Source organism: Candidatus Symbiopectobacterium sp. NZEC135 (genome assembly GCF_025962695.1).
The window spans coordinates 1-111340 of the sequence record NZ_JAGFPF010000011.1 but is presented as its reverse complement, the minus strand read 5'-3'; the positions used below and the strand labels follow the sequence as shown (position 1 = coordinate 111340).

The 111340-nt window shown below is 52.0% G+C and carries 122 protein-coding genes and 1 pseudogene; 49 read left to right on the top strand and 74 right to left on the bottom strand.

Annotated features, from left to right (window positions below; all coding sequences use genetic code 11):
* The 5 genes and pseudogenes from J5224_RS08955 to J5224_RS08935 all read left to right on the top strand — a co-directional run.
* Positions 1-219 (top strand): annotated as a pseudogene (locus J5224_RS08955) (hypothetical protein); the annotation flags it as partial.
* Positions 216-1562 carry a hypothetical protein gene (locus tag J5224_RS08950; protein ID WP_264625033.1) on the top strand — a complete coding sequence of 449 codons (1347 nt, stop codon included), beginning with the start codon at positions 216-218 and terminating at the stop codon, positions 1560-1562. The pseudogene J5224_RS08955 and the gene J5224_RS08950, both read left to right, overlap by 4 nt.
* A 67-nt stretch (positions 1563-1629) precedes the next feature.
* Complete coding sequence (locus tag J5224_RS08945) at positions 1630-1863, top strand: hypothetical protein (RefSeq protein ID WP_264625032.1); 234 nt, start codon at positions 1630-1632, stop codon at positions 1861-1863.
* Positions 1864-1920: 57 nt separating this feature from the next.
* Entirely contained in the window at positions 1921-2157 is a 237-nt protein-coding gene (locus J5224_RS08940) for an excisionase (RefSeq protein ID WP_264625031.1), read from the top strand.
* Positions 2147-3289 (top strand): site-specific integrase, encoded by a 1143-nt coding sequence (locus tag J5224_RS08935; protein ID WP_264625030.1) that lies wholly within the window; start codon positions 2147-2149, stop codon positions 3287-3289. The genes J5224_RS08940 and J5224_RS08935 overlap by 11 nt, the downstream gene beginning before the upstream one ends.
* Before the next feature lie 113 nt (positions 3290-3402).
* On the opposite strand, the gene icd is transcribed toward J5224_RS08935, so the two are convergent.
* Entirely contained in the window at positions 3403-4656 is a 1254-nt protein-coding gene (gene icd / locus J5224_RS08930; RefSeq protein ID WP_264625029.1) for an NADP-dependent isocitrate dehydrogenase, read from the bottom strand.
* 131 nt (positions 4657-4787) lie between these two features.
* On the opposite strand from icd, the gene rluE reads away from it, so the two are divergent.
* From rluE to J5224_RS08885, 9 genes are all read left to right on the top strand, one after another.
* Entirely contained in the window at positions 4788-5414 is a 627-nt protein-coding gene (rluE, locus tag J5224_RS08925; protein ID WP_264625041.1) for a 23S rRNA pseudouridine(2457) synthase RluE, read from the top strand.
* Positions 5407-5874 (top strand): NUDIX hydrolase, encoded by a 468-nt coding sequence (locus tag J5224_RS08920; RefSeq protein ID WP_264625028.1) that lies wholly within the window; start codon positions 5407-5409, stop codon positions 5872-5874. The genes rluE and J5224_RS08920 overlap by 8 nt, the downstream gene beginning before the upstream one ends.
* Positions 5875-5980: 106 nt before the next feature.
* Positions 5981-7087 carry a tRNA 2-thiouridine(34) synthase MnmA gene (gene mnmA / locus J5224_RS08915; RefSeq protein WP_264625027.1) on the top strand — a complete coding sequence of 369 codons (1107 nt, stop codon included), beginning with the start codon at positions 5981-5983 and terminating at the stop codon, positions 7085-7087.
* Positions 7088-7090: 3 nt separating this feature from the next.
* Positions 7091-7717, top strand: coding sequence for a high frequency lysogenization protein HflD (gene hflD, locus J5224_RS08910; RefSeq protein ID WP_264625026.1), 627 nt, complete (start codon positions 7091-7093; stop codon positions 7715-7717).
* A 149-nt stretch (positions 7718-7866) separates the two neighbouring features.
* A complete protein-coding gene (gene purB / locus J5224_RS08905; RefSeq protein WP_264625025.1) occupies positions 7867-9237 on the top strand; it encodes an adenylosuccinate lyase in 1371 nt (456 codons plus the stop codon).
* 215 nt (positions 9238-9452) lie between these two features.
* Positions 9453-10133, top strand: a complete 681-nt coding sequence (gene phoP / locus J5224_RS08900) for a two-component system response regulator PhoP (RefSeq protein WP_264625040.1) — start codon at positions 9453-9455, stop codon at positions 10131-10133.
* A 2-nt stretch (positions 10134-10135) separates the two neighbouring features.
* On the top strand, positions 10136-11587 hold the full coding sequence (gene phoQ / locus J5224_RS08895) for a two-component system sensor histidine kinase PhoQ (RefSeq protein WP_264625024.1): 1452 nt from the start codon (positions 10136-10138) through the stop codon (positions 11585-11587).
* Between the two features lie 96 nt (positions 11588-11683).
* Positions 11684-12805 carry a cupin domain-containing protein gene (locus tag J5224_RS08890; protein ID WP_264625023.1) on the top strand — a complete coding sequence of 374 codons (1122 nt, stop codon included), beginning with the start codon at positions 11684-11686 and terminating at the stop codon, positions 12803-12805.
* Between the two features lie 217 nt (positions 12806-13022).
* Entirely contained in the window at positions 13023-14417 is a 1395-nt protein-coding gene (locus tag J5224_RS08885) for a pentapeptide repeat-containing protein (RefSeq protein ID WP_264625022.1), read from the top strand.
* 74 nt (positions 14418-14491) lie between these two features.
* Here J5224_RS08885 and pepT read toward each other — a convergent pair whose 3' ends face one another.
* The gene (gene pepT / locus J5224_RS08880; protein WP_264625021.1) at positions 14492-15724 is read right to left on the bottom strand and encodes a peptidase T; all 1233 of its coding nucleotides are present in this window, start codon (positions 15722-15724) and stop codon (positions 14492-14494) included.
* 433 nt (positions 15725-16157) lie between these two features.
* Here pepT and potA point away from each other — a divergent pair, with 433 nt between their 5' ends.
* Genes potA through potD form a run of 4 tightly spaced genes read left to right on the top strand, consistent with a single transcriptional unit; the run spans position 16158 to position 19975 of the window.
* Complete coding sequence (potA, locus tag J5224_RS08875; RefSeq protein ID WP_264625020.1) at positions 16158-17279, top strand: spermidine/putrescine ABC transporter ATP-binding protein PotA; 1122 nt, start codon at positions 16158-16160, stop codon at positions 17277-17279.
* Positions 17263-18123 (top strand): spermidine/putrescine ABC transporter permease PotB, encoded by an 861-nt coding sequence (gene potB / locus J5224_RS08870; protein ID WP_264625019.1) that lies wholly within the window; start codon positions 17263-17265, stop codon positions 18121-18123. The genes potA and potB overlap by 17 nt, the downstream gene beginning before the upstream one ends.
* The gene (potC, locus tag J5224_RS08865) at positions 18120-18920 is read left to right on the top strand and encodes a spermidine/putrescine ABC transporter permease PotC (RefSeq protein ID WP_264625018.1); all 801 of its coding nucleotides are present in this window, start codon (positions 18120-18122) and stop codon (positions 18918-18920) included. The genes potB and potC overlap by 4 nt, the downstream gene beginning before the upstream one ends.
* Positions 18921-18931: 11 nt before the next feature.
* Positions 18932-19975, top strand: a complete 1044-nt coding sequence (gene potD, locus J5224_RS08860) for a spermidine/putrescine ABC transporter substrate-binding protein PotD (RefSeq protein ID WP_264625017.1) — start codon at positions 18932-18934, stop codon at positions 19973-19975.
* A gap of 49 nt (positions 19976-20024) precedes the next feature.
* On the opposite strand, the gene J5224_RS08855 is transcribed toward potD, so the two are convergent.
* The 7 genes from J5224_RS08855 to J5224_RS08825 all read right to left on the bottom strand — a co-directional run bounded on the left by J5224_RS08855 (position 20025) and on the right by J5224_RS08825 (position 26842).
* The gene (locus J5224_RS08855; RefSeq protein WP_264625016.1) at positions 20025-20246 is read right to left on the bottom strand and encodes a FeoC-like transcriptional regulator; all 222 of its coding nucleotides are present in this window, start codon (positions 20244-20246) and stop codon (positions 20025-20027) included.
* 30 nt (positions 20247-20276) lie between these two features.
* Positions 20277-22598, bottom strand: coding sequence for a Fe(2+) transporter permease subunit FeoB (gene feoB, locus J5224_RS08850; RefSeq protein ID WP_264625015.1), 2322 nt, complete (start codon positions 22596-22598; stop codon positions 20277-20279).
* Between the two features lie 81 nt (positions 22599-22679).
* A complete protein-coding gene (locus J5224_RS08845) occupies positions 22680-22907 on the bottom strand; it encodes a FeoA family protein (RefSeq protein WP_264625014.1) in 228 nt (75 codons plus the stop codon).
* 60 nt (positions 22908-22967) lie between these two features.
* The gene (locus tag J5224_RS08840) at positions 22968-23216 is read right to left on the bottom strand and encodes a FeoA family protein (protein WP_264625013.1); all 249 of its coding nucleotides are present in this window, start codon (positions 23214-23216) and stop codon (positions 22968-22970) included.
* A 261-nt stretch (positions 23217-23477) separates the two neighbouring features.
* Positions 23478-25529, bottom strand: coding sequence for a carboxy terminal-processing peptidase (gene prc / locus J5224_RS08835; protein ID WP_264625012.1), 2052 nt, complete (start codon positions 25527-25529; stop codon positions 23478-23480).
* Between the two features lie 20 nt (positions 25530-25549).
* The gene (gene proQ / locus J5224_RS08830) at positions 25550-26251 is read right to left on the bottom strand and encodes an RNA chaperone ProQ (RefSeq protein ID WP_264625011.1); all 702 of its coding nucleotides are present in this window, start codon (positions 26249-26251) and stop codon (positions 25550-25552) included.
* An 84-nt stretch (positions 26252-26335) separates the two neighbouring features.
* A complete protein-coding gene (locus tag J5224_RS08825; RefSeq protein ID WP_264625010.1) occupies positions 26336-26842 on the bottom strand; it encodes a GAF domain-containing protein in 507 nt (168 codons plus the stop codon).
* Positions 26843-27350: 508 nt separating this feature from the next.
* Here J5224_RS08825 and yebS point away from each other — a divergent pair.
* From yebS to J5224_RS08805, 4 genes are all read left to right on the top strand, one after another.
* The gene (gene yebS, locus J5224_RS08820; protein ID WP_264625039.1) at positions 27351-28664 is read left to right on the top strand and encodes a membrane integrity lipid transport subunit YebS; all 1314 of its coding nucleotides are present in this window, start codon (positions 27351-27353) and stop codon (positions 28662-28664) included.
* The gene (locus J5224_RS08815; protein WP_264625009.1) at positions 28612-31239 is read left to right on the top strand and encodes a PqiB family protein; all 2628 of its coding nucleotides are present in this window, start codon (positions 28612-28614) and stop codon (positions 31237-31239) included. The genes yebS and J5224_RS08815 overlap by 53 nt, the downstream gene beginning before the upstream one ends.
* A 108-nt stretch (positions 31240-31347) precedes the next feature.
* Complete coding sequence (rsmF, locus tag J5224_RS08810; protein ID WP_264625008.1) at positions 31348-32826, top strand: 16S rRNA (cytosine(1407)-C(5))-methyltransferase RsmF; 1479 nt, start codon at positions 31348-31350, stop codon at positions 32824-32826.
* A gap of 74 nt (positions 32827-32900) precedes the next feature.
* Positions 32901-33092, top strand: coding sequence for a YebW family protein (locus J5224_RS08805; protein ID WP_264625007.1), 192 nt, complete (start codon positions 32901-32903; stop codon positions 33090-33092).
* Between the two features lie 39 nt (positions 33093-33131).
* Here the strand turns inward: J5224_RS08805 and J5224_RS08800 are convergent, their stop codons facing one another.
* A complete protein-coding gene (locus J5224_RS08800; RefSeq protein WP_264625006.1) occupies positions 33132-34196 on the bottom strand; it encodes a malate/lactate/ureidoglycolate dehydrogenase in 1065 nt (354 codons plus the stop codon).
* A gap of 396 nt (positions 34197-34592) precedes the next feature.
* Here J5224_RS08800 and J5224_RS08795 point away from each other — a divergent pair, with 396 nt between their 5' ends.
* Together J5224_RS08795 and J5224_RS08790 are read left to right on the top strand one after the other, a co-directional pair.
* Complete coding sequence (locus J5224_RS08795; RefSeq protein ID WP_264625005.1) at positions 34593-34928, top strand: hypothetical protein; 336 nt, start codon at positions 34593-34595, stop codon at positions 34926-34928.
* A 168-nt stretch (positions 34929-35096) separates the two neighbouring features.
* Positions 35097-35270, top strand: a complete 174-nt coding sequence (locus J5224_RS08790; RefSeq protein WP_264625004.1) for a hypothetical protein — start codon at positions 35097-35099, stop codon at positions 35268-35270.
* 47 nt (positions 35271-35317) lie between these two features.
* Here J5224_RS08790 and J5224_RS08785 read toward each other — a convergent pair whose 3' ends face one another.
* Positions 35318-36007, bottom strand: coding sequence for a DJ-1/PfpI family protein (locus J5224_RS08785; protein ID WP_264625003.1), 690 nt, complete (start codon positions 36005-36007; stop codon positions 35318-35320).
* 217 nt (positions 36008-36224) lie between these two features.
* On the opposite strand from J5224_RS08785, the gene J5224_RS08780 reads away from it, so the two are divergent.
* Entirely contained in the window at positions 36225-36569 is a 345-nt protein-coding gene (locus J5224_RS08780) for a YebY family protein (RefSeq protein WP_264625002.1), read from the top strand.
* 329 nt (positions 36570-36898) lie between these two features.
* Here the strand turns inward: J5224_RS08780 and J5224_RS08775 are convergent, their stop codons facing one another.
* From J5224_RS08775 to J5224_RS08685, 19 genes are all read right to left on the bottom strand, one after another.
* Positions 36899-37939 carry a tyrosine-type recombinase/integrase gene (locus J5224_RS08775; RefSeq protein WP_264625001.1) on the bottom strand — a complete coding sequence of 347 codons (1041 nt, stop codon included), beginning with the start codon at positions 37937-37939 and terminating at the stop codon, positions 36899-36901.
* A gap of 139 nt (positions 37940-38078) precedes the next feature.
* A complete protein-coding gene (locus J5224_RS08770) occupies positions 38079-38297 on the bottom strand; it encodes a DNA-binding transcriptional regulator (RefSeq protein ID WP_264625000.1) in 219 nt (72 codons plus the stop codon).
* Positions 38298-38383: 86 nt separating this feature from the next.
* On the bottom strand, positions 38384-39526 hold the full coding sequence (locus J5224_RS08765; protein WP_264624999.1) for a phage late control D family protein: 1143 nt from the start codon (positions 39524-39526) through the stop codon (positions 38384-38386).
* Positions 39523-40008 (bottom strand): phage tail protein, encoded by a 486-nt coding sequence (locus tag J5224_RS08760; RefSeq protein ID WP_264624998.1) that lies wholly within the window; start codon positions 40006-40008, stop codon positions 39523-39525. Before J5224_RS08760 ends, J5224_RS08765 begins: the two co-directional genes overlap by 4 nt.
* Before the next feature lie 2 nt (positions 40009-40010).
* Entirely contained in the window at positions 40011-42887 is a 2877-nt protein-coding gene (locus J5224_RS08755) for a phage tail tape measure protein (RefSeq protein ID WP_264624997.1), read from the bottom strand.
* Entirely contained in the window at positions 42880-43002 is a 123-nt protein-coding gene (locus J5224_RS08750) for a GpE family phage tail protein (protein ID WP_039512472.1), read from the bottom strand. Before J5224_RS08750 ends, J5224_RS08755 begins: the two co-directional genes overlap by 8 nt.
* Before the next feature lie 14 nt (positions 43003-43016).
* Positions 43017-43313 carry a phage tail assembly protein gene (locus J5224_RS08745; protein WP_264624996.1) on the bottom strand — a complete coding sequence of 99 codons (297 nt, stop codon included), beginning with the start codon at positions 43311-43313 and terminating at the stop codon, positions 43017-43019.
* A 59-nt stretch (positions 43314-43372) separates the two neighbouring features.
* Positions 43373-43894, bottom strand: a complete 522-nt coding sequence (locus J5224_RS08740; protein ID WP_264624995.1) for a phage major tail tube protein — start codon at positions 43892-43894, stop codon at positions 43373-43375.
* Positions 43895-43908: 14 nt separating this feature from the next.
* The gene (locus J5224_RS08735) at positions 43909-45078 is read right to left on the bottom strand and encodes a phage tail sheath protein (RefSeq protein ID WP_264624994.1); all 1170 of its coding nucleotides are present in this window, start codon (positions 45076-45078) and stop codon (positions 43909-43911) included.
* Between the two features lie 269 nt (positions 45079-45347).
* Positions 45348-45560: a tail fiber assembly protein gene (locus J5224_RS08730; protein WP_264624993.1), complete on the bottom strand. Its 213-nt coding sequence runs from the start codon at positions 45558-45560 to the stop codon at positions 45348-45350.
* The gene (locus tag J5224_RS08725) at positions 45547-45765 is read right to left on the bottom strand and encodes a hypothetical protein (RefSeq protein ID WP_264624992.1); all 219 of its coding nucleotides are present in this window, start codon (positions 45763-45765) and stop codon (positions 45547-45549) included. Before J5224_RS08725 ends, J5224_RS08730 begins: the two co-directional genes overlap by 14 nt.
* On the bottom strand, positions 45762-46982 hold the full coding sequence (locus J5224_RS08720; protein ID WP_264624991.1) for a hypothetical protein: 1221 nt from the start codon (positions 46980-46982) through the stop codon (positions 45762-45764). The genes J5224_RS08725 and J5224_RS08720 overlap by 4 nt, the downstream gene beginning before the upstream one ends.
* A gap of 4 nt (positions 46983-46986) precedes the next feature.
* Positions 46987-47292 carry a hypothetical protein gene (locus J5224_RS08715; protein WP_264624990.1) on the bottom strand — a complete coding sequence of 102 codons (306 nt, stop codon included), beginning with the start codon at positions 47290-47292 and terminating at the stop codon, positions 46987-46989.
* An 8-nt stretch (positions 47293-47300) separates the two neighbouring features.
* Entirely contained in the window at positions 47301-47555 is a 255-nt protein-coding gene (locus J5224_RS08710; protein ID WP_264624989.1) for a hypothetical protein, read from the bottom strand.
* Between the two features lie 13 nt (positions 47556-47568).
* Positions 47569-48531: a phage tail protein gene (locus tag J5224_RS08705; RefSeq protein WP_264624988.1), complete on the bottom strand. Its 963-nt coding sequence runs from the start codon at positions 48529-48531 to the stop codon at positions 47569-47571.
* On the bottom strand, positions 48528-49139 hold the full coding sequence (locus J5224_RS08700) for a phage tail protein I (RefSeq protein ID WP_264624987.1): 612 nt from the start codon (positions 49137-49139) through the stop codon (positions 48528-48530). The genes J5224_RS08705 and J5224_RS08700 overlap by 4 nt, the downstream gene beginning before the upstream one ends.
* On the bottom strand, positions 49132-50040 hold the full coding sequence (locus J5224_RS08695; protein ID WP_264624986.1) for a baseplate assembly protein: 909 nt from the start codon (positions 50038-50040) through the stop codon (positions 49132-49134). Before J5224_RS08695 ends, J5224_RS08700 begins: the two co-directional genes overlap by 8 nt.
* 4 nt (positions 50041-50044) lie before the next feature.
* Positions 50045-50389, bottom strand: a complete 345-nt coding sequence (locus tag J5224_RS08690; RefSeq protein WP_264624985.1) for a GPW/gp25 family protein — start codon at positions 50387-50389, stop codon at positions 50045-50047.
* The gene (locus tag J5224_RS08685) at positions 50386-51021 is read right to left on the bottom strand and encodes a phage baseplate assembly protein V (RefSeq protein ID WP_264624984.1); all 636 of its coding nucleotides are present in this window, start codon (positions 51019-51021) and stop codon (positions 50386-50388) included. The genes J5224_RS08690 and J5224_RS08685 overlap by 4 nt, the downstream gene beginning before the upstream one ends.
* Before the next feature lie 158 nt (positions 51022-51179).
* On the opposite strand from J5224_RS08685, the gene J5224_RS08680 reads away from it, so the two are divergent.
* Entirely contained in the window at positions 51180-51455 is a 276-nt protein-coding gene (locus J5224_RS08680; RefSeq protein ID WP_264625038.1) for a BrnT family toxin, read from the top strand.
* Entirely contained in the window at positions 51418-51735 is a 318-nt protein-coding gene (locus J5224_RS08675; protein ID WP_264624983.1) for a BrnA antitoxin family protein, read from the top strand. Before J5224_RS08680 ends, J5224_RS08675 begins: the two co-directional genes overlap by 38 nt.
* 38 nt (positions 51736-51773) lie before the next feature.
* Here the strand turns inward: J5224_RS08675 and J5224_RS08670 are convergent, their stop codons facing one another.
* From J5224_RS08670 to J5224_RS08620, 11 genes are all read right to left on the bottom strand, one after another.
* Positions 51774-52403: a phage virion morphogenesis protein gene (locus J5224_RS08670; RefSeq protein WP_264624982.1), complete on the bottom strand. Its 630-nt coding sequence runs from the start codon at positions 52401-52403 to the stop codon at positions 51774-51776.
* Entirely contained in the window at positions 52396-52854 is a 459-nt protein-coding gene (locus J5224_RS08665; RefSeq protein ID WP_264624981.1) for a phage tail protein, read from the bottom strand. The genes J5224_RS08670 and J5224_RS08665 overlap by 8 nt, the downstream gene beginning before the upstream one ends.
* Positions 52817-53059: an Rz1-like lysis system protein LysC gene (lysC, locus tag J5224_RS08660; RefSeq protein WP_264625037.1), complete on the bottom strand. Its 243-nt coding sequence runs from the start codon at positions 53057-53059 to the stop codon at positions 52817-52819. The genes J5224_RS08665 and lysC overlap by 38 nt, the downstream gene beginning before the upstream one ends.
* Positions 52944-53390 carry an Rz-like lysis system protein LysB gene (lysB, locus tag J5224_RS08655; protein WP_264624980.1) on the bottom strand — a complete coding sequence of 149 codons (447 nt, stop codon included), beginning with the start codon at positions 53388-53390 and terminating at the stop codon, positions 52944-52946. The genes lysC and lysB overlap by 116 nt, the downstream gene beginning before the upstream one ends.
* Complete coding sequence (locus J5224_RS08650; RefSeq protein WP_264624979.1) at positions 53387-53875, bottom strand: glycoside hydrolase family 104 protein; 489 nt, start codon at positions 53873-53875, stop codon at positions 53387-53389. Before J5224_RS08650 ends, lysB begins: the two co-directional genes overlap by 4 nt.
* Complete coding sequence (locus tag J5224_RS08645) at positions 53862-54155, bottom strand: phage holin family protein (protein ID WP_264624978.1); 294 nt, start codon at positions 54153-54155, stop codon at positions 53862-53864. The genes J5224_RS08650 and J5224_RS08645 overlap by 14 nt, the downstream gene beginning before the upstream one ends.
* A 3-nt stretch (positions 54156-54158) precedes the next feature.
* The gene (locus tag J5224_RS08640; protein ID WP_264624977.1) at positions 54159-54362 is read right to left on the bottom strand and encodes a tail protein X; all 204 of its coding nucleotides are present in this window, start codon (positions 54360-54362) and stop codon (positions 54159-54161) included.
* Positions 54362-54865 (bottom strand): head completion/stabilization protein, encoded by a 504-nt coding sequence (locus tag J5224_RS08635; RefSeq protein ID WP_264624976.1) that lies wholly within the window; start codon positions 54863-54865, stop codon positions 54362-54364. The genes J5224_RS08640 and J5224_RS08635 overlap by 1 nt, the downstream gene beginning before the upstream one ends.
* Before the next feature lie 91 nt (positions 54866-54956).
* Entirely contained in the window at positions 54957-55619 is a 663-nt protein-coding gene (locus J5224_RS08630) for a terminase endonuclease subunit (RefSeq protein ID WP_264624975.1), read from the bottom strand.
* Between the two features lie 3 nt (positions 55620-55622).
* Positions 55623-56747 (bottom strand): phage major capsid protein, P2 family, encoded by a 1125-nt coding sequence (locus J5224_RS08625; protein ID WP_264624974.1) that lies wholly within the window; start codon positions 56745-56747, stop codon positions 55623-55625.
* A 48-nt stretch (positions 56748-56795) separates the two neighbouring features.
* Positions 56796-57650: a GPO family capsid scaffolding protein gene (locus J5224_RS08620; RefSeq protein ID WP_264624973.1), complete on the bottom strand. Its 855-nt coding sequence runs from the start codon at positions 57648-57650 to the stop codon at positions 56796-56798.
* 139 nt (positions 57651-57789) lie between these two features.
* Between J5224_RS08620 and J5224_RS08615 the strand changes: the two genes are divergently transcribed.
* From J5224_RS08615 to J5224_RS08605, 3 genes are read left to right on the top strand one after another with little or no spacing between them, the layout of a single operon-like run.
* The gene (locus tag J5224_RS08615; protein WP_264624972.1) at positions 57790-59559 is read left to right on the top strand and encodes a terminase ATPase subunit family protein; all 1770 of its coding nucleotides are present in this window, start codon (positions 57790-57792) and stop codon (positions 59557-59559) included.
* Positions 59556-60305 (top strand): terminase large subunit domain-containing protein, encoded by a 750-nt coding sequence (locus tag J5224_RS08610; protein ID WP_264624971.1) that lies wholly within the window; start codon positions 59556-59558, stop codon positions 60303-60305. The genes J5224_RS08615 and J5224_RS08610 overlap by 4 nt, the downstream gene beginning before the upstream one ends.
* A complete protein-coding gene (locus J5224_RS08605; protein WP_264624970.1) occupies positions 60302-61321 on the top strand; it encodes a phage portal protein in 1020 nt (339 codons plus the stop codon). The genes J5224_RS08610 and J5224_RS08605 overlap by 4 nt, the downstream gene beginning before the upstream one ends.
* A gap of 698 nt (positions 61322-62019) precedes the next feature.
* Here J5224_RS08605 and J5224_RS08600 read toward each other — a convergent pair.
* The 9 genes from J5224_RS08600 to J5224_RS08560 form a co-directional block, all read right to left on the bottom strand.
* The gene (locus J5224_RS08600; protein WP_264624969.1) at positions 62020-62358 is read right to left on the bottom strand and encodes a hypothetical protein; all 339 of its coding nucleotides are present in this window, start codon (positions 62356-62358) and stop codon (positions 62020-62022) included.
* Between the two features lie 111 nt (positions 62359-62469).
* A complete protein-coding gene (locus J5224_RS08595; protein WP_413544656.1) occupies positions 62470-64854 on the bottom strand; it encodes a replication endonuclease in 2385 nt (794 codons plus the stop codon).
* Between the two features lie 166 nt (positions 64855-65020).
* On the bottom strand, positions 65021-65245 hold the full coding sequence (locus J5224_RS08590) for a TraR/DksA family transcriptional regulator (RefSeq protein WP_264624968.1): 225 nt from the start codon (positions 65243-65245) through the stop codon (positions 65021-65023).
* A 3-nt stretch (positions 65246-65248) separates the two neighbouring features.
* Entirely contained in the window at positions 65249-65551 is a 303-nt protein-coding gene (locus J5224_RS08585) for a DUF5405 family protein (protein WP_264625035.1), read from the bottom strand.
* Entirely contained in the window at positions 65551-65793 is a 243-nt protein-coding gene (locus J5224_RS08580; RefSeq protein ID WP_264624967.1) for a DUF2732 domain-containing protein, read from the bottom strand. The genes J5224_RS08585 and J5224_RS08580 overlap by 1 nt, the downstream gene beginning before the upstream one ends.
* 67 nt (positions 65794-65860) lie before the next feature.
* Positions 65861-66361, bottom strand: a complete 501-nt coding sequence (locus J5224_RS08575) for a replication protein B (protein ID WP_264624966.1) — start codon at positions 66359-66361, stop codon at positions 65861-65863.
* Positions 66358-66534 (bottom strand): hypothetical protein, encoded by a 177-nt coding sequence (locus J5224_RS08570; protein ID WP_264624965.1) that lies wholly within the window; start codon positions 66532-66534, stop codon positions 66358-66360. Before J5224_RS08570 ends, J5224_RS08575 begins: the two co-directional genes overlap by 4 nt.
* A gap of 5 nt (positions 66535-66539) precedes the next feature.
* A complete protein-coding gene (locus J5224_RS08565) occupies positions 66540-67049 on the bottom strand; it encodes a phage regulatory CII family protein (RefSeq protein WP_264624964.1) in 510 nt (169 codons plus the stop codon).
* Between the two features lie 33 nt (positions 67050-67082).
* Positions 67083-67487, bottom strand: coding sequence for a hypothetical protein (locus J5224_RS08560; RefSeq protein WP_264624963.1), 405 nt, complete (start codon positions 67485-67487; stop codon positions 67083-67085).
* Between the two features lie 115 nt (positions 67488-67602).
* Between J5224_RS08560 and J5224_RS08555 the strand changes: the two genes are divergently transcribed.
* From J5224_RS08555 to J5224_RS08540, 4 genes are all read left to right on the top strand, one after another.
* Positions 67603-68460: a phage repressor protein CI gene (locus J5224_RS08555; protein ID WP_264624962.1), complete on the top strand. Its 858-nt coding sequence runs from the start codon at positions 67603-67605 to the stop codon at positions 68458-68460.
* Between the two features lie 102 nt (positions 68461-68562).
* A complete protein-coding gene (locus J5224_RS08550) occupies positions 68563-70068 on the top strand; it encodes an ATP-dependent nuclease (RefSeq protein WP_264624961.1) in 1506 nt (501 codons plus the stop codon).
* Between the two features lie 418 nt (positions 70069-70486).
* Positions 70487-71431 carry a CAP-Gly protein gene (locus J5224_RS08545; protein ID WP_264624960.1) on the top strand — a complete coding sequence of 315 codons (945 nt, stop codon included), beginning with the start codon at positions 70487-70489 and terminating at the stop codon, positions 71429-71431.
* A gap of 22 nt (positions 71432-71453) precedes the next feature.
* The gene (locus J5224_RS08540; protein ID WP_264624959.1) at positions 71454-71633 is read left to right on the top strand and encodes a DUF2158 domain-containing protein; all 180 of its coding nucleotides are present in this window, start codon (positions 71454-71456) and stop codon (positions 71631-71633) included.
* Between the two features lie 45 nt (positions 71634-71678).
* On the opposite strand, the gene ftnA is transcribed toward J5224_RS08540, so the two are convergent.
* On the bottom strand, positions 71679-72185 hold the full coding sequence (gene ftnA, locus J5224_RS08535) for a non-heme ferritin (protein WP_264624958.1): 507 nt from the start codon (positions 72183-72185) through the stop codon (positions 71679-71681).
* 365 nt (positions 72186-72550) lie between these two features.
* On the opposite strand from ftnA, the gene J5224_RS08530 reads away from it, so the two are divergent.
* Entirely contained in the window at positions 72551-72781 is a 231-nt protein-coding gene (locus tag J5224_RS08530) for a DNA polymerase III subunit theta (RefSeq protein WP_264624957.1), read from the top strand.
* A gap of 284 nt (positions 72782-73065) precedes the next feature.
* Here J5224_RS08530 and J5224_RS08525 read toward each other — a convergent pair whose 3' ends face one another.
* Positions 73066-75099, bottom strand: a complete 2034-nt coding sequence (locus J5224_RS08525; RefSeq protein WP_264624956.1) for a S9 family peptidase — start codon at positions 75097-75099, stop codon at positions 73066-73068.
* Positions 75100-75269: 170 nt separating this feature from the next.
* Between J5224_RS08525 and purT the strand changes: the two genes are divergently transcribed.
* Positions 75270-76448 carry a formate-dependent phosphoribosylglycinamide formyltransferase gene (gene purT / locus J5224_RS08520; protein WP_264624955.1) on the top strand — a complete coding sequence of 393 codons (1179 nt, stop codon included), beginning with the start codon at positions 75270-75272 and terminating at the stop codon, positions 76446-76448.
* A gap of 59 nt (positions 76449-76507) precedes the next feature.
* On the opposite strand, the gene J5224_RS08515 is transcribed toward purT, so the two are convergent.
* Together J5224_RS08515 and zwf are read right to left on the bottom strand one after the other, a co-directional pair.
* On the bottom strand, positions 76508-77149 hold the full coding sequence (locus J5224_RS08515; RefSeq protein WP_264624954.1) for a bifunctional 4-hydroxy-2-oxoglutarate aldolase/2-dehydro-3-deoxy-phosphogluconate aldolase: 642 nt from the start codon (positions 77147-77149) through the stop codon (positions 76508-76510).
* A 178-nt stretch (positions 77150-77327) separates the two neighbouring features.
* The gene (zwf, locus tag J5224_RS08510) at positions 77328-78803 is read right to left on the bottom strand and encodes a glucose-6-phosphate dehydrogenase (RefSeq protein WP_264624953.1); all 1476 of its coding nucleotides are present in this window, start codon (positions 78801-78803) and stop codon (positions 77328-77330) included.
* Between the two features lie 368 nt (positions 78804-79171).
* Between zwf and J5224_RS08505 the strand changes: the two genes are divergently transcribed.
* The gene (locus tag J5224_RS08505; RefSeq protein WP_264624952.1) at positions 79172-80050 is read left to right on the top strand and encodes a MurR/RpiR family transcriptional regulator; all 879 of its coding nucleotides are present in this window, start codon (positions 79172-79174) and stop codon (positions 80048-80050) included.
* A 286-nt stretch (positions 80051-80336) separates the two neighbouring features.
* Entirely contained in the window at positions 80337-81779 is a 1443-nt protein-coding gene (gene pyk, locus J5224_RS08500; RefSeq protein WP_264624951.1) for a pyruvate kinase, read from the top strand.
* A gap of 66 nt (positions 81780-81845) precedes the next feature.
* Here pyk and J5224_RS08495 read toward each other — a convergent pair whose 3' ends face one another.
* The 4 genes from J5224_RS08495 to znuA form a co-directional block, all read right to left on the bottom strand.
* Positions 81846-82073 (bottom strand): hypothetical protein, encoded by a 228-nt coding sequence (locus J5224_RS08495; protein WP_413544655.1) that lies wholly within the window; start codon positions 82071-82073, stop codon positions 81846-81848.
* A 65-nt stretch (positions 82074-82138) separates the two neighbouring features.
* Entirely contained in the window at positions 82139-83110 is a 972-nt protein-coding gene (lpxM, locus tag J5224_RS08490) for a lauroyl-Kdo(2)-lipid IV(A) myristoyltransferase (protein WP_264624950.1), read from the bottom strand.
* A gap of 140 nt (positions 83111-83250) precedes the next feature.
* A complete protein-coding gene (gene mepM / locus J5224_RS08485; protein WP_264624949.1) occupies positions 83251-84612 on the bottom strand; it encodes a murein DD-endopeptidase MepM in 1362 nt (453 codons plus the stop codon).
* 12 nt (positions 84613-84624) lie between these two features.
* Positions 84625-85677 (bottom strand): zinc ABC transporter substrate-binding protein ZnuA, encoded by a 1053-nt coding sequence (gene znuA / locus J5224_RS08480; protein ID WP_264624948.1) that lies wholly within the window; start codon positions 85675-85677, stop codon positions 84625-84627.
* 73 nt (positions 85678-85750) lie between these two features.
* Here znuA and znuC point away from each other — a divergent pair, with 73 nt between their 5' ends.
* Together znuC and znuB are read left to right on the top strand one after the other, a co-directional pair.
* Positions 85751-86509, top strand: a complete 759-nt coding sequence (gene znuC / locus J5224_RS08475) for a zinc ABC transporter ATP-binding protein ZnuC (RefSeq protein ID WP_264624947.1) — start codon at positions 85751-85753, stop codon at positions 86507-86509.
* Positions 86506-87291: a zinc ABC transporter permease subunit ZnuB gene (gene znuB / locus J5224_RS08470; protein ID WP_264624946.1), complete on the top strand. Its 786-nt coding sequence runs from the start codon at positions 86506-86508 to the stop codon at positions 87289-87291. The genes znuC and znuB overlap by 4 nt, the downstream gene beginning before the upstream one ends.
* Before the next feature lie 7 nt (positions 87292-87298).
* Here znuB and ruvB read toward each other — a convergent pair whose 3' ends face one another.
* The 6 genes from ruvB to aspS form a co-directional block, all read right to left on the bottom strand.
* On the bottom strand, positions 87299-88300 hold the full coding sequence (ruvB, locus tag J5224_RS08465) for a Holliday junction branch migration DNA helicase RuvB (protein WP_264624945.1): 1002 nt from the start codon (positions 88298-88300) through the stop codon (positions 87299-87301).
* A 10-nt stretch (positions 88301-88310) separates the two neighbouring features.
* Positions 88311-88931 carry a Holliday junction branch migration protein RuvA gene (gene ruvA / locus J5224_RS08460; RefSeq protein WP_264624944.1) on the bottom strand — a complete coding sequence of 207 codons (621 nt, stop codon included), beginning with the start codon at positions 88929-88931 and terminating at the stop codon, positions 88311-88313.
* A gap of 82 nt (positions 88932-89013) precedes the next feature.
* The gene (gene ruvC / locus J5224_RS08455; protein ID WP_264624943.1) at positions 89014-89535 is read right to left on the bottom strand and encodes a crossover junction endodeoxyribonuclease RuvC; all 522 of its coding nucleotides are present in this window, start codon (positions 89533-89535) and stop codon (positions 89014-89016) included.
* 49 nt (positions 89536-89584) lie between these two features.
* Complete coding sequence (locus J5224_RS08450) at positions 89585-90328, bottom strand: YebC/PmpR family DNA-binding transcriptional regulator (RefSeq protein WP_264624942.1); 744 nt, start codon at positions 90326-90328, stop codon at positions 89585-89587.
* A gap of 23 nt (positions 90329-90351) precedes the next feature.
* Positions 90352-90795, bottom strand: a complete 444-nt coding sequence (nudB, locus tag J5224_RS08445; protein WP_264624941.1) for a dihydroneopterin triphosphate diphosphatase — start codon at positions 90793-90795, stop codon at positions 90352-90354.
* A 6-nt stretch (positions 90796-90801) separates the two neighbouring features.
* Positions 90802-92586, bottom strand: coding sequence for an aspartate--tRNA ligase (gene aspS / locus J5224_RS08440; RefSeq protein WP_264624940.1), 1785 nt, complete (start codon positions 92584-92586; stop codon positions 90802-90804).
* Positions 92587-92977: 391 nt separating this feature from the next.
* Between aspS and J5224_RS08435 the strand changes: the two genes are divergently transcribed.
* The 6 genes from J5224_RS08435 to J5224_RS08410 all read left to right on the top strand — a co-directional run bounded on the left by J5224_RS08435 (position 92978) and on the right by J5224_RS08410 (position 98503).
* A complete protein-coding gene (locus J5224_RS08435; protein ID WP_264624939.1) occupies positions 92978-93790 on the top strand; it encodes a DUF72 domain-containing protein in 813 nt (270 codons plus the stop codon).
* 192 nt (positions 93791-93982) lie between these two features.
* Positions 93983-94378 carry an MAPEG family protein gene (locus J5224_RS08430; RefSeq protein ID WP_264624938.1) on the top strand — a complete coding sequence of 132 codons (396 nt, stop codon included), beginning with the start codon at positions 93983-93985 and terminating at the stop codon, positions 94376-94378.
* A gap of 124 nt (positions 94379-94502) precedes the next feature.
* Positions 94503-95246, top strand: a complete 744-nt coding sequence (gene cmoA / locus J5224_RS08425) for a carboxy-S-adenosyl-L-methionine synthase CmoA (RefSeq protein WP_264624937.1) — start codon at positions 94503-94505, stop codon at positions 95244-95246.
* On the top strand, positions 95243-96214 hold the full coding sequence (cmoB, locus tag J5224_RS08420; protein WP_264624936.1) for a tRNA 5-methoxyuridine(34)/uridine 5-oxyacetic acid(34) synthase CmoB: 972 nt from the start codon (positions 95243-95245) through the stop codon (positions 96212-96214). The genes cmoA and cmoB overlap by 4 nt, the downstream gene beginning before the upstream one ends.
* A 224-nt stretch (positions 96215-96438) precedes the next feature.
* The gene (locus J5224_RS08415; RefSeq protein WP_264624935.1) at positions 96439-96759 is read left to right on the top strand and encodes a hypothetical protein; all 321 of its coding nucleotides are present in this window, start codon (positions 96439-96441) and stop codon (positions 96757-96759) included.
* Between the two features lie 502 nt (positions 96760-97261).
* On the top strand, positions 97262-98503 hold the full coding sequence (locus J5224_RS08410) for a DUF1835 domain-containing protein (RefSeq protein WP_264624934.1): 1242 nt from the start codon (positions 97262-97264) through the stop codon (positions 98501-98503).
* Positions 98504-98568: 65 nt separating this feature from the next.
* On the opposite strand, the gene J5224_RS08405 is transcribed toward J5224_RS08410, so the two are convergent.
* The 3 genes from J5224_RS08405 to J5224_RS08395 all read right to left on the bottom strand — a co-directional run bounded on the left by J5224_RS08405 (position 98569) and on the right by J5224_RS08395 (position 100886).
* Positions 98569-98979 carry an Exc2 family lipoprotein gene (locus tag J5224_RS08405; protein WP_264624933.1) on the bottom strand — a complete coding sequence of 137 codons (411 nt, stop codon included), beginning with the start codon at positions 98977-98979 and terminating at the stop codon, positions 98569-98571.
* 402 nt (positions 98980-99381) lie between these two features.
* Positions 99382-100146 (bottom strand): copper homeostasis protein CutC, encoded by a 765-nt coding sequence (gene cutC, locus J5224_RS08400; protein WP_264624932.1) that lies wholly within the window; start codon positions 100144-100146, stop codon positions 99382-99384.
* Between the two features lie 197 nt (positions 100147-100343).
* Complete coding sequence (locus J5224_RS08395) at positions 100344-100886, bottom strand: VOC family protein (RefSeq protein WP_264625034.1); 543 nt, start codon at positions 100884-100886, stop codon at positions 100344-100346.
* 754 nt (positions 100887-101640) lie between these two features.
* Between J5224_RS08395 and argS the strand changes: the two genes are divergently transcribed.
* A complete protein-coding gene (gene argS, locus J5224_RS08390; RefSeq protein ID WP_264624931.1) occupies positions 101641-103371 on the top strand; it encodes an arginine--tRNA ligase in 1731 nt (576 codons plus the stop codon).
* A gap of 60 nt (positions 103372-103431) precedes the next feature.
* Here the strand turns inward: argS and murJ are convergent, their stop codons facing one another.
* The 4 genes from murJ to rimJ form a co-directional block, all read right to left on the bottom strand.
* Positions 103432-104967 (bottom strand): murein biosynthesis integral membrane protein MurJ, encoded by a 1536-nt coding sequence (gene murJ, locus J5224_RS08385; RefSeq protein WP_264624930.1) that lies wholly within the window; start codon positions 104965-104967, stop codon positions 103432-103434.
* Positions 104968-105091: 124 nt separating this feature from the next.
* Complete coding sequence (locus tag J5224_RS08380; protein WP_264624929.1) at positions 105092-106027, bottom strand: Gfo/Idh/MocA family protein; 936 nt, start codon at positions 106025-106027, stop codon at positions 105092-105094.
* 40 nt (positions 106028-106067) lie between these two features.
* Positions 106068-106718, bottom strand: coding sequence for a DUF480 domain-containing protein (locus J5224_RS08375; protein ID WP_264624928.1), 651 nt, complete (start codon positions 106716-106718; stop codon positions 106068-106070).
* 11 nt (positions 106719-106729) lie between these two features.
* On the bottom strand, positions 106730-107314 hold the full coding sequence (gene rimJ / locus J5224_RS08370) for a ribosomal protein S5-alanine N-acetyltransferase (protein ID WP_264624927.1): 585 nt from the start codon (positions 107312-107314) through the stop codon (positions 106730-106732).
* 352 nt (positions 107315-107666) lie between these two features.
* On the opposite strand from rimJ, the gene mdtH reads away from it, so the two are divergent.
* Complete coding sequence (gene mdtH / locus J5224_RS08365; protein WP_264624926.1) at positions 107667-108872, top strand: multidrug efflux MFS transporter MdtH; 1206 nt, start codon at positions 107667-107669, stop codon at positions 108870-108872.
* 174 nt (positions 108873-109046) lie between these two features.
* Positions 109047-109613 (top strand): lipoprotein, encoded by a 567-nt coding sequence (locus J5224_RS08360; protein ID WP_264624925.1) that lies wholly within the window; start codon positions 109047-109049, stop codon positions 109611-109613.
* 40 nt (positions 109614-109653) lie between these two features.
* On the opposite strand, the gene J5224_RS08355 is transcribed toward J5224_RS08360, so the two are convergent.
* The 3 genes from J5224_RS08355 to J5224_RS08345 form a co-directional block, all read right to left on the bottom strand.
* Positions 109654-110235 carry a molecular chaperone gene (locus J5224_RS08355; RefSeq protein WP_264624924.1) on the bottom strand — a complete coding sequence of 194 codons (582 nt, stop codon included), beginning with the start codon at positions 110233-110235 and terminating at the stop codon, positions 109654-109656.
* A 48-nt stretch (positions 110236-110283) separates the two neighbouring features.
* Positions 110284-111021 (bottom strand): phosphatase, encoded by a 738-nt coding sequence (locus tag J5224_RS08350; RefSeq protein WP_264624923.1) that lies wholly within the window; start codon positions 111019-111021, stop codon positions 110284-110286.
* 129 nt (positions 111022-111150) lie between these two features.
* Positions 111151-111340 (bottom strand): hypothetical protein (locus tag J5224_RS08345; protein WP_264624922.1); only part of this gene is annotated, 190 nt, incomplete at its 5' end.

Genomic DNA, 111340 nt, shown 5'->3' with positions numbered 1-111340 from the left:
CAGCAGCGGGAAAAGGTAAAGGAACTGGTCCAGGCCACCAGCGGTGTATCCGGGCATGAACGCGTTCGCCGCCAGCGCGAAGTGTTGGGTGACGCAAAACCTAAGCTCAAAAGCCGGAAAGAAATCACCAAGGCTCTTGATGCTGCAACCGGTGATTATGCTGCCGCTCTGCGCTGGGTATTGGGTGATGAGAACCACCAGCAAGGAGGTGCAGCATGACTGATTTAAGCAAAGAAAGGCTGGAAAAAATAGCGTCGTGGCGTGAAACGTATGGCCCTGAGCACAACGTTATGATTCCAGCGTGTGAGGCTGAAGCGCTTGCTCGTGAAGTGTTGCAGCGCCGTGAAGCGGCGGAGAAGCCGGTAGTACTGCCTGATCATATGCCTCGTCTTAGTGAGGCTACGCTGGACAACATCAGAAATCAGGATGAAGAAGGCTCAGTGGCAAATGCGGCAAGAATGTTGGCTACCGAAGTGAAGTTTTGGCACTCAAAATCACTATACGAAGCTCCTCCCCTGCCCGTAGCGCCAGATGAGAGCGGACAACTACTTTTTGAGCCTGAACTAACGGACTCAGCGAATGCCCCTCTCAGATTTAGTCCCGATCAAGATACTGCATGGGTTGTTGGCGCAGAGTGGATGCGGGAGGCATTTAAGAAAGCCAACAAGCACTTAAAATTGGCAGGGGACGATGACCATTACCCGCAAACTATAAGTCAGCCAGTAAGCGACTGGAAAGATGAGTTTGCCGGGGCATGCCTCACACTCGCAACAATTACCGATCTGCTTGATATCCCTGCCGATGACGTAAACGGCGAGCCGTCACAGATATTTGACGCAATAGAATCGCTAAAACAGCGCGTGAGCCAGCCTTACACACTGCGATCTGTTTCATTTGATGAGCTGCGTGACGCAGTAGCCGAAATGACTGGTGGAATTCCTGTCACATGGCGGCCCGACCAGAAAAAAGGTTATCGGGAAGTGCCGTTCATGAATTTCAATTCGCTGGGACGCATTGTCGATAAATTTAGGGCATTAACGTTCAACCATGAAGGTGATTTAGTCGGCCAGCCTTACACGGTGCCGGATGATGTGCGCACAGAAGCTGAACATTGCGCTTTCGTGCTTGAATACCTCTCTCAATACGAGTCAGAAGATATCGATAGCGACACCATTGATATTCGCGGTGAAGATGAAAATGGATGCGATGTTGGTTGCGATGTGTCGATTACGGAGTATGCCGGCAGGTCAGCAAAAGTAATCGCCGCCATGCTCCAGGCTTGCAACTCTCCGATTTGGAGTGGCATAGATTGGGCTAAAGGGTGCGGGCCGGTCGCTCATGTTGATGAAAGAGCTAAGGGGCATGGCTCCGTATGCTGGACAAAAACAGGGCGAGAACTAAATCTCAAGCATGGAACGCCTCTTTTTGTTGGCAACTCTCCGGTCGTGCCAATTCGCTACATGAACCGCTTCACTGGCGTGTGCTTCACATTAGAGCAGCAGCCAGATGCGGCTACTGATACCGATGTTTATATTCCGCTGGTTCCGATGCGTAAGGAGTAACAAAACAACTGTTCATGCATACAGTATTTTATCTTATACTCGCCTCGCAATTAACATCGAGGTATGCATGAGACATAAAGATTTGCTCGCGAGTGCTTTTTACAACGCACAACGCAGAGATGAGAGAAACCGGCTTGTAGCGTCAACGACTGACATTATCAAAGAGGCAAGGAAGCTCTCAAGCAAAGAGATAGGTCCTGGTGAGATACGTGACTATATGGACTGGTATGGGCGTGGCTGGGTGATTCTGGAAGAAACACCAGCCAATAATAATGTGTACATCAAGGCACATAACTACTGAATCACAGAAGCGCGCCTGAGTGCAGTCAGGCGGGTAATTAATCGGTGTGGAGGAACTATGTCACGCATGATCTCTTTAATTGAATGGGCGCATGCAGAGTTCGGCGAAATGGCTCCCAGTGAGCGAGTTCTCAAAAAATATGCCAAAGGGAAAATGATCGCACCACCAGCAATAAGGGTTGGTCGGTTATGGATGGTAGACCGTGAGGCTCGTTTCATTGGGATTCTAGCTGAACCGCAATTGCCCGCGAATGCTAACCCAAGATTAAAACGGATTATTGCTGATGGCTGCTAGACCGAGATCATACAAAATCGACATTCCTAATCTTTATTGCAAATTGGATAAACGAACAGGGAATGTTTATTGGCAGTACAAGCACCCCATGACAGGGAAGTTTCACAGTTTAGGCACAGATGAAGCAGAGGCGAAACAGGTAGCTACAGAAGCCAATACAATCATCGCTGAGCAACGGACACGCCAAATACTGAGTGTTAACGAACGTATTGCGAGGATGAAAAATACTCGTACCGGAATTACGGTCACGGAATGGATTGATAAATACCTTCAGGTGCAACAAGACCGTCTTGATCACGGTGAATTGAAACCCAATTCTCTCAAACAGAAAAATAAACCGCTGCGGCTTTTCCGTGAGCACTGTGGCATGCAATACATCAAGGATATTACTGCCGTAGATATTGCAGAAATCATCGATTCAGTAAAAGAAGATGGACACAGCCGCATGGCTCAAGTCGTAAGAATGGTGCTAATCGATGTTTTCAAAGAGGCTCAGCATTCCGGCCATGTTCCCCCGGGGCAAAACCCTGCCCTTGCCACCAGGCAACCAAGAAACAAAATTACACGCCAAAGGCTCTCTCTTGAGGAATGGAGGGTAATTTTTGAAATGAGTAAAAAGCAGCGCCCTTACTTACAGAGCGGAATGCTATTGGCGATCGTGACGGGTCAACGACTTGGCGATATCTGCAATATGAAATTTGCCGATATTTGGGATGACATGCTGCATATTGAGCAGGAAAAAACAGGCTCTCGCCTGGCAATTCCTTTATCTATTCGCTGTGAGGCCCTGGATATATCTTTACGTGAAGTCGTAGCAAAATGCCGTGATGCTGTGGTGAGTAAATACCTTGTCCATTTTAGGCATGCGACCTCCCAAGCTCCCAGAGGGGGGCAAGTCTCGACCAAGACACTGACGTCAGCGTTTAAAAAAGCGCGAGACAAAAGCGGCCTGAAATGGGATGCCGGAACCGAACCAACCTTTCACGAACAGCGCTCTCTGTCAGAAAGGCTTTACCGTGATCAGGGAATCGATACTCAAAAATTATTGGGGCATCGAACAAAGGAAATGACCGACAAATACAACGATGACAGGGGCAAGGATTGGGTGATTATCGGCAACAAAACAGCCTAGCTTTTGTACAGTTTTGGGGAAAAGTTTTGGGGAGAGTTTTGGGGAAAGGTTTTTGGCACAAAAATTAAGGGGCCGAAATTGGCCCCTAATGTTAACCCACGCTTAACAGCGGATTACATATTGTCGATGATGTCCTGAGCAAACTCGCTACATTTCCGTAGCTTAGCGCCTTCCAGCTGACGTTCGAAATCGTAGGTCACGGTCTTGTTCTTGATCGCTCCTTCCATTCCCTTAACAATCAGGTCGGCCGCTTCGAACCAGTGCATGTGGCGCAGCATCATTTCAGCGGAAAGAATGACTGAACCAGGGTTCACTTTATCCTGACCGGCATATTTCGGTGCTGTACCGTGAGTCGCTTCGAAAAGCGCGCATTCATCACCAATGTTGGCTCCGGGCGCGATGCCAATACCGCCGACCTGAGCAGCCAGCGCATCGGAAATGTAGTCACCGTTCAGGTTCATACAGGCGATAACGTCGTACTCCGCTGGGCGCAGCAGAATCTGTTGCAGGAACGCATCGGCAATCACATCTTTGATGATAATGTCTTTGCCACTGTTCGGGTTCTTGATGTTAACCCATGGTCCGCCGTCGATCAGTTCACCGCCGAATTCGTCACGTGCCAACTGGTAGCCCCAGTCTTTAAACGCACCTTCGGTGAATTTCATGATGTTGCCCTTGTGGACCAACGTCACAGATTCACGATCGTTGACGATAGCGTACTCAATGGCGGCACGCACCAGACGCTTTGTTCCCTCTTCAGAGCACGGCTTAATACCAATACCACACTGTTGCGGGAAGCGGATCTTACTCACCCCCATCTCTTCACGCAGGAATTTGATCACCTTGTCAGCTTCCGCTGTACCGGCTTTCCACTCGATACCCGCATAAATGTCTTCGGAGTTTTCACGGAAGATCACCATGTCAGTCAGCTCAGGCTGTTTAACCGGGCTTGGTGTGCCTTCGTAATAACGAACCGGACGCAGGCAGATATAGAGATCCAGTTGTTGACGCAGAGCAACGTTCAGAGAACGGATACCGCCGCCGACAGGCGTCGTCAACGGGCCTTTGATCGCAACACGGTAGTCACGAATCAAATCCAGCGTCTCTTCCGGCAACCACACATCGTTGCCATACACTTGGGTGGATTTTTCACCGGTGTAGATCTCCATCCATGAGATAGCGCGTTTGCCGTCATAAGCCTTTTTCACTGCGGCATTAACAACATTGATCATCGCAGGAGTCACATCCACGCCGATACCGTCGCCTTCGATAAAGGGGATGATCGGATTATTAGGAACGTTCAGCTTACCTTGGGCATCGACAGTGATTTTTTGTCCGTCTGTTGGTACGACTACTTTGCTTTCCATTAACCTCTCCTTCGAGCGCAATTTTGTTAATGATTTGTAAGATGCGCGTCAATACTACTTGAATATTTTGCCCGCGCCAATCGCAAACCATTTCGAGTATAATGCCTTTGTAACTCTCGGCTATAAAGATGATGAATAAATTCTCGGTTAAAAATCACAACCTTAAGCGATTCAGCTCGCAAACCTCGCGTAAAGGTGCGGTATCCACTGCGCCGCGCCGCATCGTTCTGTTCAACAAACCTTTTGACGTGCTTCCGCAATTTACCGATGAAGCAGGCCGCACCACCCTGAAAAACTATATCCCTTTTCCTGATATTTATGCCGCAGGACGGTTGGATCGTGATAGCGAGGGTCTAATGATTCTCACTAATGACGGAAAACTGCAAGCCCGACTCACTCAACCGGGGAAAAAAACCGCGAAAATCTATTATGTTCAGGTTGAAGGCACCCCGACAGAGGCCGATTTGCAACCATTTCGCCGTGGCTTGCCGTTGAAAGATGGCATGACATTGCCCGCAGGTGCAGAGATTGTTGATCCCCCTGAGTGGCTATGGGAACGCGTGCCGCCGATCCGCGAAAGAAAAACCATTTCAGACAGTTGGCTAAAAATCACGCTGCATGAGGGGCGAAACCGTCAGGTGCGTCGCATGACAGCGCACATAGGCTATCCAACCCTACGCCTGATACGCTACGGTATGGCCAATCAGACACTGGACCATTTACCGCCTGGCACCTGGAGAGAAATTCTCGATGTTTAAACCGCATGTTACCGTGGCCTGTGTGGTACAGGCTGAAAACCATTTTTTAATCGTTGAAGAAGAGATTCACGGAAAGGCAACCTGGAACCAGCCCGCAGGGCACCTTGAGGCTAACGAAACATTGATTCAGGCGGCTCGACGCGAACTGTGGGAGGAAACCGGCATCAGCGCAGTGCCGCAGTTTTTTCTGCGTCTTCACCAGTGGATTGCTCCCGATCAAACCCCGTTTCTGCGGTTTTGCTTTGCCATTGATCTCCCGGCAAGACTTCCAACTACCCCGCATGACAACGATATCAGTTGCTGTCACTGGCTCACCGCCGAGGAAATTCTGCATTCCACGCAGCTGCGATCGCCATTGGTGGCAGAAAGTATTCGCTGCTATCAGACGACAGAACGCTATCCGCTCAGCCTGTTGGCAGCCTTTAACTGGCCTTTTGAAATACCCAATGCGCAGGATTAGCCATGCAGCCCTGACAACATCATGATAAAATATGCCGCTTGTTTTTCATGCTGACGCGTTGAAGTCCTTTGAGCCGCGCGTCAACACTTCAGTTCGTGAGACGCCCATGTCAGATAACAGCCAGAAAAAAATCATTGTCGGGATGTCCGGCGGTGTCGATTCTTCCGTTTCCGCCTACCTGTTACAGCAACAGGGCTATCAGGTTGAAGGCCTGTTCATGAAGAACTGGGAGGAAGACGATGACACAGAGTATTGCTCTGCCGCTACCGATCTGGCCGATGCGCAAGCCGTATGCGACAAATTGGGTATTGTGCTACACACCGTCAATTTTGCTGCGGAATATTGGGATAATGTGTTTGAACATTTTCTGGCGGAATACCGTGCAGGTCGCACGCCCAACCCCGATATTCTGTGTAACAAAGAGATAAAATTCAAAGCGTTTTTGGAATTTGCCGCTGAAGACTTAGGGGCTGATTATATCGCTACTGGTCACTATGTTCGCCGCCATGACAGCGGGTGTGCCACGCGTTTGTTGCGCGGGAAAGACGGCAACAAAGATCAGAGTTATTTTCTTTACACGCTCAGCCACCAGCAAATTTCGCAAAGTCTGTTTCCGGTAGGTGAACTGGAAAAACCTGAAGTGCGCCGTATCGCAGAACGCCTTGGTCTGGCAACCGCACAGAAGAAAGATTCCACCGGTATCTGTTTTATCGGTGAACGCAAATTTCGAGATTTTCTTGCACGTTACTTACCTGCACAACCGGGACCTATCCTGTCCGTCGATGACGGCAAACCGATGGGGCAGCATCAGGGCTTGATGTACCACACTTTGGGACAGCGCAAAGGACTAGGCATTGGCGGTGTCAAAGAGGGCAGCGAAGATCCCTGGTATGTGGTTGATAAAGACGTCGCGAACAATATTCTGTATGTTGCGCAAGGACACAATCACCCACGCCTGATGTCACAGGGGCTTATCGCACAACAGTTGCATTGGGTCGATCGCCAAACGCGCCTTGAACCTTTCCGCTGTGTCGTGAAAACGCGATATCGTCAGGAAGATATTCCCTGTACGGTGACCCCACTGGATAGCGAACGTATTAGCGTTCGTTTTGATGCGCCGGTTGCTGCCGTCACTCCGGGTCAATCTGCGGTGTTTTATCAGGGTGAGGTTTGTCTTGGCGGCGGCATCATCGAAGAACGAGTACAGGAGTAACCTGTGGCTAAAAATTATCAGGACATCACGCTGGCTCTGGCGGGCGTTTGCCAATCTGCCCATCTGGTTCAACAGTTGGCGCACCATGGTCACTGTGATAATGACGTACTGCAAACCTCGCTCAACAGCCTGTTGGATATGAATCCCGGTTCTACCGTGGCGGTATTCGGTGGCGATGAGCGTAATGTAAAAGTCGGATTGGAAACCTTACTGGGCATTTTAAACAGCAGCGCCAAAGGCGTAGGTGCAGAATTATCACGCTATGCGTTTAGTTTGATTGCCCTTGAGCGCAAGTTAAGCGGTAATAGCGCAGCGCTCGACGAATTGGGTAACCGTATTAGCCAACTGTCACGCCAACTCGAACATTTCGAGTTGATGTCTGAGACGATTATCAGCGCCCTGGCAGGGATTTATGTTGATGTCATCAGTGCACTGGGCCCGCGAATTCAGGTAACGGGTTCCCCGGAAGTGTTGAAAAATGCGCAGGTGCAGGCCAAAGTTCGCGCCGCACTACTAGCGGGTATCCGTGCGGCCGTGCTGTGGCAACAGGTCGGCGGTGGGCGTTTGCAACTGATGTTTTCGCGCGCTCGGTTGGTGAAAGAAGCCAAACAGATACTGGCCCGTTGTTAATCCATGTGCGGTCGCTTGCGACATTAAAGAAACGGTGCTGTGGCCGCCCATACATCATCACAACGCCTAAACGTTGCTTATGTTGTCGTTTTTAATTTATGTGTTGTTAAACCTATACTTTGATAAATACACCCCAGGAGTTGCTTGCGATGGAATTATCCTCACTGACCGCCGTGTCCCCGATTGATGGTCGTTACGGTGATAAAGTCAGCACGTTACGCGCTATTTTCAGTGAATTTGGTTTGCTGAAATTTCGTGTGCAGGTTGAAGTCCGCTGGCTGCAAAAATTGGCAGCCTGTGCAGAAATCAAGGAAGTTCCTGCATTTGACGCCGACGCAAACGCTTTCCTTGATAAAATTGTCTCAGAATTCAATGAAACTGACGCTGCGCGCATCAAAACCATCGAGCGCACGACCAATCATGATGTGAAAGCGGTAGAGTATTTTCTGAAGGAAAAAGTCGCGGCAGTGCCTAGCCTGCACGCGGTCAATGAATTTATCCATTTCGCCTGTACGTCAGAAGATATTAACAATCTGTCTCACGCTTTGATGCTGGATTGTGCACGCCGTGATGTCATTCTGCCGTTCTGGCGTCAAATTATTGATGCCCTTAAGACATTGGCACAGCAGTATCGCGATATTCCCCTGCTCTGCCGCACCCACGGTCAACCCGCCACGCCGTCGACCATCGGCAAAGAGTTCGCTAACGTGGTTTACCGCATGGAGCGCCAATATCGCCAACTGCAACAGGTCGAAATTCTTGGTAAAATCAATGGCGCAGTGGGTAACTACAACGCGCATTTGGCCGCTTATCCGACGCTGGACTGGCACGCATTCAGCGAAAGCTTCGTCACCTCGCTGGGTATCCAGTGGAATCCCTTCACCACGCAGATCGAACCGCACGACTACATCGCGGAACTGTTTGACTGCATAGCCCGCTTCAATACCATTTTGATCGATTTCGATCGGGATATTTGGGGTTATATTGCACTGAATCACTTCAAGCAGAAAACCATCGCCGGTGAAATTGGTTCTTCCACGATGCCACACAAGGTGAACCCGATCGACTTCGAAAACTCCGAAGGCAATCTGGGGCTAGCCAATGCCGTGCTGGGCCATTTAGCAACCAAATTGCCCGTGTCGCGCTGGCAGCGTGATTTAACCGATTCCACCGTACTTCGTAATTTAGGCGTGGGTATCGGTTATGCGCTAATCGCTTATCAAGCGACACTGAAGGGCATCAGCAAACTGGAAGTAAACCGCGATAAACTGCTGGATGAACTGGATCACAATTGGGAAGTGCTGGCAGAACCGATCCAAACGGTCATGCGCCGTTATGGCATTGAAAAGCCATACGAGAAACTGAAAGAACTGACACGTGGAAAACGCGTTGACGGTGCAGGCATTCAGGCCTTTATTGACAGTCTCGCACTGCCAGAAGAAGAAAAAACACGCCTCAAAACGATGACGCCGGCGACCTACATTGGTCACGCGGTAACGCTGGTAGACACGTTAAAGTAATATGTGAGCACGAGGGGTAACTGCCCCTCGTGTCCTTTTTGCGATTGATTATTGGTTCACGTTAGGCTTTTTCTCCATTCCCTCGACGTTTGTTTACATTTAGTTTACTGCGATTGTGGATAATTCACATCGCCACCGCCAATGCCCAATTCTCCTTTTTTTGTTAGAATTTGGAGGCATAGCCTGGATCGTCTCGTTCAATGAAGGATAAAGTCATGCGCGTACTGGTTGTTGAAGATAATGTGTTGCTGCGCCATCACCTCACCGTTCAGATGAAAGAAATGGGCCATCAGGTTGATGCGGCTGCCGATGCTAAAGAAGCAGATTATTTCCTGCATGAACATGCCCCCGACATCGCTATTCTGGACTTGGGATTGCCTGTTGAAGATGGTATGACGTTGATTCGCCGTTGGCGCAATCAGCAAGTAAAGCTACCCATTTTAGTGTTGACCGCGCGAGAAAGCTGGCAAGATAAAGTCGCCGTGCTTGAAGCCGGTGCTGATGACTATGTGACGAAACCCTTTCATCTTGAGGAAGTCGTTGCCCGAATGCAGGCGCTGATGCGACGTAATAGCGGCCTGGCATCACAGCTAATCAGTTTACCACCGTTCGAAATCGATCTATCACGTCGTGAATTAATGGTGGCGGGTACGCCAATTAAACTCACGGCATTTGAATACACGATTATTGAAACGCTGATCCGTAACAACGGTAAGGTGGTCAGCAAGGAGTCACTCATGCTGCAACTTTACCCTGATGCAGAATTGCGTGAAAGCCACACGATTGATGTGTTGATGGGACGTCTGCGCAAAAAATTGCAACTGGTGTATGATGCCGATGTCATCACTACCGTACGAGGCCAAGGCTATCGTTTTGATTTGATCGCCTCTTCATAGCTATGCGAGTAAAAAGACTGCCATTCTCCTTACGTGTTCGTTTTCTGCTTGCTGCTGTCGCTATAGTGCTGGCCCTGTCACTGTCATACGGGGCCGTCGCTATTATTGGTTACAGCGTAAGTTTCGATAAAACGTCATTCCGTTTGTTGCGCGGTGAAAGTAACTTGTTTTACCGTCTGGCACAGTGGAAAGACCAGCAGCTTAGCGTCACCATGCCGTCCGACATGGACATCAGCTATCCTACGCTGGTGCTGATTTACGATCAGAACGGTAAAATTCTCTGGCGCGAACGCGAAGTGCCTGAGCTGGAAGCCTTGATCAAACCTGAGTGGCTGACAAAAACCGATTATCACGAACTTGATACCAACACCCAGACCAGCAGCGCAGTACTTAAGGGCGATGCTCAGGTCCTCAGTAAACTGACCCACTTTAGCAACAAGGTGGAAGAAACACCGTTCACCCACTCCATCGCCGTGAATACTTACCCGGCCACGGAAAGTCTGCCCGCGTTAACCATTGTCGTGATTGATAAAATCCCCCAGGAACTGCAACAGGCAGATATGGTCTGGGAATGGTTTAGCTATGTTTTTATCGCCAATTTACTGCTAGTGCTGCCTTTGCTCTGGCTCGCCGCCCACTGGAGCTTGCACCCGATCAAGACGCTGGCGGCACAGGTTGCTGATTTGGAAAATGGCACCCGCGAACAGCTTGATGAGAACCCACCGCGCGAGCTTTACAGTCTGGTGCGCAATCTCAATATTCTGCTCAATAACGAACGTAAGCGTTATCAAAAATACCGCACGGCACTAACAGATCTGACGCATAGCCTAAAAACGCCTCTTGCCGTGCTACAAACCACATTACGTGCGCTGCGCACGGATAAAGAAGTGCATATCGAGCAGGCAGAACCGGTGATGCTGGCGCAAATCAGCCGTATCTCACAGCAGATAGGTTACTATTTGCACCGCGCGAGCATGCGTTATGAGCACAATCTGTTGCTGCGTGAGGTGCACTCCGTCCCAGCATTACTGGATGGCCTGTGTTCCGCATTGAACAAAGTGTATCAACGTAAAGGCGTCGTCATTACCTTGGATATTTCCCCGGAATTGACCTTTGTCGGCGAGAAAAACGACTTTATGGAAGTGCTGGGTAACGTGCTCGACAACGCCTGCAAATACAGCCTTGAATTTGTTGAAGTGAGCGCACAGTATTCGGACCATCGTCTGCATTTGCTGATCGACGATGATGGCCCCGGCATACTGCGCAGCCAACGTGAAATGATTTTCCAACGTGGTCAACGGGCGGATACGCTGCGCCCCGGTCAGGGCATTGGACTCTCCGTTGCGCTGGATATTATCGAGCAATACGAAGGGGAAATTATCATCACTGACAGTGTCCTTGGCGGTGCCCGCGTTGAAACTATTTTTGGTCGCCAGCATTCACATCCTGATTAATTTCAGCCTTGTTGTCACCGTGCAACCGCTCTGTGCTGCAACTCCGACGCTGAAATGGTTATACTCTTACCGCCCCCCTTTGTTGGAACACATGGTATGGATTATCAACTGAATCTCGATTGGCCATCTTTCATGGCGAATTACTGGCAAAAACGCCCTGTGGTGATCAAACAGGGTTTTACCGATTTCATCGATCCCATATCGCCCGATGAACTTGCCGGGCTGGCAATGGAAAACGAAGTTGACAGCCGTTTAGTCAGCCACGATGCAGGCAAATGGCAAGTCAGCCACGGTCCTTTCGACAGCTTTGACCATTTAGGTGAACACAACTGGTCCTTGCTGGTACAGGCCGTTGACCATTGGCATGACGCCTCCGCGGCACTGATGCGCCCGTTTCGTCATATTCCCGACTGGCGTACCGATGATTTGATGATTTCATTCTCTGTACCGGGCGGCGGCGTGGGGCCGCATATCGACCAATATGACGTTTTCATCATTCAGGGAACCGGTCAGCGCCGCTGGCGCGTTGGGGAAAAGATCCCCATGAAGCAGCACTGCCCTCATCCGGATCTTCTCCAGGTCGATTCGTTCGAGCCGATTATTGATGAGCTAATGTCGCCAGGAGATATTCTCTATATCCCGCCCGGCTTTCCCCATGAAGGCTATTCATTGGAAAATTCGCTCAACTACTCGGTCGGCTTTCGGTCACCTAATGGGCGCGAACTGGTCAGCGGCTTTGCCGATTATGTTCTGGCCCGTGAGTTGGGGAGCTATCGTTATAGCGATCCTGATATCCCTGAACGTGAACACGCGGCCACGGTATTGCCCCAAGAGTTGGATGCACTGCAAAAAATGATGCAGGATCTGGTGCAACAACCGGAACACTTCCAGCGTTGGTTTGGTGAGTTTATTACGCAATCACGTCATGAGTTGGATATTGCTCCGCCGGAACCGCCGTATCAACCCGGTGAAGTTTACGAATTACTTCAGCAAGGGGCTGCGTTACGTCGATTAAACGGATTGCGCGTGCTCTGCGTGGCAGGTCAGTGCTTTGTCAATGGCGAGTGCCTTGATACTCCACATCATAGCGCTGCGCTTGCCCTGTCAGAGCAACTGACATTTGAAGGCAGTGTGTTGGGCGAAGCATTGGAAGATCCCTCCTTCCTGGCAAAATTGACGGTGTTCATTAACAGCGGCTATTGGTATTTCATGGATTGATATTTGAAGTATACGCGTACCGCTCATGACACTGAGCGGTACGCAAAAATACATTTTCACTGTAAAATAAAACATTTTTAATAGTTAAACATACATCTTAATTTTAATGCCAGTCAGCACTAGTGGAGGAATACGTTTTTCCCCTTATTAAAAAATCACAAAAAAACTATAGAATAAAATATTTATACTCTTTCAATGCACACATAAAAGGAATTGTATGAATGTTTTTGTATCAAACAGAGACCCCTATTCTGATTTTGTCACTCATTATATTGACGAATCCCGAGGTATCAGCAGTAACGATGCGCTAACTCCCCGAGGACCGGTTGAGCAGATCATTGACCGCATGACCTGTGGCTCAATAAAGCAGCAACTCAGAGAGAACTATGAGGAGTTCAAAGAAAAATTCACGTTCAATATGATTAAAGCAATCAATAAAAAAAATGATGACTCCTTTTCCTATGATATTCCCAAACATATTGAATTCTCACATTTACAACACCGCATCATTATTACCAAAAATCACTTTCAAGCTGCATGCGTTGATACCCACACTCGAATAGAAATCCGGCCACACGTCGGAGATGATGTAATCTTTTATCTTAAAGATGACGCTATCTCAAATTTTTACACCGCTAAGATGCTCGTAATGAGAGGGGTTATACCTGAAAACAAAATTGCATTCACAGCAAACGGGATGCTGGATTTGCATGATGCCGACTTTTATAAAAAAAGCCTTCCTGGTATCAATCTGTGCAATGCGGATCTGCGGGGTGTGGATTTCGCACGTGCTAACTTAAAAAATGCAAAATTGGATCATGCATGCATGGTGGGTGCAGACTTCACAGGCGCAGATTTAGAAAATGTGAGTAACAGTGACACAGATTTCTCCCACGCGATAATGAATGGCGTCGCAGAGATGCAATCCAACGCCACGTCTTCCATTATGTACTCCCGAAGCGAAAAGTATCGCGAGGATACAATCGCTGAAATATGCACCTTAATAAAAAGCAGCTACCAAAGAGATCAGTCAAAAAGCAGAAATGCAAAAAGTGATGGATTATTCAGAACTACATCCCACGTAGAAGAATTAAAATTTGCATCACAAGCCTTTAAAGACAAATCTCTTGATTTGAAAAAAACGCCTTTGAGCTGTTTGACCAAGATAATCAACAATGAGTTTGCTAAATTGTTGGCACTGCGCGCTGAAGTTGCCGAGGAGATGGTCAATAAACCCGAAGAAGCAAAAAAAATACTGCGTCAAGAAACTAAACGGATGCACCCTATAGAAAAAAAATCATTTTCTATGTTGTTAGAATTGTACTCAGATGCCTACAAAAATGCAGATGATGATAATAACTCCACGTTTAACAAGAGCGTGGTACTTTTCTCACTGACCAGCGTTTTTCTAGAACCTATCATGCTGAACAAATCATTAACGCCAGTGCATAGTAAAGCACTGCCAGAAAAGATTGCCGTTATGCTTAAAGAACTGCTTACCGCCAACGTATTCGATGAAGACGTCGTCGTCGTTCCATTACCTAAGAAAAAGCAGCCCATCAACTTTATAAAACATTTTTTACCTATATTTAAAAAAGCTAATAAACAATGAATTAATGCTGGTCGTCATATCGACCAGCATTAAAATCACTTTTAGGTATTGATAATAATATTGCGTATTTCGTTTTATTTTTTTGCGCGCAATGCCGTCAACTCAGCAATGCGCATAATCACCGACACAGCCTTTTCCATGCCTTCCAGCGTGATAAATTCATGTTTACCATGGAAGTTATAGCCGCCGGTAAACAGATTCGGGCAAGGTAACCCCTGGAAGGAAAGATGAGCGCCATCCGTACCACCGCGAATAGGCTTAAGACAAGGTTCAATGTCGCAATCACGCATCGCTTGCTGCGCCAAACTGATCACGTGCGGATGCTGTTCAACCTGTTCACGCATATTGTAGTAGGTGTCGGTAATGGTCACCTCTATGTAGCAATCTGGTGGCAGCCCAAGCCCCACTTTTTCAGCAATATCAAACAGCGTCTTTTTACGCAGTTCAAAACCATGCTTTTCAAAATCACGCACAATGTAGTGCATTTCGGCACGTTCTACCGTCCCTTTCATGCTGTGCAAATGATAGAAACCTTGATAGCCGTCGGTCTGCTCCGGTACTTCCTGTGCAGGGACTTCCTGATGGTAACGTGCGGCCAGTGCTAACGCGTTGACCATCACTCCTTTGGCACTGCCGGGATGAACGTTGTTACCCACAATCTTGATGCCAACGGATGCCGCATTGAAGTTTTCAAATTCGAGTTCGCCAACACCACCGCCATCGACGGTATAAGCCCACTGCGCACCAAAGGCAGCAACATCAAAGAATTGCGCACCTTTACCAATCTCTTCATCCGGGGTGAACGCGATACGTACCGTGCCGTGTGGCGTTTGCTGATGTTTTAACCGCACCATCGCCGTAATGATTTCCGCAATACCGGCTTTATCGTCGGCACCCAGCAGGGTTTTGCCGTCCGTCGTGATGAGGGTGTTACCCAGCAATTGGTGCAGCACCGGGAACATCACGGGCGATAAGATTTCATCCCCAATACCGAGTGCAATATCGCCACCGCGGTAATCTTCCAGGATCTGAGGGTTCACATTTTTCCCACTGTAATCCGGCGAGGTATCCATATGAGAAATAAAACCGATGGTAGGCACTTGCCATGCAACATTAGAGGCTAGCGTCGCCATGACGCAGCCATGCTCGCTCAGGGTAACCTGATCGAATCCGAGCGTTATCAGTTCCTGCTGTAAGGCACGCGCCAATTTAAGTTGGCCCTCAGTGCTCGGCACATGCCTTACACCCGGCTTCGACTGCGTATCAAAAGTGACATAATTTAAAAAACGATCGAGTAATTTTTCCATATTTCAGCCCCCTGAGCCCTGACGGATATTATGCTGATGGCTTTCCCGGCAAATATTGCGTCAGGTCAGTTTTTACCATCTTAGCCACCGAATGCATCAAAACCGCCTTTTGCGGAAGGACAAATCATTGGATTCATGAAACCAGGACGTTACGCGGTTATTTTGTTCGCCCCACAGCCTCATTTCATCAACACCAACAAAACATAATATTCACAATTCTTTATCCCTCCGCCTAGGCTTTACACCACAATCGCTCATACCATGATTAACGCGCTTTCTTCGTCGCAAGCGTGCGCGTATAAGTTGGCGTACACTGGGGTTTCCCGTAGAATGCCCCTCCAAACAATGCTATACACGCAAAGGTGATAACCCTGGTCATGCAACGCTTTACACACTATGCATGCGCCAACGATGGAAACTGAGCCAGACCACCATGAATGAAAACCGTTCTTCCGCATCCGTGCCGGTTGTTGAACTGCGCGATGTACGTAAAGGATTTGATGGCAAAGACATCATCTCCCATTTCGATCTCACCATTAATCACGGTGAGTTCTTGACCATTCTTGGCCCTTCCGGCTGTGGAAAAACCACGGTACTGCGTTTGATTGCCGGATTGGAAAATGTCGATAACGGTGCCATTTTACTTGAGCAACAGGACATTACTCACCAGCCCGCCGAACAGCGCTACGTCAATACGGTATTTCAGAGCTATGCGCTATTTCCCCACCTTAGCGTATTTGACAACGTCGCCTTTGGGCTGAAAATGCAGAAAACCCCGTCTGCCGAGATTGCACCTCGCGTCATGGACGCCTTGAAAATGGTTCAATTGGACGAGTTTGTAACGCGTCGCCCGCATCAACTGTCCGGCGGGCAGCAACAGCGTGTCGCTATTGCCCGCGCTGTGGTGAACAAGCCCAAGGTATTATTGCTGGATGAATCGCTTTCCGCCCTGGATTACAAATTGCGTAAGCAGATGCAAAACGAGCTGAAAGCCCTGCAACGTAAGCTGGGTATTACCTTCATCTTTGTTACGCACGATCAGGAAGAAGCGCTCACCATGTCAGACCGCATCGTGGTGATGCGCGATGGCAAAATCGAACAAGACGGTACGCCGCGAGAAATCTACGAAGAACCCTGCAATTTATTTGTTGCCAGCTTTATTGGTGAAATCAACATTTTTGATGCCACAGTAATCACCTCCGAACAGGGGAATCGCGTACAGGCGGTGGTTGAAGGCCGCACCTGCCCCATCACTGTCAACTTTCCGGTGAGCACAGGGCAGTCGTTAAAAGTCCTACTACGCCCCGAAGATTTGCGCGTAGAGGAAATTAATGACGACAGCGCAGTCGAAGGCATGATCGGTTATGTGCGTGAACGTAACTATAAGGGCATGACGCTGGACTCCACGATTGAGTTGGAGAACGGAAAAATGGTGATGGTTAGCGAGTTCTTCAATGAAGATGACCCCGATGTCGACCACTCGCTCAACCAAAAGGTGGCTATCACCTGGGTAGAGAGCTGGGAGGTCGTGCTGCACGATGAAGCCACCGCGTAAACGTTTTCAAAACATCATCATTACTATCATCGTTGCCTGGCTAATGCTGTTTGTGTTCATCCCTAACCTGATGATCATTGGCACCAGCTTTTTGACGCGCGATGATGCCAACTTGATCACCATGCTGTTCACACTGGAAAACTATACGCGGCTGAGCGATCCCTTGTACGCCTCGGTGCTGCTGCATTCGCTAAATATGGCAGTCATTGCTACGCTATGCTGCCTGCTGATTGGCTACCCTTTTGCCTTCATCTTGGCGCGACTGCCGGAAAAGGTACGCCCGCTACTGCTGTTTCTGTTGATTGTTCCGTTTTGGACCAACTCGTTGATTCGTATCTATGGATTGAAAATCTTCCTGAGCACACGAGGCTATCTTAACGAGTTTCTGTTATGGACTGGAATTATCGACGATCCGCTGCGCATTATGTATACCTCTCAGGCGGTGGTGCTAGGCCTGGTCTATATTCTGCTGCCATTCATGGTGTTGCCACTCTACTCCAGCATTGAAAAACTCGACAACGCGTATCTGGAAGCAGCGCGGGATCTGGGGGCCAACAAGTGGCAGTCGTTCATCCGCATTGTGATCCCGCTGACCATGCCCGGCATCATTGCGGGCTGCCTGCTGGTATTGCTGCCCGCGATGGGGCTGTTTTTCGTTGCTGATCTGATGGGCGGTGCGAAAAACCTGCTGATTGGCAACGTGATAAAAAGCCAGTTTTTGAATATTCGTGATTGGCCCTTTGGGGCAGCCACCAGCATTTGTCTGACGTTGGTGATGGGCCTGATGCTGTTTGTGTACTACCGCGCAGCCCGTTTATTGAATAAAAAGGTGGACCTGGAATGATGGGACGTTTATTGCGCGGCGGCTTTATGAGCCTGATCTACGCCTATCTGTATATTCCGATCCTGATCCTGATTGTGAATTCATTTAATCAGGCGCGTTTTGGCATTAACTGGCAGGGATTCACCCTTGAGTGGTATCACCTGCTGTTAAACAACGACAGCCTGCTTCAGGCAGCGAGTCATTCACTGACGATGGCGGTATTTTCGGCCACGTTTGCCACGGCGATCGGTTCGCTCACCGCCGTGGCGCTTTACCGTTATCACTTTCGCGGTAAACCCTTTGTCAGCGGTATGCTGTTTGTGGTGATGATGTCGCCAGATATCGTCATGGCAATCTCCCTGCTGGTCCTGTTTATGCTGCTCGGGATTTCACTCGGGTTCTGGTCGCTACTGTTTTCGCACATTACATTCTGCCTGCCGTTTGTGGTGGTCACGGTGTATTCGCGCTTGAAAGGCTTTGATATTCGAATGCTGGAAGCCGCGCGCGATCTAGGGGCCAGTGAAATCATCATACTACGCAAGATTATTCTGCCCCTTGCGATGCCTGCCGTTGCCGCTGGCTGGTTGCTGAGCTTCACCCTGTCCATGGACGATGTGGTGGTATCGTCCTTTGTCACGGGGCCTTCTTATGAAATCTTGCCGCTGAAAATCTATTCCATGGTCAAAGTGGGTGTCTCACCGGAAGTCAACGCGCTGGCCACCATTTTGCTGTTGTTATCGTTACTGCTGGTGCTTAGCAGTCAGTTAATATTGCGGGATCGCACCAAAAAATCATCATTCCAACCTTTGGGACGTTAAGGAGGTTTATTGTGAAAAAATTGCCCTACCTGCTGGCCGCGTGCGCCATGGCGCTCAGCCTGAATGCCGCCAATGCGAAGGATAACAAGACGATCTATTTCTACAACTGGACGGAGTACGTGCCACCCGGTTTACTCGAACAGTTCACCAAGGAAACGGGCATCAAGGTGATTTACTCCACCTACGAATCCAACGAAAGCATGTATGCCAAGCTGAAGACCTATCAGGATGGTGCTTATGATTTGGTGGTACCGTCGACCTATTTTGTGTCCAAAATGAGCAAAGAAGGGATGCTGCAAAAGATTGATACCAGCAAACTGAGCAATTTCCACAATCTTGACCCTAGCCTGCTGCACAAATCCTTCGATCCGAACAACGAATACTCCATTCCCTACATCTGGGGGGCCACCGCTATCGGCATTAATCGCGATGCCATCGATCCGGCAACGGTAACCGGGTGGAGCGATTTTTGGGATGCGAAATATAAGGGCAGTCTGTTGCTGACCGATGATGCCCGCGAAGTGTTCCAAATTGCGTTACGCAAACTGGGTTACTCAGCCAATACCACCGATCCGAAAGAGATCGAAGCGGCGTATAACGAATTAAAGACGCTGATGCCGAACGTGTTGGCTTTCAACTCCGATAACCCCGGTAACCCGTTTATCGAAGGTGAAGTCAATCTGGGTATGATTTGGAACGGCTCCGCTTACGTTGCCCGCCAGTCAGGAACACCGCTCGACGTTATCTGGCCAAAAGAAGGTGGCATTTTCTGGATGGACAGTTTGGCGATCCCTGCCAATGCTAAGAACAAAGAGGGTGCCATGAAACTCATCGACTTCTTGTTACGCCCGGATGTGGCGGCAAAGGTTGCTGAAACCATCGGTTACCCGACGCCCAATCTGGCAGCGAAAAAATTACTGCCCGCTGAGGTGGCAAATGACAAGACGCTCTACCCTGACGCAGAGACCATTGAGAAAGGGGAATGGCAAAACGACGTTGGCAACGCCAGCACGCTGTATGAAAACTATTTTCAACAGTTGAAAGCCGGCCGTTAATGCACAAAAGGCTAGCCGCATAGCGCGGCTAGCCTTTTGTGATGAATCGTCACTCTACCCATTCGTAGTAAAGCCGCAACCCTTTCTCGCAAGAACAGCAGCCGCCACAGCCGCCACTGGCATTTTCGTGACTGCTAATTTTTCCCTTTTGGACCCAGATAGCTATCATGCCTTCAACCACGCCGGTTTCAACGTGGAAGCGTTGGCTGATCTCTTGCAACGAAACGCGCTGCCTTTGCTTCACGAAATTGCGCAGTTCAATCAGTGTCATCTCATCCTCCTGACTCGCACGGCTACGGATTTATGCTGCTCGCACCACCGCAGATTGCTGCCTTAGATTGCCATTCCGGCGCAGGAAAAATACGGTGATCGTCCAGACAGCCAGCACCGCTGCGATGGCAGAGGCAGAATAAAGGGGATGGTTAGCAAACCGACCCACCTGATACACCAGCACCGCAGCCCCATAACCCAGCTCTATCGTCCACACGAAACAGAACAGCGCCCATGCCGTGCCCACTTCGCGCCAGATGGCTGACAACGCTGCGACACAAGGCACATACAACAAGACCATCAATAAGTAAGCAACCGCGCCTAACCGTCCATCGAACAGGTGCGCGATGATATCCAGCGATGAGACAGAGAACTCGTTCTGTTCCGCCACGGCGGCGGTATCGCTCAAATCGCCGACGTTGATACCCAGCGGATCGAGAAGTTCACCACCGAGTTTGGCAAAATTCTCAGGAATGGTTGCCAGTGCGGCAACAACGCTTTCGCCAAGATTAAACGGTGTTTCTTCTTCCTGTTCACCTGACTGGCTGTCAGCCATCGCACCGTACAGTGAATCCAGTGTGCCCACCACGGCTTCTTTGGCAAAAATGCCGGTGAAAACACCGACAGCGGCAGGCCAGTTTTCTGCTTTTATCCCCATCGGCGCGAACACGGGAACCATTTTCTGTCCGATGGAGGAAAGCACTGATTTATCACTGTCCTGATTGCCAAACGAACCATCGGTGCCCATGGAGTTGAAAAAGCTGAGCACGGTGACGACCACCACAATCAGCTTACCAGCACGCAGAATAAACCCCTTAAGCCGATCCCAGGTACGAATCAACACACTGCGCAGTCCCGGCAAATGGTACGGCGGGATCTCCATGACGAACGCAGACGCATCGCCTTGTAGCGCAGTATTTTTCAGCATAAAGCCGGTGGCAATAGCGGCAAAAATACCCACCAGATAGAGCCCGAATACCAGATTCTGCCCCCCGCTGGTGAACAATGCCGTCGCAAACAGCACATAGACTGGCAAACGCGCCCCGCACGACATAAAGGGGGCCATCATCACCGTGACGATGCGATCGCTGTGCTTCTCCATGGTGCGCGTGGCCATGACGGCAGGCACATTGCAACCAAAGCCGACAATCAAGGGCACAAACGCTTTACCCGGTAGCCCAATGCTGCGCATGAAGCGGTCCATCACAAACGCGGCGCGCGCCATGTACCCGGAATCTTCAAGATAAGAGAGGAACAGATAGAGGCAGCCGATAACCGGAATAAAGGTGGAGACCGTTTGGATCCCCCCGCCGATGCCATCTGCCATCAGCGTCGCCAGCCACTCTGGCGTGTTGATAGCGCGCAGCAGCGCCCCTAATCCATCGACAAATAACGCACCAACAAACTGATCGAAAAAATCGATAAATGCACTCCCCACCTTGATGGTGAAGATGAACATGAAGTACATCACCAGCAAGAAGATTGGAATGCCGAAAAAGCGATGCAGTACCACACGGTCAATTTTATCGGTGAGCGTCGCGGAGACATTGCTGCGTCGAATCACCACCTGATTGGCGATGGAGGAGACAAACTGATAGCGCCCATCGGCAAGGAAGATATCCAGCTCATCGTCATAGGTTTCTGTGAGCATGGCAACCTGGGCGTCCATCTCTGCCAGCAGCGGCGCAGGTAAACGAGAACGAACCGTGGTATCCCCTTCCAGCAATTGCAGCGCTAACCAATACGGATGCGTTACGCTTGGAATATCCGTTAAACGCAACGCCATTTGCACGGCAGCATTCTTCAGCGGCGCATCGTAAGGCACTTCAACGTTGGGAGACCGAATGTCCGCTAGCGCAGACAGACAAACCTGGCGCAGCACATCCATGCCTTTATTTTGGCTGGCGGTGATAGGGATAACCGGGCAACCTAGCCGATTTTGCAGTGCGGCGATATCGATTTCCAGCTTGCGCGAAGAGGCGATGTCCATCATGTTAACCGCGACGATCATGGGCACGTTCATGTCCAGCAACTGCGCCGTCAGATACAGGTTACGCTCAAGATTGGCGGCATCGAGAATGTTCAGCACCAAATGCGCTTCGCCAGAGAGGATATAATCACGCGCGACGCGCTCATCCTCCGCGCTTTCTGAAGCCGGGTTAAGCGAGTATACGCCGGGCAAATCGACCAGCGTAAAGCGTTGGCCTTTGTAGAGGAACTGACCGACCTTTTTCTCGACGGTGACACCGGGCCAATTCCCCACCGTTTGTTTTCCCCCTGTCAACAGGTTGAACAGGGTGGTTTTGCCACAATTGGGGTTGCCAACAACGCCAATGACGGGATGTGAGACCATAACAGTTCCTTACGCGAACGGGCTTTAATCAGGCAGGCATGCTTTGTAATCTACATACCTGGCAACGCCAGATCCTGAAAATCAGCACGGCTCCAGGATCAATATCTGTGCTTCACTCTTGCGCACGCTGATAGCAGCACCGCGCAAACGCAATTCGATAGGATCGCCCAACGGCGCGACCCGGGTGACCGTGAAAGTCACGCCCGGTGTAACCCCTAACGCCAGCAAGCGCTTGCGGTAATCCGCCGATCCTTTTTGATAACCTTGCACCCGCCAAGAACTGCCTACGGGAAATACGGCGTCTGTCATGAATATGACTCCTCGTTGAATTGCCGCCTCGTTATGCCACCCTGTTGCTGCCGGATATCATCAACCTTGTGTAACCTGCGGTGCCACCCAAACCTGCTTGCCCATATCCCAATTAATCGCGATACGACCATCGCCCGCAGCCAGCATCAACGGCTGGTTGGCTTCGCGCTGAATAACCCGAATTTCGCCCCCGACGCGAATACCTAACTCCATTAAACGTTGATGGTACTCACCGCTGAGACGAATTCGCGCAACCACAGCGCTGACATTGAGGGGAATATCAAGAAGAGTGTGTAGACCTGGCGTCATAGTTGGGCTCTTAAAGAGAAACCGCAGAACCCTTGGATGAATTCACGCGGTATAATTGCTGTAAATGCTCAGAAAAAAAACAAAAGTAATAACGATTATCAATAATAAATGCACGGGTATAAGTCTACTTGATGCATATCAAACAAAAATTAAATATCGCTCATTCCGCCTTACGCAGTGAATAAAACATCAGAAAATGCAAAAAAAAAAGCCTTCTGTCAACCGTTAGGCTGACAGAGGGCTTTACTGCACAGGGTGAGATTATTTCACGCTATGTGACAGATCGCTGGCAATATGCACCGTTTCTTCCAGATAGGCATCCGGAGCCTGATAATCCTTGGGTAGATCATCCACGGATTTCAGCGGCTTTTTACCTTCGCGTTTGAAGCGTTCGTTAAGACGATTCAAGCGTAATGCTTCATCGTCGTTATTCTCTTTTTCACGCTGCGCGTAATTAAGGGAAACGATATTACGTTTCTCTTTATTAGCGTTGTAACGGGCAACGTCCTGAATGATATATTGGAACTCAGGATCTTTGGCAATTCGTGACTGGTGCTGCTCTTTCAACGCACTGATATAGGGTTTCAGATCCCCCAGCTTGCCATAGCGTGCCGCATTGATGCTGTCCCAGACCAAGGCGTTATCTTCAAATTTCTCACCGGTTTCAACCGCTTCTGTGCCTGTTGGCATCAGGATATCCGGCGTGACGCCGCGTAACTGCGTGCTGCCGCCATCAATACGGTAGAATTTCTGAATGGTGTAGGAGACGGAACCTAATCCCGGCCACGCTGGATGCAGCATCTGATCGTAAATACGGTTCAAAGAGCGATACTGTTGCACCGTGCCTTTACCAAAGGTCGGCTCACCCACAATCAATGCACGACCATAGTCCTGCATGGCAGCAGCGAAAATCTCTGATGCCGACGCACTGAAACGATCGACCAGTACCACTAACGGTCCTTTATAATACACCACGCCATCGGTATCGCTGTCTTCACGCACCTTTCCGTTGTTGTCACGGATTTGCACCACAGGGCCGCTGGGAATGAACAGACCTGAAAGCCCTACCGCTTCAGTCAGCGCACCACCGCCGTTGCCACGCAGGTCGATCACAATGCTGCTCACATTTTGTTTTTCCAGCTTTTGCAGTTGCACTTTGACGTCATCCGTCAAGCCCACGTAAAAACTGGGAATATCCAGCACCCCGATGGTCTCTTTGTCCACGGTTTTAACCGACATTTTCACCGCGCGGTCTTCCAAACGAATGCGCTCACGGGTCAAAGTAACGGTTTTGGTTTTAGTCCCTTTGCCACCGGGCAAGATTTCAAGCCGCACTTTGCTGCCTTTGGGGCCTTTAATCAACGCCACCACGTCATCAAGTCGCCAACCGATCACTTCTACCATCGGTTTGCCGTTTTGTCCGACGCCGACAATACGATCGCCCACGGTGATACTTTTGCTTTTTGCCGCCGGACCGCCTGCAACCATGGAGTTGATGACCGTGTAATCATCATCCATCTGCAACACCGCACCGATGCCCTCCAGAGAAAGGCTCATGTCGGTGTTAAACTGTTCCGTATTGCGCGGTGATAAATAACTGGTGTGGGGATCCATTTCTCGCGCAAACGCATTCATCACCAGTTGGAAAACATCTTCACTGTTGCTCTGCGCCAGACGACGGATGGCAAATTGATAACGCTTGGTGAGCGTTTCTTTGATCTCTTTGTCATCTTTACCGGTGAGTTTTAACGTCAGCCAGTCAAATTTTACTTTGGCATCCCACAGGCGATTCAGTTCACCGACATTTTGCGGCCACGGCGATTTGCTGCGATCCAACTCAATGGTGTCGGTTCCTGTGAGATCAATGGGTTTCTCTAATACGGAGAGGGCATATTGCAAGCGCTCGAAGCGGCGTTTTTGCGCCAGATTGTAGAGCGCATAGGGCACGTCCAGTTTGCCGCCTTTCAGATCTTCGCCCAACTGCCCTTTTTGATTGGCAAATTCGGCGATATCGGAGACCAACAGCACGTTATGGCTGTAGTCCAGCATGTTGAGATAGCGGTTGAAAATTTTCTCGGAAAATTGTTCATCGAGCGCTATCTGCCGATAGTGGGAGCGTAAGAAACGCAGAGTGATGCGATCGCTCTCGGTGGCATGCTGAAGTTCCTGGTGCAGTTGAGGAATCTGATCTGCACGCGTTATCATCTCACTGCGTGCAATCGCTTCACTGCGCGAGACCGGGGCTTCTTTCGCTACGCTCACGCCTGCGAGCAATGCGGCAGCAAGCACCGTCATTCGGATTAATGTGTTCATGCCCTGGTTGGCCCTCCGTATCAGAACTGCAAGTGTTCTGCGCGTACAATCATCGCCAAGCCGGAAGCCAGTTGAACCCGAACTTCACCTTTGGCAATCTCAAGCACCGTAGCGTCCATGGCGTCTTTACCCGCTCTGACTTTGATCTCTTGACCAATTTTCAGTGCAGTAATATCCGTCACGTTAACACGCTGCGGTTGCGGCGCACGCTCGGTAGCCGCTTTGGGCTGGCGAGGCGCAGAAGCACGCGGCGCGGTGGCACGAGGTTGACGCGGAGCACCGTCGGCTGCTGGGCGTTCGCGGCGCGGGGCCGGTTTACGCTGACGCGCAGGTTGATCGGTAGTTTCACCTGCGGCGCGACGTTTCGCTTGCTGCTCAGCTCGCTGCGCCTGAACACGCGCTTTCGCTTCTTCCAACTGCTTGCGAGCGTGATCGACATGCTGCTGTTCTAATTCACCGCACGGATTGCCATCCAGATCCACACGTTGCGCACCCAGCTTGATGCCATACAGGTAACGCCAACTGGAGGTATAAAGGCGCAATGCAGAACGCAATTGCGTTTTACTCACACTGTCAGTCTCTGACACTCGCGTGACAAGATCCTGAAAAATACCGATTTTTAAAGGCCGAGTGTCACCTTCAGTGGTGAAACAAAGCGGAAACCGTTCTGCCAAAAAGGCAATGACATCTTTACTACTGTTCAACTTAGGTTGATTTTCCATGAAATTTCCTGATTACAACGGGTTTGCCAACCAGCGCAGGCATGAACAGGCGACATTATAATGACGCCATCAGCAATTGCTACGTTATCCTTCTCTCTGCGTGAGAGAATTGATAAAAATCAGCACATCGCTCTGTTGCAATTGTGCGCAGAGCACGGCAACCAGCGCGTTAAGACCTTCTTCGTCTTCCGCGTCAAAACGCGCATAGGACGTGCTATCAATGTCCAGCACGCCAATCAGTTGGCCGTTGACAGAAAGCGGCAACACGATCTCGGCATTACTGGCGGCATCGCAGGCGATGTGACCAGGAAAAGCATGCACATCATCGACACGTTGAATGCGGTTCTCCGCAACCGCGCGCCCACAAACGCCTTTGCCCGCAGGAATGCGCACACAGGCAACACGGCCCTGAAATGGCCCAAGAAACAGCGTGTCATCATCCAGAAGATAAAAACCCGCCCAATTGACGCCCTCCAGGCGCTCAAACAAAAGCGCACTGCTGTTGGCCAAAATAGTGATAAAGCGGCGTTCACCCGTAATCAGTGCGGTAAGATCGCTGACAAGATCCCTATAAAATGATGGTTTGTTCATAAATAATAATTCAGTTTTTCCAAATACCGAAGTACGCCACCCCTAACCGATTGACGCAATAAGCATCGATAACTCAGGGGCATCATCCCACAACGTCACTCCCCCTGCCTGACAACAGTAGCAAGGTCTCCCACAAGAGAAGAAGGATATACGCTTTTGCGTTTTTATTCACATAAACGTGACAGGATGAATTGAGACATACTGCACAGCATGCCACAACACCATTCGCTTCGTCAGCGTATTGCGCACATTTCATTTACCTGCCCTGGCATCTGATTTTCCTGAAACCGGCCCTATACCCTAAATAATTCGAGTTGCAGGACAGAACGTTTACGTTTTGAACAGCGCTTGCGGCGGCCTCGTAAGAGGTTAGGCCTAGGGATGGGCCGAATAATGAGCGCAGCCAACGCATCTGTAGCTTGAAGTATGACGGGTATACACATTCAATTACCGTGCACCCCGGAAGTAGGCTATGATGCTGGCGACCTTCACAGCGCAATCCGGCGTAATGAGAATATACAGCATAGTGGGTTCTGCCACGCACAGCGCTCCGCGCCCGCCCGTTACCCAGGCACGCTCTCGCGTTGCCTATGGGCGCTATCACCGTTGCCATGGCTGCGACATGCTGTTTCTGCTTCCGGCAATGCGCAAAGGGGAATATGCCACCTGCCCACAGTGCGCCACCCGCGTCGGCTCCGGGCTTGATTGGTCAATGACGCGACTGGCGGCGATGGCCACGGCGATGTTGCTGTTAATGCCTTTCGCCTATACCGCCCCCCTGCTTGACATCCGACTGCTGGGTGTCGCGATCAATGCCAGCCTGTTTGAAGGCATCTGGCAGATGACCAAACAAGGACACCCGGTTACCGCCAGTATAGTAGCGTTCTGTACCGTAGGCGTACCGGTTACGCTAATGGCTTCCCTGCTGTATCTCTTTTTTGCCCCGCGCATAGGTATGAATCTGCGGCCTATTCTGCTGTTATTGGAAAAATTGAAAGCCTGGATGATGCTGGATATTTATCTGGTCGGACTGGCCGTTGCGGCCATCAAAATCCGCGAGTTTTCCGATATTGAGACAGGCCACGGCCTGGTGGCCTATCTCACCTTGACCCTGCTGAGTCTGTTAACCTTGATTCACCTCAATCCGGATCAGCTCTGGTTGCGTTTCTACCCACGACTGCATCCGGTGATCAACCCGGAACGTTATCGCCTGTGTCTGGCCTGCCATTTTACCAGCGCGCCGGACACCCGGGGGCGCTGCCCGCGCTGCCATACCCCGCTGCGAGCACGTCGGCGCCACAGCCTGCAAAAATCCTGGGCGGCATTGATCAGCGCCATCGTATTTCTGGTGCCCGCCAACCTGCTGCCCATCTCGATTCTCTACGTCAATGGTGCGCGCAAAGAGGACACCATCCTGTCAGGCATTATCTCGCTGGCAAACGGCAATGTGCCTGTTGCGACAGTGGTTTTTATCGCCAGTATACTGGTGCCTTTCACCAAGGTTATCGTGCTGAGCATCTTGCTGTTGAGCATACATTTGCGCACACAACGCGCTATCATGACGCGCATGCGCCTGTTACGTGCCATGATCTGGATTGGCCGCTGGTCAATGTTGGATCTGTTCGTCATCGCCTTGATGATGTCGCTGGTAAACCGCGACCAACTGTTGGCTTTTACCTTAGGCCCAGCGGCCTTCTATTTCGGTGCGGCCGTTATTTTGACCATTCTCGCTGCGGAATGGCTGGATAGCCGATTAATGTGGGATACCCATGGAACACGATTCAACAACACCCGAGTCAACACAAACCGCGATCAAGCATAAGCGTCGTATATCGCCGTTCTGGCTGCTGCCCTTTATTGCACTGCTGATTGCCGGCTGGTTGCTCTACACCAACCAGCAAGAGCGCGGCACCACGGTCACCATTGATTTTATCTCTGCTGACGGCATCGTGGCTGGCAGAACTCCGGTGCGTTATCAAGGCGTTGAAATCGGGACCGTACAAAACATCTCGCTGAGTGAAGACCTACGCACCATCCAGGTGGAAGCCAGCATTAAAAGCGACATGAAAGAGGCGTTGCGCAGCGGGACGCAATTCTGGTTGGTCACCCCCAAAGCCTCGTTGGCGGGCGTTTCCGGCCTTGACGCCCTGGTTGGCGGTAATTATATCGGTATGATGCCCGGCCCCGGCGAGCCGCAGGCACACTTCTCTGCGCTGGATACCCAGCCGAAATACCGGGTTAACAGCGGGGAGTTGCTGGTCCATCTTCATGCCGATGATTTAGGATCGCTCAACGCGGGCTCGCTGGTGTATTACCGTAAGATCCCCGTCGGAAAAGTGTACGATTACACCGTAACCCCAGATAATAAGGGCGTGACGGTTGATGTTCTGATTGAGCGCCGCTTCACCCATTTAATTAAAAAAGAGAGCCGTTTTTGGAACGTGTCCGGCATTAAGGCAGATATCAGCCCGGGCGGTGCCAAAGTGGAGATGCAAAGTCTGGCGGCGCTGGTCAATGGTGCTATCGCGTTTGATTCACCGGATGGGAGCGACAACGCCAGTGCAGAACAAGCTTACCGACTCTACCCTAATTTGGCCCAAAGCCAGCGCGGGGTGGCGATTACCTTAACGCTTCCCTCCGCCAATATGCTGAAAGCCGGGCAGACCCCGCTACTGTATCAGGGGTTGGAAGTGGGCAGTGTACAAAAGCTGGTGCTAGACCCCAGCAACGGTAATGTCACCGGACAGTTGATTATCGACCCCTCTGTCGTGCCGCTGATGCGGGAAGGCACGCGCATTGAACTGACCAAACCACGGCTGACCCTGAACGACCTTAACCTTTCCCGCTTGCTCACGGGCCCAACGCTGACATTGATTCCCGGTGACGGTGAGCCGCGCCAGACATTCCCACTGATTGATGGCACGCAGGCATTACGCCCCGATACGCTGACTGTTCAGTTGTCTGCCGCACAAAGCTATGGCATTGATGTCGGGCAACCTGTTCTGCTGCACGGCGTACAGGTCGGGCAGATCATTCTGCGCACGTTGACCGAAAAAGGCGTTACCTTCGATGTCACCATTGAACCCGAATATCGCGCGCTGCTGCACAAAGACAGCACCTTTATCGTCAACAGCAGGCTGAACGTCAAGCTGGGATTGGAAGGCGTGCAAATGATCGGAGCAAGCCCGCAGGAGTGGCTCAGCGGCGGTGTGATGGTGTTACCCGGCACGCGGGGTGAACCGTTGGCGCGTTATACCCTGTTTAGCGATCAGGATAATGCTCAGGAGGGCATTAAAGGCAACACGCCCAGCCCAACCTTAACGCTGGTTACCGAGAGCCTGCCGGACATCCAGGAAGGCTCGGTGGTGTTATACCGCAAGTTTCAGGTCGGCGAAATCATGCGTATTCGTCCCGGAGCGGAAACCTTCGAAGTCCAGGTTTACCTGCATCCGGAATACCGCAAACTGCTGACCGAGCGCAGCGTATTCTGGGCCGAGGGCGGTGCCCGCGTGCAACTGAGTACCTCCGGCTTGACGGTTCAGGCTGCGCCGCTCAACCGGGCAATCAAAGGTGCCATCAGCTTCGACAATCTCGAAGGTGCTCCCGAAACCAAAGGGGGAAAGCGGCTGCTGTATAACACAGAAACCGCTGCACGCGCGATCGGTAGCCGTATCGAATTGCGCACTTATGACGCCAGTTCCCTCTCTGCTGGCATGCCGATTCGTTACCTCGGTATTGAAATTGGTCGATTGGATTCCCTTAAACTGGCGGAACAGCGCAACGATGTCTTGGCGCAAGCGGTGCTCTACCCGGAGTACGTCAACGCCTTTGCTCGCGCCGGCACGCGCTTTTCAGTGGTGACGCCACAAATCTCAGCAGCAGGCGTCGATCATCTGGAAACCTTGCTCCAACCCTACATTAATGTCGAGCCAGGCAACGGTGCGCAACAGCGCCAATTCGAGCTGCAACAGGCGACCATTTCTGACTCCCGTTATCAGGATGGGCTGAATATTGTGGTCGATGCGCCAGAAGCCGGTGCGTTGCAAGTGGGAACCCCGGTGCTGTTTCGCGGCGTTGAGGTAGGAACGGTTACGGGCCTGTCTCTGGGGCCGCTGTCCGACAGGGTGATGGTGGCACTGCGTATCAGCAAGCGACACCAGCATCTGGTACGCAGTAACTCGGTATTTTGGCTGGCATCCGGCTACAATCTGGAATTTGGCTTGGGCGGTGGTTTGCTGAAAACCGGTACCTTCCAGCAATTTATTCGCGGCGGCATTGCCTTTGCTACCCCACCTGCAATTCCCTTAGCGCCAATTGCCACACCCGGTAAGCATTTTCTGCTGTTAGGGCAAGAGCCCAAAGAGTGGCGCGAATGGGGCACAGCCATTCCTGAATAGCCTGCGTTGATCCTGCCGTCGCGTGACGAGCGACGGCAGCCACGTGCCGTGTTACACTATCAGACTATTACCCGCACTTTTCTGTTATTGTAACGAGATATTACCACCGTGGTGAAACCCCTCTCTCCTTCTTTGCCCTCCGCATTTCTCGAGGCGATTCAAGACATCATGCCTGCGCATTTGTCCCTTGATGAATTCATTGCAGCCTGTCAGCGTCCGCTAAGACGCAGTCTGCGCGTTAACACGTTGAAGATTAGCGTGGAGGACTTTTTAGCACTGGCGGAGCGTTGGGGCTGGCAATTAGCGCCAATCCCCTGGTGCAAAGAAGGATTTTGGGTGTTCAGCCCAGATGAAACACAACTGCGATTGGGCAATACGGTTGGCCATTTGAGCGGGCTGTTTTATTTGCAGGAATCCAGCTCAATGCTGCCCGTCAGCGCATTGTTTTACGCGCAAGAAAGCACGTTATTGTCGCGTGAGGCCACCCCGTCGCCCTTGGTGCTGGACGTGGCCGCTGCGCCGGGTTCGAAAACCACACAAATTGCCGCACGCTTAGGCAATAGCGGTGGGATCGTGGCTAACGAATACTCGGCCAGCCGGGTGAAGGTACTACATGCCAACATCAGCCGCTGCGGCGTACACAATAATGCGCTGACGCACTTCGATGGCCGTGTGTTTGGCGCAGCCCTGCCTGAAACGTTCGACGCTATTCTGCTTGATGCGCCGTGTTCCGGCGAAGGGGTGGTACGCAAAGACCCCGATGCTATGCGCCACTGGTCACCGGAAAGTATGGCTGAGCTGGCGCAAACCCAGAAGGAACTGATCGTCAGTGCGTTTCATGCGTTAAAACCCGGCGGGGTGCTGATTTATTCAACCTGCACGCTCAACGCTCAGGAAAATCAGCAGGTGTGCCAGCATCTTCTTGATGCATTCCCTCAGGCTTGTGCGATTGATGCGTTGGGCGATCTCTTCCTCGGCGCAGCTGATGCGCTGACTGAGGAGGGATATCTCCACGTGTTCCCGCAAATTTACGACAGTGAAGGTTTCTTTGTCGCACGGTTGCGCAAAACCGCGACCATCGCCCCATTACCCGCACCGCGTTATAACGTAGGCAAGTTCCCCTTTGCTCCATTATCCGGCAAAGACAAACACGCGCTGACGCTGTCAGCCAATCAGGCGGGCCTGGTCTGGGACCCAGAGCAGCAGCAACTCTGGCAGCGTGACAATGAAATTTGGCTGTTTCCCTCTGCACTCAGTGCGCTGTTTGGCAAGATACGTTTCTCGCGCATCGGCCTTAAACTGGCGGAACGCTATGCCAAAGGTTTTCGCTGGCAGCACGAGGCCATCGTTGCGCTGGCAGATGCACAGGCACCGCACGCTTATGCACTCAGCGACCAGCTTGCTTGTGAATGGTATCAGGGGCGAGACAGTTATCCCGACGAACTCCCTACCGGCGATGAGATGGTGCTTACCTATCAGCACACGCCGATAGGATTGACCAAACGCATCGGCAGCCGTATAAAAAACAATCTCCCACGCGAGCTGGTACGTGATGGTGCCTGCACGCAGCACGTTAAACAGGGTTAGTTTAACGCCCAGTGCTTCATTTTCATCTACACTCTCGCTAGGGCTACTGCCACTGACTGGGAGAGTAAACGCCTATGTACGCACTGGTTGTCTTTATCTGTTATCTCGGCCACGGCTGCGAAAATTTGGTCATTGATGCCTACCTAAACGAAGCGCAGTGCCTGAGTGCGATGGACGAGCAACATTTACGACGGGCGGGATGTTTTCCGATAGAGGATTTTATCGACGGCTATTGGATCCCTGCCCATGAACGCGCCGAGTTTTGACGCGTATGCCAAACAGACATACGCGTCATGGTGCGAATATCAAATGACAGCAAAATCCTGCTCCGTCATGCCTAACGACACACCCGCAGCAACGATATTGGCCCACTCCTGATCGGAAAGTGTAATCCCGTTTGCCTGACGTTTCGCACTGGCAATACGTTCCGGTTCACCGGCAATCAACACCGGATGTTCAGCATCCGCCGCCGGGCAGGTCCGCACATAGTCCAGCATGGCGTCATACTCTTTTTGCAGCCAGTCCATCGAGACCATTGCTGCCGGGTCGATAACAATCGTGGTCATATTATTCATGATCGACCCTTTACGTTCGTTTTCCGGTTGGATAGTACCGCCACCGGAAAGCAGCCCCGCCAGCATCTCAGCCGCCAGCACCAACCCGCCGCCTTTATGGCGTGCAATAGGTTTTAGCGCGCCCTGTTTTTCATCTTGCCACATCACTTTGGGATCGTTGGTAGAAACGCCTTCGCTGTCGAGCATCACCTCTTCATCAAACGTTTTGCCCGCCAGATAGGCCACACGCGTTTTTCCCAACGCCACAATGCTGGTGGCAAAATCAAGCACAAACGGTGGGTTATGTTCACTTTTAGGAAAGGCAATGCAGATGGGGTTGGTGCCAAAACGCGCCTCACGGCCGCACCAGGGTGCCACAATCGGATCCAAATCGTTCACGTTGACAAAATGAATCGCCACCATACCCGCGTCTGCCGCCATTTCACCGTAAGTGCCAATCCGCCCGAGGTGGCATGTGGAGGCCAGCGTCATCAGGCACACGCCGGTAGTTTTTGCTCTGGCAATCGCCTGATCCATCGCTTCTTTGCCGGTGCGCTGACCAAAACCACGATCGCCGATGAACTGCAATACCGCCCCCCCATCACGCAGCAAACGCACCGGCGTATTAGGATGCATGATCCCTTTCGCGATAAACGACACATAGTGCGGCAACATTCCGGCACCGTGACTATCATGGCCTTTGAGGTTGGCATTCACCAGATGATCGGAAACACAGCGCGCCTCATCAGCCTGTGAGCCTGCCTTTTGCAATAAAAGGCGCGTAACGTCTCGAAGCTGACGCTCGGAGATTAGCATAGGACAATTTCCTTAATTATTTCCCTTCCAATTCCAGACATCAGATTTTCTAATATCATGAAAAATAGGGAGTTATATACCCTAAATAATTCGAGTTGCAGGAAGGCGGCAAGTGAGCGAATTCCGATGAGCTTACACAAGTAAGTGATTCGGGTGAGCGAACGCAGCCAACGCATCTGCAATTTGAAGTATGACGGGTATAGATGATTATTGTGTTTGCCTCATTATCCTACTGCTGAACGCGCAGGGATTAAATGCCTCATCGCACCCGGCGCACCATTGCGTTAATCAAGATCAAAACCGTAGCCTCTTGTTTGCAGCACGATTCGCCCCCTCAGCGCCATGCCTGACTGCGCTATAATTGGGAAAGTACACCGTGATCACCCAAGGATCGCCATGAGCTACCGCACCATCGCCCCCTTTTCTCTCCTGCTGTTGATTACAGCGGGTTGTTCCTCACCACAAGGCATGAACTGTCAGGGTGAGGTGAAAACGCTACCGGGTCATCCGATTGGCATGACCTCGGCCGTGATTATCGATAACACCGTGGCGTTTAGCGTGCTGATGCCCAAACAGCACATTGAAAGCGGCCTGTTATACTCGGCTGACAGCTCACGTTATGTGCCTTCTGCCGTCACCAAAGAAGGTTATCTGGCGCAGCGCCTTTCCGGTAACCGCTTCTGTATTATCAATCCAGAAAAAAACGAATACACCATTTACCATTGCCAATAACCATTCTCGGCGGTGATGGAATCGTAGCTTTTCTCGTAAAATTCTGTGATATCAGGCAAGTCGTATCGAGATATTTACCAAGCGTTAAAAAATCGAAAATCCGCCTTAGCCCTATTTCGCTTTTTATGACCACCACGCAAAATCTCTCCGTCTACTGAGAGGTGAATCATGAAAAAAATGCTCTGCGTATTAATGGCGATTGCCATCACCACATCCTTAAGCGGATGCATATGGCCGGGTCCCGGCGGTGGTCATGGCGGCGGAGGTCCGATGCAAGGGCCGATGGGGCCGGGTGGAGGTGGCGGCGGCCCTGGCTATGGCGGACACGGTGGGCGCGGATAGTTGATGAGGTGAACATCAGGGCGCTTTGTCGCCCTGATGTGAAAGACCTATAATTTTGCCGCAGCGCGTTGCGTTGCTTGCCTGCGCTTTTCAACAAACGCGGACTGCTTGAGACGTACCGCCTGAAGCAGCTCCGGCGCAGCGGTTCGCGGCGAACCCGAGTTAAACGGCGGCGCAGGATCGTACTCCAGCTGTAGCTGAATCTCCTGTGCAACCGCTTCGCCGTACAGTCCTGCTACCACGGTTAGTGCGAAATCGATCCCTGAGGTCACGCCAGCACCACTAATACGATTCCCGTCGTGCACAACACGCTCCTCAACCGGTTGAGCCCCCAGCAACGCCAACTGATCGAGCGAACCCCAGTGGGTGGTTGCCTTATAGCCTTGCAGTAAGCCCGCAGCCCCCAACACCAGCGATCCGGTACAAACCGAGGTAACCAGTTTAACCTCCTTCGCTTTTTGGCGCAGGAAGTCCAACACCTCATTATCTTCCATCAGATCAATCTGTCCGGGTCCACCCGGCACACAGATAACGTCTAGTGCCGGGCACTCAGCAAGGGTAACGGTAGGCAGAATAGCCAGTCCACGATCGGAATTAACCGGCACAATATCTTTCCAAATCAAGTACACCTGCGCACCCGGCGCGCGCACAAATACCTCGTAAGGCCCGGTCAGATCCAATTGAGTGACACCGGGAAAAAGGAGAAAACCGATGGAGAGTGCCGGAGAATCAGCCATGACAACGTCCTCTATGGTTAGGTGATATTGTTTAGCATGCGCAGATTTTTATCTGGGATTCAATCAGAATATCAACGATGACCATCACGTCAGTGCTATCCATGACTCGACTTCACCGCGCACAGCCCTTATGATCGCATTCGAATTCATTTATGTAACTCGCTGATTAACGATAGGTAATTTTGCTGCGTTATTGGCTTAGCACAGAGATGCCACGATGAAAAAGATCGTTTTAGCGCTAACCCTTGCCACGCTTGGCGCTGATGCCGTTGCCGCCGCCCAGTTGGTGACGTTAAGCCGCCAGCAATATGGCGAGCGTTGGGCGTTTACTCGTGAAGAGGTCCAGTTGATTTGCCGCCCGGGTAACGCGGTTTTTGCGTTGAACACCGGCACGCTGATGCAATACCCACTAAACGCGGCCGCCCAGGCCCAGATGAAAAACGGCCACGTTAATGCACAACCGATCGATGTCATCTGGCTTGACGACCCAACAGCACCGGGCAAGAAGAAAGATTTACAGCCTTTTATTGAACGCGGTGAACAGCTCTGCGCCGCAGGGTGATTTAAAAACTGACTACATTTCAGCCACATGTTAATGCATGGATAATAATGCGTTATTTCAAGGTGTGAAAGCTGTTCCAGTTATGAAACGAACTCCGCTGCAACACTGGTAATCAGTGAGAAGTTGGCTACCCTTTAAAGGGCAAGGCTGATTCAGCTTGCACAAATGCCAACTTTTAGCGCAAGGCTCTCTCCCAAGAGCCATTTCCCTAGACCGAATACAGGAATCGTATTCGGTCTTTTTTTGGAAGTAGTTTAAATACAATCACTTACATTAAAATCAGCCACTTATCCCCTCTCCTGTTCTACTCCATATCATCCATTTACATCTTATGCCGCCACTTTGTCGCCACTGGTTTTCGCCAATGGATTCAGGTGGATCGCATCGTCCAGATGGTCTGGCGCAAAGTGAGCGTAACGCATCGTTATGCGGATATCGGAATGACCGAGAATGCGCTGCAATACGATGATGTTACCGCCGTTCATCATAAAATGGCTGGCGAAAGTGTGGCGTAACACATGGGTCATTTGCCCTTCGGGTAATTCAATCCCAGCCAAACGCGTTACACGGTAGAACTGTTTATAGCAGGGCTGGAATGCCTTGCCCTCACGCGCAATTAATTCCTGATATAACGGCTCGGTGATCGGTACGGTACGGTTCTTTTTGCCCTTGGTGTTAATGAAGGTGATTTTATACGGGGACAACTGCGAGGCCTTGAGCTTCGCTACTTCATTCCAGCGCGCGCCGGTAGACAAGCAGACACGGACAATCAGGGTCAATTCGTCATTACCGTGTTTAGCACAGGCGGTTAATAAACGCGTAATCTGATCTGGCGTCAGCCAGGCCATTTCGCGCTCGGGCTGGTCAAACTCGCGTATGTTCTCCAGCGGGTTAGGCAGGCTCCACTCCCCTAACCTTTTCAGTTCATTAAACACCGCACGTAAAAAAGCGTGTTCGCAATTGATTGTGCCGGTAGATACTTTGCGCGTTTCCAGACTGGTGCTGTAGCCATTATCGATAGCGCCCTGCAGTCGCTGGTCACGGTAATGCGCCCAATCCTTTGCCGTCAGTGATGCAGCTATTGGATCGCCTAACCCACTACAGATAATATTGAGTTTACCTAAGCGACCTTTTTTATCATTGAGGGAGCAGCCGTGCAGCTTGTACCAGAGATCAATCAACTCGCTGAGCTTCCGCCGGTCTTCTTTTTCCCCCAACCACGGCTTGGATTTTGCTTGTTCCTCCATGTACTGCTCATAGGAAACGGCCTCCCCTTTGGTGGTAAATTGCTTCCTAACACGCTTGCCATCCCGGCCATTGGGATAATACTCAAATAGCCATTTTCCAGATGGTAGTTTTCTGATGCTCATCGCTAGAATCCAAGACAAATACACACAACATAACTGTATATAAAAACAGTATAAATGTTTATTGGTCTTGTTTTCAAACAGGTTAAATATGAAAAACCCACCGGGCGGTGGGAAAGGAAGATAATGCGCAGCGATTAGACTATAACCAGAGTGTACCTTGGTTCGAGCGCGTCGGATGTGGCGGCGCGGGATTAACCGCCCCCGGCGTCATGATCATATCCGAGATAGTCTCCATCGACTTGAACGTGCAACCGCAATTGATATTTGTGCACTGGTGATAGCGTTCTTTGGTTTTGGGGCTTAGGTAGCGACTAGATCGGGCATGTGCTGCATGTAAGCATAATGGACAATGCATCATAATGTTGTCACCTCAATGGGGCATTCAGTGGTTATTATTTTATCACCAAATTTGCATTTGCGAATATATAATTCGAAATTGAATCCCTACTCAGCATCAAACTCCCCATCCGACAACAACACTTCCAGCTCCAACTGCGTGGTATAGCCGCCGTTGCTCAGGGCGTGCGTCACTTTTGATATTGTCCACGGCTGTTCGTCGATCACCTGCTTGAAGCCGCTGACCTGAACCGGGGTTTCGGGGAACAGGTCAGCGCGCCCCATTGCCAGCGCGATAGAGAACTCAGCGACACCACGCTGTAATTTGTCCCATTTCGCCTGTGCTGCACGCATGGCCTGTGCTTGAGTAGAAAATACCGTGGTCAGTTCCAGCACATTTTCATCAGTGCCGACCATGTAGTTACCTTCCCGCGCCTCTGGCACCTTTGTTGTTTTCTTCGCTTTGGGATGGGTGGGTTGTGGCCCTTGGTGCAGTAACACTTTGCGCTGTACCTTGACCTTTTTAGGTTTCTTCGGCTTTGGCTCTTTGGTGTGCAGCCAGCTTGCCGTCACCCCCGTATAGGCTCCCCGATCAGCCAGGCTAAAGCTGTGCCGATCGCCGTCACTGCGTTCAATTACCTGTTGCGGGATGGGTTTACCGCTGGCTGTCTTTCCTGTTCCGGGGCGGATAAACAGCAAACGCCCGGCTTTGATGGCAGCAATCGCGCCGTTGCGCTCAGCCAGCCGGGTAATAAACACCGCGTCGGTTTCCTGCGTCTGGTCGATATGCGGGATTTTTATCCCGGCGAACCCGTCAGCCAGCATCGGTACAAGGTTATTGCGCGTTGCCACCTGCGCCACAATCGCCCCCAGCGTGGTGTCGTGGTACGACAGTTCCCGGCGTGAGTTGAGCGACCCGCGAAAATCCGCGCTGCGCGCCCGGATAGTCACGGTGTCCGGTGCGCCCCGGTGTTCGATTTCGTCCACGGTGAAATCGCCTTTGCCGATCAGCGCTTCGCCCTGCCAGCCTAAAAACACCGACAGCACCGCGCCCCGGCGGGGCAACTGTACCTGCCCGTCGCTGTCGTCCAGCTCGATGTCGAGTTGGTCGGCCTCAAAGCCCCGGTTATCGGTCAGGTTCAGCGATAGCAGACGTGGGCTGATGATGGTAGTAATGTCCTGCTCATTCAGGCGCAGCAGGTACGCGGGGGCGGTCTTACTGCCTGCGCGCACCGTTAACGGGTTAATCATGCGAATAATCCCCCGATGGCGGATTGCGCCTTATTGGCAAGCGCTCCGGCGCTGCCGATCAAGCCCTCGGCCTGCTGGCGTAAATCGCCCAGCATGGCCGACAGCGACGAGTCCACGCGGGTCAGCGTCACGGTAAATTCAATGCGCCGGGCGCGGCCATCGGGGAAAAAGTCGGTTTTTGTCTGACTGATACTGTTCACCACAAACACCCCGTAAATGGTGCCGCTGCCCTCAATCAGCGGCCACGCGCGCCCCTGATCGGCCATGGTTTCCAGCATCAGTAATGACAGCGTGCCGCCGGTGATTTCCGGCATCAACTCCCCCGACAGGGTGATTTTTTCCTCTTCAATGCCTAAGAACTGCAACGCCGGACGCTGACCTACGCGGCTGTTTGACGGCCAGCGGTATTCCACGTTGCGCTGCATGTTCTGATAAGGCAGGGTCTGGAGCTGGAAGACAAACAGACCTAATGTGAGCATCATGATCAACCTCCCTGATAGCTGTATTGACTGAATGCGCGCGATCGCGCCGAGCGTTCCCGCTGCTCAAGCTGGCGCGCCACTTCCTGTGCTATGTCCTGCGCACTCTGGCCTGGCTGCGCAACAATGCTGATAGGGGCATGGATGCTGACCGTAGACGCTGCGGCGCTGGCCTGTGCGGTGGGGGCTATCGGACGATAGGCCGACATGTTCATGGCGGCAGACGCCATTGCCGCCGTTTCCCGGCGGCTGGTCACGTTGACCGGGCCTGCTACGATCTCCGGGCCATGTTCACCGACCACGGCAAATTTTCCCAGCGGGATACGTCCGCCGTTATCACGCTCCCCGCCGTATCGGGCGGCAATCGCTTTTTCATCGTTGCCCTGCGGCGCGGGGGCGTTGATAACGCCTGCGTTTAAGGCGGCGGCCTCTTGTGGCGGGATAAGTTTGTCTGCGCCGGGCAGGTTTTTCGATTTCTCATCAACCAGCCCCAGTTTTTCCAGTAACCACGACACACCGGATCGCAACGAGTCCAGCGGGTGCATCACGGCATTGAGCCCGTTAGCCAGCGCCTCACCAAAACGTTTCCCCACGCTGGCCGCACCGTCCAGCTCGGCGGCAGTCGATTTAACCGGCGCCAGCAGATCGCCGAACCAGCCAAACAGCGCTTTTACCGTGTCGCCAATCCATGTAAAGGCGGGGTGCAGCGGCGCAAAGGCGGCAATAATCGGTGCACTGGCGGCAACAAACCCCTCCACCACACCGCCGATAAAGGCCTTGATAGGCTCCCAGTATTTCCAGATAAGCAACGCACCGCCGACCATGACCGCAACGGCCAGCCCGACCGGGGATAGCAGCACACCTAACGCGCTGCCGATAAACATGACCCCGGTGCGCAGCAAGGCAAGCGGTGAAGTCACCAGCCACATTAGCGCCCGGCCAAAGCCTGACATTGCGCCTTGGATAACGGCCAGCGGATTACTGACCGCGCCGAATACGGACGTTAACCCCGACATCCCCGCGCGTAGTAGCATCAGCGGCGATTTTGCCAGCCAGTTAACTGCACCGCCGAGCCGCTGTAATCCCCCACTCAGTGAGGTCACGCCCTGCGTTCCGGCAAACCTGAATCCGGCATTCAGCAATCCCGCCCCGGCAACCAGCGCATTAACCCCGCTTAACACCGGCCATGCAACCAGCCCGATCCCGCCGAGCACGGTGATTAACGCGGTTGCCGCGCCGCCGAGCATGACAATCTGCCGTGTCAGCACCGGGTTAGCCGCCACCCATTCATTCACCCGGTTTAGCCATGCTGTCGCACTTTGCGTCAGCTTACGCAATGCGCCGCCGTCGTCATTGAACAGGTTAAAACGCAGGCCAGCCATGGCACCCTGCAACCGCCCGATATCCCCTTGCAGGTTATCGCGCAGGGTATCGCCCATGCGGTCAGCCGCCCCGGACACGTCGCCCAGCTTGTCTTTGGTTCCGGCCAGCGCCGACAGGAATTTGGGTATCTGGTCAATCGACAGGTCTTCAATCGGTGTACCAAACAGCGCGATCGCCGCGTTGGCCCGTTCTGCCGGATCCTTGATTTTCAGCAGACCCTGTGCGGTTTTCTGCATCGCGGCACGCGCTTTATCGCCACCGCTGGCAATGGCAGTAGACATTTTGGCGGCATTGAGCCCGGCGGCGTCATAGGCTTCGATACTGGCCTTGGACATGTCCGAGCCGCGAATGCTGAATTCCTTCACCGCATCGCCCGTCTTGTCCAGTGCAAACTTGCCCTGCTGCGCCATCTCCACTAACAGCGTCATCGCCTCCGATCCGCTGAATCCCATATTGCGAAAGTGGGTCGAATATTCGTGCAGGATCTCCGGCAGCTCACCGCGCATCTGTGCCGATACGCGCTGCATCCCGGATACCATCAAATCAAACGCCTCATCGCTGTTTTTGGCGAGGCCGTTTTTCATCATGATGGCCGCTATCTGGATACTCTCGGCAGCGTCGCCACCGAGTGCCGCCTGCATATCCAGCGCCTTACGCGATATGCGGGTCAGTTCGGTTTCGCCCACGTTCCCCAGTGCACCCAATGTACTGCGCACTGCGGCGACCGCCTCCGCGATTTGATTGATATCGCCACTGACACCGGTGGCATTAATCTGTTTGATAACACGGGTGTACTGTTCGCTGTCCGCGCTGTTCCCGCCCGTTTGTGCCGCGATGCGTGCGCCTTGCCCGTTGGCCTCAACGGCGGGAGCCATCAGGCGGCTTTCGGCGTACAGCGCCGCCGAGCCGAGGCCAAACGCCGCCGCGCCGCCGTTGCGTACCCCGGCGGTAATGGCTTTGCCTTTCTCGTAGCGCTGACTGACCGCGTTCAGCTTTTCCTGCTGCTGGCTGACGCGCACCAGAGCGGCGCGCTGCTGATCCAGCGTGGCGGTGGTTTGGGAAATATCGTTGCGTAATTTACGCTCATGACCGGACAGGCTGCGCGTGCTGATGCCTGCCTGCTGCAATTCATCGCGCTGACGCTGTAGCGACTGGCGTAGCTCGCCGTATTCGGTTTTAAGCGTGGCCGCCTGACGTTTCGCACTTGCCAGCGCCTTTACCTGCTGTCGGGTCGGGTTTTCGCTGTTGCGCAGTTCCGCCGACAGGGCAGCGGCTTTGGTCTGCGCCTGTTTGAGTGCTGCACCGGTTTCGCTTAACTGGCTTTTGGCTTTGCGAAAGCCCTCAATGCGTCCGGCCTGAGCGTTCAGGGTTTTAAGCTGGCCCTGTGAGTCGCGGATATCACCCGACAGTTTTTTACTGGCGGTTTGCACCGCCTTAAACGGGCGAGTCGCACTGTCCACGGCTTTCAGCAAAACGCTCAACTGTAGAGTGTTACTCATTGTTATGGTGTCCGCTGCGTTTCAGCGCTTTGTCGCGCCATAGGATCAACTCGGTGAGGCTCATCGGATAAAGCTCTGAGGGCGGCCAGTGAAAAATCACCGCGATATCCGCCATCAGTTCATCAACGGTCAGGCTTCGGGGGAGGTCTCCTGCGGCGATTTCGGCGTCAAAAAACCGATCACCTTGCCTGCGATGGCAATCATGTCCGGCAGCTCCATGCGGGTGATTTCGGCTTCGGTCAGCGACGGAACCGTCATACGCGGCAGCACTTTAATCATTGCGTCCACGTCTGAGTTTGCCACAGCGGCCAGACTGACGCCGCGCAGGGTGCCTGTGTTGGGTTTAATCAGTGTGACGGTTTCGATCAGGGTGTCACCGCGTTTAATCGGGGTTTCCAGTGTTACAACGTTATCGGGTTGGTTCATGATAATTCTCTGTATTCAAAATGAAGTAAGACGGCCAGCGGAGTACTGGCCGCACAGGGTTACACCAGACCAACCGCCCGGCGGTGTTGTTCCAGACGGTCAACGCCATTGACACGCTCAATCATGTTGATGGTGTCAATTTCGATCATCTCTTTGCCGTCCACGGTCAGCTTGTAATAAGAACATTGCGTAGAAATCTTGGTTTCGGTGTCTTCGCCTTGCTTGCTCTCGCCGCCGTCGATTTCTTTGTGACGCCCACGCATCACCACTTCAACCGCAACGATTTCCCCGGTGTCATCACGCTGGTATGACCCGGTAAAGCGCAGCATGACCGCATCGGCACCGGGCGCGGCGTACTGGCTCCACAGGGTTTCATCGGCCAGACCGCCCAGCGTGAATTCCATGGCTAACGCATCATCATCGAGCCCAAAATCAATCGACGCGGCACCGTTCATGCCGCCGCCGCGATAGTTCTCCAGCTTGCGTGTCAGCTTCGGCAGTGTGACGGCGTAGGCGATCCCCATGTAGCTCAGGCCGTCGTTGAACAGGTTCATAAATTTAAGTTTGCGAGGCAGTGCCATAGCGTTACGACTCCTTAGCCGTTAACCGACGCCGACAGGTTCACCAGATATTTATCGGTGATACGCTGGCGTAGGGTGAGATTTTCCAGAGGGGGGACCGGGGTATAGTCATAATCAAGGTACAGTTTCCCGGCCTTGAGGGTTTCTTTATCGTTGGCGCTCTCGTCATACCAGCAATCGGCATCAATGATGTAACCGTTGGTTTTCAGTTCGCGGAACTTGGCCTTGATACCGTCGATAATGTCTCGAATCAGTGTCGCGGTCATCGGCTTGTCGTTGGCCCACATGTGCGCCTCTGCCATGGTGTCGGCAATCACCTGTGCGGTGCGGGTGTAGTTCTCAAACAGGAACAGCGGATCGTCAGAGCATGTGCGGTTGCCCCAGAAGCGGAAACCGTCTTTGCGTACCAGCGTGGTGACGCCTGCTTCATTGAGTAAATCCGCATCAGTGCCGGGGGTCTGCAAATCCCAGAACACCGAGGCGCTGATCCCCGTTACGCCGTTGACGCCGACGTTAGACAGGGTTTTATGCCAGCCGGTCTCTTGGTCAATCTTGGCGCGCAGCCCCAATGCGCGGGCGGTGGCGTAAGCCGTGGTGCTGGCGTTCGCTGCGGTATCCCATGCGATAAAGTCCGGCCAGATAACCATCAGTTCACGCTGGCTGAAATTGTCGCGGTAGGTGATGGCGTCAGACAGGGTTTTGCAGCCCCATGCGCTGACATAACCAAAGGCGCGCAGCGATTGGCAAATAGAGGCTAACGCGGTGGCAGCGGGTAACGAATCCAGCCCCGGCAAGCCGAGAATGCGCGGCTTAACCCCCGTCACCGCCTGCGCATCAAGAAGGGCTTTCATCCCGGTGTATTGGCCGTTCTCATCACTGCCGCCGATCACATTGCTGAGGGTTTCGGCTTCATCTTTCCCCTCGGCGACACGCACCACGACGGTAACGGGTTTGGACTGGTCAGCAATCGCCGACAGGGCAGCGGCCAGCGTGCCTTTTTTACCGGCTTTGCCGACAGCCGACAGCACATTGGTGATCAGCACCGGGGTATTGAGGGGAAAGGTTGCCGCGTCGGCATCCGGTGCGGTGCACACCATGCCGATAATCGCGGTGGATACAGTGGAAATAACGCGCGTGCCGTCGTTGACCTCAACAACCTGCACGCCGTGATGGTAATCGCTCATAAATTCAGGCTCCAGCAAATGGCAATATTGCCGCGTTGGGAGCCGTTATTGTCTGATGCTACCCCATGTCAGGCGAGTCATGCTGGTATGTTGGGAACTGACACAACATTGAAAGGGAAAGATATAGCCCCGGACTGAATAGAGAAAACATGATTAGAAAGTCGATACGCCTACATCATGAATTATCGCTAATTACTATGTTAGGTATTTTCGACCATCCTTTTCCTATCTCTATTCGAATACAGGGGCAGATTGAAACCCGACAATGATTATTCTGGTTTTTCCGGCCACGCTATTTTTTCTGGAAATCCCTTTTGCTCTGGAATCTCTCGCAGCGCTTGACGATAGCGTGCCCATGCTGCCTTGTCAGAGGTTGCGTCCACTGCCATTTTCCCATCACATTCACTAAGCAGCGTATCACGTTTTATGCGCACCTCATTTGCACGATATTTTTTTAGCCGTTCAGCATTAATTCTGATCATAATTTCCTCCTATTCCATCCGGTTCAATGCTTTTATCTATCTCCCAAGATTCAACCGGGATATCAATGAAGGCTCCGACATCCATGATCCAGAAAGGCACTCCGGCAGGAACATCTTTCTTTCCAATCTCTAACACTGTCAGCCCGCAATCAGTGCAAGGAGATAAAATCGCCACCCCGGAATCACCCTGATAAACAATGTTCATGAAGCTACCCCGCCAAATATAGCTACAGAGATCATTGATGAATCACCCGCGCCACCGGTCCCACGCACCATGACCCGTACCCCATTTCTATCCTTTTTCGTTGGGATGCCTGTAGGTGAATTCAACTGAACGACAGCGGCATAGGTTCCCTGACCAGGGCCATCACCCACACTACAAATTACCGCATAAACAGCAGTATCCATTGCGGTAGAAAAATTTATGGTATAGACACCAGTCGATTCTCTGATAACAGAACTTATGCCATGCGAACCATTAACGGTTACTGTATTCACTCCATTGAAATTGACCCATGCCGTACATAAGGACGGTTTACCTATACCCAAATTCGACAGGGGAATTGTGACACTTTCCGTGCCATCAAACGGCACGCCGTTAATGCTTCGGGCGATTGCCAATTTCGTGGCGGCAACAGCAGTCCCTCCCAATGGCAATGCGCCAACGTCCCCCGCACTCAGGGTTATATCAGCGGTTAGGGGCTTGTTATTTACCTTACGCCCGGAGGGCACTCTCCCCTCGGCGTTGGTATTGGCACTGGCCGCCGCCGTCGCGGCATTACTGGCGGCGGTGGTGGCGGCGCTGACTTTGGTATCGGTTTCCGCCTTGGTATACGCGCCCACATCCCCGGCACCCAGCGTGATATCCGCGCTCAACGGCTTGCCGTTAACCTTGCGTGCCAATGGCACACGGCTTTCCGCATTGGTGTTAGCACTGCCAGCCGCCGCTGCGGCATTACTGGCGGCAGTGGTGGCGGTACTGACCTTGGCGTCGGTTTTTTCCGCCTTGGTATACGCGCCCACATCCCCGGCACCCAGCGTGATATCCGCGCTCAGCGGCTTGCCGTTCACTTTGCGTGCCAGTGGCACACGGCTTTCCGCATTGGTGTTAGCACTGCCAGCCGCCGCTGCGGCATTACTGGCGGCAGTTGTGGCGGCACTGACCTTGGCATCGGTTTCCGCCTTGGTATACGCGCCCACATCCCCGGCACCCAGCGTGATATCCGCGCTCAGCGGCTTGCCGTTCACTTTGCGCGCCAGTGGCACACGGCTTTCCGCATTGGTGTTAGCACTGCCAGCCGCCGCTGCGGCGTTACTGGCGGCGGCGGTGGCGGCACTGACCTTGGCGTCGGTTTCCGCTTTGGTATACGCCCCGATAGACTCAGGCGTTACCCTGATGATTTTTCCTGTTGGTTTCGCCATGTTGTTATCTCACAAACTCAATAGATACCATGTCTGAACTTTTCACCGCCTCGGCCAGATACACCGTATTGGCTTCAACGGTATAGGCATACCCCGGCGGCTGGCCGACGCCATTAACATGCACGGAAATCACCGTCACATTGCCAACAGCAAACGCGCTTTCACCGCCTTTAATGACTGGCGTGATACTTTCAATCACCAGCGCGGCGTTATCCCCTTTTTCCCCGTCATTGACCCTGAATGACACGGCGGGCAGGGTTTTGCCGTCACTGGTTTTAAATGTCAGTGAAACTGTGCGGCCAGCAGCCATGTATTACCTCACGTGTTCTCAGTGATTTTTACTTCAACGCCGGTGATGCTGACGCCGTTATTTCCGAGGTCGCCTTTATCCCCTTTGTCACCTTTATCCCCTTTCAGCTCTGCCGCATATTGCGCTTCGGTTTTACTGGCGTTCCCCGCCTTCGCTTTCCAGACTTCATAAGCGCTAGCACCGTCGGAAACTTCGAATGAAGCCGGTAATGTTTTTCCGTCCGAGGTTTTAAAATTTAATGTCACTGTGCGTTTAGCTGGCATAACTCTCTCCCGATTAATTAATTTCTGTATTCACATCCACACCGTTTATTTTTTGCAGCGCGGCGTCGGGCAAAAAGATGCCGTTATCCTTTCCGGTGGAAAGAATATTTCCGCCATCAGCGCTCAAAAACACACTGCCGTTTAACGCATTTATTTCACTGCGTAGTTTGGCAACTTCATAACTCAAATCATCCGTGCTGCCGCTGGCCGTGCGCTGCGTAACGACAGGTGCCGGAAACACCACATTGATAAAATCCCCTTTACGCAACGGTTCAGGAAATAACAGCCTGTTGCCGTCCAGTGAAAAGGAATAATTCAGCGCCTGCTCAATCCCGTTAATAAACACCATGGCAGCGGTAAAGGTATAAGGCGGGATTAATTCCACTTCGCCGCCAGTGGCGTCATAACGCCACGCGGTTAAATCGGTTTTTAACGCGTATTGCGGGTGCGGATTTTTTGCCGCAAGGTGTTGCGCCAGCAGCGTATCGGCATAGGCTTTCACCTCAATCACGCCGTTATCCACATAGCCGCGCGTTGCCAATACCACCGCCGGATCGATTTTCAGCGTGACCGCTTCGGTGCTGCTGACAATCAAAATCATGCGCACGGTCTGAACGCGGCCGCTGCCCTCCTGCAACTGCGGCTTGTACGTCTCCGGGCAGTTAGCAATGGCAATCAGGTTGTCGTCATCGTCAAACAGACCGATTTCACGTATCCACCAACCGCCCTCATTTTCGGGAATAACCTGCTCGGCAATAATCTGGCTGGGGTTCTTCGGATCAACGCTCAGGGCATTCAATGCTTTTCGGCGCGTTTCGTTAATCAGCGCGGTTTGTGCCGGGTTAGGGGTGGGAAGCGTACCGCCGCCATCACCCACCGCCATTTTGGTGATGTTCAGACGGCTACCTAACGCGGTGGCATTCGCCAGCTTCGCTGCACCGATGTTGGTTAACAGGGCAAAATATCTTGCGCTCATGCGGTTACGCTCACATTGTCGATTAGATGGAGTGCTGCGCCCGTCACATCCAGACCGGACACAGTGAGGGTTTCAGGAAAATACGGGTACACGGTCAGGTCATCGCCACCGTAGACCGTGGCGGCAACATAGGCCGCGCCCTGCGTATCAAGGTTAATGTTCAGCCCCAACAGGTGACGGCTTGCGGGTTTCGCGTCGGCAATCAGCCGCTCAAGCTCGTAAAAGGTTTCCTCAGTGATACCGCTGTCCTGCACACCGATATCAAGCCGGAACGTGCCAGGCTCTCCGCCGCTCTGCCACCATTCGATGATGCGGATCAGATAACCAAACGGCTCCACCACGCGACGCAGCGCACCGATGGTGCCTTTGTGGCGATGGATAAAGAACGCATCACGGATCACCTGCCGTTTCACGCTCTCCGGCCATGCCTCATCCCAGCGGTCAACGGAAAACGCCCATGCCAGATAGGGCAACAGGTGAACCGGGCAGGTATCCGGGTTCCACAGCAGACGCAGGGGAACCGGTACGCGGGTGATTTCAGCGCAAGCCGTGGCGGCGGCGACCTCAAGCGCGGAAGAGCCGACAGGCAACAGGCGGTTATCACTCATCGGCACCGCCCACGCCCAACTGATAGCGGGAACAGTAAGATGCCTGAGCTTCATTCAGCACGATATCGGCGGCGGGTTTCGTCAGCTCGACCCGTTGCACGCCTTCGACGTGCAGCGCAGCGTAAATGGCCGAGCGGCGAATATCCCGCCCTAATCGGTGCTGCGCGCTGATATAGGTTTTCAGCTTCTGCTCGGCGGCGGCACGTACCGGCTCTGCTTCCGGCCCCGGATACCGATACAGCGTGGCGTCAATCTCATACGGCACAATCACCGCAGATTGCACCGTCACCCGATCCGCTACCGGGCGCACGTCTTCCGCGTTCAGTGCAGCGGCGACGATGGCGACCAGCTCCGTGCTGGCGCTGCCGTCCCCCTCGCGCGACAGTACCGACACCGTGACGCAGGCCGGGCTGGGGCTTATCACCGACACATCCGCGACGCGCCCGTCGGCGCTGCGTCCGTGGTACTGGTAGGCGCCCACCGGCCCGGCCACGCTTAACCCTTCAAAGGCTTGCTGGATACGCAGACGAAAATCGCTGTCGGACTCCAGCAGCGCGGGTGTCGGCGGTAAGGTCGAGTCGTCAGCCGGAGTGATCACCAGACGGGCAACGCTAAAATCAGCGCCGAGTTGGTCGAGATCGTCCCCCTGCGCAAACGCCACCATCACCGCGCGTGCCGCCTCATTGACGCGCTGCCGCCACAGCAGTTCACGATAGGCGTTTTCCTGTAGCAGCTTGACTAACGGCTCCGATTCCAGCGTCAGCGTGCGCGCAACGGCGGCGCGCTGGTCTTCCGGGTAGAGCGACAGCAGCACCGCTTTGCGCTCGTTGTAGATGGTCTCGTAGTCCAGTTCTTCCACCACAGCCGGGGCGGGAAGCTGGCTTAAATCAATGGTTGCCATGGTGTCAGCTCACAGGAACAGAAAGAGAAAAGGCGGGGCCATCGGTCAGCACGCCCACAAGATCGACGGCCAGCTTGCCGTCATAGGTCGATTCAAGTGTGATACCCGTCAGCGTGATGCGTGGCTCCCAGCGCAGCAGCGCCATGTAACACGCGGCCATCACCTGTAATTTCACTGCCGGGCTTTGCGGCTGGTCGATAAGGGCAGATAGCAGCGAACCGTAATCACGGCGCATCACGCGCGAGCCTATCGGTGTGATCAGAATGTCGCGCACGCTTTGGCGAATGTGCTCAAGGTCAGCCAGTGCGGTGCCGTTATCGCGGCTCATCCCGCTATAGCGCGCACTCATAGTGGCGTTCCTGTTGTGCCGCCGCTGTCGCCGGGGTGTTTGTGGGTGTGCAGCACTTTGCCATTGGACGACAGCGAACCGCCGGAATGCTGGATATTGCCGTGCATCTCCCCGCCTTTTTGCACTTCCAGCGTTCCGGTGATCAGCTTGTCGGTGCAGACTACTTCCGGCGAATCCAGCGTGATGCGGGTAGCGGCTTTCACCAGTACCAGCGGCACGGTGGCAGTAAGGGATTCGGAGGCGGTGACGTTGGCGGTTTTGATGCCGCTGACGGTCAGCGCGCCGTTTTCGGGTTCGTACTCGATCACCGCGCCATCGGGAAAGCTGATATGCAGCGCATCGGCAGAGGCAGACGGTGCGGGGTTATCATCTGAATAGATGCCGCACAGCACAAAGGCGGTATCCAATTCACCGCCGATAGACAGAATTAACACCTGCTCACCGATAGACGGAGCCCACCAGTCGCGGGAACGCCCGGCACGACGGGTTAGCCAGTTCAACCAGTCGGTTGTCATGTCTCCGGTCTGCACCCGGCACAGGGCATCTCTGGTGTTGACGTGGGTCACGACGCCGACACGGATCAGATTGCGTAGCAGGCGCTGGATTTCAGTAAGGGTGGCTTGTGTTTTCATACGGGAAAGGATGCCGCCGGGGACACATCGCGGCAATGTAATGCGGCTTGCTGGTCTGCCAGACAACACAGGTGTTATCGCACGCCACATATTGTGGTTACAAAAAAGTTGACGCAGCACTATATCGTAACTACAATTTAATCATAAAGGGAGGGGTGATGGTCAGCTACGACGAGAATAAGCGCTTAATCAATCTGGAAAAACATGGCATTGATTTCAGGGATGCATCCCATGTTTTTGAGGGTTTCACGATCACTCGTGAAGATACCCGCTATGAGTATGGCGAAGTACGTTATCAGACGCTTGGCCTGCTGGGTGGCGTGGTGGTTGTGATGGTAGCCCACACGCCACGCGGTGACGATGACCATATCATTTCAATGAGAAAGGCGGATAAACATGAGCAAAAATTCTATTGGAACCACTATCCAAACTGACCTGAAGCGTCTAAAGGCGATGAAAGATAGCGATATTGCCCATGACGATGATAACCCACTCACCACCGCAGATGACTGGTCAGGTGCGGTGATGAAAGTGGGCGGGAAAGTGCTCGGAAGAACTCGCGGACTACAGAAAGCGCCGACCAAAATCGCTAAAACCATCCGCTATGATGCAGAGGTGATTGAACGCTTTCAGGCCAGCGGCCCCGGTTGGCAAACGCGAATGAATGAGGCGTTAAAAGAATGGCTGGCCTCTCATCCTGATTTTCGCAGATAAAAATACGCCATTGTTGCCCCGCTGTCGCGGGGCCGAATTTATTTACTCAAGTGCTGAATCACTAAATCACTTACCCGTTCTTTATCCGAGCGCGTTATCCCCAAAAGCTGACGCTCAGGATACTGAATTTCTTTATTATGTCCGCGCTGTTTATCTGCTTGTCCGTAATGATGGATCTCAGCAACCCGGCGCGCTTTATTAGCAAATGTTATCGTCGCATCATTGGGTGATGCTACTGCCAGCATGTATTTATTCTTCACAAGCTGCTGAAACATCCGGGCTTTAGCCTTACCTGAACGGGTATTCACCCGCTCTTTTTTCACCTCAATAAAGCGCTGGATATCACTGATATAAAACGAACGGATGGCTTTTCTGTCTGTATCATATCCGGTAAATAAGGTGCCGAATCGGGCTTTACGTTTACGCCAGTTTTTCAGGCTGCGCACTTCACCGTTCCACAGAATTTTCATTCCCCGCTGAACGGTGATGACCTGCGCCTTACGTTGGGTAAATGCCGTACCGTCTGGACCTTTTTGCTTACGGATACGGGCTTGGTTGGTTTTTCGTAAATCATTAGCAATGTCTCTTGCTAACGCCTTGCGACTGGCGGGAGACAGCTTAGCCAGCAATCCCGCCAGTTCATCATCAAACGGTTTCAGCTCATTCATGCCATGTGCTCACTAACTCGCCGTTGATATGCAACGCTATCGGGCGCTCTACCGGGATCGGCAACGGTGGCTCTGGTGCATGGGTCACATGCAAGGCCTTATCAATCTCTTTGACGATCACCCGCTCGGTCAGTTTCAGGCTGATGCTGATATCGCAACTACCGTTATCGTTAATGTCGGCCAGATAGGTAAAGCCCTTATTGTCACGGGTCATGATATCTGGCTGATTTTCCCGCAGCCATGCGCTGATCGGCACCAGTAACCAGTCGATATCATCGGTAAAATCGGTGATAACCAGATTCAGCGTGTACTGATTTTCAAATGACAGTGACCGGGCAAGGGTTGACGCCACCGCGCCGCTATCGATAAAGATATGCAGCATGTCCGGGTTGTTTTTCAATACCGGCACGGCATCACTCAGGGCGCGGCGCAGGCTGCTGGGTTTCAGCATCGTGTTTCTCCTGACAGTGTTTGACGGTTTCAACCTGTAGCGCACAGCTCACCAGTGCACCTTCCAGTTGGCGATTGTCGGCGCTTAAATCACCGTTGGTTTGCGGACTGCTGCCCGGTATCGGGCAACTCGTTACTTTCGGACAGCCAACGTAAATAAGCGTCGGGGCCGTCAAAGGCGGGGCGGCGGTGCAGCCGCTTAATATCGTCAGGCAAAGCAGTGCCATACCAACGACGTAGATCGGCATTTTCATTGAGTAACCTCATGATGGTGTTATCGCGGGAAGCGGCCAGTTGCCCGGCCTGTGTTAGTTTGATACGCAGTTCAACCTGCGCCTGTTCATTGCGCCGTGCGTTGCTTTGCAGCGTACCGATCGCGGCGGACTGTGCCAGCAGCGTGTCTTTTTGCTGACTCAGGGCGATCCCCTGCTGGCTTACCGTGCGCTCAGCGCGGGAAAGCTGCCATTTTTTGACGGCCACTATGCTGAGCAAACCCACAATGACCAGCCCCATAAACTTTACCCATGGGCTTATCATGCCAGCGTTCCTCCTGCCTGCTGGTAAACCTGAATCAGCGAATCAAGGCGGTGTTCCCGCTGGCCGTAACCCGCCCCCGGCAACGAGGCCCAGATAGTGCGGCATTTCGATATTGCCCTCTCGATGTCGCCGCGCTCAATGTCCGCCAGTGCCCGGCGCTCGCTAATCAGTTGCACTGCCAGTTTGTCCTGCGAGGCAGGGCTAAAATCGGGCAGTGCCATCTGTTTCTGATAGTGCGGCCAGAACCGATAAAGCTGCTGATAACGCCCGGACGCGGTGGACTTTTCACCCTGACGGTTAAACACCTTGGCCGGACGGCCTGACGCGAACGGGTGATCGCGGTAGTCGGTGAAAATCTCCGGCTTGCCATCCAGCCCGGTGACAACCACGTCATAGCCGCTGTTGCGCGTCAGCGGGTGCGTCGCCGTTCCCTCAGAAAAGGCCAGCATGTCCAGAAAAGCGGCCAGATTATTACTGTTGGTCATGCCCTTTCCTCCGCTTATCCAACTGGCTTTTAATCAGCAACTCAATGGCCTGATAACCGGCAATGCCCAAGGCAGCACCGATACCGTTAATCGCCACCGGCGACAGGTTGGGAAACTGCACCAGTGCCACCCCTGCCACCATCGAGACAAAGCCCCCTAACAAGGTACGGCCAATAAACAGGCGTAGCGTGACAGGCTCGCCGCCTGCCAGTACTTTGCCGACGACGATCAGTGCACCAATCAAAAACAGAGACAAAACGCTTTTATCGGGTTCGTTCACGGTTCACTCCCATAACTGAACGGATTCACGCACAGGGGCGGTAGCAATATCGGGCAGTGTCACGGCGGTGCCGTGGGGCAGAATGGCCCCGTAGTCGGCCAGCCCCGGATTAACGGATAACACCGCTTCAACCGCACCTTGCGTGCGCCCGTAATGGCGATAACACAGGGCGTCCAGCGTGTCGCCCTGCTGTGCGATAACCTTCATCAGATATGCCCGATGATGCAGTGGGGCTTATCCTGTAACTGACTGATTGACCAGCGCGCATCACGCCACAGCTCATCAATCGTGCTGTCGAGCGCATCCGCTTTGCGATCGCCTTTGGCGCTGGCGTCATAGCGCCGGTAACGCTCATACAGCGTCGCCGTGGTAATGGTGCTGACCGCGCGCAGGTAGTGATGCAGTTTCTCGCTCTGGCCGTCGATCTGCTCGGCGGGAACCTCGGCCAGTGTGGTAAATCCGGCATCCCACTGCGTTTTCCGGTACTCGAACAGCTCGGCGTTCACTTCGGAAATCGCGGTCAATGCCGCATGGCGCAGGCGCTCTGGCGTAACGGTGTTTTCCAGATTCATCAATGTGCGCAGCGTTACCGGCTCCACGTCCGGCCAAAAAAAGGTGTTTTTGATCACGGCTTCCTGTCGCACTGGTACAGGAATGACCACCGCATCCGCGCGTGGCTCCGCGTTCGCGTTGAAAATCATTGTCGTCATGACAACCTCTGAATAGGTGGGCGGTGGACACAGGCACAGAAAACGGGAAACCGTTCCGGCCTGTGTGCCGCCCGGCGCGGGGCGCGTTGGGTTAACGGCTGGCCGCTGCTTTGCGCAGCGCCGTTTCCAGCCGCTCTATGTCTTTTTTAACGCCGCTTCGGCTATCAAGCTGAAAGGCGCGTTTCAGGTGAAACAGGGCTTGCTCGGGCTTGCCGCTGTCACGCAGCACCAGACCGATGATTTTGTGCAGTTTGGCGCGCACCTGATCGGGCATGTCCTCCGCATCGGTCAGCGTCAGCGTGTCGATCAGCAGGTCAAAAGTGACCGCCTGCCCGGCGGTATGGGCGCGGGTCGCAGCGTCGGCCACCTCTTCGGCTAACAGGTACGGCGTCGGGCGGGTGTAGCCCTCCGGCATCACCAGCTTGTGCGCCAGCGCATAACGGGCAATCTCCAGCGCGCCGGGCATGTCTCCGGCGTCGAGCTTCCACACCATGACGGTCATCAATACTGCATCCTGTGCGCCGCGTCCGTTGGCGAGTACCCCCGCCACCCACGGTGCATAGCCAGACAACATTCCGCTTTTTATCTCGGCCTTACGCTCATTTGAGCGCACCTGTTTTAACGTGCGTTTATCAGCCGCAAGCCGGAACAGCATTTGCTCGTACCCGGTGGCCTGTCGCAGCGGGTCATTCTCCCGCTGGGACGCCTCAGCAGCCGACACCCGCATCATGTGACGCTGGGCGGGGCTTAACATGGTTTAGGCTCCGGCTTTATCGGCTGGGGTTTCAGGCTGGTTTTCATCACTGGATGTGGCAACGTCAACCTCTTTTTCCGCTTCCGGCGGTTTCGGGAATTCGCCGAGCTGGATGTTTTCGATCAGGCAACCGCAGCCGTAATCTTCCACCACGTAATCCTGCTTAATGGATTCGTAATTTTCGATGCGGTCACGCTTGGCGTTCTCTTCGAGGTGGCGGCGGTGGCTGTCGTCCATGTAGTAAATAGACAGGTTATCCAGACGGTTGATCATCAAGGCATTGGCCGGAAAGTATGGCACGCGCACCGCAGGCAGATTGCCAATGCGCTTTTGGCTGACAATGACGTCAGCGGCCAGTATTTCGCTGTTTTCCTGCTGCTTGTTGACCAGTGGGAAATATTTATCAGCTAGCAACTGGCGGCCACAAATCACCACCAAGTCGGGGTCTTCCTGATGCCATTCATCGATCATGGAATTGGTTGCATCCATCACCAGCGCGTCGAGGCTGACATAATCGCCATTTTCACCAACACGGATTTTTTCTGAAACCGTACCGTCTTTAGCGGTGTAGGCATTCATCACACGTTTAGGGGATTCGTTGCGGTATTTCTGCAACCAGCCCACCGCCACATCCTGCAACAACGGATTCTTAGCACGGTCAGAGGTTGCCGCACGCTTCACGCCGTGCCATCCGGCCATGATGTAATCCAGCGACTGACGTTTGGCGATAGCGTTACGCAAGCGCAACTGGAAATCCTGAAAACGCGCCCACAGGTCAAGGGTGTTGTAGCGGATATGGAAATCAAAGTTCATCTGTTCGCACTTGTACTGGCGCGCTTCCAGACTCAGCAAATCGGCGGTTTCGCGCTCATCACCGTTTGAGGTATCGGTGGTGCTGGCAACCGACCCGGACACACCGAGACCGACCTTTTCCCCGGTCAGCTCTGCCACCGGCACCATATTGATACGGGTCAGAAAGTCGCTGGATTCCTGCACCACTTCCATCAGCGACTGCGTGACCGACGGCTCCACGCTGAATTTTTTACTCAGCGTTTCCACCTCAACGCCATTGAGCGCGGCAAGCTGGGTCAGGTAGGCGTTGTATTTAAAACGGGTTTCTTTACGCATGGTTTTTCCTGTTATTTCTGAAAAAGGGTATCGCGGGGCTGGCCCCGGTTAGCAGTTGGTCAGCAATGAGGCTTCACCGTCACCGCCTGTCGCCGCCGGGCGGCGCGTCTGTGACAGGCTTTCGGTGCCGTCCAGCGAGGCTTTGAGGTCGGTGAACTGCTGTTCACTGGCGCTCAGCTTCTGCGTCAGGGTGGCAATGTCCTGCTGCTGGCGCTGCTCAAGCTGGGTAAAGCGCTGTTCCGCGCTGTCGGCGTTGGTCTGCACCTGTCCTGCGACTTCGGCCACCGCCTCATGCACATCATTAAAACGGGCATCGTCGCTGGACTGCTTGCGGCCAAACAGGGCTTTCACGCGGGTTAACAGCGTCGGCTCAACGTCCGGCAGGTCTTCAAATTCCAGCGTCACTTCGGTGGCGACAGAAAAGAGGTTTTCCGGGGACAATTTGCGGGTTGCCAGTGGGCTATGTTTGGCTTTGGCGCTGAATTCCAGCATTTCCGTGCCAAGGCTGGCCGGGTCATCAGTGACCGCCAGACCGACCAGATAGCTCTTACCTGTGTTGGCAAAGTTGGGCTGGATCTCCATGGAGGTATAGATTTTCTGGCTGGCTTTATTCATCGCCACCAGATCATCGGTTGGGGTGATTTTGGCGAACAGCGCCAGCTTGCCGCTGATAGCCGAATCATCATCAATCTTTTCCGCTTTCAGCTCGACCACATCGCCATAACGACGAAATGGGCTGTCAGGCAGCAAGCCTTTCACATGCTCAATGTTGATGCGGCAACCATAGACACGCGGATCAAAGGTGTCTGCCATGTTTTGAACATCGTTGGCGTCAATTACGCGACCGTCGCAGGTGTCACCCTCGACACCAACGCGGAACCATTTAGAAACTTTCTTTGCCATTTTCTCATCCGTTGTTTGCGGGAAGTTGGGGCGAGTATCCGGCGTGCACCTTCGGCGCGCCATCAATCACGGTTTGCTAACCGCTGGCACAACAGGCACTTAAGGCGGGAAGGGACGGCGCTGACGTAGCCTTGCAGCCATGAATACAGCCATCGATACCACTATCATCAGCGACCCACGGCGACAGGCGGCCTTGCTCTACTGGCAGGGCTTTTCAGTGCGTCAGATTGGGGAAATGCTGAACCAGAAAACGCCGACCGTGCAGAGCTGGAAACAGCGCGACGGCTGGGACGCTATCGCCCCGGTATCGCGTGTTGAAGCCAGTCTGGAAGCGCGGTTGATTCAGCTCATCATGAAGACCAAAAAGGAGGGACACGACTACAAAGAAATTGACCTGTTAGGCCGTCAGATTGAGCGCTTAGCGCGGGTGAACCGCTACAGCCAGACGGGCAATGAGGCGGATCTCAATCCCAACGTGCGCAACCGCAACAAGGGCGAACGTAAAACACCGGAAAAGAACCTGTTCAGCGACGCCGCGATTGAGAAGCTGAACGACATTTTCCTCAGTGAGATTTTTGACTACCAGCGCGGCTGGCATCAGGCCGGGCTACAGCACCGCATCCGCAATATCCTGAAATCGCGCCAGATTGGGGCAACCTTCTACTTTGCGCGTGAGGCGCTGATTGATGCGCTGACCACCGGGCGCAATCAGATTTTCCTGTCAGCCAGTAAGGCACAGGCGCATGTGTTTAAAAACTACATCATCGACTTTGCCCGACTGGTTGACGTTGACCTGAAAGGCGATCCGATGGTGTTACCCAACGGCGCGCGCCTGTTCTTTCTCGGCACCAATATTCGTACCGCGCAGAGCTACACCGGCAATCTGTATCTGGATGAATATTTCTGGATCCCCAAGTTTCAGGAACTGCGCAAGGTCGCCAGCGGCATGTCGTTGCACAAGAAATGGCGCTCAACCTATTTTTCCACCCCGTCGAGTCTGGCGCACAGTGCCTATCCGTTCTGGTCGGGTGAGCTGTTTAACAAAGGGCGCGGCAACAAGGATGATCACATCCATCTGGATTTAAGCCACGCCAACCTGTCCGGCGGTGTGCTGTGCGGCGATGGTCAATGGCGGCAGATTGTCACGGTGGAAGATGCGCTGGCCGGGGGCTGTAACCTGTTCGACCTTGACCAGCTCTCGCTGGAATACAGCCCGGCAGAGTATCAGAACCTGCTGATGTGTGAGTTTGTCGATGATAAGGCGTCGGTGTTCCCGTTTGAGGAGTTGCAGCGCTGCATGGTCGATGCGCTGGAAGAGTGGGAAGACTTTAACCCTTACGCGATGCGCCCGTTTGCCTATAAGCCGGTGTGGATTGGTTACGACCCGTCACACACCGGCGACAGCGCAGGCTGTGTGGTACTGGCACCGCCACAGGCACCGGGCGGCAAATTCCGCATTCTTGAGCGTTTCCAGTGGAAAGGCATGGATTTCGAGGCACAGGCCGACGCCATCAAGCTGCTGACGGAAAAATATATCGTCGAATACATCGGCATTGACGCAACCGGCATCGGCCAGGGTGTTTACCAGCTTGTGCGCGGCTTCTTCCCGGCGGCGCGTGAGATCAAATATTCCCCCGAAATCAAAACCGCCATGGTGCTGAAAGCCAAAAACACCATCACCAGCGGGCGGCTGGAGTATGACACCAGTCACACCGACATCACGCAGTCTTTTATGGCGATCCGCAAAACCATGACAGCCAGCGGCAACCGCACCACCTATGAAGCGAGCCGCAGCGAGGAAATCAGTCACGCCGATGTGGCATGGGCCACCATGCACGCGCTGTTAAACGAACCCCTGACCGCGATTAACGGTCATGTCCCAGTCAGCATTTTGGACTTTAACGAATGAAAAGAACCCGATTTACCCCCGGCCAGATAGACGACCTGCACGCGATGGTAACGCGCTTCACGTTCCCGTATCAGGCGGTATGGCAGCGCGTGGGGAAACTGAATGTTAACCGCACCATCACCAAGGCGCGCCAGATTGGCGCAACGGCGTTTTTTGCGCGGGAAGCGCTGCTGGATGCATTGACCACCGGGCGCAATCAGATTTTCTATGCACCGACGCGGGAACAGGCGCAAGTGGCCCGTGCTCACATGCAAGCGGCCGCGTGGCAAGTGGGAATGAACCTGTCAACCAATGCCGCCGGGCATGTGTTGTTGCACGATGCGCAGATTTCATTTCTAGGTGAGGGGAGCCTCTGCGCGGCCTATTCGGGCAATGTGTATGTTGATGAATTCCCGTGGTTTAAAAACCCGCGCACGGCATTATTGATTGCCAACTCCATGTCGATGCATAAGCAATACCGCCGGACGCTGTACGGATCTCCCTCTGATAACTACCTCGCCTTTCAGGTATGGCGCGGTGATTTTCAGCGGCGCACACATCCGCTGCCAGCCCTTTTCATGCCGGGCAGTTCGTTTGGTTCGGATGGTGTCTGGCGTCAGTCGCTGACGCTGGAACAGGCCATCGCGCAAGGCTGTCTCCTGCACGATCTCGAGGACATCAAACGGGAATGTACCCCGGAAGAATACCGGGTGCTATTTGGTTGCGACTGGTCGCAGGCCATCAACAATAAGGAGTCAGCCGCGTGAAAAAACGTAAGTTTCGCCAGTCAACAGCCGCACCAGTCAGCCCGGCACAGCCGATGCAGGCATTCACCTTCGGTGAGCCGTCCGCCGTTCTCGATCGCCGCGACATTCTGGACTATGCCGAGTGTATCCATAACGGTAAATGGATTGAGCCGCCGATCAGCTTTAGCGGTCTGGCGAAAAGCCTGCGCGCCGCAGTGCATCACAGCTCCCCCATTTACGTAAAACGTAACATTCTGGTGAGTACCTTTATCCCGCACCCGCTGTTAAGCCAGCAGGATTTTAGCCGCTTCGTGCTGGATTATCTGGTGTTTGGCAATGCCTTTCTGGAAAAGCGGTTGAACAGAACCGGCGGCATATTGCGGCTGGATTCCAGCCCGGCCAAGTACACCCGACGCGGGGTAGAAGATGCTGTTTATTGGTTCGTGCAGTCATTCAAGGAGCCGCACCGCTTTGAACCGGGCAGCGTGTTTCATCTGCTGGAGCCGGATATCAATCAGGAAATGTACGGTCTGCCGGAATATATCAGTTCGTTAAACTCGGCATGGCTGAACGAATCGGCGACGCTGTTCCGGCGCAAGTATTACCAGAACGGCGCGCACGCGGGTTACATCATGTATGTGACCGACGCGGCGCAAAGCGGCACCGACGTAGATAAGCTACGCGCCGCAATGAGCAATACGAAAGGGCTGGGAAATTTCAAGAACCTGTTTTTCTACGCGCCCAATGGAAAGCCGGACGGTATCAAAATCGTGCCGCTCAGCGAGGTAGCGACCAAAGATGATTTCTTTAACATCAAGAATGCCAGCCGTGACGACCTGCTCAGTGCGCACCGAGTGCCCCCTCAGATGATGGGGATTATCCCGAATAATACCGGGGGGTTTGGGGATGTAGAGAAAGCGAGTCAGGTGTTTGTCAGGAATGAACTGACGCCATTACAGGAACGAATCAAAGAGGTGAATGAGTGGGTCGGCATTGAGGTGATCACCTTTAAGCCCTATGCCCTGAAAGAAGAATAACCCCGCCACCGAGCCGCTGAGTCAGCGGCTTTTTTATACCCGCCTCAGACTTCACCAATCGCGTTTTGCGCGCATCATGGAACAACCGATCCGATACAGGGTAATCATCGCGGGAACCTCACAGCGGGGCGCAGAGGCGCGGGATGAATCACGCCTAAACGCCCTCGCGCGCAATGCTATCCCCGCCACGCCTGCCCGCTTTGTGTGTCGCTTTTCATGCACTCGCACGATCCGGCGCGATCCGCGCCAGCCGTGGCGCTAGCGGGGAAAAATTGACTGTAGATCGTCATGCAAAATCATGCGTGTTATGCATGCAACGCTAAAAGGTGGCATTCTCTAATCGTTTTTTTAAGTATTCCAGCAACGCCGACCTGTCACTAATCACTGGGTGCTCTCTGGTTTCTATTGTGCCACTCGCCAAATCTGAAATGATCGACATAGCTGTTTTCAGTTCGTCTACATCGCATTGAGCCACTAACGATATGTCGGCTATTAATTGAACCCGCGACAAAACGTCTTGTATTTGTTCCGTGTTTTCCAAGGGGGGCCACTTCCTTATCTATACTGTATGCGTATACAGTATTTTACAAATTGAGATTTTCGTCAATCACTTAGTGTGCCACTGGTGACTGATTGGCTACGCGTTCAGCACCATGAAACGGCATGACATGTCACTTAACATCTCATGCCGTGACATGTCACATAATTAACTTTAAGTCATGCCAGCCAAGAGTGTTCCAGCACTCGGACGCTCCCGACAGGCAACACTCAGCAACGGGCAATTTATCGCCGCATTTCTTGCAGTTACGCTTATTAAGTTCGGCAATTTGTTGCTGTAGGGCTGCATCATCTTGCCGAATTAACGTTGTCAGGTATTCGTCGATATCATACGGATCGCGCCCCGGACGACGCAGGACGCAGTTGCGCTTAAGCATCTCCAGCTCTTGCGCATCAACATGAATCTCTATTTTCACCACTCCAGCATCACGCTGACGTGCGCGCTGGGCGGCTTTACGGTCTGCGGGGGATTTAGGCATTTTCTTCACCATCTCAAAACAACGGCTTTCACGCCGTGGACATTGATGTGCTTCGCCTCATCGCATGAACCAACCGCCGCGTTGTATTCATTCTCTTCGTTGTCGCCCTGTTCATGGTCTTGCCATACAACCGGGGCGTTCTGGGGCATCTTCTTTAACTCTTTGATTAACTGCTTTACCGTCATACCCATTTTCTTCAATCTCCATCTGATTACTAAACCCCGGCCACTCATCAGTCACCGGGTATGAAATAAGTTCACCGTCAACCTTCATCTTCGCCCCGCGCGCCAGCGCTTCCAGTTCCCAGCGCTGAACGGTGATACCGCGCAGGGATAAATCACGCTGAATGCGGGGCATCCGTTCCCGCTCTTCACCCGTCAATCTGGCTGACGGTGCCGGATCGCGGAAGGTATTGGGGTCAAAATTACGTTGCTTATGGTTTTTCCTGATGGATTGTTCACGCAGACGCATTCCTAACGCCCTGACAGCCGCGTCGTCATTCCAGTCAATCGGTGGGTTATAGGTTTCTGATGTGGTCACTATGGCGTTGTTTTCGGCCTGATTTTTGACATTTGCACTCGACCGTTGAGAACGCAACCCACAGTTATTGACAGGACTCCGAGGCGCGCCGGAGGCGCTTTTTAAGGTCAACAGATCAACGTCAACGGCCTTAGAAACAATGCGCCATTCGGTTGTACGGGTTTCAAAAACATGACCTGCGCCCAGATGCGGGGCGAAAATCCCGACAACCTTTTGCACTTCCTCGTCATAGTCATTGAGCTTGTCCGAGACCCGGCGCGCAACACGCACCGTTTGCAGTTCGCGGGAAACATTCGCGCCGCCCTGTGCCGCCATGTATGCGTCAAATTTTCCCGCATCAGCGGCACAACGAACCGCCTCGACCTGTTCGTCAAACTGGTCAGTGAGATTCACGCTACGTAACGTGCCGCTGCGGCACTCACGATAAGCGCCCATAGTGGGAATACCGATGGGCTTGAATTGAGGGATACGCCACGTTGACGCCCACGCGGTGACGGCTGCGGCCATATCGCGCAGCGGCTTTCCGGTTTCATCGTCCAGTTGACCGTCCAGCGCATAGCCATCGATATTCTTGGCGATGTACTTAGCGATATAGCCAGCCGCACCGCCTTTATTGAGGTGCTTACATTCAAAGCGGTACTTTGCTGCGCCGCGCTCGTCGCCGTCTTCTTTCAGGGCATAGCGGCGCATGATATCGATCACCGACTGGCGCTGTGCACGCTTACAAAACAGCATCATATGCCAGTGGGGTGTCCCGTCGTGATGCGGCTCTACAACGCGCATGCCGTACACCTTGAGGTCGTTATCTTTAAACGCCGTGCGCATCTTTCCCCATATATTGACCAGATAGCGCTGGCCGTCTTTCGGCGTGAACGCCTCTTTGTCCCAATTCCGGTTAAACTGGACTTTCTCGCTATCTCCTTTGCCGATCACGCGGGTCGGGTGATACTTCGACGGCGTGGTGATGGTGAGAAACATTCCTACGTCGCGCTGATCACTGGCGTAACGCTCAATCCCGGCGATAGTGCTCATTAGCTCCTTGCGCCGAATTTCAGGGTTAGAAATGCTCGCCATCACCTTATCGATCAGGTCGATACGCTCGCCCGTTTCGACGTTCTCCAACTCGCAGTTTTTCAGGTAGTCCATATTGGCGAGGCGGCGCGCCTGAACATCACGGATTGCCATCTTGCTGGCGTAAGGTGAGGCACTTTTGCTGACCTGACCAACGGCAATCATCAGCGCTTCGCGCCAGCGTGTACGCTGTGCTTTAAGCTGCCGTGTCCACCACTCCTCATTCACCAAACGACGAATACTCGACAGTGCTTTGCGCATGTCCATCTGCCCTTTGCGGTATTTCTTCCAGAAAAGTGGGGTAATGTTGAATGCGCGCGCCATACTGGCGACATGACCGAAAAACTCGGCCTGTGCAGCATCAGTAAAGAGCACATCCTGCTTGCCATCGTGCTGCGCTATCAGCGCATCGCTGAGTTCTTCATAAGCAAAGAGTATCTGGCCGGAAATACGCGCAGCCATGCGGCCCAGCGCCTTGTCATTCATGCCGGGCAATGTTTGATAGGCGTCGGATTCCGACAGGAAACGCTCAGAGGCAGTGCGATTCATTGCATGGCGTGTATTGATTGCCTCAATACGCGGCCACATGCGCTGCATAAAGCTGTTGACAAGAAAACGATTGGCGCTTAGCTGGCCTTTATTCTTTTTGAGGTATACATAGCGGCTGAGACAGATTTCACGCAGGAAGCGCGGTTGCTGGTCAATCTTCGCTAAAACGGCTTGCCCCTGAGTCCATTCCTCACGGGTAAGCTGTCTTTCTTCCGGTACGATGGCCGGGCGTGGGGCGTTCCATGGGTAGGCCCATGATGTTGACTTAGTCGATGGGAAACTGGGGGCGACAGCCCCCCATTGGTGAGCAATCACTGATATGCCCCATGAATGCATTCAGAAGAAAGATCGATACGCTCAACAAGCTCAGTAGCCCGATACTGTTTGCCGGACTTCAACGTAACGAAAAACGTGTTAGTGTCTACGATAGAAGGAAAGAGAAACGCCACGTACTCCTCAGGCACTTGGATTCGCCGTTGTCCGCACACGAACGAAATAATCGTCACAGTCCACCTCGATAGTGCTTACCTTTCAACTCTTGGATGCTTTGGCAGGTAGCGCAGCGAGTCACGCCAACAATTGCCATGCGCCGCGCTTCGGGGATTGGCTGAGCACAGTCTTCACACTCAAAAGCCGAAACACCGCGCTGGGCGTTACGGGCATTGGCAATTTGGTGCTCTAACATTTCTTGCTGGCGCTGCTGCACCAGATCCATCAAATCCGGCATGGGTTATTCCTTGGTGTTGTTGAGTTGGTCAAATGCGCGTTGGCACATATCCGCAAAGCGCTGACTTTCAGCCAACAGTGTTTTGGTATCGGTGATATTTCCGCGCCAGATTTCAGTGCTGATTGAGCGGTGAATAAAATCGTTGATTAATTTGATGGGTGATTGATAAACGGCCATGGTTGAAAGGTAAGGTTGTGCGCCATCCTCCTTTTCACATTTGACTTCACCCAAGGCAAAGTCATAGCCAATTTTGGCAATGGCATAATTGCTATTAATATCGACGCGGTTATAAGCGGGATTATCCATCACATCACCGCCTTAATATCGATACTGGAGTGATTAAACGCGACGGACTCCTGACGGAGTAATTCGATAATTTCCACGCTGGATAAATCGTTGATGCTGGCCTCAGTTGCCAGCCTGTCTAGACGGGAAGAGAACGCGCAGTGCGCATCAGCTTTCGCCTGATTGCGCGCTTCATTGAGCATCAATTGAATGCTCTCGCTCTCTGCCCTTTGGCGAATTTCTTGCCCTACGGTTTTATACATATTCGGTAAACTCCAGATAAAAAGATACTCGACGCAGCAAAGCGCCTGAAAAATTAAAACGAGTTAGTTAATTCAGATAATCTTCGGGTTTAACGGCGGTCAGTATTTCCGGTGCATAGTTAAACAGGCTGACTAATTCATTAATGGCTTTGATAACTTTATCTCGCCATTGGCAGGACTCATCATCAATTCGCCAATAAGGCTGATTAAATTCAGCTTCTGATAGTCCCGCATGCATAAATAACGTGCGCCGCTCACTGAGGCTAAGCCAGCTCAAAAAAGTGGAGTGATTTACCCCTTGTTTGCGCAGACGGGAAAACGCGCTACGTAACTCATCCATTGCACAAACAATACGGCCCCGCGCCTCGGTGTCCATTTCCTCCAAACGGAAAACAGAATGGCGTTTCTTGAGCTGGGCATGAAAGCACAGCGTTAAACGGTAGCGCTCGCTCAGGTTGTTAAAGTAATCACAGGTCGCCTTCCAGCGGCTATCAGCAAAGTGTTTGCCGATCACGCTACGCAAGCCAACCGGAAGATTTTGCATACTGCTGACAGTAAAGGCGGTCATGCTTTCCCCCTGAGTGCTGATTTGATGAAACTGGCAACCCGATTAGTAAGGCTTACCGGACGAGTACGGATAATGATCCCCTTACGGCCTTTGCCGTGGGTGATGGTGAAATCAGGCCGTTGTTGCTCCTGTTGATACCAGAGGAACGGCGCGATTGAGATAGGTTTTTCCATTCGAATCACCCAATATTCAACGAGGCACCGATACCGCTAAGTGCATCGACGGTTGACGCTAACGCGGGGTTGGCCTGAATTCGAGTTTGCAAAGTCAAACCGACCAACGACAGATAACGCACACCGGCGTTAATGCTTTCAATAACGTTATTTCGTCGGGTCTGCGTCATACGCTCATGTGATACGCTCTCGGCAGCAACAGCACCGACGGCAGCGGTAGCCTGCAAAACATAGGTCGTCAAATGTTCTTCTTTTGCCTCATTCACAGGAACTGCCGGCAGGCACTTAAGCTGCGCTAACAGGCCGTCAATCAGCACAGAGTCCTCAGTAACATCGGTGAGAATTAACAGGTCGTCGCAGGTCAGCCGGTGCGGCTGTTCTGGGTTCAACTTGTTACGCAGCATCTGGTGGTTCATCCCTGCTCTTTTCGCTACTTCGGCCAGATTGTGCTTTGAGGCAAATGCTCGGCAGGCATCGCAAAAGTGCGGATGTTTAGCTATTTGGTAATCAAACATGGCTAGGATCTCTCAAAATTCGAATAATCGAATTCAGGGTTTGATATAGCGACACTTGATAGCATGTTGGCGGTTCTTCTCCCGCCAAGCTTCAAGATTGATTAATGGGTTGCCGTGTTTAGTCATGACGGTTTGCCCGATGACCTCCCCGGTTTGCTTGTCTTTCTTGGCACGCGTCACCGTGCTGGTCGGCGTAGGCGCTAGCAAAACAACGCCGTTAGCAATCCATTTTTCCAGCAATGAAGGGCTTAGGTTGTTGATTCGCGCGAACTCTTGTTTTGTCATCGTCGGTGCCATTTGCACCGATGCAACCAGCTCGATAGCGTCTTTGATAGCGCGATTGAACTCTGGAGCCAGTGCCTTCACTAGCTCCGCAACCAGTTCTGGACTGATTGCAGAATCAAATTGCGGGGATGCATTTGCAATCTCCTGAGACATAACGCAATATCTCCTGTTAATCGGGTTGTGTTCTACGGTGTTACATGTGGTGTGTAATCACTTTAGATCGCTTTATTTAACCTGTAAACCAAAATTAGCGATTTAGGTAAAACTTATGCGTCTTGAAAACGCTAATGCTAGCGATGTCCTAGACAGAATTCTTTCGGCCTATGGCTTCACAATGCAGAAAGACTTGAGCGAAAAACTCGGCATTGCAAAGAGCAATGTCGCAAGTTGGCTACAACGCGGACAAGTACCAGGTAACGTAATCGTACAATGCGCTCTTGATACCGGTGCTGATGTGAATTGGTTAGTGACAGGTGAATTCGAAAATTCGAATTTGAAAATTCGAGACGCAAGATTGAAAGGCAAGGCGCTGTACGATCAGATCCTCGCCTCCGGTGGAAAGGCTGTTCTGCGTAGAATGTTGGATGCTTATGGATTCAGCACACAAAAAGAACTGAGCGATTTACTCGGAATCTCAACTGCCACAATCAGCACTTGGGTGCGTCGTGACTTCTTCCCCGGTGATGTGGTCGTCGCGTGTGCGCTTGATACGGGTGTTTCTTTGGAATGGTTGGCTACTGGAAAAGGCACTGCCAGCCTCGATCACCATACATCGGCTGATATCACTGATTCGATTGTGATTGATAAAAAAATGCTTCTGGCTGGAAAATTGGAAGGGGGCATGTCGTGCTCTATCGATAAGTCATTTTTACCTCAAAACGTTAATTTAGAAAAACTGTGTTATGTGCAGTCTGGTAAAAATGGGTGGTTGGTAGAGATGGGTGAGTCTGAAATATCGAATGGAGTGTGGCTATTAGATATCGATGGTGTTTTAGATGTGTACTCAGTATCACGACGCCCCGGCAATAAGTTAAGAATTAGCGGTCATGATAGTGAATTTGATTGTGCCACTCATGAGGTTCAGGCTAAGGGATTAATTATCATGACGTCCAAAATAGAGATTTAAATACAGAGTAATTCAAGTGTGTTATTACAATGCTTATTTAATAACTGTTAGAAGTGATAATTCAATCGACAATGATTAATTTCCCAAATTTCTGGAGGACATATGTTTCAAAGTGAAATTAGAACTAGCCAAATAAATGACCTATTAGAAAAAGTACGCAATAAAAATTACAGCAAGTATTTATTAAAATTAATGATAGAAAAAGCGAGATCCATAAATAACAAAACCATTGACTTTGAATTTCCAGTAACAGCTATAGTTGGCCCTAATGGTGGAGGGAAATCAACCATTGCAGGTGCTGCTGCCATCTTATATAAAGATATTGCTCCTGCACAATTCTTTGCTAAGAGTGGTGCTTATGATTCCAGTATGCAAAACTGGAAGATTGAATACGAAGCCATAGACAAATCACAAAAAAACAATGATACATTAAGAAGAACTGCAAAATATCATAACTTAAAATGGGCAAGGAATACGCTAGATCGAAATGTTCTAATTTTTGGTGTAATCAGAACAGTTCCAGCAGCAGAAAGAAAGGAGTTGCGCCGTTGCGTGTCTAATAACTTTCACGTTTCTGCAGATAGAATTGAAAACCTTTCTGATATAGTCGCAAATTCAGTTTCATCCATTTTAGACAAAGATGTATCTGATTTTAAACACATGAAAATAGATTCACATGGTAATGTTACATTATTATCAGGTGTAAATTCACAAGGAGACTCATTCTCAGAATTTCACTTTGGTGCAGGTGAATCGAGTGTCATTCGCATGGTGTTAGGCCTAGAATCTGCTGAGGATAGTTCCTTAGTAATTATAGAAGAAATTGAAAATGGTCTACATCCAGTAGCTACAGTTAGAATGGTAGAGTATCTCATTGAATTAGCCGAAAGGAAAAAAATACAGACAATTTTTACAACCCACTCTAATGATGCCTTAGCACCACTACCAAGCAATGCAATTTGGGCATCGGTTAATGGTGAACTTTACAAAGGTAAATTGGATATAAAATCATTGAGAGCAATTAGCGGGCAGGTTAATTCTGATCTCGTCGTTTTTGTTGAAGATGAATTCGCAGAGATATGGGTAAGAACAATTTTTTCCTTCATTGAAGGTGTCGCTTTTGATGCAATTTCATTTCATCCAATGAAAGGAGATGGTACAGCTGTACGCGTCCATAAAAATCACAATGTTGATCCTAGTGTTACACAACGTTCAATTTGCATAATTGATGGTGACTCAGAACAATCTCATTCTGATGCGAATTTAATATTTAGATTACCCGGTGATTGCCCCGAGACTAAGGTTTACGATGATGTTTTAGGCAATATAGATAATATTTCAGGTGAATTAGCTGTTAGTTTATTAAAGCCTTATGAATATGAGTCAAAACTGAAAGACATTATGGAAAGTGTTAGAAATACCAATAGAGACCCTCATTTACTATATAGCCAGTTAGGTAAAAAAATTGGTTTCATATCCGAGGCAAGAGTTAAAGAAGCACTAATAACAATATGGTGCAGAATAAATCTAGATTATATTGAAATGTTGCATCAAAAAATAAGCGATCACTTGCCAAAAGAATCTGATGAAAGAGAAATAAAGCGCTGAATTATATCAATTGGTTGAGCATTATTTGAGATAAATTCGATTTCATTAGTATGCGCCGCCATTTCATCGCCACCAACACACCTAACTAATTGATTTTAAAAAGACCGATAAGTATTCGGTCTTTTTTTATATTTTAATTCACAGGCCATCTTTCAATCCTAAAAATGGAAATAACACCAGAACGTTTTAAACATGCTCATCTGTTAATATAAATAGAAACGCATTATCTAATTACGCTCGAATTTCATATTTCAATCCAGCCCGTTAGCCTTCATTGGCCCTCACCTATACTCGTTGATATTTATCCATAAAACGTCATCAATAAGTTGGAGAAAACATGAACGTTGCATATGAAGCGAAAGATATCAAAACAATATCATGGGGTAGTATCATTGCAGGTATAGTGACGGTTATGGCCATGTCTATATTATTGTCTACTCTGGGCAGCAGCTTAGGTTTTGCAATGGTCGAGCCGAAGTCTGACGATCCGGTAAATGGTGTGGGCATGGCTGTCGGTCTATGGACCGTGTTCTCTATTGTCATCAGTTTATTCGCAGGATCGTTTATTGCAGGTCGACTGGCAGGCTACGATGGCATGATTCACGGCTTTTTAAACTGGGCCAGTGCGTTGCTGGTTGCTTCCGTATTGGGTGCCATGCTGGTGAGTTCGTCAATAAAAACAGCAGGAAGTGCCTTAGGCTCAATCGCATCTGCGACAAGTTCGATGATTTCCAGTGGTGGCGAAGCACTGGGCCATGGGCTTTCTCGCGTAGGGGATGCGGGGCAAAATGGGTTTGAGGAGATCATGCTTGATACGCACCTCTCAAGCGATGGCTTACAGAATGAGGTAGAAAATGCGTTAGTTAAATCAGGTATCCCTACATTACAACCCGATTATCTCAAACGACAATTACAAGGCGCTAAACAGGATATTATGTTGGCTGCACGCCGCATGGCGGTGGGTACAGAGCCGGGTGAACAGGTTGCCGCCCAATTAACCGAGAAACTTGCGCAACGGAGTAAAACCATTGCAGCCAGTATTAATCGCGATGATATCAAGCGCGCGTTAGCGCAAAATACCGATCTGACACCCGTTGAGGCAGATCGGGCGGTCGAAAACATTATCAGTGCACGCGATCGTATGGTAAAAGAAGTCAACGAGCGCCTTAGCGAAGCACAGCAAAATATACAACAGGCTCAGCAGCGCTATGAGGATTGGAAAAAGCAAGCCATTGAACAGGCGGACCAGATGTCAAAAGCGGCGGCAAAAGCGGCGCTGTGGTCCTTTATCGCACTGCTGATCGGTGCCGTCATCAGTACCCTTGCGGGGGCCTGGGGCGCGAAAAGCAAGCGTCATGTGTAGTATGAGGCAAAAGGTGGTTGCGATGTTTAAACCCGGAGATATCGTTCAAAGCAAAACTGGCGGACCAAGAATGCGGGTGCTTAGCGTAGAGAACGACAAGCTTTACTGTGCGAGAATTGACGATCCTATTGAGAAAGAGATAGAAATCAGCGTTGATAGCGTCTCGCTTTACCGCGAGGAAGGCAATTTCGGCGTGTGTTAATGCACATACCCTTCAGGCCAGGCCTGAAGGGTATGTAATAAAGCATTACTGCTGGGTCGGTGCACTCGTCATTTTCTTCAGGTCTTGATCGATAAAGAACAGACCCCCTTGCGCAGTACTTACCAATGCCAGTTTGTCGAGAATGGACTTGAACAATTTCTCTTCTTCATGCTGCTCAGCAACATACCATTGCAAGAAATTGAACGTTGAATAATCCTGCTGCGTCATTGCCGCATGAGCCAATTCATTGATTTTGCGCGTAATTAATTGCTCATGCTCATAGGTTTGCTCAAACACGTCAGCCAGTGACGCAAAATCAACCGGCGGCGCAGCGATGGCCCCCAGTATTGGCATACTGCCGGTATCATCCAGATAGTTGAAGAGGCGTTGCATATGCTCCATCTCTTCTTGGGAATGTGTTTTCAGGAATGCTGACGCACCTTCAAAACCTTTATCGCCACACCATGCGCTCATTTGCAGATATAAATTAGCAGAATAGAATTCCAGGTTTAGCTGATCGTTTAGTTGTTGAATCATCTCTTTTTTAAGCATCTTTCATTCCCTCTGATTGGCAGGTGAGTCAATTTTTTCCATTATGCCTTGCTGTTAAAAAATAAAAAACATTTTATTATCAATATAATTAACATTAAAAATAAATCATTATTAATCATCAACATAAAATAATTGATAACGATTTTCAATTTCATGAAATCGTTATTTTACGCATCTATTTGAGAATGGTTTTTATTTCATTTCAACGTACTTTCGGACATTTATAAAAACCGCCACTTAAATTTAATAATCTAAAAAATAATCATTCTTTTTTAGAAACGGGTCATGAAGCAATACCCGCGTATGCCCGCCAGGCAAAAAAATGCTATCATGCGCGCTCACTGACGGCCCTGAGGATAAGAACAATGACGTATAATCTGGCTAACCTTTCTGCGCAAGAGATGGATAAAGTGAATGTTGATCTCGCAGCCTCTGGCGTGGCGTTCAAGGAGCGGTACAACATGCCCGTCATTCCAGAAGTGGTTGAAAGAGAGCAACCGGAGCATCTGCGTGACTATTTTCGTGAACGCATCGCGTTCTACCGCCAACGTTCGTTGCAGTTCTCCCGCCTCCCCTACGAACCCAAGGCAAAATAGCCTGAAATTTGCTGTCCAAAGCACTTTTTCGCTTGCATGTTACGTCTAACAGGCGGTTAATGGTGAAGCAAACCACCTTTTACCGAGAGAGGCAAATCAAATGAGTAAAGGCATGGACAGCAAGAAGAACAGCAAGAAAAAACCGGCAAAGACCGCAGCAGAAAAACGGGCGGATAAACGGTCTAAACGCGCTCAGCAAACCGATACGGTGAGCTGATGCCTTAGCACGCTGAACGGGTAATCCCGCACTCAGCGGGATTACTCCAGTCACTAACCCTTTATTTTTACTTCTCTTCAACCATTAGCAAAAATGCGTATTCCAGCGCAATGTCTTCGTATTGTTTGAAGCGCCCCGATTTCCCCCCGTGCCCGGCGTCCATATCGGTTAACAACAGCAACAGGTTGTCGTCAGTTTTCAGCTCACGCAATTTGGCCACCCATTTGGCGGGCTCCCAATACTGAACTTGCGAGTCGTGCAGCCCGGTGGTAATCAACAGGTGCGGGTAGGCTTGAGCACTGACATTGTCGTAAGGGCTGTAACTTTTGATGTAGTCATAATAATGCGACTCACCGGGGTTCCCCCACTCGTCATATTCCCCGGTCGTCAAAGGAATTGACTCATCAAGCATGGTAGTCAGCACATCGACAAACGGCACCTGTGCCACCACACCTTTAAACAGCTCAGGGGCCAGATTAATCACCGTCCCCATCAACAAGCCCCCGGCACTGCCGCCCATGGCATAAAGCTGCTTTTCATTACCATATCCCTGTGCCACCAATGCACGGGAGATATCAATAAAATCAGTAAAGGAGTGCATTTTATTGAGCAGGCGGCCATCGTCGTACCATTGCTGCCCCAACTCCCCGCCACCGCGAATGTGGGTTAACGCAAACACAAACCCTCGGTCGAGCAGGCTAAGGCGACTCACGCTAAAATCCGGTTCCATGCTGCTACCGTAGGCACCGTAGCCGTACACCAGTAACGGATTATTGCCGGGTTGGTAACGGTCACGGCGATACACCAGCGACACCGGTACTTCAACGCCATCGCGCACAGTGATCCACAGACGTTCGCTGCAATAATCCGAAGCGGAGAAGTGTTTGACCTCAGCCTGTTTGAGCAGGCGCTGTTCACCGCTGTCCAGATTAATCTCGTACAGCGAGGTTGGCGTGGTCATGGATGAATAACCAAAACGCAGCAACGACGTTTCAGGCGTAGGATTATAAGCGAGCCAGGTGACATAGCTGGGATCGTTAAAGCTGATGTTCTTTTCGGCACCGGTCTGCCAATGCACCTGACGCAGAGAGGTCAAGCCTTTCTCCCGCTCCTCCAGCACCAGCCAATCGCGGAACAGCTCAAAGCTTTCCAGCACGCGACTGCTATGCGGCGCGATAAGCGTTTCCAACGCGGACTCATCCCAGTCGACAGTGCGATACAGGCCGAAGTTTTTGCCCTCACGGTTCGAACGCAGATAGAACGCGCCCTGATAGTGGTCCACGCCATACTCATGATCTTTGCGGCGCGCAATAAACACCTGAGGCACCGCGTTACTGTCGTGCGCATCCAGCAAGCGAACTTCAGTGCTGGTGGTACTGCTCAAATAGATAACGATATACGCTTCAGAGGTAGTTTCACCCAGACTGACATAATAGGTATCGTCATGCTCTTCATAGACGAGCCGATCCTGGCTGACATCATCACCGAGGCGGTGCATAAATACCTGATAGGGAAGCAGCGTCTGCGGGTGCTTGCGCACGTAGTAAATCGCGGTGGCATCAGCATTCCACTGCATGTTCGCTGAGACGTGCTCAATGACGTCCGGCAACCACGCTCCACTCTCGAGATTACGAAACCGGATGTCATACTGCCGGCGAGAAACTTTATCCTCTGCCAGCGCCAGCAGACGGTTGTCCGGGCTGACGGACAGCGCCCCCAACTGATAGAACTCACTGTCGGCGGCACGCTCATTCTCATCCAGCAGCAGTTGCCACTGCTCGGTTTCCGACGCAGGTTGCCGCACATAGAGCGCGTACTCTTTACCCTCTTCGTAGCGCGTCTGATAGCGATAGCCACGCTTCACATAAGGCACCGACGCATCCTGCGCCGGGATCCTCGCGACCATCTCCTGATACAGCGTTTCTTTCACCGCATCACAGGGTTGCATATGCGAAACGCAATAGGCGTTTTCTGCTTGCAGATACGACAATACGGCCGGATCTTCCCGCACGTCGTCACGTAGCCAGTAGTAATTATCAATGCGGGTATCACCGTGGATCGTGAGGGGGTACGGACGTTTTTCTGCCTGAGGTGCTTTCATTGCGTGCCATCCTGTTTTCTGGAAAGAAAATCGTGGCACGATTCTCAGAGAAAGCCAAGCGGCGCTGTTGGTATATAGGGTCCGTTGCCGCTGATATCCTTGTCACGGATGCGTGCGCAATCGTTTTCCTTTATACTGCGCGCCATGTCAATACAGAGCGGGAAAGCATCATGTTAACGGTTGGAACAGCGCTACGTGCAGGCGCGACACGCGTCATGTTATTAGGTTGCGGAGAACTGGGTAAAGAAGTGGCGATAGAATGCCAAAGGCTGGGCGTTGAAGTGATCGGTGTCGATCGCTATGCCGATGCGCCTGCCATGCATATCGCTCACCGCAGCCACGTTATTAATATGCTGGATGGTGCAGCGTTGCGTGCCGTTATCGAACTTGAACGTCCCGATTACATTGTGCCGGAAATTGAAGCCATTGCCACCGACATGCTGGAGACGTTAGAGCAGGAAGGCCACCATGTGGTGCCCTGTGCCAAGGCCACACGTCTGACCATGAACCGCGAGGGCATTCGTCGTCTGGCGGCGGAAACGCTGAATTTACCCACCTCTTCCTACCGTTTTGCGGCCAGCGAAGAGGCGTTTCAACAGGCCATTACTGAAATCGGTTATCCCTGTATCGTCAAGCCAGTCATGAGTTCATCAGGTAAAGGGCAAAGTTTGATCCGCCGTGAAGAACAACGGGATCAGGCCTGGAAATACGCCCAAGAAGGTGGGCGCGCGGGCGGCGGTAAGGTGATTGTGGAAGGTCTGGTCAACTTTGATTTCGAAATCACGTTATTAACGGTCAGCGCCAGTGACGGCATCCACTTCTGCGCCCCCATCGGCCACCGTCAAGAGGACGGCGACTATCGCGAGTCATGGCAGCCGCAGCAGATGAGCGAACTGGCTCTGGCGCGTGCGCAGCAGATCGCCCGCGATGTGGTCAGTGCGTTGGGGGGCTATGGGCTGTTTGGCGTTGAGCTGTTTGTGTGCGGCGATGAGGTGATCTTCAGTGAAGTGTCACCGCGCCCGCATGATACCGGCATGGTCACGCTGATCTCACAAGATCTTTCCGAGTTTGCTCTTCACGTGCGCGCTTTCCTGGGACTGCCCATCGGCGCAGTACGCCAATATGGCCCTGCCGCCTCTGCCGTTATTTTGCCTGAATTGGTGAGTGACAACGTCAGCTACAGTGGATTAGAAAATGCCCTGCGTCCCGGTACGCAAATTCGTTTGTTTGCCAAACCCGATATCGCGGGTAAGCGCCGAATGGGCGTGGCACTGGCCGTGGCTGATAACATCGAGGCCGCAGTAGAGCTGGCCGTCTCTGTCGCCAGTGCAGTAAAAGTGACTGGATAACCGTTTCCTGACGCAAAAAAAAGCCACGCAATGCGTGGCTTTTTTGTCGTAACGTCGCCTTACGCTGTAGCGCCAGCAACTGCTTCACGCGCCAGTTCGGTAATGCGCGCGTAGTCGCCGCTTTCCAGTGCATCGTTCGGCACCAGCCAGGAGCCGCCCACGCACAGCACGCTTTTCAGTGCCAGATAGTCACGGTAGTTTTTCAGTGAAATACCGCCAGTCGGGCAGAAACGGATCTGGGAGAACGGACCCGCAATCGCTTGCAGTGCTTTTACACCACCGTTCGCTTCCGCCGGGAAGAATTTGAACTCACGCAAGCCGTAGTCCATACCCAACATCAGTTCAGAAACGGTGCTGATACCCGGAATCAACGCAATCGGGCCTTCCACGGCAGCTTTCAGCAACGGCTCAGTCAAGCCGGGGCTGATGGCGAACTGTGCGCCAGCAGCAATCACGTCAGCCAGTTGCTGCGGATTGGTTACTGTGCCAGCACCGACAATCGCGTCAGGTACTTCGTTGGCAATGGCACGGATCGCCTCTACTGCGCAGTCGGTACGCAACGTGACTTCCAGAACGCGAACGCCACCCGCTACCAGGGCTTTCGCCATCGGTACTGCGTGCTCCAGTTTGTTTACTACAATCACTGGAACCACAGGACCTGTGGTCAAAATTTGCTCTGCGCTCGTTTTCCAGTTTTTCATTCGTCATCATCTCCTGTCATGCCCGGAGGCATCATTAGTCATATAGCGCGCCCCTGCCACAGGGATCTGCCCAAAGCAGACGTCCGACCGCACCGAGTTTTAGCCAAACATTACAAACAAAAATTCAATCGATTACCGGGCACTGCCGCACGCTGTACGCACAGCAGAAGCCCATCGCTTATTCCACTTCGTTCCAGGAACGTCCATCACGGGTGATCATGGCGACAGACGCCACCGGCCCCCAGGTGCCTGCCTGATACGGCTTCGGCGCATCATTATCCATCGCCCAGGCTTCCATGATGGAGTCCACCCATTTCCAGGCCTCTTCCGTCTCATCACGACGCACAAACAGAGCCTGAATACCGCGCATGGTTTCCAGCAACAGACGTTCGTAGGCATCCGCCAAGTGCTGCTGATTAAAGGTTTCAGAGAAACTCAAGTCCAGCTTCACAGTTTGCAGGCGGTGTTTATGCTCCAACCCTGGAATTTTGTTCAAAATCTGAATTTCAACGCCTTCATCGGGCTGCAAACGGATGATCAATTTATTCTGCGGCAGTTGCTGGTAAGAATCGTGGAACAGGTTCAGCGCCGGGTTTTTGAAATAGACCACCACTTCCGAACACTTGGTGGGCAAACGCTTGCCGGTACGCAGATAGAACGGCACACCCGCCCAGCGCCAGTCGTCAATATCGACGCGGATCGCCACAAATGTCTCCGTGTTGCTGCTTTTATTGGCCCCCTCTTCTTCCAGGTAACCCGGTACTTTATGACCCTGAACAAAACCAGCGGTATACTGGCCGCGCACCGTGGTTTCGTGCACGTTGGAACGGTCGATGCGGCGCAATGAACGCAACACTTTCACTTTTTCGTCACGGATCCGGTCGGTGCTCAGATCCGACGGCGGGGACATGGCGATCATGGTCAGGATCTGTAGCAGATGGTTCTGGATCATGTCGCGCATCTGTCCAGCCTGGTCGAAATAGCCCCAGCGACCTTCAATGCCAACCTCTTCCGCTACGGTGATCTGCACATGGTCGATGGTGCGGTGATCCCAGTTGGCAGAAAACAGCGAGTTGGCAAAACGCAGCGCCAGCAGGTTGAGTACCGTCTCTTTACCCAGATAATGGTCGATGCGGTACACCTGACACTCGTCGAAATATTCGGCGACCTGATTGTTGATCTCGCGAGAAGACGCCAGATCCGAACCCAGCGGCTTTTCCATCACCACGCGCGACGGCGACTTGTTAAGCCCCGCTTCACCCAGTCCACGACAAATTGCACCGAAGGTGCTGGGCGGCATGGCGAAATAGTTAATGGTGGTGCGGTTCTTTTGATCGAGCATTTTGCCGAGACGTTTGAAACCGGCAGTATCCTGGACATCGAGATTGCAAAAATCCAGCCGACCACTCAGCGTTTGCCACAACCCGTCATCGATGGACTCCTTCATGAAGGTGTCCAGTGCTTCGCGGACTACGCTGACATATTTTTCCTTATCCCACTCAGCACGACCCACGCCGATGATGCGCGTGTCCGGATGAATGTGACCGGCTTTTTCCAATTGATACAGAGACGGCAGCAATTTTCGGCGCGCCAAATCGCCTTTCGCACCGAAAATAACCAGATCACACGCCTGGGCTGTTGAAGTTACCGCCATGTTCATCTCCTCGTTGCAGGATGCTGTAATTTTATTACAGCAATAATGTACTCTTTTTGACTAGGACCCGTAAACCCGTCAATAAATGTCATTAAGTTTCACAATGTGCATCACGTAATGATGAAAAAAACCCACTGTATGAATGACTGAACCGGTTTAGGCGTTCCTCCAAAAGAGAAATTTTCTGTCTTTTCTGACAGTCGGTTACTTTTTTGAAAGTTAGACACACGTCATGTTCTCGGAAAAAAAATGCGTAGCCTCACGCAGTTTTCCCTGCCAACCCGACATGGGGCGTAGTATATTCCCATGAATTCTGCATCGGTTTCCCCCCTGATTGAAATCGATAAAACCGCACATGGTCTCATTATATGAACATGCTGGACAAAATTCTGAGCCACCTTGAGCTCCTCAGCAAGTCAGAACGAAAAGTAGCTGAGGTTATTTTGGCGGCACCACACACCGCCATCCACTCCAGTATTGCCACACTGGCTGGCATGGCGGAGGTCAGTGAGCCCACCGTCAACCGATTCTGCCGCCGTTTGGAAACCAAAGGCTTTCCTGATTTCAAACTTCATCTGGCGCAAAGTATTGCCAATGGCACGCCGTATGTTAACCGTAACGTCGATGAAGATGACAGCGTCGATTCCTATACCAGCAAAATTTTTGAATCTACCATGGCAGGGCTGGAGCACGCCAAATCGAATCTGGATATCACCGCGGTTAATCGTGCCGTCGACCTGCTGACGCAGGCCAAGAAAATTTCGTTTTTCGGCTTTGGCGCTTCTGCCGCCGTGGCCCACGATGCAATGAATAAATTCTTCCGCTTTAATATTCCTGTCGTTTACTTTGATGACATTGTTATGCAACGCATGAGTTGCATGAACTCCAGCGATGGGGATGTCGTGGTGCTGATCTCCCATACCGGCAGGACCAAAAGCCTGGTGGAGATGGCCCAGTTAGCGCGGGAAAACGATGCAACGGTTATCGCCATCACCTCAGACGCCAGCCCTCTTGCCCATGAGGCGTCTTTGACGCTACGCGTCGATGTGCCGGAAGATACTGATGTTTATATGCCCATGGTGTCCCGCATCGCGCAGTTAACGCTGATTGACGTGCTGGCAACCGGGTTTACGCTGCGTCGCGGTGCCAAATTCAGGGATAACCTTAAGCGCGTCAAGGAAGCCTTACGGGAATCGCGTTTTGACAAAAGCGACCGTTTAGGGGGTTCTTACGGCAACGAGCACTAAGCATCTGTTTTATAATTTTGTGTTTATATAAACAGGTGTTTTTATTAACATATTGTTTTTGTTAGCACAATGCGTTTGTATTTAACGATTTACCCAACACGATAACCATAACAAGGGGAAGGGTTGGCTATCCTTAAGGAATAATGGCTGCTATACATGACCATTACCCGGTACAGCCACCCGAACTTAACCACGGAGGCGGGCTGCGTTTGCGCTTCATCTGATGCGAGAGCACGGTTCGGCACTACTCACTTCACTATTGCTTCACAAGTCAACGGAGTTATACATGTCCAGACGGCTCAGAAGAACCAAAATCGTCACTACGCTGGGGCCAGCTACCGACCGCGACAACAATCTGGAAAAGGTCATTGCCGCAGGCGCTAACGTAGTCCGCCTGAATTTTTCGCACGGTACACCTGAAGATCATCTGCTGCGTGCAGACAAAGTGCGGGAAATCGCAGCAAAATTGGGCCGCCATGTGGCAATTCTAGGCGACCTCCAGGGGCCAAAAATTCGCGTTTCAACCTTCAAGGAAGGCAAAGTCTTCCTGAATGTTGGCGACAAATTCCTGCTGGACGCCAACCTGAGCAAAGGTGAAGGCGATAAAGAAAAAGTGGGCATCGACTATAAAGGCTTGCCAGCCGATGTGGTGCCGGGTGACATCTTGTTGCTTGACGACGGTCGCGTACAGTTAAAAGTATTGCGCGTAGATGGCATGAAGGTATTTACCGAAGTGACCGTTGGCGGCCCGCTGTCCAACAACAAAGGCATTAACAAGCTCGGTGGCGGCCTGTCTGCCGAAGCCTTAACCGAGAAAGATAAAGCCGATATTATCACAGCGGCCAAAATTGGCGTCGATTATCTGGCGGTGTCTTTCCCTCGCTGCGGCGAAGACCTCAATTACGCTCGCCGATTGGCTCGCGATGCAGGCAGCCAAGCGAAGATCGTTTCCAAAGTGGAACGCGCAGAAGCGGTCGCGACAGATGAGGCTATGGATGACATCATTCTGGCCTCCGACGTGGTGATGGTGGCACGTGGCGATCTTGGAGTTGAAATTGGTGACCCAGAACTGGTCGGTATTCAGAAGAAACTGATCCGTCGTGCACGTCAGTTGAACCGTGCAGTGATCACTGCGACCCAGATGATGGAATCCATGATCACCAACCCAATGCCGACCCGTGCTGAAGTCATGGACGTCGCCAACGCCGTATTGGACGGCACCGATGCCGTAATGCTGTCAGCAGAAACCGCTGCCGGTCAGTACCCGGCAGAAACCGTTGCCGCAATGGCCAGTGTTTGTCTTGGTGCCGAAAAAATCCCGAGTATCAATGTCTCCAAACACCGTCTGGATGTGCAATTCGATAACATTGAAGAATCAATTGCCATGTCCACGATGTATGCCGCGAACCACCTGAAAGGCATTACCGCCATTATCGCCATGACCGAGTCTGGCCGCACCGCGCTCATGATGTCTCGCATCAGTTCCGGTTTGCCCATTTTCGCGATGTCTCGCCATGAGCACACCTTGAATCTGACAGCACTCTACCGTGGCGTTACGCCGGTACATTTTGACAGTTACACCGACGGTGTTGCCGCGGCTAACGATGCAGTTATTCGTTTACGTGACAAAGGCTTCTTGGTGTCTGGCGATCTGGTTATCGTCACCCAAGGCGACGTAATGAGTACGGTTGGCACCACCAACACCTGCCGCATCCTGCGCGTCGAATAATCTTTCGAACTGTGTATAAAAAAAGCCCCTGAGTCAGGGGCTTTTTTATTGCTTATCGGGTGCGACTTAAAATGTTTCCCAATTTCCTTCCGCCTTCGGGCCAGTTTTCTGCGCGGTTAATACTGGCACAGGGCTGCTGGCTACCGGTTTACGTACCGCCACCGCTTTTGGCACCGCGCCCACCGTCGCCAATTGGAAGATAGAAACGATCTGATTGAGATAACGCGCCTGCTCTTCCAGCGACGCAGAAGCGGAAGCAGATTGTTCAACCAACGCCGCGTTCTGCTGTGTCACGCTATCCATTTCCACCACGGCCTGACCAACCTGGCTGATCCCGCCGCGTTGTCAAGAGAGGTAACTTAGTCGCGAAACAGTTCATCCCGGCAATAGGGTTCTGTCTCCCCCGGTTTGCGGGTTTTCAGGATCTTCAAAATCCAGGTGTACTGCTCCGGGTTCGGGCTGACCAATTGTTCGACTTCTTCATTCATTCGGCGAGCAATTTGGGTGTCATTCGCCTCAAGCAAGTCATCCATCGCTGGGCGGATCACCACATCCAGTACCCCTTCTGCGGCGTTATACACCGGAAATAGCGGTACCACCGAGGCTTTACAAACCTTCATCAAACGACCAATGGCGGGCAAGGTTGCTTTGTAGGTGGCAAAAAAATCAACAAATTCGCTGTGTTCAGGACCGTGATCCTGATCGGGCAGATAATAGCCCCAGTAGCCATTACGAATTGAACTCACGAAGGGCTTGATGCCATCATTTCGGGCATGAACACGGCCATTGGTACAAAGGCGTGCGCTGTTCCACAGATAATCCACCAGCGGATTTTTTTGATTATGCATCATTGCCGCAATTTTTTGGCCTTTGGCGGAGATCAGCATGGCGGGAATATCAACGCCCCAGCCATGAGGCACCAAAAAGATGATATTGCGTTCTTGCTTCTGAAGCGCTTCGACAGTTTCCCAGCCGTGCCAGCGCAGTTTTTTCTGCACATGTGCCGGACCGCGAACCGCCACCTCGGCCATCATCACCATCGCTTGCGGTGCGGTAGCAAACATCCTGTCAATAATCGCTTCCCGCTTTGATTCCGACAGTTCAGGAAAACAATAGAGCAGATTGATTCTGGCTCGTCTCCTCGCACCTTTGGCAAACCGACCGACCAGTTTGCCCAACTGGCCTAACACCGGGTCGCGCCAGCGGGCGGGAACATAAGCCGTTGCCGCCATGGCCCCCGCAGCCAGCCAGACGCCCCAATAACGCGGTAGATAAAACTCGCGTTTGAACTCGGGGATAAACTCGGCGCTATTTTTTTTCTCTGTATTCATGCCTTAACTCTTCATATACAACATAGGGTAATGATAATTGTCCGCTCAGGTTTTGCAATCATCTTCCCGATAAACGCATGACCGGTATAAATAAAACAGCCGACAGCAAGCTGTCGGCTGAAGATGAATAGTGCCAAACATTAATCAAACTTGAGCTGCGGTGTCACTTCTCTGACCTGCGCCAGGTACTCGCGACGATCCTGACCCGCCAACCCTTCCGAACGCGGTAGCTTGGCTGTCAACGGGTTCACCGCTTGCTGATTGATCCAGAACTCATAGTGCAGATGAGGGCCGGTTGAGCGCCCGGTATTGCCGGAGAGCGCAATACGATCGCCACGTTTTACTTTCTGGCCAGGTTTTACCAACAGGCGATTCAAGTGCATATAGCGCGTGGTATATTGGCGCCCGTGACGGATTTCGACGAAGTTGCCGGTGTCCGGCCCGCGCGATGCGGCGACCACTTCACCATCCCCAACCGACAGCACCGGGGTGCCGACTGGCATGGAGAAATCCACACCGCGATGCGGCGTCACACGCCCGGTAACAGGATTGAGACGACGCGGATTAAAATTCGAAGAGACGCGGAATTGCTTCATCGTGGGAAAACGCATGAATCCACGGGTTAACCCTGAACCTTCCCGATCGTAGAACTTGCCGTCTGCCGCGCGAATAGCAAAGTAATCTTTATCACCGGTGTTAAGACGAACACCGATCAATTCGCTCTGCTCACTGCGACCGTCGAGAATCTCCCGTGACAACAATACCGAGAAGTTATCGTCTTTGCGCAGTTTGCGGAAATCGAGCTGCCATTGCAGCGCTTTGATCACCGCACTGACTTCACTGTCAGTCAGCCCAGCCGCTTTGGCACTCTGCACAAAACTGCCGCTCAGGCGACCGTTGATAACGCGGTTGTGCCACTCCCCTTTCTGCATCTCAATGCGTTCTTTAAAACCGTTATCGCCGCGCTCATAGATACGGGTTTCACGGCGTGACATCTGCCATGTCAGGCTTTGTAACTCACCGTCATCGTTCACCGCCCAAGAGAGCTGCTGCCCGACCTTAAGATTACGCAGGTCGTCGTGTTTATCAGCCAACAGCGACACGTCAACCATATCAATGCCATATTGGGTTAAAATACTGCTCAGCGTATCGCCCGTCGAAATCACATACTCATGCACGCTGCTGTCATCGCTGCCGGTGGTGCCCAGTTCATCCGCAGGGATCTCCACAGGCGGCGTCGGTTGCTCAATGTTTTCGCTTTCCATCGGCTCACTGGCGTCCGGCGCGAGCGTCTGCTGTTGTATAACGGTTTGAGTTGGCGTGGGTGCGGTGCTTATCGGGGCTTCTTTGACGGTAACAGGCGTATCATTAGCGGGGGGATAAACAACGGGCCGCCAAGCAGCGATGGCCAGAGTGATGACACTCAACGACCCCAGCATTATGCGATGGGGTCGCGGCAAGTTGTTATACGCTATAGCGATAGTTCGGACTATCTGCTGCACTTATCGGCATCCTCATGATCTCTTCTCCAGGCAGCGGCTATACTGATCGGACAGCTGTAATAGAAACTCGGCATAACTGTCCTTACTTAGCGCAATGTTGCTTCCCAATGGATCCAGTACGCCAGTGCGTACATCCGTTCCTTTGGCAACAGCGTTGATAACCGCTGGCCTGAATTGTGGCTCAGCAAAGACACATACAGCCTTTTGCTCAACCAGTTGTGTTCGTATCTGGTGTAAACGCTGTGCACCGGGTTGAATGGCTGGGTTGATCGTGAAAGCGCCTAGCGGGCTTAACCCGAAACGCTTTTCAAAATAACCATAGGCATCGTGAAACACGAAGTAGCCCTTCCCCTTTACAGGTGCCAGCATATTAACAACTTTTTCTTCTGTCTGCGCGAGTTGATCTGTAAAATTAAGCAGATTCGCGTCTAGTTTGTCTTTCTTTTGTGGCATTAGTTCCAATAATTTTGCATGAATTGCGATTGCAGTCTGTTTTGCCATCTCCGGGGACAGCCAGATATGCATATTGTACTCACCATGATGATGCTCTTCATGGGCGTCTGCGTCCTCATCTGCGCCATGATCGTGGTGAGCCTCGGCACTGCCATGCGCGTGTTGGTGATCGGCGTCATGGTGCTCGTGCTCTTCTTCGTCAGCATGCTCATCATCGTGATGCTCACTCTCTTTGATCAGCGCACTCTGAATGGCAGGCAAGCTTGCTAATGCGATCTGCGGTGAAGCAGCATGGGATGCCAACGGCTTGGTTAAAAACGCTTCCATTTCCGGCCCAACCCAAATAACCAGATCTGCCGACTGTAAACGCTGGACATCGCTTGGGCGCAGGGCATAATCGTGAGGCGAAGCACCATCCGGCAATAACACCTCCGTGGGCGTTATCCCATCGGCGATCGCTGCCGCGATAAACCCGAGAGGGCGAACGGACGTGACGACCGCTGCCTGAGCACTTTCGGCAGCAGCACCCGCAAAGAGTAGTGCACCCGCGACAAACAGAGCTTTCAATTTTTGTTCATTTGGCGATTTTTTCGGTGTGAAGCTGGCTGACATACGTGTTTTCTCATTCATTTACCGTTAATTTTGTTATATTATAACGTCACAAAGACTCTGCAAACTGAATTTTATGTCTACACTCGTATCGCTCGATCGCATATCCGTCGCCTTTGGTGAACGTAACGTGCTCAGCGACATTTCGCTGAACCTGCAATCGGGCCGCATTCTCACACTGCTCGGGCCCAATGGCGCAGGAAAATCCACGCTGGTACGCGTGGTACTCGGGCTGCTGTCGCCCACGGCAGGCACCCTGCACAAACAACCGAATTTACGTATTGGCTACGTACCGCAAAAACTGCATCTGGATGCGACCCTGCCCTTGACCGTGGGTCGCTTTATGCGGTTACGTCCCGGCGTTAAGCAACAGGATATCTTGCCCGCGCTCAAACGGGTTCAAGCCGCCCATTTGTTGGATCAACCGATGCAAAAGCTTTCGGGGGGTGAGACACAGCGGGTGCTACTGGCACGCGCACTGCTCAATCAGCCTCAATTGCTGGTGCTGGACGAACCGACGCAAGGGGTGGATGTCAATGGGCAGTTGGCGCTGTACGACCTTATCAACCAGTTGCGGCAAGAGTTTGACTGCGGCGTATTGATGGTGTCGCACGACTTGCATCTGGTGATGGCCAAGACAGACGAAGTGCTGTGCCTGAATCAGCATGTGTGCTGTTCGGGTGCACCAGAAGTCGTCTCTCTGCATCCTCAATTTCTCGCCATGTTCGGCCCGCGCGGCGCTGAACAATTGGCGGTGTATCGCCACCACCATAATCATCGTCACGATTTAAACGGACGCATTATTTTAAAACGACAGGGCGGCAACGACGCATGATTGACATTTTGCTTCCCGGTTGGCTGGCTGGCATTTTTCTCGCGTGCGCGGCGGGTCCGCTCGGTTCGTTCGTGGTCTGGCGACGGATGTCTTATTTTGGCGATACGCTGGCCCACGCCTCTCTGCTGGGTGTTGCCATCGGTTTTCTGCTGGATATCAACGTCTATTACGCCGTTATTCTGGTAACCCTGGTGCTGGCCCTGGGACTGGTGTGGCTTGAACGTCGTCCCTATCTTGCCATCGACACGCTGCTTGGCATCATGGCGCACAGCGCGCTGTCGTTAGGGCTGGTGGTGGTTAGCCTGATGAACACCATTCGTGTTGATTTGATGGCCTATCTGTTTGGTGATTTGCTGTCGGTAACAACGCAGGATTTGTGGTTGATTGGACCGGGCGTACTGGTGGTGATAGCCATCATGTGCTGGCAGTGGCGTTCGCTGCTTTCCATGACCATCAGCCAGGAGTTGGCACACGTAGACGGTGTCAATGTGCAGCGCACACGGTTGATCCTGATGCTGGTAACCGCGTTGACCATCGGGCTGGCAATGAAATTTGTCGGTGCGCTGATCATCACCTCATTGCTTATCATCCCAGCCGCTACTGCGCGCCGTTTTGCGCGCACGCCGGAGCAGATGGCGGGATTAGCAGTGGTACTGGGAATGTTCGCTGTGACCGGCGGACTGATCTTCTCGGCCTTGTACAACACCCCTGCGGGCCCTTCCGTGGTGCTCAGCGCCTCGTTTCTGTTTATGCTGAGTCTGATTCGCAAACAACCCGCCTGAAGGCGGGTCAGGTTCTATCGATACCGAAATGGCGATACGCGTGCGCGGTAGCAATACGCCCGCGCGGCGTGCGCTGAATAAAGCCCTGCTGAATCAGGTAAGGCTCCAGCACATCTTCAATGGTTTCCCGCTCTTCACCGATGGCCGCCGCCAGATTATCCAGCCCCACCGGTCCGCCGGTAAATTTATCGATGATCGCCAGCAGCAGTTTGCGATCCATATAATCGAACCCTTCCGTGTCTACCGCCAGCATATCCAACGCCAGCCTCGCGATTTCAGCATTGATGGCTCCCGTCGATTTTACCTCCGAGTAATCACGCACTCGGCGCAGCAAGCGGTTGGCAATACGCGGCGTGCCACGGGAACGTCGAGCCACTTCTAACGCTCCTTCATCGGTAAGATCCAGCCCAAGGCAAGCCGCACTGCGACCGACAATATGCTGTAAATCTTCGACCTTGTAGAATTCGAGCCGTTGCACAATGCCAAAACGATCGCGCAGTGGCGATGTCAGAGAGCCAGCACGAGTCGTCGCACCAATCAGGGTAAACGGGGGAAGATCGAGTTTAATCGAACGCGCGGCGGGCCCCTCACCGATCATGATATCCAGTTGATAATCTTCCATCGCGGGATAGAGCACTTCTTCCACCACGGGCGACAAACGGTGGATTTCATCGATAAACAACACATCATGCGGTTCAAGGTTGGTCAACAGTGCGGCCAGGTCACCCGCCTTCTCCAACACCGGGCCTGATGTGGTACGCAAATTCACGTTCATCTCATTGGCAACGATATTGGCGAGCGTGGTTTTCCCTAAACCGGGCGGGCCAAAAATCAGCAGGTGATCCAGTGCATCACCCCGTTTACGTGCCGCCTCAATAAAGATTTCCATCTGCTCGCGCACCACGGGTTGCCCGACGTATTCCGCCAGCATGCGTGGCCGGATCGCGCGGTCGATTATCTCTTCTTCAGGTATTTCTTGCGCGGAGATCAGGCGGTCGGCTTCAATCATGGTAATCCCCTTACAGTGCTGCGCGCAGCGCTTCGCGGATCAGCGTCTCACAATCCGCTCCGGGTCGGGCGATTTTGGATACCATCCGGCTGGCTTCCTGCGGTTTATACCCCAAAGCCACCAGCGCTGAGGCTGCTTCACTTTCCGGATCGTCTTCGGGCACAGCGGCGGGTGCTGAACTGCTGAGAGGCACATCAATGGCAGCGGGATTGAACAGGTCTCCACTCATGCCTTTGAAGCGATCCTTCATTTCTACCACCAACCGCTCTGCCGTTTTCTTACCCACGCCCGGCAGTTTGATCAACGTGGCGATCTCTTCTCGCTCAACGGCGCTCACGAACTGCTGCGCCGACATCCCAGAGAGAATAGCCAGCGCCAGTTTCGGCCCAACGCCGTTGGTTTTAATCAACTCACGAAATAACGCGCGTTCTTGTTTGTTGTTAAAACCAAACAATAACTGTGCATCTTCCCGCACCACAAACTGGGTGAAAATGACCGCTTCCTGCTTCAAATCGGGCAGTTCATAAAAGCAAGTCATCGGCATATGGACTTCATAGCCAACCCCGTTGACTTCGATCAGCACCTGCGGCGGTTGTTTTTCCAGAATGATGCCTCTGAGACGACCAATCACGTTGACCTTCCTTTTCGTTTCGTTAAAACCTTTTCGCTAGCTTATAACATAAAAAAGGCTGGATGAATATCCAGCCTGATGTTCAACGCAGTCGCCCGCGCGCTAAATTCAATCTGTCAGGGCCGATGCGTGTCAGATTCTGACTCAAATGACAGTGCGTAATGGCAATAGCAAGCGCATCGGCGGCATCCGCCTGCGGATTCGCCGACAGTTTCAGCAAGGTACGCACCATGTGCTGCACCTGACTTTTTTCTGCCGCACCGGTGCCAACTACCGTTTGTTTTACTTGTCGGGCAGCGTATTCAAAAATGGGTAACCCTTGATTAACACCCGCCACAATTGCCACGCCGCGCGCCTGCCCCAACTTCAGGGCTGAGTCCGCATTTTTGGCCATAAAAACTTGTTCTATCGCCAGACTATCAGGCTGAAACTGGGTGATGATCTCGCTCACCCCGGCATAAATCAGCTTCAATCGCGTAGGAAGATCGTCCACCCCGGTGCGAATACAACCACTGCCGACATAGCTGAGCTGGCGCCCTTGCTGGCGAATAATGCCATAACCGGTTACGCGTGAACCGGGGTCGATGCCTAGAATTAGCGTCATAGCGCATCGCCCCCTGTAGACACGTTAACCGCAAGCTGCGCAAACACCATTATAGTGTTGCCGCTACCTCGTCGGAAATTTCACCGTTATGATACACTTCCTGTACATCATCACAGTCTTCCAGCATGTCGATCAGACGCATCAGTTTTGGTGCGGTATCGACATCCATATCGGCATTGGTCGACGGGATCATGGACACTTCTGCAGATTCGGCTTTCAGACCGGCAGCATCCAGCGCATCTTTCACCTGACCGAAGGTTTCCCACGGCGTAAAGACATCAATCGCACCGTCGTCATAGGTCACGACGTCATCCGCGCCAGCTTCCAGCGCCGCGTCCATCACCTGATCCTCATCCAACCCCGGCGCATAAGAGATAACGCCTTTTTTGGTGAACAGATAGGAAACAGAACCATCAGTGCCCAGGTTACCACCGCATTTGGTGAAAGCATGGCGCACTTCGGATACGGTACGGTTGCGGTTGTCACTCAGACATTCCACCATCACTGCCGTGCCGCCAGGACCATAACCTTCATAAATGATGGTTTCCATATTGTTATCTTCATCGCCACCGACACCACGCGCAATAGCACGGTTCAGGGTATCGCGCGTCATGTTGTTGGAGAGCGCTTTATCGATGGCCGCACGCAGACGCGGGTTAGAGCCCGGATCGCCGCCGCCCAAACGCGCCGCCGTTACCAGTTCGCGGATAATTTTGGTAAAGATTTTGCCGCGTTTTGCATCCTGCGCCGCTTTACGATGTTTTGTGTTGGCCCACTTACTATGACCTGCCATAAAAATCTCCGAAAAAAGCCTCTTCAGGCCGGATAAATAACAAATTCTTCAATCGCCTGCCGGTTGCTCCACGATTTGGTCAATTGCGCCGCCTCAGGCGCCGCTAACCAACGGTAGGCAAGATGCTCGGTGAGAATCACCTCGCGTTCACTCGGCAACGCCAGACAGAACCAGTGTTCCATATTGTGCGTGATGCCAGGGGCATAGCGACGTCTCAAATGAGCAAAAAGCTCAAACTCGACACAGCGCTGACAGTCAAACAGTGATAATCCCTCAGCGGCGATATCGATGTTAACTTCTTCTTTCACTTCGCGCTGCGCGGTAAGCGCCGCGGTTTCGCCCTCTTCAAGGCTGCCGGTAACCGACTGCCAAAAATCGGGATCGTCGCGACGCTGAAGCATCAGCACCCGCCCGGTATCCTGAGCATAAATAACGATCAGGGCCGAAACGGGACGCTTATAAGCCATCAGTTGTTACTCCGCATCCTGCCCCGATTTTGCTTTCGCCACCACGGCAATAGACAGTTCTGCCAACGATGCAGGATTGGCGTAACTCGGTGCTTCCGTCATCAGACAGGCTGCTGCGGTAGTTTTCGGGAAGGCGATCACGTCACGAATGTTTTCAGTACCGGTCAGCAACATCACCAGACGGTCCAGACCGAACGCCAGGCCCGCATGCGGCGGTGTACCGTATTTCAGTGCATCCAGCAGGAAGCCAAATTTTTCGCGCTGTTCCTGCTCGTTGATACCCAGAATACGGAACACGGTCTGTTGCATCGCGCTGCTGTGAATACGCACAGAGCCACCACCCACTTCATAGCCGTTCAGCACCATATCGTAGGCGTTAGCGATGGCGGAAACCGGGTTACTTTCCAAGGCTTCAGGCGTCATATCACGCGGTGAAGTAAACGGATGGTGCATTGCCGCCAACCCGCCTTCGCCATCGTCTTCAAACATCGGGAAGTCGATGACCCACAACGGTTTCCAGCTTGCCAGATTGGTCAGGCCGAGATCGCGACCCAGTTTAAGACGCAACGCACCCAACGCATCCGTCACTACTTTCGCGCTGTCTGAACCGAAGAACAGAATGTCGCCGTCTTCAGCCGCCGAGCGCTCCAGCAGGTCTGCCAGCAGCGTTTCATTCAGGAATTTAGCCACCGGGCTGGAAATACCTTCGAGCCCTTTCGCTTTCTCGTTAACTTTAATATAGGCAAGACCCTTGGCACCGTAGATCTCGATAAATTTGCCGTATTCATCAATCTGTTTGCGGCTCAATTGCGCACCGCCCGGTACGCGAATCACCGCCACACGGCCTTTGGCATCGTTAGCCGGACCGGAGAACACTTTGAAATCGATCGTTTTGAGCAGATCGGCGACGTCCACCAGTTCCAACGGGTTACGCAGGTCAGGCTTATCGGAGCCAAAACGGCGCATGGCTTCAGCAAACGTCATGATCGGGAAATCACCCAGATCGACGCTCAAAATCTCTTGCCACAGTTCGCGCACCAATTTCTCCATCACTTCACGCACCTGCGGTGCTGTCATGAAAGAAGTCTCGACGTCAATCTGGGTAAATTCCGGCTGGCGATCCGCACGCAGGTCTTCATCACGGAAGCATTTAACAATCTGGTAGTAACGGTCAAAGCCGGACATCATCAGCAACTGCTTGAACAACTGCGGTGATTGCGGCAACGCATAGAATTTGCCTTTGTGTACCCGGCTCGGCACCAGATAATCGCGCGCCCCTTCCGGGGTCGCTTTGGTCAGCATCGGCGTTTCAATATCCAGAAAATCGTGGCCGTCCATAAAGCGACGCACAAAGCTGGTAATACGCGCACGGGTTTTTAACCGCGTCGCCATTTCAGGGCGGCGCAAATCGAGATAGCGGTATTTCAAACGCGCTTCTTCGGTGTTGGTTTGGTTAGCATCCAGCGGCAGCGGCTCAGAGCGGTTGATAATCGTCAGCGCGGTCGCAAACACTTCCACTTCGCCCGTAGACATATCTTTATTCACCTGACTTTCAGGGCGCGCACGCACCACACCGGTCAGTTGAATGCAGAATTCGTTACGCAGTTCTGACGCCAACGTGAAAGCATCCTGCCGATCGGGGTCGAAAAACACCTGGACCACGCCGTCGCGGTCACGCATATCGATAAAAATCAAACCACCCAGATCGCGGCGACGGTTAACCCAACCGCACAATGTCACTTCCTGGCCCACATGGGACGCGTTCAGTTGTCCACAATATTCAGTACGCATTACGATGTCCTTTTGAGCAATCACGCTAGAAATCATCTCAACGAGATAGAATCACACCTACAACAACCACGCCTGAGAGCACCGGCCAGACCGCATCGTCACAGTGAGCGCAAACTCAGGCTCCATAAAACCCACCGGTTCTATAAAACACACGGGCTCCACACACAGCGGCATTTCCCCACGCATCAGGTCACAACGGTGTTTTTTTGCGCGGAATGGTTGTTCTGGATTGCTGTTCAGTAAAAAAAGGTGGCTATTATAAAGGATATTCCCCAGAACGATAAGAGTGAAGCGGTTTCCAGGCAGTGATATGTCGCAAGAATTGTGAGAATTCCCTCTTGGTTAAAAAAATGTTTTACTGTCCCTCACTCTGTTAATGGGTTGCAACGGAATGTTTATCGGCTTACCACAATGGCAACATCCCGCCTGGCACAAATTCGGACTGCGCACGCTGGCTGACTACGCGCGGTATTTCAACTGCGTAGAAGGTAACACCACGTTTTATGCGCTGCCCAGTGCCGACAGCGTATTGCGTTGGCGGGACATGACCTCTGACAGTTTCGGTTTCTGTTTCAAATTTCCCGCCACCATCAGTCATCAGGCGGGGTTGCGCCAGTGTGAAGAGGAAACACGTCAGTTTTTTCATTGCCTGCAACCGCTCGCCTCGCGCGTTGGGCAATTCTGGCTACAGCTTCCTGCGGCTTTTTCGCCCGAGCACCTCCCCGATTTATGGCGTTTTCTCGATGCGCTACCGCAGGAATTCAGCTACGGCGTTGAAGTACGCCACCTTGCATTTTTTGCCAAAGGTGAGGATGAGCGGCAACTGAACCAAGGACTTGCTCAACGCGCTATCGACAGGATCATACTCGACAGCCGCCCGGTACACCACGCACCGCCAGATACGCCCGCCCTGCGGGAAGCCCAACGGAAAAAACCGCGTTTGCCGGTTCATGCGCTGCTGACTGCTCAGCAACCCGCCATCCGCTTCATCGGCAATGAAGACATTGCAGACAATTTGCGCTGGTTTGCCCCCTGGGTTGATAAACTGAAGATCTGGCAGGAACACGCTCCGTATCTGTTTATCCATACGCCTGACATAGGCAACGCATTACCGCTGGCACAGGCAATATGGCCGCTGTTAGAACCTGTGATAGCTGCCTGTCCGCCGCGCCCTGACTGGCCGCAACAGGACGCTCTATTTTAAACAAAGATAAAACAGCAATATATTAAAAGGCTTTTTTTAGCATTTTTTATTATAACTTCAGGCTTTGAACTGCTTTTTTTTTAAAAGCAGACATTAAAGGCGACAGTCTGACAGCAGACAGCTATCATTCTGCCAGCCGAAGTCGGTTAATATTTTCTGTCAGGCAATGTTTGCCTGACAATGGAGTGGAACATGGTAAGCGCGCTCTATGTGGTGCTTGGCGCATTGTTGCTGGTAAAACTGTCTCTCGATGTGGTTAAACTGCGTATGCAATACCGCGTCGCCTATGGAGACGGTGGTTTTTATGAATTACAGACCGCCATTCGAGTACACGGTAATGCCGTAGAATACCTCCCCATCGGCGCTATCCTTCTGGTACTGATGGAAATGAACGGCGCCTTGATCATCATGATTCACTTGTGCGGTATGCTGCTGATCGTTGGCCGGCTCTTTCATTACGTGGGCCTGCGTCAACGTGAATTCCGCTGGCGTCGTACCGGAATGGCTGCGACTTACGCCTCACTGGTATTGATGTCGCTGTTCAATCTTTACTACCTTCCCTGGGAACTGGTGCTCACGCTGTATTAACAGCGCATGCGGCTTTGGTGCGCCCTACGTACTGTGGCGCGCCGCAAGGAAACAGACTTTCTTATTGGTATTTGCTAGACTGTGCCACCTTTTTTATTAACCGCACTGTTACGTCGTGTCCATCATGCCAAATCGCGATACGCTTTTTTCTGTTCCCATAGCCCACCTCGGTGACTGGACCTTTGACGAACGCGTCGCTGAAGTCTTTCCCGATATGGTTCAGCGCTCCGTCCCCGGTTATTCGAATATTATTTCCATGATCGGTATGTTGGCTGAGCGTTTCGCCAAACCCGATACCCAGATTTACGATCTGGGCTGCTCGCTGGGTGCTGCTACGTTGTCGATGCGGCGTAATATTCAGGCCACGGGCTGCAACATTATCGCCGTTGACAACTCCCCCGCGATGATTGAACGCTGTCGCCGCCACATTGATGCTTTTCGCGCTGCCACCCCCGTCAACGTGATCGAGGCAGATATCCGCGATATCGTCATCGAGAATGCTTCCCTGGTGGTGCTCAACTTCACCTTGCAATTCCTGGCACCAGAAGAACGGCAAACGCTGTTAACCCGTATTTATCAAGGCTTGAACCCCGGTGGTGCGCTGGTGTTGTCGGAGAAATTCAGCTTTGAAGACGGCAAAGTGGGTGAGCTGTTATTTAACATGCACCACGATTTCAAACGGGCAAACGGCTACAGCGAATTAGAGATCAGCCAAAAGCGTAATATGCTGGAAAACGTCATGCTGACCGATTCGGTGGAAACCCATAAATCTCGTCTGGCACACGCCGGATTTCAACACAGCGAAGTGTGGTTCCAGTGCTTTAATTTTGGTTCGTTACTGGCGCTAAAAGCTGAGGATAAGGCGTGATCGATTTCGGCAATTTTTATCAACTTATCGCGAAAGGCCCATTAAGCCATTGGTTAAATACGCTGCCAGCCCAACTGAGTGCATGGCAGAGGGAATCACTACATGGCAAATTTAAGCAGTGGTTCAATGCTGTTGAAGCCCTGCCTGAACTCACGCCTTCGCAGTTAGATGTGCAACACAGCGTCACCGCCGCGTTACAGCCCGGTCTCAGCGAGGGTCAGCGCGAAGGGCTGGAAGTCCGCCTGCGTCAACTGATGCCGTGGCGTAAAGGCCCCTATTCGCTTTACGGTGTCAATATCGACACCGAATGGCGTTCCGACTGGAAATGGGAGCGGCTAACGCCCCATATCAGCCCCTTGCAGGGCCGTCTGGTATTGGATGTCGGCTGCGGCAGCGGTTATCACCTGTGGCGCATGATTGGTGCCGGGGCGCATCTGGCCGTGGGCATCGACCCGATGCAGCTTTTCGTCTGCCAATTCGAAGCCGTACGCAAACTGCTGGGTAACGATCAACGTGCGCATGTGTTACCGCTGGGTATCGAACAACTGCCTGAACTCGCTGCCTTTGATACCGTGTTCTCCATGGGTGTGCTTTACCATCGCCGCTCACCGCTCGATCATCTGTGGCAATTGAAAAATCAGTTGGTTTCCGGCGGAGAACTGGTATTGGAGACGCTGGTTATCGAGGGCGATGAGAATGCCGTGCTGGTGCCGGGCGAACGTTACGCGCAGATGCGCAATGTTTACTTTATTCCCTCAGCCTCGGCGCTGGTACGCTGGTTGGAAAAATGCGGTTTTGTCGACATGCGTATCGTCGATCATTGCGTCACGACCCTCGAGGAACAGCGCAGGACCTCATGGATGACCACGGAATCACTGGCCGATTTTCTCGATCCTAACGATCACAGCAAAACCTGCGAAGGTTACCCCGCGCCACTGCGTGCGGTGATTGTGGCTCGTAATCCTTAGTACCTCGCCCCGGCGCCATGCCGGGGTTATACTCTCGGTTTATCGCGACAGCAGATTCTCGCTCCAGAATATCTACTCATTGGTATTCCCGACGGAGCGTGATAGTTACTTTCGAGTCATTTCATAGCTTATAAGTGCGTTACATGAAACAAGGCGATAACCTGGTATAAAAATAATTTCTTTCCTCATACCATGGCTCCACTTATTAATAGGGAGTCATCAATATGCTACCGTCCATCTCAAGCGCTATACATTCACTTCAATCAATTGCCCCAGCCCAGAGATCTTCGCAAGAAGATAACCCTGCGACCAAGAGAGTTAAACTTATAAATGACAAATTATCAACGCTACAGCTCGAACAACACGCTTACAATGAAAGTTTAACGTATTATGAAGGTTTTTTTTCAAAAAACAATAAAGCAATCCTTACATTGTGCAACACGGGTGACAATATCAATGAACCATTAAAAACGGTTCTCGCAACGATAAATTCGATTACGGACAATGATAAACTCGGTGAAGAGAATTCGGAAAATTATACCTAACTCAATCAATAGATGAGATTGATAAATTGATTCAGTCGAGCGAGAGTAACAAAACCAGTACTGGTGAACGAATCAGCAAAGAAATTGGTAGTATTACTACTCGAGTTGGAAAGGAGGTCGAACGTAGCTTAGACAAAACAAAAGATGAATTTGATCGTGTTATGCCCCGAGTTCAAAAGGAGGCCGAGCGCAACATAGAAAAAGCAAAAAATAAAGTCAAGCGTTTGTTCAAAAAGTTTTAACATACCTAGTTTAGGAATCAATATGCGTGTTTTAATATCACTGAGCGAACGATAATTAACTCAGGGGCAGGAAAAACTTTTTTATTGTTCCAGCAGCATTAACCCAAGCGCGTATTGCAGCCCTCCCGATGGCAGGATATAGTGATGGTGGCGTTATCTGCGCCACCATCCGCGGAAAGGGCTGCGCCCAAGATAAGTAGGCAACCTCAAGGTTACGACTCCCCACCTGAATGCGGATAAGGTATTGGAAAGGAGTTCGTATGTCTGTACATCCGATAAGTAATGGTCATATCAATCTGGTTCAACAGCGCAAACGCGCGAAAGAATTGTTGCAACGTATCAAAGCAGGCCTTGAGCCTGAAAAATTGGCACTGCTTCATCGCCTTAATCCAACGTTCGACCTAACTCTTGCCAGCGCACAGTGGTTAATTGCGCGTGACGTTGGGTTTGAAAGTTGGCCTAAGCTCAAAGCGCATGTTGATGCCATCGCCTTTGCCCGGCGTCATCCCCATTTCACTGCTGATGATGAAAGCAAAACCCAGCACTGGCGTTGCGGCAATGATATTGAACACAATCTGCGACTCGCCGGTTTTCACGGCACATTTCACAGCTATACCGACCCACTGTCTATGGGACCGGTTCAGGACGTTCCCTTTGCCGACTACCGCACGGCTCGCTGCACCTTTATTCAGCAGGCGTTTCAGTTGGACGCCGTTGACGTCACCCGCCGTTTTGACGAGGAGCAGGCGCAGTGGCAACGTTTACCCGATGCTGAACATGCGGTTTTGTGGTGCGAAGCCGACCCTTACGATCAACTTTTTCTAATCCGCACACTCTCATCACTCGAAAAACAACCACAAAAGCTCGAGCTTATCGCGGTTGGCGATATACCCGGCGTGAAGCGTTTTATTGGACTGGGCCAGTTATCACCCGATGTATTGGCCTGGCTCTGGACGCAACGCAAGGCGGTGCCTGCCGATGCAATAGCACTGGCGCACCACGCCTGGTCGGCCTGGTGTGCACCTTCGCCAGAAGCGCTCTTTGCGCTGGCCCAGCGTGAACACACCGCTTTACCTTATCTTTCCCGTTCCTTGCGCCGATTATTGCAAGAATTACCGGGCATCAACGACGGCCTTTCCCTGACTGAACGTCTGTCATTACACCATATTGCGCAATCAGGCCCCACCAGCCTCAGGAAGGTATTCAGAGAGCTGATCACCACCCGCGACCCACTGCCATATATGGGCGACATGATGTTCTATTCCGCCATCAGACCACTGATAACAGGTGCAAACCCGCTGCTGCGTATCCGCGCAGCAGCAGATACAGAAGCCCTGCAAACGGTGGAATTAACGGCGCTCGGCCATGACATACTTAACGGCAAAGCTTACTGGCTTGATTTTGCATCACAGCCTCACTGGGTTGGCGGGGTTTGCCTAACTCCCCGTGAGACGCATTGGGCTGTGGACAATAATGGGCGTCCGGTATGGCGGGATTTATAGCGCTGTTTTCAGTGCAAACACAGTAACCCCCCCCGACCTGCTGGTCAGGGTATCAGAGAGTTATATCAATACCGGCCGTTAAAACCATCCCAATATGTTTTGAGCAGGCCATCGATATATAACCTTCGAGATTCTTGCGGATTCTCTACTGAATATTTATGCGTGAAAAAAGATAGCTTCATATTTGAATCAGGCAATAACTGCGGATCGCTAAAGCGGTTTGCATTCTGTTGTGCTTCTTGCTGAGACAAGCCTTTGGCACGATCCTGCTGCCCTAAATGGTATATCTTTTCAAATTCAGGAAGTAATTGTGCGGTCGTCTTATTAACATGAATACGCGTATTAGGATCGAAATGTTGATGTGACAGTTGATGTGCCGTGTGGTAGGCGTGACGCATTGGACTGGATAGTGAACTAGCACACCCACAACATGATAATACAATCAATAATAATACAAATCGATGTAACGTCCTCACCCAAGTTCTCCTTTTCTTGATGCAACATGCCAAGTGCAATATCCAGTGTAAGATACTAAAAAATATCGCTGACAATAAACAGATAACGACACAACTTCCACCCGTTAAATACCTTAACGCACGAATAAAAACGTTCTGTTAGCACGTGTTGCGTTATGAAACCTGACACCAACAAACCACGCATATCCCCCGGCCTCATCTCCCATATCAAATGACGTTTTAACGTGGGATATTTTAGCTTTTTTTCATCATCCACCAGCACCCCTATAGCACCCCAAAAACTATTTAAGTTATTGTATATAAGAAAAAAAGCCCCGGCAACACGCCGGGGCTTGGTACTCGCAAGCAAACCCGAAGGGATGCTGCGCGGTAAAGGACTCGTTGGGCGAATTGTCCACATCATCAGGGGACAGGGACTGTCTGGCACCCCGCATTCAGCACGCGCTTCATTTCAGCAACGATGTCGCCATCGACGCAATAGTGGCTGAATTCGTCCAGATCGCTTTCAGCATCGGAACACATGGACACACCCACTTTGCGAAACCGCATCGCCGAAGGAATCCAGTGTCCGGCTGAACTGTGCAATTCCTGAATACCGCTTCGCTGAAATTTATGCAGGTTGGTCAAGCGCACGCCTGCTCCCGCCATAATAATTGGACCACGACTCGCCCGTATTAGTTCACGTAATAACGTTAATCCGTTTTCAGCTTGCTGCTGCTGACCGGATGTCAACACGCGCGCCACGCCCAAGTCCGTGAGTTGTTGCAACGCCATGTGCGGATTGAGGCACAGATCGAAAGCACGGTGGAATGTCACAGCCATCCCCTCACACAGTGCCATTAATACTTTCATGCGTGGCAGATCGATATGCCCTTCTTCATCTAACACACCGATCACTACACCCGGAAAACCCATTTCTTTAATGCGCTGAATATCGTACTGAATGGTGCGAAACTCACTGTCGCTGTAACAGAAATCCCCGCCGCGCGGGCGTACAATAGGATGCACCGGCAGCCGTAACCTGCTCCTAGCCTCGACAAGAACACCATAGCTGGGCGTGAGCCCGCCTTCACGCTGGCCGGCACAGAGTTCAATTCGGTCTGCTCCTGCCAGTTCCGCCGTGAGTGCGCAATCAACGCTGTAACAGCAAACTTCCAACTTTGACATGTTATCTCCCCCGCCTGCGTCACATTGCGCTGTGGCCATTGCACCATCAACTAGCACGTTATGGCTTTAGGATAAATATGGCATCTGAATAAAAATGCAAAGGAGAGCCGAGTCACAGAGGGCAGGATTACCCCCATGCTATCCATGACGTGTCACACAAATCTTACCAAAAGCCGTTAGCCAGTATCAGGACCAGGCTACTTCTGCTCGCTGGCAATCACTTCACGAATGGAATACGGATGAAACTTGATAGTGGCTGTCCCGTCGCTCACGGCTAACGTGGGATTAGGCAAGCGTTCTTTGTCGCTACCAGGTTGGCTGAATTTTAGGGTAATGTGCGGTGAAGCCAGCGCGCTATCGGAAAGACAAGCCAGAGCGCGTGCATGCAAGGTGTCTGGACTGCCCGCTAAGACTAATTCGATGTGCTCCCAACCTTCAGTGGGGTAAAAGCGCTGACCAGGCCAGGGTAATTCAATACAGTCAATGCTCAACGGGCCCACGGTTATTTTTTCGTTAAGCGAAAAAAGGCAAATAGGACGTCCGTTAATTTGATTTTCAGAAATTAATACCCCTAGCGTTAATAACGTTTCTTTCCATTGCGCAGCCGTCGTATTTTGGTTGCAGCGCAACGCTATATGGTCCGCTTCAAATTGCGACAAATCTAATGACAGCGTATCCGCTAACTGTAGCAACGCACGCTCAAAGCGGGCCAAATCCTGTTGAAGTGCAGGGGGTAACATTCCAGACATTGCATTTCCTAACATTAACAATAATTAATTTTTGAATAGTAACGCGTTGCGCGTTCTTTACCTACCATTCCGGCACAAACCAGGTGTAGCGCGCTCTGCATCGTCGGCCACAGCACAAAAAGCCTACGTGACCATGTCCCTGATGTTGTAACATCCTGAAACATAACGTGATGAAAATCACCTTATGCTATATCCCTTCATTATTAACCACCTCACCGTATTTGATAAGGATATCTAACGGCAGCGGAATTTATAAACACAGCACAGCAAATGGTCCACAATAACGTATTACAATTCATTCATCCGTAAATTATACGAATTTAGGGAATATTCTTAAAAGAAAAGATTAATCTTAAACCTCTTGACCTACATTGTAACACCTAACAAAAACAGGTAATTTGTTATCGTATCGCAATAGTATACAGAGAAATAATTATGATTTTAGCCATTTTATCGGTTCTGCTTATTGCCATTGCGGCATATGCAATTTTTAAACATTTTAAAACAAGGGAAAGTCAACGTATCGGAACCCATCATCGGGGAAGAAAGCGTTAACTGTTTTTTGCTAGCACAGGTACTCTTTTTCTTCTTCTTTGCCCCCTTTTTCGACGCGTTACCTCCCCTCTTCGTGTTCTATCCCCCTTGCATTTTCTCAGGAAAATTCTCGCGGGGAAGGCTCGCCCTGCTGACGACTAAGCCCAAATATGGTATAAGCGGGGGCTAAATTTTTATTAAAGGTATCCAGGTGAATATTCAGGCTCTTCTTTCGGAAAAAGTCAGCCAGGCATTGGTTGCAGCAGGTGCGCCCAACGGCACAGACCCGCAGGTGCGCCAGTCTGCCAAGGCTCAGTTTGGTGATTACCAGGCCAATGGTGTCATGGCAGCGGCGAAAAAACTTGGGCTTGCTCCGCGACAACTGGCAGAGACGGTCGTTCAGCATCTGGCGTTGGACGGTATTGTCGCCAAAACAGAGATCGCCGGTCCGGGATTTATCAATCTGTTTCTGGATGCGCAATGGTTAGCACAACAAACCGAACGGGCTTTGAACACACCTAAGTTGGGTATCACTCCGGTTACGCCGCAAACCATCGTGGTTGACTATTCCGCGCCTAACGTCGCCAAAGAAATGCATGTCGGCCACCTGCGCTCCACCATTATTGGCGATGCTGCGGTACGCACACTTGAGTTTCTCGGACACAAGGTTATCCGCGCCAACCACGTGGGTGACTGGGGGACACAGTTCGGTATGTTGATTGCCCATCTGGAAGATGTGCAGAAAGACACCTCCGGCGAACTGGTATTGCCCGATCTGGAAGCCTTCTATCGCGAAGCCAAGCTGCGTTACGATGAAGATGCCGCCTTCGCTGAGCGCGCCCGCCACTACGTGGTGAAATTACAGGGCGGAGACGTTTATTTCCGCGAAATGTGGAGCAAACTGGTTGATGTCACCATGACACAAAACCAGCTCACCTACGATCGCTTAAATGTCACTCTGACCAAAAAAGACGTAATGGGCGAAAGCCTCTACAACGCGATGCTGCCGGAGATTGTTGCCGATCTGAAAGCAAAAGGCCTGGCCGTTGAAAGTGAAGGGGCAACGGTGGTTTTCCTTGATGAGTTTAAAAACAAGGAAGGCGAACCGATGGGCGTTATCGTGCAGAAGAAAGATGGTGGCTATCTCTATACCACCACTGACATTGCCTGCGCCAAGTACCGTTATGAGACGCTAGGCGCCAACCGCGTTCTTTACTATATCGATTCCCGTCAACACCAGCATTTGATGCAGGCGTGGACAATCGTGCGTAAAGCAGGCTATGTGCCTGAATCAGTTTCATTGGAACACCATATGTTCGGCATGATGCTGGGCAAAGATGGCAAGCCGTTCAAAACCCGCGCGGGGGGCACCATCAAACTGGCCGATCTGTTAGACGAAGCCTATGAGCGCGCATTAACGCTGATCGCGGGTAAAAACCCGGATATGGAACAAGACGAGTTGCGTGAATTGGCGCGCATTGTCTCCATCGGTGCGGTGAAATATGCCGATCTGTCAAAAAGCCGTACCACGGACTACGTGTTTGACTGGGATAACATGCTCGCGTTTGAAGGCAATACCGCGCCTTATATGCAGTATGCCTATACCCGCGTTGCCTCGATTTTCAAACGCGCCAATCTGGATAAAACCGCACTGACGCAACCTGTGATATTGAATGATGGGAAAGAAACGGCGCTGGCAACCCGCCTGATGCAGTTTGAAGAAACCATCACGATCGTGGCGCGTGAAGGGACGCCGCACGTGATGTGTGCCTACCTGTACGATCTTGCTGGTTTGTTCTCCAGTTTTTACGAGCATTGCCCGATTCTGAACGCAGACAGTGACGCGGTGCGTCAAAGCCGCCTGAAACTGGCCCTGCTGACCGCAGAAACGCTGAAACAAGGGTTAAGCACCTTGGGTATTGAAACCGTCGATAAAATGTAATCAACGGCGTCATGTCATAAAAAAACGGTGGCCTGAGCCACCGTTTTTTATTGGGGCCGATTACATGCCTCGACGCGCAAAATCGCGCGGACGGAAGCCAAGCAGCGCAAGCATCGCAAAATAGGTCCCCGCCCCGACCACCACCACCAGCAGCAGGCGCGAAATACGCACTGTCATGCCGCCAATGTCCCAGGCCGGCATCCACATCAACAACGCGATCAATACTGTCGACATGGCAAGCACAGCGATAACCAGCTTGACCAGAAACGTGCCCCACCCCGGACGCGGCTGGAAAAGCTGCTGTTTACGCAACTGCCAATAGAGCAACCCGGCATTTAGACACGAGGCCAATCCAATGGACAGCGCCAGCCCAGCATGCTGCAACGGCCCGATAAAGATCAGGTTCATGACCTGCGTCAGCGCCAACGTCACCAACGCAATTTTCACCGGCGTTTTGATATCCTGCCGAGAATAGAACCCCGGAACCAACACTTTTACCACAATCAGCCCCATCAACCCGATGGCGTAGGCAATCAGCGCCCGCTGCGTCATCAAAGCATCCAGTGCGCTAAACTTGCCATACTGGAACAGCGCCACAATCAACGGTTTCGACAAAATGCCCAAGGCAACAGCACTTGGCAACGCCAACAGAAAGCAGAGACGCAGCCCCCAATCCATCAGGTGTGAATAGGCCTCCTGATCGCCGCTGGCGACGCTTTTCGCCAGCGATGGCAATAAAATCGTGCCCAAAGCGACCCCCAGCACACCGGACGGAAACTCCATCAGTCGGTCAGCGTAGTACATCCAGGAAACCGCCCCTTCACTGAGAAAAGAGGCAAATATAGTGTTAATGATCAACGAGATTTGGCTCACTGATACGCCCAGAATCGCGGGCGCCATCAATTTCATCACTCGCCCGACGCCAGGGTGACGCCATTTAAAGCGCGGCAATACCAACATCCCGATCTTTTTAAGATGCGGCAGTTGGTAAACCAATTGCAGCACCCCACCCAGCAACACCGCCCAGGCCAGCGCTAACACCGGCGGATCAAAATAGGGTGTGGCGAACAGGGCAAAACCAATCATGCTGATATTGAGAAATGTCGGCGCAAACGCCGGGACAGAGAAGCGGTTCCAGGTGTTTAATACCGACCCCACCATCGAGGTCAACGATATCAGCAAAATATACGGAAAGGTGATACGCAACAGCGCCGAGGTCAGTGCAAACCGATCGGGCGTGGCGGCAAACCCTGGCGCTGTCACCATGATAACCCAGGGTGCGGCGATCATCCCGGCCACGGTCACCAGCGCCAGCACCAGCGTCAACATGCCTGACACGTAGGCAAGAAAGGTTCGCGTTGCTTCATCCCCTTGTTGGCTTTTATATTCCGCCAGTATCGGAACAAATGCCTGCGAGAAAGCCCCCTCGGCAAAAACACGACGTAGCAGGTTTGGCAGTTTGAAGGCGACGAAAAAGGCGTCTGTCGCCACTCCTGCGCCAAATACCCGTGCGACAATGGCATCGCGGATAAAGCCCAAAACGCGCGATAGCATGGTCATTGAACTGACCGCGGCCAATGATTTTAATAAATTCATCCGATTCGATTCTGTTCTGTTCTGTTGTGTCGAGAGTTACAGCGGAACGCAGCCCGCCAAGCGTGGCGACAGTCTACGCATCAGGGGCGGAATAGCCACCCTTGATGAGAGTTCACAGCAGGATTCAGCATGATGTGAGCAGCGACTCAACCACTCGCTGCGCCAGAACCGCCTGCTCGCCTGATGTTTGGGGTTGAACACCTTTATCAAGCGCATCGACAAAATGGTGAACGGCTCCCACAAAACCGCGCTGTTCTAAAATACTTTGCCAGGACGGTGCCGGGTACCGCGTGATAATGCCACCGCTTTCCTGCCAGCAATCACTGAGATTATCGACGTGGTGAATGGCCCCCTGTCCGATCATCTGTACCGACTCGCGCTGACTGCCCGCGCAGCGATGCATGCTGGTGACAACCTGACAGGAGGCAGAAGCAAACACATGTTCAGCAAAAACAAGCTGTCCTGCTGCATTATTGCGCACGACGCCACCTTGTAACGTCGCGCCCTCACCCGCCAGCCACAGTGCGGTGTCAACCACGTGCAGGTAGTCATCCAACAGCGTGAAACTCGCCGGTTGCGGACCCACGTTATCCGCACGGTGTTTTTCCACCCGAACAGAATCGGGATGCAGTAACGTTGATTTCAGCGATTGATAACCGGGAGCAAAACGACGGTTAAATCCGACCATCACGGTTTTTCTCTGTCGATCGGCTAACGCTAACAGCGCCTCGGCCTGCGCCAGCGTTTCTGCCAACGGTTTATCAACATACACGTGCACGCCAAGATGCAGTAACGCGCTGATCACGTCGTAGTGGCTGGCGGTGCTGCTGTGTACCATCACCGCGTCGCATGCGCTCGCCAGCGCCTCCAGTGATGCATAACCTGACAGGCGATACTGTTGGCAGAGCGCGCGCATTTTTTGCTGATTCGGAGAAAAAACGCCAGCAAACGTCCAGTGTGTTTCCTGGCTCAGCACCGGTAGATAGGCTTTTTGCGCAATCGAACCAAGTCCAACCATGCCGATACGGATGCGCCCTGCGTCCGTTTTCACTGTATTCATTGTGTCACCTTCTGTCAGGGAGCATTCTCTCGGGCAATACTCAGGATTGTTGCGACAATAAGTGCGCCAATTGCTGTTTCAATTCAGCTACCTCTTGCTCCAGCACCAGCACACGCTGCGCGAGATCCGTCGAATCAGCCTCAACGCGCCCTTCAGCACTGTCCATGACCGCAACGGGTTCATCATCGCCAAACAGGTGCATAAAGCGGTGTTCCCGCTTACCCGGCTCACGCGCCAAACGCACCACAAAGGGGCCATCTTCCCGCGTTTGCAACAGTGTCAGCGTCTGTTCAACCTCATCGACATCCGCAAATTCATGCAAACGCCCCGCTCGAGTTCGTAACTCTCCCGGCGTTTGTGCCCCACGCAGCAACAGCGTCGTGACCAGCGCCACTTCTGCGGAAGAAAACTTCAGATCGCCGAATTCAGAATTGCAAAACCGGTGCTCATACTTCATCACGCGATTACCAAAGCCACTGAGGGTTCTGACAACGTGCTTTTTAACCAGCACATCCAGCGTTTGTTGAACCTCGCTCTCACTGAGTTCCAACACTGGCTCGCGGTTGGTTTTCTGATTACATGCCGTTACCACGCCATTTAGCGACATGGGGTACTGTTCTGGTGTAGTGATCTGTTTTTCCAATAAACAACCCACCACACGCAACGCTTTGGTATCAAACTGATATTTCATTCTCTGGGCTCCTATCGCTGAGGCGTCCACTGTTCATTCGTCAAGGCAGTCAGAACGTGATCCTGCCAGGTGCCGTCGATTAACAAATATTTTTTAGCATAGCCTTCACGTTCAAAACCGAGTCGCGTCAGCAGATTACCGCTGCGCTGATTGTGCGGCATATAGTTGGCCATAATTCGGTGCATGTGCTGTTGGCGCTGCATATAGCGCAGCGCAGGCTGTAAGGCTTCATACATCATGCCCTGCCCCTGCCATTTCTGGCCGAGCGAATAGCCCAGATAGCACGCGTGGAAGGAGCCACGCAGGACGTTACTGAAATTGGCAACTCCACGCACCTCATTTTCATTCGGATCGAGCAGCAAGAAGTAATAAGCAGCCCCTTGCTTATGCATGTCGTTGATCACGCTAAGCCGCGCTTGCCAGCCGGAAGGATAACAATGGCTGGCATCGCGCACCGGCTCCCAGGGTTTTAAAAAATCACGATTTTCCGCATAGTATTCCGCCAGACGCCAGGCATCACGCTCGTGGGCTAAACGCACGACCAGCCTGTCCGTTGTCATGTATACCCGCGCCGGGGTTGAACGATAGCCAAACATCTCTGCCTCGTTTTTTTCGTTGTTCGATAAGAAAAATTTATCGCGATAATTTGCAGTACAGGTTTAACTGAAAAACCAGTCCCTGAACAGGGAGTCAAACGCCTGACCACAAAAAACGCCGATACTCGCTACTATAACCGCATCAATTCTCTGGCGTAAAACCTCCAGCGGTGACTTATTACGCAATTACGCCAACATCGCCGCATTTTGGTTAAAAAAAAGTCATTCACGTTGCAATCGCAGAGGCTCGGAACGATAAAAAAATATTGTTCTGTAAAGACTATCCTGCCATTTGATTAGGGTACAAAATAGACGCGTTGTAACTCTTTCTTTTTTTCTCTTGTGGTGAAACATGCCTCTGATGTCACAAGCTCGGAGTCTCGGCAAATATTTCCTTTTATTAGACAATATGCTGGTGGTTCTGGGTTTTTTTGTCGTATTCCCGCTAATTTCCATACGCTTTGTTGACGATCTGGGTTGGGCGGCCTTGCTGGTGGGCATCGCTCTCGGATTACGTCAGTTTATTCAACAGGGATTAGGTGTTTTTGGCGGTGCCATTGCCGACAGGTTTGGTGCCAAACCGATGATCATTACCGGCATGTTGCTGCGCGCCGCCGGTTTTGTGTTTATGGCTATCGCTACCGAACCCTGGCTGCTCTGGCTCTCCTGCGCGCTCTCTGGTCTTGGCGGTACGCTGTTCGATCCTCCGCGCACCGCACTGGTGGTAAAGCTGGTTCGTCCGCAGGAGCGTGGGCGCTTCTACTCATTACTGATGATGCAAGACAGTGCCGGGGCGGTTATCGGTGCGCTGATTGGCAGTTGGCTGCTGCAATATGACTTTACCGTCGTGTGCTGGGGCGGTGCAGCGCTATTCGTACTGGCGGCAGCGTTGAACGCCTGGCTGCTACCCGCCTATCGTATCTCGACCGTGCGCACGCCGATTTCTGAAGGTCTGCTGCGTGTCATTCGCGATCGGCGCTTCCTGATTTATGTTCTTACGTTGACCGGCTACTACATGTTGGGCGTGCAGGTGCTGTTAATGCTCCCGATCATGGTCAATGAGATTGCGGGCACGCCCTCGGCGGTGAAATGGATGTATGCGATTGAAGCCATGCTATCGCTCAGTTTGCTCTATCCGATTGCACGCTGGAGTGAAAAACGCTTCCGCCTGGAACAGCGTCTCATGGCAGGACTGTTTATCATGACACTCAGTCTGTTTCCCATCGGCATGACTACCACGCTGCCGACGCTGCTGATGCTTATCAGCCTGTTTTACATGGGATCGATTATTGCAGAACCCGCTCGTGAAACGTTAAGTGCGTCACTGGCCGATGCGCGTGCACGCGGCAGTTACATGGGATTCAGCCGTCTGGGTCTGGCGTTGGGCGGCGCACTGGGCTATAGCGGCGGCGGTTGGTTGTTTGATACCGGGCATCGGCTTCACATGCCGGAGCTGCCGTGGTTTATGTTAGGCATTATCGGTTTACTCACGCTGGCAACCCTCTATTGGCAGTTCAATCTGCGTAAGATAGCACCCGCCATGCTGGGAGAACATTAAGGCACAGGTTAGCAATTTCTGTGCTTTCAGCGCTATCTGATAGCTAACCCGGGGCTAATAAGGCAGTGTATCTCTGCGCCCGTTAGCCCCGCAGATTTTCTGCTAAGCTCAGGGCACCCTTTCTATCGCTAAACAGCCATACTTCAGAAACACAGCACGTGCAGAGGAACATCAATGAAAAAATCAGGGATAGCCGCCATTGCCGCAGTGGCGCTGACGTTACTTGTTAGTGGCTGCGATCGGCTCACGCAATACTCACTTAGCGAGCAAGATGTAAACCGTTATCTGCAAAAACACAACGATTTTAAAAAACAGATCGGCATTCCAGGCGTAGTCGATGCCACCATCGTATTGAACGATCTGAGCAGCCAGATCGGCCGTGCCGAACCGGGCAAAGTCACACTGAAGGGTCATGCCAAGGTGGACATCAGCTCGCTGCTGGGTGCCCAGTCAGCGGACGCCTTGCTGACGCTGAAAGCACAACCGGTATTTGATAAAACGAACAGCGCCATTTACCTCAAAGAGATGGAACTGGTGGATTATCAAGTGACACCAGAGAAGATGGATACCGTGTTCAAAACGCTCACGCCCTATTTGAATCAGGCATTGAAGAACTATTTTGATCAGAAACCGGCCTATGTGCTCAGTGATGAAAATAGCAAAACAGAAGCCTTAGCCAAGAAACTGGCAAAAGGCATTGAGGTAAAACCGGGACAGATTGCTATTCAGTTGACGGATTAAGCCTTTATCAGGGCGGGTTTCCCCGCCCTGATATACCGATTTAGGCCTCTGGACTTTCCTGCACGTCCTCGTCGCCCTCTTCTTCCACCAAATCTTCCCGTAACGCGTCCAACGCCTCGCGTGTTAGCAATGCCAGCGTGCGATAAAATGCGGTAGTGGCGTGGCTTTCGACTTTACCAAGAAACCGATCGCTCCAGGGCAGCAAAAACTCGTCAAACAGGGCCAACTGCGCGGCATTCTCATCTTCCGCGGCCTGATCTTCAAGCCAAGAAGCAGCCAGCAGCAACGCGCCAAAATGGTCAACGGCACCTTCTTTGAGCGGCATGCCACGCTGTTGCAGAAAAACGCGAACCGCGTCTTCTGCCTCATTTTCGACATAGGAGGAGCGCCAGGGGGAAACCGCACCGCCTTGTTCAATAAATAGCGCATGATAATCGGCGGTTAATGCGCTGATATCAACGTTCTGCTGCATGCGTTCCAGCAAAGCATCCTGATTGAGCGGCCAATGCGGCTTGAGTTTGCCCTGCTCAATCATCGTCAACAAAGGGGTCACCACGGCATCGTCAGGGGCCCGATTAAACAGCGTACCGAGCAGCCGGCATACCAATGAGAATTCGTTCATGTCATACCTGTTGTTATTATTCAATTAAGTGACAACGTCACCAAATAATTATAAAGCCGCCAGTTCTGCTATCGCAGGGCGACCACGTTGTTCCAGAAAATCTAAAACACGGCGAGGGCTCACATTCAGTATCCGCTCTTGCGGAAAATCAATTTCCTGCACAATACGTTCGCAGTGCGTAAAATCGCCCAGCGTGAACGCAATATGGGAATCAGATCCAAGCGCCAACCTTCCGCCCGCATCACGCACTGCCTCAGCAATGGCGCGACAATTGGGTCCGCTGCCTTTACGTGAATGCATAAACGAGGAGTTATTCAGCTCAAGCGCGACGTCATAATGCGCTGCGGCTTGCGCCACGGCGGCAATATCAATCGGATATTTGGGGTTGCCAGGATGGCTGATGATATGCACATTGCCACTGGCCATAGTGGCAATCAGCGCCTCGGTATGAGCCACCAGATCCTGCGGTGGCAGCACGGGCTCATGAAAGCCGGCAATGACCACGTCCATTTGCTCCAGCATGACCCCGGTACAGTCGATGTCACCCTGACGGTTTTTGATATTGGATTCAATACCACGCAGGATGCCGACGCCATCCACTAATCGCGGCCACACACGCATATTCATAAAGTGCCAGTAGTGTGGCGCATCTGCCATATCAGGGCCATGATCGGTGATGGCAAACAGGCGGATATCCTTACGTTTTGCCTCTGCAATATAGTCATGCAGGGTGCTGTAAGCGTGGGTACTGGCGACAGTATGCATATGTAAATCGACGGGATACATGGTCTCTCCTGGCTAGGCATTTCATCGTCAGCATACCATTTCTCACCGGCACTGGCAGCCTGTGCCTCATCCATAACGAAAATTTAACATACTGGTAGCGCCCTATTTAAACTAAAATAGGTCAGTAAATCAGCAAATTGCATTAAGTTTGGCTAAACGCGCATTTTGTTGCATAAACTCATTGACGCTGCCCGGCAATTTACCTACATTAGCGCCCGTCGCCGCAGCATGCTGATGGCGAGCAATCCGGTGAGGTGTCTGAGTGGCTGAAGGAGCACGCCTGGAAAGTGTGTATACGTGAAAGCGTATCGAGGGTTCG

Bases quoted from the DNA above. Each gene is read 5' to 3' on its own strand.
- ftnA (WP_264624958.1), bottom strand. From the start codon at position 72,185: ATGCTTAAAAAAGAGATGATTCAACAACTAAACGATCAGCTAAACCTG.
- potA (WP_264625020.1), top strand. From the start codon at position 16,158: ATGAATGAAAACCGTTCTTCCGCATCCGTGCCGGTTGTTGAACTGCGC.
- rimJ (WP_264624927.1), bottom strand. From the start codon at position 107,314: ATGTTTGGCTATCGTTCAACCCCGGCGCGGGTATACATGACAACGGAC.
- mdtH (WP_264624926.1), top strand. From the start codon at position 107,667: ATGCCTCTGATGTCACAAGCTCGGAGTCTCGGCAAATATTTCCTTTTA.
- J5224_RS08635 (WP_264624976.1), bottom strand. From the start codon at position 54,865: ATGACGACAATGATTTTCAACGCGAACGCGGAGCCACGCGCGGATGCG.
- J5224_RS08580 (WP_264624967.1), bottom strand. From the start codon at position 65,793: ATGTATAAAACCGTAGGGCAAGAAATTCGCCAAAGGGCAGAGAGCGAG.
- znuA (WP_264624948.1), bottom strand. From the start codon at position 85,677: ATGTCAGCCAGCTTCACACCGAAAAAATCGCCAAATGAACAAAAATTG.
- icd (WP_264625029.1), bottom strand. From the start codon at position 4,656: ATGGAAAGCAAAGTAGTCGTACCAACAGACGGACAAAAAATCACTGTC.
- J5224_RS08780 (WP_264625002.1), top strand. From the start codon at position 36,225: ATGAAAAAGATCGTTTTAGCGCTAACCCTTGCCACGCTTGGCGCTGAT.
- J5224_RS08695 (WP_264624986.1), bottom strand. From the start codon at position 50,040: ATGGCAACCATTGATTTAAGCCAGCTTCCCGCCCCGGCTGTGGTGGAA.
- J5224_RS08650 (WP_264624979.1), bottom strand. From the start codon at position 53,875: ATGACCAACAGTAATAATCTGGCCGCTTTTCTGGACATGCTGGCCTTT.
- J5224_RS08515 (WP_264624954.1), bottom strand. From the start codon at position 77,149: ATGAAAAACTGGAAAACGAGCGCAGAGCAAATTTTGACCACAGGTCCT.
- J5224_RS08575 (WP_264624966.1), bottom strand. From the start codon at position 66,361: ATGACCGCCTTTACTGTCAGCAGTATGCAAAATCTTCCGGTTGGCTTG.
- J5224_RS08570 (WP_264624965.1), bottom strand. From the start codon at position 66,534: ATGGAAAAACCTATCTCAATCGCGCCGTTCCTCTGGTATCAACAGGAG.
- J5224_RS08710 (WP_264624989.1), bottom strand. From the start codon at position 47,555: ATGCCAGCTAAACGCACAGTGACATTAAATTTTAAAACCTCGGACGGA.
- J5224_RS08785 (WP_264625003.1), bottom strand. From the start codon at position 36,007: ATGGCTGATTCTCCGGCACTCTCCATCGGTTTTCTCCTTTTTCCCGGT.
- znuB (WP_264624946.1), top strand. From the start codon at position 86,506: ATGATTGACATTTTGCTTCCCGGTTGGCTGGCTGGCATTTTTCTCGCG.
- J5224_RS08680 (WP_264625038.1), top strand. From the start codon at position 51,180: ATGGTCAGCTACGACGAGAATAAGCGCTTAATCAATCTGGAAAAACAT.
- purB (WP_264625025.1), top strand. From the start codon at position 7,867: ATGGAATTATCCTCACTGACCGCCGTGTCCCCGATTGATGGTCGTTAC.
- J5224_RS08745 (WP_264624996.1), bottom strand. From the start codon at position 43,313: ATGAACCAACCCGATAACGTTGTAACACTGGAAACCCCGATTAAACGC.
- J5224_RS08760 (WP_264624998.1), bottom strand. From the start codon at position 40,008: ATGATGCTCACATTAGGTCTGTTTGTCTTCCAGCTCCAGACCCTGCCT.
- J5224_RS08815 (WP_264625009.1), top strand. From the start codon at position 28,612: ATGGAACACGATTCAACAACACCCGAGTCAACACAAACCGCGATCAAG.
- J5224_RS08415 (WP_264624935.1), top strand. From the start codon at position 96,439: ATGCTACCGTCCATCTCAAGCGCTATACATTCACTTCAATCAATTGCC.
- lpxM (WP_264624950.1), bottom strand. From the start codon at position 83,110: ATGAATACAGAGAAAAAAAATAGCGCCGAGTTTATCCCCGAGTTCAAA.
- J5224_RS08885 (WP_264625022.1), top strand. From the start codon at position 13,023: ATGAATGTTTTTGTATCAAACAGAGACCCCTATTCTGATTTTGTCACT.
- feoB (WP_264625015.1), bottom strand. From the start codon at position 22,598: ATGGTCTCACATCCCGTCATTGGCGTTGTTGGCAACCCCAATTGTGGC.
- J5224_RS08765 (WP_264624999.1), bottom strand. From the start codon at position 39,526: ATGATTAACCCGTTAACGGTGCGCGCAGGCAGTAAGACCGCCCCCGCG.
- znuC (WP_264624947.1), top strand. From the start codon at position 85,751: ATGTCTACACTCGTATCGCTCGATCGCATATCCGTCGCCTTTGGTGAA.
- J5224_RS08585 (WP_264625035.1), bottom strand. From the start codon at position 65,551: ATGGATAATCCCGCTTATAACCGCGTCGATATTAATAGCAATTATGCC.
- potB (WP_264625019.1), top strand. From the start codon at position 17,263: ATGAAGCCACCGCGTAAACGTTTTCAAAACATCATCATTACTATCATC.
- J5224_RS08690 (WP_264624985.1), bottom strand. From the start codon at position 50,389: ATGAGTGCGCGCTATAGCGGGATGAGCCGCGATAACGGCACCGCACTG.
- J5224_RS08715 (WP_264624990.1), bottom strand. From the start codon at position 47,292: ATGGCTGCTGGCCGCACAGTTTCACTGACATTTAAAACCAGTGACGGC.
- J5224_RS08730 (WP_264624993.1), bottom strand. From the start codon at position 45,560: ATGATCAGAATTAATGCTGAACGGCTAAAAAAATATCGTGCAAATGAG.
- J5224_RS08625 (WP_264624974.1), bottom strand. From the start codon at position 56,747: ATGCGTAAAGAAACCCGTTTTAAATACAACGCCTACCTGACCCAGCTT.
- ruvC (WP_264624943.1), bottom strand. From the start codon at position 89,535: ATGACGCTAATTCTAGGCATCGACCCCGGTTCACGCGTAACCGGTTAT.
- J5224_RS08350 (WP_264624923.1), bottom strand. From the start codon at position 111,021: ATGTATCCCGTCGATTTACATATGCATACTGTCGCCAGTACCCACGCT.
- J5224_RS08640 (WP_264624977.1), bottom strand. From the start codon at position 54,362: ATGAAGGTTATCGCACAGCAGGGCGACACGCTGGACGCCCTGTGTTAT.
- purT (WP_264624955.1), top strand. From the start codon at position 75,270: ATGTTAACGGTTGGAACAGCGCTACGTGCAGGCGCGACACGCGTCATG.
- prc (WP_264625012.1), bottom strand. From the start codon at position 25,529: ATGAACACATTAATCCGAATGACGGTGCTTGCTGCCGCATTGCTCGCA.
- pyk (WP_264624951.1), top strand. From the start codon at position 80,337: ATGTCCAGACGGCTCAGAAGAACCAAAATCGTCACTACGCTGGGGCCA.
- J5224_RS08410 (WP_264624934.1), top strand. From the start codon at position 97,262: ATGTCTGTACATCCGATAAGTAATGGTCATATCAATCTGGTTCAACAG.
- J5224_RS08945 (WP_264625032.1), top strand. From the start codon at position 1,630: ATGAGACATAAAGATTTGCTCGCGAGTGCTTTTTACAACGCACAACGC.
- J5224_RS08800 (WP_264625006.1), bottom strand. From the start codon at position 34,196: ATGCTAATCTCCGAGCGTCAGCTTCGAGACGTTACGCGCCTTTTATTG.
- J5224_RS08590 (WP_264624968.1), bottom strand. From the start codon at position 65,245: ATGCCGGATTTGATGGATCTGGTGCAGCAGCGCCAGCAAGAAATGTTA.
- J5224_RS08775 (WP_264625001.1), bottom strand. From the start codon at position 37,939: ATGAGCATCAGAAAACTACCATCTGGAAAATGGCTATTTGAGTATTAT.
- phoQ (WP_264625024.1), top strand. From the start codon at position 10,136: ATGCGAGTAAAAAGACTGCCATTCTCCTTACGTGTTCGTTTTCTGCTT.
- J5224_RS08790 (WP_264625004.1), top strand. From the start codon at position 35,097: ATGAAAAAAATGCTCTGCGTATTAATGGCGATTGCCATCACCACATCC.
- J5224_RS08770 (WP_264625000.1), bottom strand. From the start codon at position 38,297: ATGATGCATTGTCCATTATGCTTACATGCAGCACATGCCCGATCTAGT.
- J5224_RS08525 (WP_264624956.1), bottom strand. From the start codon at position 75,099: ATGAAAGCACCTCAGGCAGAAAAACGTCCGTACCCCCTCACGATCCAC.
- J5224_RS08630 (WP_264624975.1), bottom strand. From the start codon at position 55,619: ATGTTAAGCCCCGCCCAGCGTCACATGATGCGGGTGTCGGCTGCTGAG.
- cutC (WP_264624932.1), bottom strand. From the start codon at position 100,146: ATGTCAAAGTTGGAAGTTTGCTGTTACAGCGTTGATTGCGCACTCACG.
- J5224_RS08540 (WP_264624959.1), top strand. From the start codon at position 71,454: ATGTTTAAACCCGGAGATATCGTTCAAAGCAAAACTGGCGGACCAAGA.
- J5224_RS08755 (WP_264624997.1), bottom strand. From the start codon at position 42,887: ATGAGTAACACTCTACAGTTGAGCGTTTTGCTGAAAGCCGTGGACAGT.
- J5224_RS08595 (WP_413544656.1), bottom strand. From the start codon at position 64,854: ATGCATTCATGGGGCATATCAGTGATTGCTCACCAATGGGGGGCTGTC.
- J5224_RS08355 (WP_264624924.1), bottom strand. From the start codon at position 110,235: ATGAACGAATTCTCATTGGTATGCCGGCTGCTCGGTACGCTGTTTAAT.
- J5224_RS08685 (WP_264624984.1), bottom strand. From the start codon at position 51,021: ATGAAAACACAAGCCACCCTTACTGAAATCCAGCGCCTGCTACGCAAT.
- potC (WP_264625018.1), top strand. From the start codon at position 18,120: ATGATGGGACGTTTATTGCGCGGCGGCTTTATGAGCCTGATCTACGCC.
- J5224_RS08505 (WP_264624952.1), top strand. From the start codon at position 79,172: ATGAACATGCTGGACAAAATTCTGAGCCACCTTGAGCTCCTCAGCAAG.
- J5224_RS08920 (WP_264625028.1), top strand. From the start codon at position 5,407: ATGTTTAAACCGCATGTTACCGTGGCCTGTGTGGTACAGGCTGAAAAC.
- ruvB (WP_264624945.1), bottom strand. From the start codon at position 88,300: ATGATTGAAGCCGACCGCCTGATCTCCGCGCAAGAAATACCTGAAGAA.
- rluE (WP_264625041.1), top strand. From the start codon at position 4,788: ATGAATAAATTCTCGGTTAAAAATCACAACCTTAAGCGATTCAGCTCG.
- J5224_RS08450 (WP_264624942.1), bottom strand. From the start codon at position 90,328: ATGGCAGGTCATAGTAAGTGGGCCAACACAAAACATCGTAAAGCGGCG.
- J5224_RS08840 (WP_264625013.1), bottom strand. From the start codon at position 23,216: ATGACGCCAGGTCTACACACTCTTCTTGATATTCCCCTCAATGTCAGC.
- J5224_RS08805 (WP_264625007.1), top strand. From the start codon at position 32,901: ATGTACGCACTGGTTGTCTTTATCTGTTATCTCGGCCACGGCTGCGAA.
- J5224_RS08530 (WP_264624957.1), top strand. From the start codon at position 72,551: ATGACGTATAATCTGGCTAACCTTTCTGCGCAAGAGATGGATAAAGTG.
- J5224_RS08825 (WP_264625010.1), bottom strand. From the start codon at position 26,842: ATGAACAAACCATCATTTTATAGGGATCTTGTCAGCGATCTTACCGCA.
- cmoA (WP_264624937.1), top strand. From the start codon at position 94,503: ATGCCAAATCGCGATACGCTTTTTTCTGTTCCCATAGCCCACCTCGGT.
- J5224_RS08750 (WP_039512472.1), bottom strand. From the start codon at position 43,002: ATGGCGGATATCGCGGTGATTTTTCACTGGCCGCCCTCAGAGCTTTAT.
- J5224_RS08435 (WP_264624939.1), top strand. From the start codon at position 92,978: ATGTTTATCGGCTTACCACAATGGCAACATCCCGCCTGGCACAAATTC.
- yebS (WP_264625039.1), top strand. From the start codon at position 27,351: ATGAGAATATACAGCATAGTGGGTTCTGCCACGCACAGCGCTCCGCGC.
- J5224_RS08610 (WP_264624971.1), top strand. From the start codon at position 59,556: ATGAAAAGAACCCGATTTACCCCCGGCCAGATAGACGACCTGCACGCG.
- J5224_RS08795 (WP_264625005.1), top strand. From the start codon at position 34,593: ATGAGCTACCGCACCATCGCCCCCTTTTCTCTCCTGCTGTTGATTACA.
- J5224_RS08855 (WP_264625016.1), bottom strand. From the start codon at position 20,246: ATGACACTGATTGAACTGCGCAATTTCGTGAAGCAAAGGCAGCGCGTT.
- J5224_RS08565 (WP_264624964.1), bottom strand. From the start codon at position 67,049: ATGTTTGATTACCAAATAGCTAAACATCCGCACTTTTGCGATGCCTGC.
- J5224_RS08360 (WP_264624925.1), top strand. From the start codon at position 109,047: ATGAAAAAATCAGGGATAGCCGCCATTGCCGCAGTGGCGCTGACGTTA.
- J5224_RS08430 (WP_264624938.1), top strand. From the start codon at position 93,983: ATGGTAAGCGCGCTCTATGTGGTGCTTGGCGCATTGTTGCTGGTAAAA.
- J5224_RS08700 (WP_264624987.1), bottom strand. From the start codon at position 49,139: ATGAGTGATAACCGCCTGTTGCCTGTCGGCTCTTCCGCGCTTGAGGTC.
- J5224_RS08620 (WP_264624973.1), bottom strand. From the start codon at position 57,650: ATGGCAAAGAAAGTTTCTAAATGGTTCCGCGTTGGTGTCGAGGGTGAC.
- J5224_RS08600 (WP_264624969.1), bottom strand. From the start codon at position 62,358: ATGCCTAAATCCCCCGCAGACCGTAAAGCCGCCCAGCGCGCACGTCAG.
- J5224_RS08735 (WP_264624994.1), bottom strand. From the start codon at position 45,078: ATGAGCGATTACCATCACGGCGTGCAGGTTGTTGAGGTCAACGACGGC.
- J5224_RS08670 (WP_264624982.1), bottom strand. From the start codon at position 52,403: ATGAATGAGCTGAAACCGTTTGATGATGAACTGGCGGGATTGCTGGCT.
- zwf (WP_264624953.1), bottom strand. From the start codon at position 78,803: ATGGCGGTAACTTCAACAGCCCAGGCGTGTGATCTGGTTATTTTCGGT.
- J5224_RS08935 (WP_264625030.1), top strand. From the start codon at position 2,147: ATGGCTGCTAGACCGAGATCATACAAAATCGACATTCCTAATCTTTAT.
- J5224_RS08675 (WP_264624983.1), top strand. From the start codon at position 51,418: ATGAGCAAAAATTCTATTGGAACCACTATCCAAACTGACCTGAAGCGT.
- J5224_RS08560 (WP_264624963.1), bottom strand. From the start codon at position 67,487: ATGTCTCAGGAGATTGCAAATGCATCCCCGCAATTTGATTCTGCAATC.
- J5224_RS08545 (WP_264624960.1), top strand. From the start codon at position 70,487: ATGTCTATATTATTGTCTACTCTGGGCAGCAGCTTAGGTTTTGCAATG.
- J5224_RS08740 (WP_264624995.1), bottom strand. From the start codon at position 43,894: ATGGCACTGCCTCGCAAACTTAAATTTATGAACCTGTTCAACGACGGC.
- J5224_RS08890 (WP_264625023.1), top strand. From the start codon at position 11,684: ATGGATTATCAACTGAATCTCGATTGGCCATCTTTCATGGCGAATTAC.
- J5224_RS08720 (WP_264624991.1), bottom strand. From the start codon at position 46,982: ATGGCGAAACCAACAGGAAAAATCATCAGGGTAACGCCTGAGTCTATC.
- J5224_RS08950 (WP_264625033.1), top strand. From the start codon at position 216: ATGACTGATTTAAGCAAAGAAAGGCTGGAAAAAATAGCGTCGTGGCGT.
- phoP (WP_264625040.1), top strand. From the start codon at position 9,453: ATGCGCGTACTGGTTGTTGAAGATAATGTGTTGCTGCGCCATCACCTC.
- J5224_RS08550 (WP_264624961.1), top strand. From the start codon at position 68,563: ATGTTTCAAAGTGAAATTAGAACTAGCCAAATAAATGACCTATTAGAA.
- J5224_RS08725 (WP_264624992.1), bottom strand. From the start codon at position 45,765: ATGAACATTGTTTATCAGGGTGATTCCGGGGTGGCGATTTTATCTCCT.
- proQ (WP_264625011.1), bottom strand. From the start codon at position 26,251: ATGGAAAATCAACCTAAGTTGAACAGTAGTAAAGATGTCATTGCCTTT.
- J5224_RS08555 (WP_264624962.1), top strand. From the start codon at position 67,603: ATGCGTCTTGAAAACGCTAATGCTAGCGATGTCCTAGACAGAATTCTT.
- J5224_RS08665 (WP_264624981.1), bottom strand. From the start codon at position 52,854: ATGCTGAAACCCAGCAGCCTGCGCCGCGCCCTGAGTGATGCCGTGCCG.
- J5224_RS08845 (WP_264625014.1), bottom strand. From the start codon at position 22,907: ATGACAGACGCCGTATTTCCCGTAGGCAGTTCTTGGCGGGTGCAAGGT.
- pepT (WP_264625021.1), bottom strand. From the start codon at position 15,724: ATGGAAAAATTACTCGATCGTTTTTTAAATTATGTCACTTTTGATACG.
- mnmA (WP_264625027.1), top strand. From the start codon at position 5,981: ATGTCAGATAACAGCCAGAAAAAAATCATTGTCGGGATGTCCGGCGGT.
- J5224_RS08395 (WP_264625034.1), bottom strand. From the start codon at position 100,886: ATGTTACCCCCTGCACTTCAACAGGATTTGGCCCGCTTTGAGCGTGCG.
- nudB (WP_264624941.1), bottom strand. From the start codon at position 90,795: ATGGCTTATAAGCGTCCCGTTTCGGCCCTGATCGTTATTTATGCTCAG.
- J5224_RS08940 (WP_264625031.1), top strand. From the start codon at position 1,921: ATGTCACGCATGATCTCTTTAATTGAATGGGCGCATGCAGAGTTCGGC.
- J5224_RS08380 (WP_264624929.1), bottom strand. From the start codon at position 106,027: ATGAATACAGTGAAAACGGACGCAGGGCGCATCCGTATCGGCATGGTT.
- J5224_RS08705 (WP_264624988.1), bottom strand. From the start codon at position 48,531: ATGAGCGCAAGATATTTTGCCCTGTTAACCAACATCGGTGCAGCGAAG.
- aspS (WP_264624940.1), bottom strand. From the start codon at position 92,586: ATGCGTACTGAATATTGTGGACAACTGAACGCGTCCCATGTGGGCCAG.
- J5224_RS08615 (WP_264624972.1), top strand. From the start codon at position 57,790: ATGAATACAGCCATCGATACCACTATCATCAGCGACCCACGGCGACAG.
- murJ (WP_264624930.1), bottom strand. From the start codon at position 104,967: ATGAATTTATTAAAATCATTGGCCGCGGTCAGTTCAATGACCATGCTA.
- lysB (WP_264624980.1), bottom strand. From the start codon at position 53,390: ATGATAAGCCCATGGGTAAAGTTTATGGGGCTGGTCATTGTGGGTTTG.
- J5224_RS08375 (WP_264624928.1), bottom strand. From the start codon at position 106,718: ATGAAATATCAGTTTGATACCAAAGCGTTGCGTGTGGTGGGTTGTTTA.